The 113,684-nt window shown below is 65.8% G+C and carries 110 protein-coding genes, 1 tRNA gene, 1 other RNA gene and 1 riboswitch (1 of these 113 running past the window's edge); of the genes, 75 read left to right on the forward strand and 37 right to left on the reverse strand.

Annotated features, from left to right (window positions below; all coding sequences use genetic code 11):
• Positions 1–1,350 (reverse strand): GH25 family lysozyme (locus tag IAQ70_RS12560; RefSeq protein WP_317983651.1); only part of this gene is annotated, 1,350 nt, incomplete at its 3' end.
• 722 nt (positions 1,351–2,072) lie between these two features.
• On the opposite strand from IAQ70_RS12560, the gene IAQ70_RS12565 reads away from it, so the two are divergent.
• The 14 genes from IAQ70_RS12565 (at position 2,073) to IAQ70_RS12630 (ending at position 13,901) form a co-directional block, all read left to right on the forward strand.
• Complete coding sequence (locus IAQ70_RS12565; RefSeq protein WP_190989662.1) at positions 2,073–3,296, forward strand: CpaF family protein; 1,224 nt, start codon at positions 2,073–2,075, stop codon at positions 3,294–3,296.
• Complete coding sequence (locus tag IAQ70_RS12570; protein WP_190989663.1) at positions 3,296–4,150, forward strand: type II secretion system F family protein; 855 nt, start codon at positions 3,296–3,298, stop codon at positions 4,148–4,150. Before IAQ70_RS12565 ends, IAQ70_RS12570 begins: the two co-directional genes overlap by 1 nt.
• Positions 4,147–5,088, forward strand: coding sequence for a type II secretion system F family protein (locus IAQ70_RS12575; RefSeq protein ID WP_190989664.1), 942 nt, complete (start codon positions 4,147–4,149; stop codon positions 5,086–5,088). The genes IAQ70_RS12570 and IAQ70_RS12575 overlap by 4 nt, the downstream gene beginning before the upstream one ends.
• A gap of 80 nt (positions 5,089–5,168) precedes the next feature.
• Complete coding sequence (locus IAQ70_RS12580) at positions 5,169–5,489, forward strand: hypothetical protein (RefSeq protein ID WP_190989862.1); 321 nt, start codon at positions 5,169–5,171, stop codon at positions 5,487–5,489.
• A 3-nt stretch (positions 5,490–5,492) separates the two neighbouring features.
• On the forward strand, positions 5,493–5,924 hold the full coding sequence (locus IAQ70_RS12585) for a TadE/TadG family type IV pilus assembly protein (protein WP_190989665.1): 432 nt from the start codon (positions 5,493–5,495) through the stop codon (positions 5,922–5,924).
• Positions 5,905–6,525: a TadE/TadG family type IV pilus assembly protein gene (locus IAQ70_RS22770; RefSeq protein WP_223860009.1), complete on the forward strand. Its 621-nt coding sequence runs from the start codon at positions 5,905–5,907 to the stop codon at positions 6,523–6,525. Before IAQ70_RS12585 ends, IAQ70_RS22770 begins: the two co-directional genes overlap by 20 nt.
• Before the next feature lie 88 nt (positions 6,526–6,613).
• Positions 6,614–7,027 carry a pilus assembly protein TadG-related protein gene (locus IAQ70_RS12595; protein WP_190989841.1) on the forward strand — a complete coding sequence of 138 codons (414 nt, stop codon included), beginning with the start codon at positions 6,614–6,616 and terminating at the stop codon, positions 7,025–7,027.
• 139 nt (positions 7,028–7,166) lie between these two features.
• Positions 7,167–8,282 carry a peptide chain release factor 2 gene (gene prfB, locus IAQ70_RS12600; RefSeq protein WP_164198925.1) on the forward strand — a complete coding sequence of 372 codons (1,116 nt, stop codon included), beginning with the start codon at positions 7,167–7,169 and terminating at the stop codon, positions 8,280–8,282.
• Between the two features lie 188 nt (positions 8,283–8,470).
• The gene (ftsE, locus tag IAQ70_RS12605) at positions 8,471–9,262 is read left to right on the forward strand and encodes a cell division ATP-binding protein FtsE (protein ID WP_190989666.1); all 792 of its coding nucleotides are present in this window, start codon (positions 8,471–8,473) and stop codon (positions 9,260–9,262) included.
• Entirely contained in the window at positions 9,259–10,173 is a 915-nt protein-coding gene (gene ftsX / locus IAQ70_RS12610) for a permease-like cell division protein FtsX (protein WP_190989667.1), read from the forward strand. Before ftsE ends, ftsX begins: the two co-directional genes overlap by 4 nt.
• A 27-nt stretch (positions 10,174–10,200) precedes the next feature.
• Entirely contained in the window at positions 10,201–11,643 is a 1,443-nt protein-coding gene (locus IAQ70_RS12615; RefSeq protein WP_190989668.1) for a M23 family metallopeptidase, read from the forward strand.
• 87 nt (positions 11,644–11,730) lie between these two features.
• The gene (smpB, locus tag IAQ70_RS12620; protein WP_190989669.1) at positions 11,731–12,201 is read left to right on the forward strand and encodes an SsrA-binding protein SmpB; all 471 of its coding nucleotides are present in this window, start codon (positions 11,731–11,733) and stop codon (positions 12,199–12,201) included.
• Positions 12,202–12,304: 103 nt separating this feature from the next.
• Positions 12,305–12,676, forward strand: a transfer-messenger RNA (tmRNA) gene (ssrA, locus tag IAQ70_RS12625).
• A gap of 244 nt (positions 12,677–12,920) precedes the next feature.
• A complete protein-coding gene (locus IAQ70_RS12630; protein ID WP_190989670.1) occupies positions 12,921–13,901 on the forward strand; it encodes a S1C family serine protease in 981 nt (326 codons plus the stop codon).
• Positions 13,902–13,904: 3 nt separating this feature from the next.
• On the opposite strand, the gene IAQ70_RS12635 is transcribed toward IAQ70_RS12630, so the two are convergent.
• The 6 genes from IAQ70_RS12635 to IAQ70_RS12660 form a co-directional block, all read right to left on the reverse strand.
• The gene (locus IAQ70_RS12635) at positions 13,905–14,042 is read right to left on the reverse strand and encodes a hypothetical protein (protein ID WP_190989671.1); all 138 of its coding nucleotides are present in this window, start codon (positions 14,040–14,042) and stop codon (positions 13,905–13,907) included.
• 80 nt (positions 14,043–14,122) lie between these two features.
• Positions 14,123–14,491 (reverse strand): hypothetical protein, encoded by a 369-nt coding sequence (locus IAQ70_RS12640; protein WP_190989672.1) that lies wholly within the window; start codon positions 14,489–14,491, stop codon positions 14,123–14,125.
• A 63-nt stretch (positions 14,492–14,554) separates the two neighbouring features.
• Positions 14,555–14,971, reverse strand: coding sequence for a fluoride efflux transporter FluC (locus IAQ70_RS12645; protein ID WP_190989673.1), 417 nt, complete (start codon positions 14,969–14,971; stop codon positions 14,555–14,557).
• On the reverse strand, positions 14,971–15,375 hold the full coding sequence (locus IAQ70_RS12650) for a fluoride efflux transporter FluC (RefSeq protein ID WP_223860010.1): 405 nt from the start codon (positions 15,373–15,375) through the stop codon (positions 14,971–14,973). The genes IAQ70_RS12645 and IAQ70_RS12650 overlap by 1 nt, the downstream gene beginning before the upstream one ends.
• Positions 15,376–15,390: 15 nt before the next feature.
• Entirely contained in the window at positions 15,391–16,104 is a 714-nt protein-coding gene (locus tag IAQ70_RS12655; RefSeq protein ID WP_190989675.1) for a metal-dependent transcriptional regulator, read from the reverse strand.
• Between the two features lie 31 nt (positions 16,105–16,135).
• The gene (locus IAQ70_RS12660) at positions 16,136–16,894 is read right to left on the reverse strand and encodes a class I SAM-dependent methyltransferase (protein WP_190989676.1); all 759 of its coding nucleotides are present in this window, start codon (positions 16,892–16,894) and stop codon (positions 16,136–16,138) included.
• 101 nt (positions 16,895–16,995) lie between these two features.
• Between IAQ70_RS12660 and IAQ70_RS12665 the strand changes: the two genes are divergently transcribed.
• On the forward strand, positions 16,996–18,393 hold the full coding sequence (locus IAQ70_RS12665) for an MFS transporter (RefSeq protein ID WP_317983653.1): 1,398 nt from the start codon (positions 16,996–16,998) through the stop codon (positions 18,391–18,393).
• A 9-nt stretch (positions 18,394–18,402) separates the two neighbouring features.
• On the opposite strand, the gene IAQ70_RS12670 is transcribed toward IAQ70_RS12665, so the two are convergent.
• The 5 genes from IAQ70_RS12670 to IAQ70_RS12690 all read right to left on the reverse strand — a co-directional run bounded on the left by IAQ70_RS12670 (position 18,403) and on the right by IAQ70_RS12690 (position 24,039).
• Complete coding sequence (locus tag IAQ70_RS12670; RefSeq protein WP_190989677.1) at positions 18,403–19,833, reverse strand: aminotransferase class V-fold PLP-dependent enzyme; 1,431 nt, start codon at positions 19,831–19,833, stop codon at positions 18,403–18,405.
• Positions 19,834–19,868: 35 nt separating this feature from the next.
• Positions 19,869–19,982: riboswitch (SAM riboswitch) on the reverse strand.
• A 159-nt stretch (positions 19,983–20,141) separates the two neighbouring features.
• Positions 20,142–20,954: a histidinol-phosphatase gene (gene hisN, locus IAQ70_RS12675; protein ID WP_190989678.1), complete on the reverse strand. Its 813-nt coding sequence runs from the start codon at positions 20,952–20,954 to the stop codon at positions 20,142–20,144.
• Positions 20,955–21,008: 54 nt separating this feature from the next.
• The gene (rsgA, locus tag IAQ70_RS12680) at positions 21,009–22,124 is read right to left on the reverse strand and encodes a ribosome small subunit-dependent GTPase A (protein WP_190989679.1); all 1,116 of its coding nucleotides are present in this window, start codon (positions 22,122–22,124) and stop codon (positions 21,009–21,011) included.
• Positions 22,108–23,499, reverse strand: coding sequence for a 3-phosphoshikimate 1-carboxyvinyltransferase (gene aroA / locus IAQ70_RS12685; RefSeq protein ID WP_190989680.1), 1,392 nt, complete (start codon positions 23,497–23,499; stop codon positions 22,108–22,110). The genes rsgA and aroA overlap by 17 nt, the downstream gene beginning before the upstream one ends.
• 6 nt (positions 23,500–23,505) lie before the next feature.
• Complete coding sequence (locus IAQ70_RS12690) at positions 23,506–24,039, reverse strand: DoxX family protein (RefSeq protein ID WP_190989681.1); 534 nt, start codon at positions 24,037–24,039, stop codon at positions 23,506–23,508.
• A gap of 322 nt (positions 24,040–24,361) precedes the next feature.
• On the opposite strand from IAQ70_RS12690, the gene IAQ70_RS12695 reads away from it, so the two are divergent.
• Positions 24,362–25,192: a sigma-70 family RNA polymerase sigma factor gene (locus IAQ70_RS12695; RefSeq protein ID WP_223860011.1), complete on the forward strand. Its 831-nt coding sequence runs from the start codon at positions 24,362–24,364 to the stop codon at positions 25,190–25,192.
• Positions 25,189–25,449: a mycothiol system anti-sigma-R factor gene (gene rsrA, locus IAQ70_RS12700; protein ID WP_190989682.1), complete on the forward strand. Its 261-nt coding sequence runs from the start codon at positions 25,189–25,191 to the stop codon at positions 25,447–25,449. The genes IAQ70_RS12695 and rsrA overlap by 4 nt, the downstream gene beginning before the upstream one ends.
• Before the next feature lie 134 nt (positions 25,450–25,583).
• Here the strand turns inward: rsrA and IAQ70_RS23330 are convergent, their stop codons facing one another.
• From IAQ70_RS23330 to IAQ70_RS12720, 5 genes are all read right to left on the reverse strand, one after another.
• A complete protein-coding gene (locus IAQ70_RS23330) occupies positions 25,584–25,658 on the reverse strand; it encodes a 50S ribosomal protein bL37 (RefSeq protein ID WP_369299106.1) in 75 nt (24 codons plus the stop codon).
• Between the two features lie 111 nt (positions 25,659–25,769).
• Positions 25,770–26,396, reverse strand: coding sequence for a PadR family transcriptional regulator (locus IAQ70_RS12705; protein WP_190989683.1), 627 nt, complete (start codon positions 26,394–26,396; stop codon positions 25,770–25,772).
• A complete protein-coding gene (locus tag IAQ70_RS12710) occupies positions 26,396–27,238 on the reverse strand; it encodes a DUF4097 family beta strand repeat-containing protein (RefSeq protein ID WP_190989684.1) in 843 nt (280 codons plus the stop codon). The genes IAQ70_RS12705 and IAQ70_RS12710 overlap by 1 nt, the downstream gene beginning before the upstream one ends.
• A gap of 189 nt (positions 27,239–27,427) precedes the next feature.
• The gene (locus IAQ70_RS12715; RefSeq protein WP_190989685.1) at positions 27,428–28,027 is read right to left on the reverse strand and encodes a GDSL-type esterase/lipase family protein; all 600 of its coding nucleotides are present in this window, start codon (positions 28,025–28,027) and stop codon (positions 27,428–27,430) included.
• A gap of 120 nt (positions 28,028–28,147) precedes the next feature.
• Positions 28,148–31,945 (reverse strand): multifunctional oxoglutarate decarboxylase/oxoglutarate dehydrogenase thiamine pyrophosphate-binding subunit/dihydrolipoyllysine-residue succinyltransferase subunit, encoded by a 3,798-nt coding sequence (locus IAQ70_RS12720; protein ID WP_190989686.1) that lies wholly within the window; start codon positions 31,943–31,945, stop codon positions 28,148–28,150.
• A 464-nt stretch (positions 31,946–32,409) separates the two neighbouring features.
• On the opposite strand from IAQ70_RS12720, the gene IAQ70_RS12725 reads away from it, so the two are divergent.
• The 5 genes from IAQ70_RS12725 to IAQ70_RS12745 all read left to right on the forward strand — a co-directional run bounded on the left by IAQ70_RS12725 (position 32,410) and on the right by IAQ70_RS12745 (position 37,612).
• Complete coding sequence (locus IAQ70_RS12725; protein WP_190989687.1) at positions 32,410–33,741, forward strand: hemolysin family protein; 1,332 nt, start codon at positions 32,410–32,412, stop codon at positions 33,739–33,741.
• Positions 33,738–34,808: a hemolysin family protein gene (locus tag IAQ70_RS12730; protein WP_190989688.1), complete on the forward strand. Its 1,071-nt coding sequence runs from the start codon at positions 33,738–33,740 to the stop codon at positions 34,806–34,808. Before IAQ70_RS12725 ends, IAQ70_RS12730 begins: the two co-directional genes overlap by 4 nt.
• A 130-nt stretch (positions 34,809–34,938) precedes the next feature.
• Positions 34,939–35,925: a metal ABC transporter solute-binding protein, Zn/Mn family gene (locus IAQ70_RS12735; RefSeq protein WP_190989689.1), complete on the forward strand. Its 987-nt coding sequence runs from the start codon at positions 34,939–34,941 to the stop codon at positions 35,923–35,925.
• The gene (locus IAQ70_RS12740) at positions 35,922–36,737 is read left to right on the forward strand and encodes a metal ABC transporter ATP-binding protein (RefSeq protein ID WP_190989690.1); all 816 of its coding nucleotides are present in this window, start codon (positions 35,922–35,924) and stop codon (positions 36,735–36,737) included. Before IAQ70_RS12735 ends, IAQ70_RS12740 begins: the two co-directional genes overlap by 4 nt.
• Positions 36,737–37,612, forward strand: a complete 876-nt coding sequence (locus tag IAQ70_RS12745; RefSeq protein ID WP_190989691.1) for a metal ABC transporter permease — start codon at positions 36,737–36,739, stop codon at positions 37,610–37,612. The genes IAQ70_RS12740 and IAQ70_RS12745 overlap by 1 nt, the downstream gene beginning before the upstream one ends.
• A 30-nt stretch (positions 37,613–37,642) precedes the next feature.
• On the opposite strand, the gene IAQ70_RS12750 is transcribed toward IAQ70_RS12745, so the two are convergent.
• A complete protein-coding gene (locus IAQ70_RS12750) occupies positions 37,643–38,131 on the reverse strand; it encodes a Fur family transcriptional regulator (RefSeq protein ID WP_190989692.1) in 489 nt (162 codons plus the stop codon).
• A 107-nt stretch (positions 38,132–38,238) separates the two neighbouring features.
• Here IAQ70_RS12750 and IAQ70_RS12755 point away from each other — a divergent pair, with 107 nt between their 5' ends.
• Complete coding sequence (locus IAQ70_RS12755) at positions 38,239–38,895, forward strand: MBL fold metallo-hydrolase (RefSeq protein WP_190989693.1); 657 nt, start codon at positions 38,239–38,241, stop codon at positions 38,893–38,895.
• A 4-nt stretch (positions 38,896–38,899) separates the two neighbouring features.
• Here the strand turns inward: IAQ70_RS12755 and IAQ70_RS12760 are convergent, their stop codons facing one another.
• The gene (locus IAQ70_RS12760; RefSeq protein ID WP_190989694.1) at positions 38,900–39,976 is read right to left on the reverse strand and encodes a PLP-dependent cysteine synthase family protein; all 1,077 of its coding nucleotides are present in this window, start codon (positions 39,974–39,976) and stop codon (positions 38,900–38,902) included.
• Positions 39,977–40,083: 107 nt separating this feature from the next.
• Here IAQ70_RS12760 and IAQ70_RS12765 point away from each other — a divergent pair, with 107 nt between their 5' ends.
• The 3 genes from IAQ70_RS12765 to IAQ70_RS12775 all read left to right on the forward strand — a co-directional run bounded on the left by IAQ70_RS12765 (position 40,084) and on the right by IAQ70_RS12775 (position 42,582).
• Complete coding sequence (locus IAQ70_RS12765) at positions 40,084–40,938, forward strand: sulfurtransferase (protein ID WP_190989695.1); 855 nt, start codon at positions 40,084–40,086, stop codon at positions 40,936–40,938.
• Positions 40,939–40,999: 61 nt separating this feature from the next.
• Positions 41,000–42,157, forward strand: coding sequence for an NAD(P)-dependent alcohol dehydrogenase (locus IAQ70_RS12770; protein ID WP_317983654.1), 1,158 nt, complete (start codon positions 41,000–41,002; stop codon positions 42,155–42,157).
• Entirely contained in the window at positions 42,154–42,582 is a 429-nt protein-coding gene (locus IAQ70_RS12775; RefSeq protein WP_190989696.1) for an HIT family protein, read from the forward strand. Before IAQ70_RS12770 ends, IAQ70_RS12775 begins: the two co-directional genes overlap by 4 nt.
• Before the next feature lie 42 nt (positions 42,583–42,624).
• Here IAQ70_RS12775 and hrpA read toward each other — a convergent pair whose 3' ends face one another.
• Positions 42,625–46,584 carry an ATP-dependent RNA helicase HrpA gene (hrpA, locus tag IAQ70_RS12780; protein ID WP_190989697.1) on the reverse strand — a complete coding sequence of 1,320 codons (3,960 nt, stop codon included), beginning with the start codon at positions 46,582–46,584 and terminating at the stop codon, positions 42,625–42,627.
• 145 nt (positions 46,585–46,729) lie between these two features.
• Positions 46,730–46,897 (reverse strand): hypothetical protein, encoded by a 168-nt coding sequence (locus tag IAQ70_RS12785; RefSeq protein WP_190989698.1) that lies wholly within the window; start codon positions 46,895–46,897, stop codon positions 46,730–46,732.
• Positions 46,898–46,978: 81 nt separating this feature from the next.
• Between IAQ70_RS12785 and IAQ70_RS12790 the strand changes: the two genes are divergently transcribed.
• On the forward strand, positions 46,979–47,947 hold the full coding sequence (locus tag IAQ70_RS12790; RefSeq protein ID WP_190989699.1) for a GlxA family transcriptional regulator: 969 nt from the start codon (positions 46,979–46,981) through the stop codon (positions 47,945–47,947).
• Here the strand turns inward: IAQ70_RS12790 and IAQ70_RS12795 are convergent.
• The 6 genes from IAQ70_RS12795 to IAQ70_RS12820 form a co-directional block, all read right to left on the reverse strand.
• Complete coding sequence (locus tag IAQ70_RS12795) at positions 47,944–48,243, reverse strand: protealysin inhibitor emfourin (protein WP_190989700.1); 300 nt, start codon at positions 48,241–48,243, stop codon at positions 47,944–47,946. The genes IAQ70_RS12790 and IAQ70_RS12795 overlap by 4 nt on opposite strands.
• A gap of 62 nt (positions 48,244–48,305) precedes the next feature.
• Positions 48,306–49,337 (reverse strand): M4 family metallopeptidase, encoded by a 1,032-nt coding sequence (locus IAQ70_RS12800; protein WP_407682588.1) that lies wholly within the window; start codon positions 49,335–49,337, stop codon positions 48,306–48,308.
• Positions 49,338–49,654: 317 nt separating this feature from the next.
• A tRNA-Arg gene (locus IAQ70_RS12805) sits at positions 49,655–49,727 on the reverse strand.
• A gap of 121 nt (positions 49,728–49,848) precedes the next feature.
• Positions 49,849–51,405, reverse strand: coding sequence for a ferredoxin--NADP reductase (locus IAQ70_RS12810; RefSeq protein ID WP_190989701.1), 1,557 nt, complete (start codon positions 51,403–51,405; stop codon positions 49,849–49,851).
• Complete coding sequence (locus IAQ70_RS12815) at positions 51,402–52,274, reverse strand: FAD:protein FMN transferase (protein WP_190989702.1); 873 nt, start codon at positions 52,272–52,274, stop codon at positions 51,402–51,404. Before IAQ70_RS12815 ends, IAQ70_RS12810 begins: the two co-directional genes overlap by 4 nt.
• 3 nt (positions 52,275–52,277) lie before the next feature.
• Entirely contained in the window at positions 52,278–52,751 is a 474-nt protein-coding gene (locus IAQ70_RS12820) for an FMN-binding protein (protein ID WP_190989703.1), read from the reverse strand.
• Positions 52,752–52,932: 181 nt separating this feature from the next.
• Between IAQ70_RS12820 and argS the strand changes: the two genes are divergently transcribed.
• From argS to IAQ70_RS12945, 25 genes are all read left to right on the forward strand, one after another.
• Positions 52,933–54,582 (forward strand): arginine--tRNA ligase, encoded by a 1,650-nt coding sequence (gene argS / locus IAQ70_RS12825; protein WP_190989704.1) that lies wholly within the window; start codon positions 52,933–52,935, stop codon positions 54,580–54,582.
• 5 nt (positions 54,583–54,587) lie between these two features.
• Positions 54,588–56,096, forward strand: a complete 1,509-nt coding sequence (lysA, locus tag IAQ70_RS12830) for a diaminopimelate decarboxylase (protein ID WP_190989705.1) — start codon at positions 54,588–54,590, stop codon at positions 56,094–56,096.
• Positions 56,097–57,413, forward strand: a complete 1,317-nt coding sequence (locus tag IAQ70_RS12835; RefSeq protein ID WP_190989706.1) for a homoserine dehydrogenase — start codon at positions 56,097–56,099, stop codon at positions 57,411–57,413.
• On the forward strand, positions 57,414–58,520 hold the full coding sequence (gene thrC / locus IAQ70_RS12840; RefSeq protein WP_190989707.1) for a threonine synthase: 1,107 nt from the start codon (positions 57,414–57,416) through the stop codon (positions 58,518–58,520).
• Positions 58,521–58,522: 2 nt separating this feature from the next.
• Positions 58,523–59,497, forward strand: coding sequence for a homoserine kinase (gene thrB, locus IAQ70_RS12845; protein WP_190989708.1), 975 nt, complete (start codon positions 58,523–58,525; stop codon positions 59,495–59,497).
• A 301-nt stretch (positions 59,498–59,798) separates the two neighbouring features.
• Positions 59,799–61,997 (forward strand): transcription termination factor Rho, encoded by a 2,199-nt coding sequence (gene rho / locus IAQ70_RS12850; protein WP_190989709.1) that lies wholly within the window; start codon positions 59,799–59,801, stop codon positions 61,995–61,997.
• A gap of 282 nt (positions 61,998–62,279) precedes the next feature.
• The gene (gene prfA, locus IAQ70_RS12855) at positions 62,280–63,353 is read left to right on the forward strand and encodes a peptide chain release factor 1 (protein WP_190989710.1); all 1,074 of its coding nucleotides are present in this window, start codon (positions 62,280–62,282) and stop codon (positions 63,351–63,353) included.
• Between the two features lie 24 nt (positions 63,354–63,377).
• On the forward strand, positions 63,378–64,247 hold the full coding sequence (gene prmC / locus IAQ70_RS12860) for a peptide chain release factor N(5)-glutamine methyltransferase (RefSeq protein WP_190989711.1): 870 nt from the start codon (positions 63,378–63,380) through the stop codon (positions 64,245–64,247).
• 15 nt (positions 64,248–64,262) lie between these two features.
• Positions 64,263–65,030, forward strand: a complete 768-nt coding sequence (locus IAQ70_RS12865; protein ID WP_190989712.1) for an L-threonylcarbamoyladenylate synthase — start codon at positions 64,263–64,265, stop codon at positions 65,028–65,030.
• On the forward strand, positions 65,027–65,800 hold the full coding sequence (locus IAQ70_RS12870) for a WecB/TagA/CpsF family glycosyltransferase (RefSeq protein ID WP_190989713.1): 774 nt from the start codon (positions 65,027–65,029) through the stop codon (positions 65,798–65,800). The genes IAQ70_RS12865 and IAQ70_RS12870 overlap by 4 nt, the downstream gene beginning before the upstream one ends.
• On the forward strand, positions 65,797–66,756 hold the full coding sequence (locus IAQ70_RS12875) for a glycosyltransferase family 2 protein (protein ID WP_190989714.1): 960 nt from the start codon (positions 65,797–65,799) through the stop codon (positions 66,754–66,756). The genes IAQ70_RS12870 and IAQ70_RS12875 overlap by 4 nt, the downstream gene beginning before the upstream one ends.
• Positions 66,753–67,865 carry an MraY family glycosyltransferase gene (locus IAQ70_RS12880; protein ID WP_190989715.1) on the forward strand — a complete coding sequence of 371 codons (1,113 nt, stop codon included), beginning with the start codon at positions 66,753–66,755 and terminating at the stop codon, positions 67,863–67,865. The genes IAQ70_RS12875 and IAQ70_RS12880 overlap by 4 nt, the downstream gene beginning before the upstream one ends.
• 93 nt (positions 67,866–67,958) lie before the next feature.
• The gene (locus IAQ70_RS12885; protein ID WP_190989716.1) at positions 67,959–68,441 is read left to right on the forward strand and encodes a hypothetical protein; all 483 of its coding nucleotides are present in this window, start codon (positions 67,959–67,961) and stop codon (positions 68,439–68,441) included.
• Positions 68,434–68,772, forward strand: coding sequence for a hypothetical protein (locus tag IAQ70_RS12890; protein WP_190989717.1), 339 nt, complete (start codon positions 68,434–68,436; stop codon positions 68,770–68,772). Before IAQ70_RS12885 ends, IAQ70_RS12890 begins: the two co-directional genes overlap by 8 nt.
• Positions 68,773–68,853: 81 nt before the next feature.
• Positions 68,854–69,654, forward strand: a complete 801-nt coding sequence (gene atpB / locus IAQ70_RS12895; protein ID WP_190989718.1) for a F0F1 ATP synthase subunit A — start codon at positions 68,854–68,856, stop codon at positions 69,652–69,654.
• An 80-nt stretch (positions 69,655–69,734) separates the two neighbouring features.
• Positions 69,735–69,953: an ATP synthase F0 subunit C gene (atpE, locus tag IAQ70_RS12900; RefSeq protein ID WP_003804776.1), complete on the forward strand. Its 219-nt coding sequence runs from the start codon at positions 69,735–69,737 to the stop codon at positions 69,951–69,953.
• Positions 69,954–70,006: 53 nt separating this feature from the next.
• Complete coding sequence (locus IAQ70_RS12905; protein ID WP_190989719.1) at positions 70,007–70,558, forward strand: F0F1 ATP synthase subunit B; 552 nt, start codon at positions 70,007–70,009, stop codon at positions 70,556–70,558.
• Positions 70,558–71,385, forward strand: coding sequence for a F0F1 ATP synthase subunit delta (locus IAQ70_RS12910; RefSeq protein WP_190989720.1), 828 nt, complete (start codon positions 70,558–70,560; stop codon positions 71,383–71,385). Before IAQ70_RS12905 ends, IAQ70_RS12910 begins: the two co-directional genes overlap by 1 nt.
• Before the next feature lie 83 nt (positions 71,386–71,468).
• The gene (gene atpA, locus IAQ70_RS12915; RefSeq protein ID WP_190989721.1) at positions 71,469–73,106 is read left to right on the forward strand and encodes a F0F1 ATP synthase subunit alpha; all 1,638 of its coding nucleotides are present in this window, start codon (positions 71,469–71,471) and stop codon (positions 73,104–73,106) included.
• Positions 73,107–73,182: 76 nt separating this feature from the next.
• On the forward strand, positions 73,183–74,076 hold the full coding sequence (locus tag IAQ70_RS12920; RefSeq protein ID WP_190989722.1) for a F0F1 ATP synthase subunit gamma: 894 nt from the start codon (positions 73,183–73,185) through the stop codon (positions 74,074–74,076).
• A 79-nt stretch (positions 74,077–74,155) separates the two neighbouring features.
• On the forward strand, positions 74,156–75,610 hold the full coding sequence (atpD, locus tag IAQ70_RS12925) for a F0F1 ATP synthase subunit beta (protein WP_190989723.1): 1,455 nt from the start codon (positions 74,156–74,158) through the stop codon (positions 75,608–75,610).
• 1 nt (position 75,611) lies between these two features.
• Entirely contained in the window at positions 75,612–75,896 is a 285-nt protein-coding gene (locus IAQ70_RS12930; RefSeq protein ID WP_190989724.1) for a F0F1 ATP synthase subunit epsilon, read from the forward strand.
• 10 nt (positions 75,897–75,906) lie between these two features.
• Positions 75,907–76,338, forward strand: coding sequence for a DUF2550 domain-containing protein (locus IAQ70_RS12935; RefSeq protein WP_190989725.1), 432 nt, complete (start codon positions 75,907–75,909; stop codon positions 76,336–76,338).
• A gap of 4 nt (positions 76,339–76,342) precedes the next feature.
• Positions 76,343–77,650: an alpha/beta hydrolase gene (locus tag IAQ70_RS12940; protein WP_190989726.1), complete on the forward strand. Its 1,308-nt coding sequence runs from the start codon at positions 76,343–76,345 to the stop codon at positions 77,648–77,650.
• A complete protein-coding gene (locus IAQ70_RS12945) occupies positions 77,638–80,187 on the forward strand; it encodes a bifunctional lysylphosphatidylglycerol flippase/synthetase MprF (protein ID WP_407682585.1) in 2,550 nt (849 codons plus the stop codon). Before IAQ70_RS12940 ends, IAQ70_RS12945 begins: the two co-directional genes overlap by 13 nt.
• A gap of 103 nt (positions 80,188–80,290) precedes the next feature.
• Here IAQ70_RS12945 and IAQ70_RS12950 read toward each other — a convergent pair whose 3' ends face one another.
• Both IAQ70_RS12950 and nucS read right to left on the reverse strand, forming a co-directional pair.
• Entirely contained in the window at positions 80,291–80,494 is a 204-nt protein-coding gene (locus IAQ70_RS12950) for a cold-shock protein (protein WP_011692441.1), read from the reverse strand.
• Positions 80,495–80,779: 285 nt separating this feature from the next.
• Positions 80,780–81,475 carry an endonuclease NucS gene (nucS, locus tag IAQ70_RS12955; protein ID WP_190989727.1) on the reverse strand — a complete coding sequence of 232 codons (696 nt, stop codon included), beginning with the start codon at positions 81,473–81,475 and terminating at the stop codon, positions 80,780–80,782.
• Between the two features lie 37 nt (positions 81,476–81,512).
• Here nucS and IAQ70_RS12960 point away from each other — a divergent pair, with 37 nt between their 5' ends.
• Both IAQ70_RS12960 and IAQ70_RS12965 read left to right on the forward strand, forming a co-directional pair.
• Complete coding sequence (locus tag IAQ70_RS12960) at positions 81,513–81,881, forward strand: ATP/GTP-binding protein (protein ID WP_190989728.1); 369 nt, start codon at positions 81,513–81,515, stop codon at positions 81,879–81,881.
• Positions 81,882–81,958: 77 nt separating this feature from the next.
• On the forward strand, positions 81,959–82,759 hold the full coding sequence (locus tag IAQ70_RS12965) for an alpha/beta hydrolase (protein ID WP_190989729.1): 801 nt from the start codon (positions 81,959–81,961) through the stop codon (positions 82,757–82,759).
• Positions 82,760–82,772: 13 nt separating this feature from the next.
• Here the strand turns inward: IAQ70_RS12965 and IAQ70_RS12970 are convergent, their stop codons facing one another.
• Complete coding sequence (locus IAQ70_RS12970) at positions 82,773–84,017, reverse strand: AI-2E family transporter (protein ID WP_223860033.1); 1,245 nt, start codon at positions 84,015–84,017, stop codon at positions 82,773–82,775.
• A 287-nt stretch (positions 84,018–84,304) separates the two neighbouring features.
• On the opposite strand from IAQ70_RS12970, the gene IAQ70_RS12975 reads away from it, so the two are divergent.
• The 9 genes from IAQ70_RS12975 to IAQ70_RS13015 all read left to right on the forward strand — a co-directional run bounded on the left by IAQ70_RS12975 (position 84,305) and on the right by IAQ70_RS13015 (position 94,003).
• Positions 84,305–86,002 carry a hypothetical protein gene (locus tag IAQ70_RS12975; RefSeq protein WP_223860014.1) on the forward strand — a complete coding sequence of 566 codons (1,698 nt, stop codon included), beginning with the start codon at positions 84,305–84,307 and terminating at the stop codon, positions 86,000–86,002.
• 57 nt (positions 86,003–86,059) lie between these two features.
• Positions 86,060–87,064 (forward strand): tetratricopeptide repeat protein, encoded by a 1,005-nt coding sequence (locus tag IAQ70_RS12980; protein ID WP_190989731.1) that lies wholly within the window; start codon positions 86,060–86,062, stop codon positions 87,062–87,064.
• Positions 87,064–88,161 (forward strand): NADH:flavin oxidoreductase/NADH oxidase, encoded by a 1,098-nt coding sequence (locus IAQ70_RS12985; protein ID WP_190989732.1) that lies wholly within the window; start codon positions 87,064–87,066, stop codon positions 88,159–88,161. Before IAQ70_RS12980 ends, IAQ70_RS12985 begins: the two co-directional genes overlap by 1 nt.
• An 11-nt stretch (positions 88,162–88,172) precedes the next feature.
• Positions 88,173–88,484, forward strand: a complete 312-nt coding sequence (locus IAQ70_RS12990) for a DUF3253 domain-containing protein (protein ID WP_223860034.1) — start codon at positions 88,173–88,175, stop codon at positions 88,482–88,484.
• A 99-nt stretch (positions 88,485–88,583) separates the two neighbouring features.
• Entirely contained in the window at positions 88,584–89,378 is a 795-nt protein-coding gene (locus IAQ70_RS12995) for an ABC transporter ATP-binding protein (protein ID WP_190989734.1), read from the forward strand.
• Positions 89,360–90,931, forward strand: a complete 1,572-nt coding sequence (locus tag IAQ70_RS13000) for a transporter (RefSeq protein WP_190989735.1) — start codon at positions 89,360–89,362, stop codon at positions 90,929–90,931. The genes IAQ70_RS12995 and IAQ70_RS13000 overlap by 19 nt, the downstream gene beginning before the upstream one ends.
• A 45-nt stretch (positions 90,932–90,976) precedes the next feature.
• Positions 90,977–91,756, forward strand: a complete 780-nt coding sequence (gene nagB, locus IAQ70_RS13005) for a glucosamine-6-phosphate deaminase (RefSeq protein ID WP_190989736.1) — start codon at positions 90,977–90,979, stop codon at positions 91,754–91,756.
• Positions 91,757–91,877: 121 nt separating this feature from the next.
• Entirely contained in the window at positions 91,878–92,219 is a 342-nt protein-coding gene (locus tag IAQ70_RS13010; protein WP_160671973.1) for a DUF3039 domain-containing protein, read from the forward strand.
• Positions 92,219–94,003 carry a DEAD/DEAH box helicase gene (locus IAQ70_RS13015; protein ID WP_190989737.1) on the forward strand — a complete coding sequence of 595 codons (1,785 nt, stop codon included), beginning with the start codon at positions 92,219–92,221 and terminating at the stop codon, positions 94,001–94,003. Before IAQ70_RS13010 ends, IAQ70_RS13015 begins: the two co-directional genes overlap by 1 nt.
• Positions 94,004–94,083: 80 nt before the next feature.
• On the opposite strand, the gene IAQ70_RS13020 is transcribed toward IAQ70_RS13015, so the two are convergent.
• Positions 94,084–94,716 (reverse strand): isochorismatase family protein, encoded by a 633-nt coding sequence (locus IAQ70_RS13020; protein WP_190989738.1) that lies wholly within the window; start codon positions 94,714–94,716, stop codon positions 94,084–94,086.
• Between the two features lie 9 nt (positions 94,717–94,725).
• A complete protein-coding gene (locus IAQ70_RS13025; RefSeq protein WP_190989739.1) occupies positions 94,726–96,054 on the reverse strand; it encodes a nicotinate phosphoribosyltransferase in 1,329 nt (442 codons plus the stop codon).
• 273 nt (positions 96,055–96,327) lie between these two features.
• Between IAQ70_RS13025 and clpS the strand changes: the two genes are divergently transcribed.
• From clpS to rdgB, 6 genes are all read left to right on the forward strand, one after another.
• Positions 96,328–96,711 (forward strand): ATP-dependent Clp protease adapter ClpS, encoded by a 384-nt coding sequence (gene clpS / locus IAQ70_RS13030; protein WP_190989740.1) that lies wholly within the window; start codon positions 96,328–96,330, stop codon positions 96,709–96,711.
• Positions 96,704–97,270, forward strand: coding sequence for a DUF2017 domain-containing protein (locus IAQ70_RS13035; RefSeq protein ID WP_190989741.1), 567 nt, complete (start codon positions 96,704–96,706; stop codon positions 97,268–97,270). Before clpS ends, IAQ70_RS13035 begins: the two co-directional genes overlap by 8 nt.
• Positions 97,271–97,338: 68 nt before the next feature.
• Positions 97,339–98,406, forward strand: coding sequence for a glutamate racemase (gene murI, locus IAQ70_RS13040; RefSeq protein ID WP_190989742.1), 1,068 nt, complete (start codon positions 97,339–97,341; stop codon positions 98,404–98,406).
• Complete coding sequence (locus IAQ70_RS13045; protein ID WP_190989743.1) at positions 98,403–99,200, forward strand: MBL fold metallo-hydrolase; 798 nt, start codon at positions 98,403–98,405, stop codon at positions 99,198–99,200. The genes murI and IAQ70_RS13045 overlap by 4 nt, the downstream gene beginning before the upstream one ends.
• Positions 99,201–99,263: 63 nt before the next feature.
• Positions 99,264–100,022 (forward strand): ribonuclease PH, encoded by a 759-nt coding sequence (gene rph / locus IAQ70_RS13050; protein ID WP_190989744.1) that lies wholly within the window; start codon positions 99,264–99,266, stop codon positions 100,020–100,022.
• A 38-nt stretch (positions 100,023–100,060) separates the two neighbouring features.
• Entirely contained in the window at positions 100,061–100,720 is a 660-nt protein-coding gene (gene rdgB / locus IAQ70_RS13055; RefSeq protein ID WP_190989848.1) for an RdgB/HAM1 family non-canonical purine NTP pyrophosphatase, read from the forward strand.
• 111 nt (positions 100,721–100,831) lie between these two features.
• Here rdgB and IAQ70_RS13060 read toward each other — a convergent pair whose 3' ends face one another.
• Positions 100,832–101,602, reverse strand: coding sequence for a VTT domain-containing protein (locus IAQ70_RS13060; protein WP_317983658.1), 771 nt, complete (start codon positions 101,600–101,602; stop codon positions 100,832–100,834).
• A gap of 127 nt (positions 101,603–101,729) precedes the next feature.
• On the opposite strand from IAQ70_RS13060, the gene IAQ70_RS13065 reads away from it, so the two are divergent.
• Together IAQ70_RS13065 and IAQ70_RS13070 are read left to right on the forward strand one after the other, a co-directional pair.
• Positions 101,730–102,740, forward strand: coding sequence for an exonuclease domain-containing protein (locus tag IAQ70_RS13065; RefSeq protein WP_190989745.1), 1,011 nt, complete (start codon positions 101,730–101,732; stop codon positions 102,738–102,740).
• A gap of 68 nt (positions 102,741–102,808) precedes the next feature.
• Positions 102,809–103,327 (forward strand): DUF4395 domain-containing protein, encoded by a 519-nt coding sequence (locus IAQ70_RS13070; protein ID WP_190989746.1) that lies wholly within the window; start codon positions 102,809–102,811, stop codon positions 103,325–103,327.
• Here IAQ70_RS13070 and IAQ70_RS13075 read toward each other — a convergent pair.
• Positions 103,314–104,393 carry an ADP-ribosylglycohydrolase family protein gene (locus tag IAQ70_RS13075; protein ID WP_190989747.1) on the reverse strand — a complete coding sequence of 360 codons (1,080 nt, stop codon included), beginning with the start codon at positions 104,391–104,393 and terminating at the stop codon, positions 103,314–103,316. The two genes, IAQ70_RS13070 and IAQ70_RS13075, sit on opposite strands and share 14 nt — an antisense overlap.
• A 182-nt stretch (positions 104,394–104,575) precedes the next feature.
• Here IAQ70_RS13075 and IAQ70_RS13080 point away from each other — a divergent pair, with 182 nt between their 5' ends.
• The 4 genes from IAQ70_RS13080 (at position 104,576) to IAQ70_RS13095 (ending at position 111,278) form a co-directional block, all read left to right on the forward strand.
• Positions 104,576–105,532, forward strand: a complete 957-nt coding sequence (locus tag IAQ70_RS13080) for an aquaporin (RefSeq protein WP_190989748.1) — start codon at positions 104,576–104,578, stop codon at positions 105,530–105,532.
• Positions 105,533–105,613: 81 nt separating this feature from the next.
• Complete coding sequence (locus IAQ70_RS13085) at positions 105,614–106,792, forward strand: exonuclease SbcCD subunit D (protein ID WP_190989749.1); 1,179 nt, start codon at positions 105,614–105,616, stop codon at positions 106,790–106,792.
• Positions 106,789–109,881, forward strand: coding sequence for an AAA family ATPase (locus IAQ70_RS13090; protein WP_190989750.1), 3,093 nt, complete (start codon positions 106,789–106,791; stop codon positions 109,879–109,881). The genes IAQ70_RS13085 and IAQ70_RS13090 overlap by 4 nt, the downstream gene beginning before the upstream one ends.
• A 104-nt stretch (positions 109,882–109,985) precedes the next feature.
• Positions 109,986–111,278, forward strand: a complete 1,293-nt coding sequence (locus IAQ70_RS13095; protein WP_407682589.1) for an MFS transporter — start codon at positions 109,986–109,988, stop codon at positions 111,276–111,278.
• On the opposite strand, the gene IAQ70_RS13100 is transcribed toward IAQ70_RS13095, so the two are convergent.
• From IAQ70_RS13100 to IAQ70_RS13110, 3 genes are all read right to left on the reverse strand, one after another.
• Positions 111,275–111,922, reverse strand: coding sequence for a phosphoribosyltransferase (locus IAQ70_RS13100; protein ID WP_190989751.1), 648 nt, complete (start codon positions 111,920–111,922; stop codon positions 111,275–111,277). The genes IAQ70_RS13095 and IAQ70_RS13100 overlap by 4 nt on opposite strands.
• Before the next feature lie 93 nt (positions 111,923–112,015).
• Complete coding sequence (locus IAQ70_RS13105; RefSeq protein ID WP_190989752.1) at positions 112,016–112,897, reverse strand: serine hydrolase; 882 nt, start codon at positions 112,895–112,897, stop codon at positions 112,016–112,018.
• Between the two features lie 73 nt (positions 112,898–112,970).
• Positions 112,971–113,684 carry the 3' portion of an alpha/beta fold hydrolase gene (locus IAQ70_RS13110; RefSeq protein ID WP_190989753.1) on the reverse strand. It continues 114 nt past the right edge of the window, so the window shows 714 of its 828 coding nt (coding positions 115–828); its start codon lies beyond the right edge, outside the window; the stop codon is at positions 112,971–112,973.

The following is a 113,684-nucleotide window of genomic DNA, read 5'->3' on the forward strand; positions in this document are numbered from 1 at the left end:
GGCGGCCCAGGCGTCGCGGATCACGCCGGCTGAGACGTGTGCTCCGGTGGAGGCGGTCCAGTAGATGGCACCGTTTTCGTAGCCTTGGGATTTGGCTCCGTTTGGTGCGGTTCTGACGTCGGTGGTGGGGTAGCCGAGGGGACCGGATTCCCAGCCCTGGGCGGCCCAGGCGCTGCGAATTGGTCCGTTGGGGCTGAGTTGCGCCCCGGTGGCGGCGGTCCAGTAGATGGCACCATTTTCGTAGCCTTGGGATTTGGCTCCGTTCGGTGCGGTTCTGACGTCGGTGGTGGGGTAGCCGAGGGGACCGGATTCCCAGCCCTGGGCGGCCCAGGCGTCACGGATCACGCCAATGGAGATGCGTGCTCCGGTGGAGGCGGTCCAGTAGATGGCACCGTTTTCGTAGCCCTGGGATTTGGCTCCGTTCGGTGCGGTTCTGACGTCGGTGGTGGGGTAGCCGAGGGGGCCGGATTCCCAGCCTTGCGCGGCCCAAGCATCACGGATCACGCCGGCTGAGATGTGTGCGCCGGTGGAGGCGGTCCAGTAGATGGCGCCGTTTTCGTAGCCCTGGGAAACCCCTCCCTTCGGACCACTTCTCACGTTGCTAACGGCCTTGCCCAGTTCTGGGGATGAGGCAGCCAACGCGGTGATCGCCTTGAACGCCGCGCTAGGAATACCGGCCCTCGCGAAGGCACTCAGCTCGTCATAGGTGCCGTTCCAAACGTTCGAGTCGCCGGCCAGCGGGCCGGTGCTGCTGTACTGCCAGATGCTGTAGTTGCTCCAGCTCCCTGTGGGAACCGCGCCTGCGTTGTTCGTCGGTGAGCCAGGGTACGCCGCAACCCACAGCGGGTAGTCACCGAATCCGGAAGGATTGCCGAGGCACTGGTTCCACCAGTTCGTGTTGGTGTAGATAACAGGAAGGCGCCCCGTCAAAGACTGCATGGTGTTGCCGAAGTCGCGGACCCAGGATCCGAGCTGGGCGGCGGACATGCCATAGCAGGTGTTGCCGAAATAGAAACCGTTGATGGTCCGGTTTTCATAGGGATTGAACTCAAAGTCAAGGACCGGCGGCATGGTGGACCCGTCAGCGGACCATCCACCACCGTTTGCAACAAAGTACCGCGCCTGGTCGGCGCCCGAGGACCAGTTGGGAATGGCAAAGTGATAGGCGCCCCGGATCATTCCGACGTTGCGTGATCCTTGGTACTGCGAGTTGAACTTGTCGTTGGTGAAGTAGTTGCCTTCGGAGGCCTTCACGTAGGCGAACCTGGCGCCCATATTCCACTGCTGCTGCCAGTCAACGTTCGGCTGATGGCCGCTTACGTCGAGTCCCTGGACCCCAAACGTTGGCATCCAGGTGCCCTCGGTGCTGAGAGACTCCGTCTGCAAATTCTGTATCGAGGCTGACGGCGACGAAGCGGTCACCCGCTTCGACCGCTGGCCCATCTCTGCTCCACCGACGCCGATGGCTTGCGCCATCGATTCGTTCGTAGCGGAAGGTGCCGACACGGAAGGTACCGACACGGAAGGTACCGACGCGTTGGAGGGGGTAGTCGTCGATCCCGGGGGGACGGAAGGTGCAGGACCTGTTGCAGCCGGCGCCGCTTCGGCTGTTGAGACGGCAGGTGAGGGCGACGGGGACGTGGTCGGCGCCAATGTTGCGGAAGGCGCCGGTGTGGGACTCGAGTCAACGGCAAAGGCGACGCCTGCCAGACCGGGGCCCGCCATGAGACCGGCAGCCAAGACTGCTGTCCCCAGGACGTGCAGGAGGGGACGGTGATTGTTTGACTGATTCCGCTTCATTTTGACTCCGGGGAAAGCGCGGCGCTGCGACAGCGCATCACTAGGGGTTGCAGTTCAGGAGACACTGAACTGGGATATCGAGACCTTAACGCGCTTACCCTAACACCGCAGTGTCTGCTGCAACCAGAGTTCCGGATGTTGCCAATGTGAATAATGGCCCCCCAGTTATCCACAATCTTCCCGCATGTGGCTTGGCGGCATGCTGTGCGCTCCCTAGGCTGTATCCCAATTGAACCGCCTCCACCTGGGGCGACAGTTGTATTGGGGAACTTATGGATGCCGTGCGCATCGTGGAAGACGAAGTCCGCGAGCTGATCCGCCGTCGTGGTCTGGATCCGCTCCGTCAGGCCGGGGAAGTGCGCCGCCTGGTGGAGGCGGCCGTCAGCGACTATGACGAGCGGGCCCTCATGGGACCGCTGCCGCCGATTGGTCCGCTCGAGACCGCACGCAGGTTTGTGTTTGATGCCGTAGCGGGCTTCGGCGTACTCCAGCCGCTGCTGGATGACCCCTCCATCGAGGAGGTCTGGATCAATGCGCCCAACGAAATCTACGTGGCACGGAACGGCGAATCGGAGCTGACATCCCTGAGCCTCACGGACCAGCAGGTGCGCGACCTCGTGGAGCGCATGCTGAAGAGTTCGGGGCGGCGCCTCGATATGTCATCACCCTTCGTGGATGCGGCCCTGCCTGATGGCTCCAGGCTCCACGTGGTTATCCCGGACGTCACGCGACGGCACTGGGCGGTCAACATCCGCAAGTTCGTCGTCAAGGCCAGCAGGCTGGAACACCTGGTTGAGCTCGGCACCCTGACGCCACAGTCCGCCCGGTTCCTCGGCGCCGCGGTCTCCAGCGGACTGAACATCCTTGTCTCGGGCGCCACCCAGGCCGGCAAGACCACCATGCTCAACTGCCTGGCCGCAAGCATCGGCAGCCGCGAGCGCGTCATCACCGTTGAGGAGATCTTCGAACTCCAGTTTCCGCTCCGGGACGTGGTGGGACTCCAATGCCGGCAGCCCAATCTCGAAGGCGAGGGCGAGATTCCGCTGCGCAGGCTCGTCAAGGAAGCGCTCCGGATGCGCCCGGACCGCCTGGTGGTGGGCGAAGTCCGTGAAGCCGAAAGCCTCGACATGCTGATCGCTTTGAACAGCGGCCTTCCCGGGATGTGCACCGTCCATGCAAATTCAGCCCACGACGCCGTGACCAAGATCTGCACACTGCCCTTGCTCGCAGGCGAAAACATCTCGTCAGCTTTCGTTGTCCCTACGGTCGCGTCCTGTATCGACCTGGTGGTCCACTGCAGCCGGCACGCCACCGGACGCCGGCAAGTCACCGAGATCCTTTCCCTGGGCCGTCGGGTGGAGAACGGCATCATCGAATCGTCAATGATTTTCGCGATGGCGGACGGTCAGTTGCGGCCCCGGGCAAACTCCATGCCGGCGGCCGAGAAGTTTGCCCGGGCAGGGTACGACGTCGCGGCGCTGCTGGAGCCGCGCTGATGGCGCCGCTGCTCGGGGTACTTGCCGGGACCGGTTTGTTCCTTATCTGGTGGTCGTTCTGGGAGAAGCCGGCGGCGGTGAAGCGGCGCCCCAGGGCCAGCCGCATCGAGGACCTGCTGGCCGCCGCCGGCATCGAGAAAGTCACGGCCGCCGGCCTCGTCGCCTCCTGCCTGGGTCTGGGCGTATTTGTAGCACTGGTCTTCTTTGTCATCTCCGGTTCTTGGCCCATGTCCGTCTGCTTCGGGCTGTTCGGCGGCTGGCTTCCCGTCAGCATCGTTCGCTGGCGGGCCATCAAAAGGACTGCCGTGTTGCGCCAGCTCTGGCCGGACGTGGCGGACCATTTACGTTCCGCCATCCGCGCCGGCCTTTCCCTGCCGGAGGCTCTCATCCAGCTGGGGGAGAAGGGGCCCGAGGAGCTCCGGCACGTGTTCCGCGACTTCGGCGCTGACTACCGCGCCGGTGGCCAGTTCGACGCGTCGCTTAACAAGCTCAAGGATCGTCTGGCCGATCCCGTGGCGGACCGAATCGTCGAGGCACTCCGGCTGACCCGCGAGGTGGGCGGTTCAGACCTGGGCAAGCTCCTAAGCACGTTGGCCGAATTCCTGCGCGAGAACGCCCGCACACGCAGCGAACTGGAAGCCCGGCAGTCCTGGACCGTCAACGCCGCCCGGCTGGCAGTCGCTGCGCCCTGGATGGTGATGCTCCTCCTGGCCACCCGGGCCGAGGCTGTGAACGCTTACAACACACCGATGGGCGCAGGGGTCCTTCTGGGCGGCCTGGTGGTCTCGCTCATCTGCTATTCCGTCATGCTGCGCATCGGCGCTCTGCCCCAGGACCAACGGGTGCTGCGATGAGTGGCATCTCGGCAGCCGCTCTTGTTTGCGGCATCGTCCTCGGCGTTGGTCTGTGGATCCTGTTCGTCAGGTTGCCCTTCATGCGCCCGGTCACCTTCGTCGAGCGCATTGAACCGCAGCTGAAGTCGCAGAACCTGGAGTCCCGGCTGCTGCGCGCCGGCGGGCAAAACGCCACGCCCTTCGGTCCGTTGGAACGGATTGTGCGTCCCCTGCTTCACGACGGCCTCACTGCCCTCGGCAGGCTCAACCTCGGTTCGAAGGCGCTGACCCGCCGGCTGGCGCAGGCCGGAATCAACAAGTTACCTGTGGATTTCCGCGCTGAGCAGCTGCTCTGGGCCGCCTCCGGATTTGTTGCTGCGCTGGCTCTGGTGGTGCTGAGCGCCCTGGCCGGCCGCTTCACTCCGTTCCTCGCAGTGGTGGCCGTGCTGGGAAGCGCACTCGGCGGATTCCTCTTCCGCGACTTCTGGCTGGGCGTCCAGATCAGCAGGCGTAAGACCAGGATGATGGCTGAGTTTCCCAGTCTGGCAGAACTGATGGCGCTGGCTGTCGGCGCCGGCGAAAGCGCTACCGGAGCACTGGATCGGGTCTGCCGTAGTGCGAATGGCGAACTGGCTAAGGAATTCTCCAAGATCCTTGCTGAAACCAGGGCGGGGAAACCCCTGGTGGAAGCGCTGCAGGAGTTTTCCGCCCGAACAGACCTTGGCCCGCTCGTCCGATTTGTAGACGGCATCATCGTCGCAGTCGAGCGCGGAACACCCCTGGCAGACGTCCTGAGGGCACAGGCGCAGGATGTCCGCGACACGGCAAAACGGGACCTGATGGAGTCGGCGGGCAAGAAGGAAATAGCCATGATGGTGCCCCTCGTCTTCGGTGTCCTTCCTTTAACGGTTGTGTTCGCCGTGTTCCCCGGCCTTGCCGCCATCAGCCTTGGACTGTAGTCATGACCGTCACTCAACTGTCAGATACCCAACGACGTTTACCCTCTCGACCGCCGTACTACTTAGTGAATGGAATCGAAATGAAAAAACTGGGAATCTCGAGCAGCGTTTTGTTCCTTACCTTGCTGGCAGGCTTCTGGACATGGTCCGGCTCCTCCGGATCCGAGAGAGGCCGTCGCCAGTCACAGGCCGGGGTCCCAGCCTCCGAGCGCCGGGAGGTTGCAAACCCTCACCACGACCCGGGCAGCCCAGGCCTTCCTGACCATCCGGAACGTGGCGACGTGCCCGGTTGGGTGATGATCACCCTGATGTCAGCTGTCCTCGTGGCGGCATTACTCGCCCTGGCCGGCCCGGCTCTCGAGGCGATGTTCAATCAGGCCATGGACAAGGTCGGAAGCTAGGGCATGCCTGACGCTGGCCAGCGCAGTTCCAGTCGACGCCGTCCCGGCGCAGGCGAGGACTGGCGCAGGGAGGAACGAGGGTCCGCGGTGGTGGACTTTGTGCTGGTGGGCGGGCTGCTCACCATGTTCTTCCTGGCCATCATCCAGCTCACCCTGGTCCTGCACGTACGCAATACGCTCATTGATGCCGCCGCCTCCGGCGCACGCTACGGAACGCTCGCGGACCGTGGCGCCCCAGATGCGGAAGCGCGGGCGGCAACCCTGATAGTTACCGCGCTGAACGCCGAGTTCGCGCAGGACATCAGCACCGCCGAAGTGACGTTCAAGGGCCTGCGCACGCTCGAAGTGACCATCAAGGCTCCCATGCCCGTCATCGGGCTCATCGGACCACGAGACGTCTTGGAGGTGAAGGGCCATGCTGCCATCCAGCCGTAACCCCGTTCGTGCCGGCCCTGACGGCCGGGAGTGCCTCGAAAGCCGGGCCTGCATCTTGGAGTCGGCCGGCCTCAAAGGTGGGGTCGGCGACTCTTCCAGTGCCCGCTTCAAGAACAGGTTCCGAGTGGCCCTCTGCAGGCAGCAGAACGCGACGCAGCACAGGGAAACACAGAACAAGGAGACGGGACACCGGGAACAGGGGAGTGCCGTCGTCGAATTCACGTTCCTGGCGCTGCTCCTGATGGTTCCCCTCGTGTACTTCATCATCACCGTCGGCCAAATCCAGGGCGGATCCTTTGCCGTGGTGGGCGCCGCAGATCAGGCCGCGAAGGTATTCGTTGCCCAGCCCGATGCAGAATCCGGCCAGGCCGCCGCCGAGCAGGCAGTTCTCATTGCCCTCGCGGATTTCGGCCATGAGGCGGGCGCCGCCCACGTCTCCACACGCTGCGATCCCGCCGACTGCCACGCCGCCGGAACAGCCGTCACTGTCACCGTGACCCTCACCCTGCCGCTGCCTTTCATTCCCTTCAACGACGACTTCAGGCTGCAGGCCAGCGAAGTCCAGGCATCATCTACCCAGCTGGTTGGCAGGTTCAGGTGACCGCAGGATGAACAGTCGCCCCGCCGCCGCAACCGCCCCCATAAGTGCCCCCACGAAGTGCCCGGACCAGCCGGCGGAAGACGGGCAGATGATCGTCATGATCGTCGGCTACGTCCTGCTCGCCCTGCTGGTGGTCACCGTCGTCATCGGCATCTCCAGCGTCTACCTCGAACACAAGCGGCTGCTGTCCCTGGCCGACGGCGCCTCGCTCGCCGCCGCAGACAGCTACACCCTCGGGGAGGTCGCGGGGGAGACAGGAAGCCCCTCCGCCGTCCTCGGTTCCGAGCGCGTCCGGAACGTGGCGGCAGACTTCGTGGCCAGGAGCCCGGCGTCGGCCCGCTTCGACGGTCTGGCGGTGACGCAGGGTACCGGCAGCCCCGACGGCTCCACCGCCGTCGTGGTTCTCAGCTCGGTGGTCCACCCACCCGTGGTGAACTTCCTGGTGCCGGACGGGATCCGGATTGAAGCAGCGTCCACGGCCCGTTCCCGGCTCACGCGCTGACTGGCAGGCCTCTCTACCCGCACCGGCAGGCCTCGCCCGCTCACCGGCAGGCCTCCGCCCGCGCCGGGAGTCCGACCCGTCACCGCCGGCCGGGCAGGGAGCCCGGGCTCCCGGCCGCATAGCGTAGGCTTAAACAACCATGGCCAATATTGATTTTTCCGCAGAAATCCGCGCCCTTCGCGCCACGTACCACTCCATCGAGCGCGTCAGCGATGTCGAGGCCCTGAAGGAAGACATCGCCGAACTGAGCGAACGCGCGGGCGAACCGGACCTGTGGGACGACCCCGCTGCGGCCCAGAAGATCACCTCCCGGCTTTCGCACAGGCAGTCCGAGCTGGAACGGCTGAACAAGCTGGTGTCGCGGATTGACGACCTGGAAGTCCTTGTCGAACTCGGCCAGGACGAGGACGACGCCGACTCCATGGGTGAGGCGGCCGCCGAACTTGAGTCGATCCGGAAGTCCCTGAAGGAACTGGAAGTGGTGACCCTGCTTTCCGGCGAGTACGACGAACGTGAAGCCGTGGTGTCCATCCGGGCCGGAGCAGGCGGCGTGGATGCCGCCGACTTTGCCGAAATGCTGATGCGCATGTACCTTCGCTGGGCTGAACGCCACGGGTACCCCACCACGGTGATGGACACGTCCTACGCCGAGGAGGCGGGCCTCAAGTCTGCAACGTTCGAGGTCAAGGCCCCCTATGCCTTCGGTACGCTGAGCGTCGAGGCCGGAACCCACCGGCTGGTGCGGATCAGCCCCTTTGACAACCAGGGCCGACGCCAGACGTCCTTCGCCGCCGTTGAGGTCATCCCGCTGATCGAGTCCACGGACTCCATCGACATTCCGGACAACGAGATCCGCGTGGACGTCTTCCGCTCCTCGGGCCCCGGCGGCCAGTCAGTTAACACCACGGACTCCGCCGTCCGCCTCACGCACATCCCCACCGGCACGGTGGTGTCCATGCAGAACGAAAAGTCGCAGCTCCAGAACCGGGCCGCCGCCATGCGCGTGCTGCAGTCCCGTCTCCTTCTGCTGAAGAAGGAACAGGAGGACGCCGAGAAGAAGGCCTTCGCCGGTGACGTCAAGGCTTCCTGGGGCGACCAAATGCGCTCCTACGTCCTGAACCCGTACCAAATGGTCAAGGACCTCCGCACCGAACACGAAGTCGGCAACACCTCTGCAGTGTTCGACGGCGAGATTGACGACTTCATTGACGCCGGGATCCGCTGGCGGACCGACAACCGCAACGCGGCGAAGTAGCCCCCCGGCGGTCGCGGCCGGCAGGCCCGTCACCGCCATCCCGCGACACACCCCTGAAACCCCCGAAATCCGGCAAAAGGACTGCGTATAGTCAAGGGGCCGGGGCCTCTTATTCCCCTAAACGAATGCCCGCGCGCCGGCTGCAGATCTGGGCTGCATCAGTAGTGCCCTGCAGGGTAATTAGGGCCATGATCCGATTCGATAATGTCACCAAGGTCTACGACCAGACGGCCCGGCCTGCGCTGGACAACATCAACCTTGAGATTGACCGCGGTGAATTCGCCTTCCTCGTGGGCGCTTCCGGATCCGGAAAGTCCACCTTCCTCCGGCTGGTCCTCAAGGAGGACCGGGCCTCTTCGGGTGCCGTCTATGTGGCCGGCCAGAACGTCGCCAAGATCTCCAGCTGGCGTGTGCCCAGGCTGCGCCGCGGAATCGGCGTGGTGTTCCAGGACTTCCGGCTCCTCCCGCAGAAGAACGTGTTCGCCAACGTTGCCTTCGCCATGCAGGTCATCGGCAAGAGCCGCAGCGTCATCCGCGACACTGTGCCTGAAGTGCTGAAGACCGTGGGCCTCGAAGGCAAGGAAAACCGCCTTCCGCACGAACTTTCCGGCGGCGAGCAGCAGCGTGTGGCCATCGCCCGCGCCGTAGTCAACCGCCCCGGCATCCTCCTCGCCGATGAACCCACCGGCAACCTCGACCCCACCACCTCGATGGGCATCATGGGCGTGCTGGACAAGATCAACCAGAACGGCACCACGGTGGTCATGGCCACCCACGACGACGACATCGTCAACGAAATGCGCAAACGCGTGGTGGAGCTCAAGAACGGCATCGTCATCCGTGACGAGGCCAGAGCCCTGTACACGTCCATGATCCCGGTTGTGGGCCAGTCGCGCCGGCTGAAGGACGCCAGCGGCCGGGACGAGGAACCGCCCACTCCGGGGGACCGCCAGCCCGGTGCAGGGGAGGGGCAGCGATGAGGCTCGCGTTCATCCTCGGTGAGATCGGCAGCGGCCTGCGCCGCAACGTCTCCATGGTGGTCTCCGTCATCCTGGTCACCTTTGTCTCCCTGACGTTCGTAGGCGCCGCCGGCATGCTGCAGCTGCAGATCAACCAGATGAAGGGCTACTGGTACGACAAAGTCCAGGTGGCCATCTTCCTCTGCAGTGACGGTTCGACGGCGGCCGGCTGCGCCACCGGGCCGGTCACCCCGGAGCAGCAGGACAACCTGCAGACCCTGCTGGAATCGCCCGCCGTGGCCCAGTACGTCAACGACTTCCAGTTCGAGTCCAAAGATGAGGCGTACAAGCACTTCAAAGACCAGTTCTCCAACTCACCGATCGTCGATTCAGTGACGCCGGACCAGTTGCCCGCTTCCTTCCGCATCAACATGAAGGATCCGCAAAAGTACCAGATCATCAGCGAGACGTTCTCCTCGCAGCCCGGCGTCGAAACGGTCATTGACCAGCGCCAGCTTCTGGAGCGGCTGTTCTCGGCCATGAACGCGGCATCGCTCGTGGCTGTCAGCATCGCCGGCGTCATGATCGTCTGCGCCATCCTCCTGATCGCCACCACCATCCGGCTCTCGGCCTTCAGCCGGCGCCGCGAAACCGGAATCATGCGCCTGGTGGGCGCATCCAAGATGGTCATCCAACTGCCGTTCATCCTCGAGGGTGTGATTGCTGCCGTCATTGGAGCCGCGCTCGCTTCGGGAACGCTGTGGGCCGTAGCGCACTTCTTCCTCGGCGAGTACCTCTCGAAGCAGTATCCGGACACGGCGTTTATCTCGCCCGGGCAGACCCTCATTCTTGCGCCGGCCTTGCTGATCCTTGGCGGATCTTTGGCAGGAATTTCGTCCCTCTTGACCTTGCGCAGATACTTGAAGGTTTAGGCTGTGCAGACCGACCAAGGAATCCTGATGAACGTATTGCACCGAACTGCGCCCCGCCACCGGGCGGAAGGCCTGGCGCCGGCACGCCTGGCGCCGGCACGCCGCCGCACCGGCCTGATCAGCGGCGTTATGGTCCTTCTCCTCGCCGCGAGCCTGGGCGCCTCGGCCCCGTCGGCCTACGCCGACGAGCTGGATGACAAGCGCGCAGCCCTCGAAGCCGAGGCGGCCCGTGTGCAGCAGTCGCTGGAGTTCGTGGATTCCCGCATCGCGAAGGCGGCCGGCGACCTGGTGATTTACCAGGGACAGCTGCCCGGAGCCCAGCAGGCCCTTCTGGAAGCCCAGGGACGCGTGGCCAGTGCCGTCAAAGAAGTCGAGGCCCTGACCGCAAGGGTCGACCTTGCGCAGCAGAACAAAGCCAAAATAACCCAACAGCTTGATGCCGATAAGCAGAAGATTGCCGACACCAAGAAGCTGATTGGCCAGATCGCCACCCAGGCCTACAAGTCCGGCGGTGTGCCCTCGAACCTGACCCTGTTCTTCGGTGCCAACAACGGCGGCAGCCTCACCGAAACCATGGACCTCGCGGACCAGGCCATGCGCAGCCAGAACGCGGCCATGGACAAGCTGTCGCAGCAGAGCGCCACCAACGTGAACTCCCAGGCCAGGCTCGAAGCGGTGGAAGCTGAGATCAAGGACCTCAAGGCGAAGGCCGACGCCGCCCTGGAACGGGAAAAGGCGGCCCGCGACGAGGCCGAGGTGAAGAAAACACAGGTCGATAAGCTGATCGCCGACACCACGCGCCTCGACGCCGAGCTGCAGGCAGCCAAACCAGGCATCCAAAGCCAAATAGCGGCCGTGGAGGCCAGCCAGAATGCCGTGGCCAACGAGATCGCCGAACGCGACCGCAGGCTCCGGGAAGCGTGGGAAGCAGAGCAGCGCCGGGCCGCCGAGGCTGCTGCAGCGGCCGCCGCCGCCCGGGCCGCCGCGCAGGGACAGGCCCCGCCGCCGCAGGTGCCGTACGCTCCGGTGACCGGATCGCCTTCGGCCTTTGGCTTGCAGCACCCCTTCGCAGGTGGCGTGCCCATCACCTCCGGCTTCGGCTGGCGCTCAACCCCGCCAGGCACCATCGACTTCTACGGCCAGGGCGGCTACGTCCACACCGGCATCGACTTCGGCGCGGCCTGCGGAACCCCTGTCTACGCTGCGGCGGCCGGCGAGGTCTTCTCCTCAGGCTGGAACTCCGCGGACGGCGGCGGCTGGCGGGTGAAGATCTCCCACGGCGTAGTCCAGGGCAACTCCCTGACCACGATCTACTACCACAACAGCAGCATCGTAGTCTCCAACGGCCAGCAGGTATCGCAGGGCCAGCTCATCGCCTACTCAGGCAACACCGGCAACTCCACGGGCTGCCACGCCCACTTTGAAACCTGGCTCAACGGCGCTGCCGTCGACCCGATGCGGCTGCTGTAACGCCGGTACCCGCCTGCCGTACACTGGTATGACTCCGCGCCGGACCGGCCGGAGCCAACCAGGATCCAAGAACTGAGGAGTTCCACCGTGCCCAAAGAAAGTGGCCGTAAAGTGGTGGCCACCAACCGCAAGGCCCGGCATGACTACCTCGTGCTGGACACCTATGAGGCCGGCATTGCCCTGATGGGCACCGAGGTCAAGTCCCTGCGCGAAGGCCACGCGTCCATGGTGGACGGCTTCTGCACCTTCTACAACGACGAGTTGTGGATGGAGGGAATCCACATCCCCGAGTACAACCAGGGCAGCTGGACCAACCACGCAGCCCGGCGCCGGCGCAAACTCCTGCTCCACCGGGAGGAGCTCATCAAGATCTCCCACAAGGTCAGGGAGTCCGGTTTCACCATCGTGCCGCTGCAGCTGTACTTCGTGGACGGACGGGCCAAGGTGGAGATCGGCGTCGCCCGCGGTAAGCGCGAATACGATAAGCGACAGACCCTCCGCGAACAGCAGGACAACCGCGAAGCGCAGCGCGTGATGCGGGAACGCAACCGCCGGTAGAGGCGTCAACCGGGCTGGAATGATTTCCGGCGGGTATGCGTTATGATGAATAGTCCGGCAGGGATGGTGCTCGCACCGCTCAGCCGGTTTGATAACAAAATACGGGGATGATCGGTTTCGACGATGTTAGTCGCGACAGGTGAAGCGGGCCGAGGATGCAGAATTATCTCGTAAACGCTGTCTGCAAAACAATAAGTGCCAAATCTAACGATCGCACTGACTTCGCTCTTGCTGCCTAAGCAGTAAGACAGTCCGTCAGCCCGAGGTTGCTATTGCCCCGGAACCTGGCGTCATTTAGATAGCCACTGCTGCTTACCTCCGTCATCGGGGTGAGCGGGACTCTTAGATGACTGGGCCCGGATCGGCCAGCTGTTTGCAGCGTGGCCGGGGCCGAGAAAATCCGACGCAAACTGCGCCCGGAGAAGCCCTGACAACACGACATCGGACGGGGGTTCAATTCCCCCCATCTCCACATTTTGAAATGTCGCAAGACATGCCAAGAGACCCGGACCCTGCGTCCGGGTCTTTTGGCGTTAAAAGCCGTTCGGGACAGCCCTCCGCTGCACGCCACCCGGACCGCCGCCGTCGGGCATTGCTGTTCACCGACGGCGTAGCCGGTGCGGGACTACCCGCCGCCCCCGCATAGTTGTCGCAAATAGAATCCGGCAGCACCACACCCGGCGGCCGGAGCAAACAAAAAGGCAGCCAGGAGGTGCGCCATGGAACCGGCCCGTAAACCCGATCCGGAAGAGTACGACGGCGGTGTGCTGGATTCGTATTCGGAAACAGTCATGCGCGTGGCTGAGACCGTCACGCCGCACGTCGCGGCCATCGAAATGTCCGGGAACCGCAGGAACGGCAGGTTCCACGTGGGCGCCGGGTCTGCGGTGCTTTTCACCGAGGACGGCTATCTCCTCACGAATTCACACGTGGTGGCGGGGACCAACCAGGGCCATGCCGCCTTTGCCGACGGCAGCAGGACTGATCTTGAGCTCGTGGGCGCGGATCCGTTGTCCGACCTGGCGGTGGTCCGCGGACGGGCCCCGAAAGTGGCCCCGGCACAGTTCGGCGAGGCCGAAACCCTGCGGGTGGGCCAACTGGTCATCGCCGTCGGAAACCCTCTGGGACTCGCGGGTTCAGTCACCGCGGGCGTGGTCAGCGGCCTCGGCCGGGCCATTCCCGTGTGGCAGGGCGGAAACAGGAGGGTGATCGAGGACGTCATCCAGACTGACGCGGCCCTCAACCCGGGAAGCTCCGGCGGCGCCCTTGCCGATTCGCATGGCCGGATCGTGGGCATCAATACCGCAGTGGCCGGCGCCGGGCTGGGCCTGGCCGTACCCATCAACGCCACCACACGGCGGATCATCTCCGCGCTGCTGAAGGACGGCCGTGTCAGGCGGGCCTATCTCGGCGTTGTCAGCACTCCCAGCAGGCTCAGCGCCAGCGCGGTGATCAGGACCGGACAGCGCGACGGACTCAGGATTGTGGAGGTGCTGGCCGGGTCGCCCGCCGACCGGGCCGGACTGCGGGCGGGTGACTTCATCCTGACAGCCGGAAGCCGCCCCGTCAGCAACGCTGAAAGCCTGCAGAAGCTGCTGTTCGCCGACGCAATCGGCCAGCCGCTGCCGGTCAGGGTGCTGAGGGACGGCAAAGAGCTGGACCTTGTGGCCGTACCGGAAGAGATGGCAGCAAACGGGTAGTTGCTACCGGCGTTTCTTCAGGTGCGCCACGGGATCCTGAGCGCCCTCGATCGGGTTCTTGGCCTTCTTCTCGGCCCGTTTTTCCTTGATCGTCTTAACAGGCTTTTTGTTCAGCTGCTGGTGTGGTGATTTGTCCGGCATGGCGTGCTCCTTACGACACGGGACGGGGGCGTCCCACTTCGTAAACTACGCCTGATCGGCGCGGAATGTAATGCCCGGAATCAGGCGGCAGCGGGAACGTCCGCAATGCCCACAAAGCGGGTCCCGACGCCGTCGAATTCGCTCCGGATGAAGCCTTCCTGAAGCCTCGGCACTTCGTTCGGGGCATGGTGCCCGCACACAACATACGTGAATTCCGGCCACCACTTCTTGGGCCGGGCCGCTTCCTCGTAGCCGCAGACGGCGCATTCCAAATGGACCCACACGGGGCGCTTGCCGGTGCGGTTGGCCCGCGACTGGACCAGCCACGCCGGCGGGTTGTCCAGGATTTCGCCCAGCTCCGCCTCGGAGAGGCGTTTGGGAATGCCGTGGCGCTGGGCCATTTCCATCGGTACATCAAGGGCAATTGCCGCGTCGCGTCTGCTAATCATCAGAGTCAACGATACGGGACCGTACCAAACCCGGCCGCCGCCGGAGGTCAGCTGGCGGTGCCCTTACGAAGCGATGGCTATGCCGATTGCCGCCGCGGCAAAGCCAGCGGCCAGGTTGGCGCCCACGTTGAGGGCCGCGGCCCCGGACCGCGACTCACTCAGGAGCCGCACGGTCGCTGTCGTCCAGGAGCTGAAGGTGGTCAGCCCGCCGGCAAGGCCCGTGGCGACGGCGGTCTGCCACTCGGGTGCCAGCCCGAGCCTTCCCGTAATGCCGATGGACAGCCCAATGATGAGGCATCCGGTGGCATTTACAACCAGCGTGGCCCAGGGCCAGTGCCGGGGCGTGCCGGTGGAACTTCCCGTGCGGTGGCCGGCGCTGCTGCTGCCATGCCGCTGGGTGCGGTGGGCGAACCAGCTGTCGACGGCGAAACGCAGCAGGGCGCCCGCCACCCCGAATACTCCCACCAGGGCAGCGCCCATCACCGGACTGCCTCCGTCCGGTCCACCATGAGCCGCCCCGTCCGCCAGCCCGCGGCTGCAGCGCCCAAGCCGAGCAGCAGCGACAGTCCCAGATAGATGAGCCACACCGGATGTTCCCCGGCCCGCGCCAGCTGGTCAATCGAGAAGACCAGTGCGGAGAAGGTGGTGAAGGCTCCAAGCAGCCCCGGGCCCAGACCGGCGCGGACCCAGAAGGCCGTGTGCGGGCGGGCGATCCACAGGGTGGTGAGGGCGGCCAGGACGAAGCTCCCGGCAACGTTGATGCCCAGCGTGGTCCACGGTACTGCCCCGGCGGCGTCCGGAAATACGAGCCCCAGGCCGTACCGGAGCTCCGTCCCGGCGAGCCCTCCCGCGGCGACGGCCAGCCAGGCACGCCAGTCAGGCATCCCGGCGTGTTTCATTCAGCTGTCGCCGAGGATGCAGCCTACGTGCGGCTGGTTGGTGTGCACCCAGAGCGCGGCCGTGATTTCGTCGGCGAGATCGTAGTCCCGCGTCCTGCCGGCGTTATTGATCCGCACCACCAGGGCCCCGCCGAACGGCTTCCGGCCCATGACCTCCACGTCGGCGTCGAGGTCGATATCCTCTGCCGCAAGATAGCGGAGCAGGTCCGGGTTCTCGTCGCTGATCCGGGTGATCCGGCCGGTGTGCCCGGGATCGAGTTCGCCGAGCAGGTGGGCTTCGGGCATCAGGACCGCACCGTCCGCCGTCGGGATCGGATCCCCGTGCGGGTCGCGTCGGGGGTCGCCCAATTTGGCTGCCATGCGCTCAATGAAGGTGTCCGACACGGCATGTTCGAGCAGTTCAGCTTCGTCGTGGACTTCGTCCCAGCTGTAGCCGAGTTCCTCCACAAGGTAGGTCTCAATGAGGCGGTGGCGGCGGACCATGGACAGCGCCAGCCGGATGCCGGCGGGTGTGAGGGTGATGGCGCTGTAGGGCTTGTGGTCCACCAGGCCCTGGTCTTTAAGCTTGCGGACCATCTCCGAGACCGAGGAGTTGGCCACGCCGAGGCGCTGCGCCAGCTGCGAGGACGTGATGGGCTTGTCCTGCCACTCCGTGAAGCCGTAGATGACCTTGACGTAGTCCTCGATCGAGGAAGAGGGGGCGCTGGTCTTCACGATTCCAAGCCTACCCGGTGGTCCGCGGCACTCACGCCTTGACGGCCCGCCAGATAAGGGTCAGATACGGCAGGTTGATGTCCTCGTCGGTGCCGTGCCCAAGGTGCTCGTGGAGGTACCAGTCGAGGTTTGCCAGGACTTTGTTGCGGGTGGCTTCGCCGGCCCGCAGGTAATAGCTGCGGGACTTCGTCAGCTCCATAATGTCCGCGGTGCTGAGGTTGTCCTCCCATCGCGTCACATGGCTTTCAAGGCCCTCGAACTCAGGCCCCACCACCGGCCGGAAGCCCGGCTTGTAGACATCTCCGGCGTGCATGATGCGCGACAGCCGGTGCACCCAGGGAACGGAGGTGTCCAACTGGTTCCAGATCAGTCCCAGCGTTCCGCCGGGACGGAGGATCCGCGCGAGTTCGGTGCTGGCTGGCAGCGGATCGCACCAGTGCCACGCCTGGGCAACGCTGACGACGTCGAACGAGGAGTCGGCCAGCCCGGTCGCCTCTGCAGTGCCGCGGGTTGCCGCTACCGCCGGATAGTGGGCGCGCAACTGCTCCAGCATGTCGGCTGAGGGGTCAACGGCGGAGACGGCAAGGCCGCGCTCGAGCAGGAGCGCGGCGAATTTGCCGGTGCCGGCACCCACATCCACCGCATCGCGGGCACCGACCGGCACCAGCCAGTCGGCAGAGTCGCCGGGGTAGCCGGGGCGTACGCGTTGGTAGTGTTCGCCGCCGTCCTGGAAGCTCTGTCCGAGCTCCAGGCGGCGTCCGTGGTCAAGCCTGGGGCCACCCCGTGCCACGTGCGGCCTCCTTCAACTGATGTACTTGGGTATCCTTCAAATTTAAACTACCTGATGCCAGTGAACAGCCCGCAGTCGCGCTGGCGGTGTTTACTGGAGGAGTGGGCTTTCCTCCGACGACACGTGCCCAGGGACTCGTCCTTTGGATTTCGATTCTCGCCTCTTTGGTGTCCTTTTTGGACAGCAGCGTCATCAACGTGGCATTACCTGCCATATCCCGTGATCTGGGCGGCGGCCTGACAACCCAGCAATGGGTCGTTGACGCCTATCTGATCACTCTCGGGTCACTCATCCTGCTTGCAGGATCTCTTTCTGACGTACTCGGACGGATCCTCATTCTCCGCGCCGGACTGTTTGGTTTCGGGGTGACGTCACTGATGTGCGCGTTCGCCCCCTCCGCTGAAATCCTGGTAATCTCCCGGGCCTTTCAAGGTATTGCCGGGGCTTTACTCGTGCCCAGTTCGCTGGCGCTCATCACCTCGCACTTTGACGGGCCTGCCAGGGCCAAGGCCATTGGCCAGTGGACCGCAGGTACCACGGTGGCCTTCATCGCCGGCCCGCTGGTGGGTGGCGTCCTGGTGGATTCTGTCGGGTGGAGGTGGGTGTTTGGCATCAATGTTGTGCCGATTGCGGTGACCTTGTGTCTGCTGGCTGTGCTTCGCGCCAGGGACGTCCGCGAGGCAGGGGTGGGCATTGATTACCCCGGGGCCGTGCTGTGTGTGCTCGGGCTGGCCGGACCGGTCTATGCCCTGATCGAACAGGGCACACAGGGGTGGGGAAGTCCCGGCATCCTGTTGCCCCTGATCCTGGGAGCCGTCTGCTTCGCGGCGTTCATCTGGCGGCAGGCAACAGCGAAACAGCCGCTCATGCCGCTGAGTCTCTTCGCTGTCAGGAACTTTGCGGCAGGCAATTTGGCCACCATGTTCATCTATGCCGCGCTCTCCATCGGCGGATTCATCATCGTGCTCTTCCTGCAGCAGGTGGCCGGTTACTCGGCGACACTCGCCGCCCTCGCCCTGTTGCCGGTCAGCCTGCTGAGCATTTGCCTGTCATCGTGGTTCGGTTCCCTCGCCGGCCGATACGGCCCGCGCTGGTTCATGGCTCTGGGCCCGGCCGGTGCCGGCCTCGGCTACTTCCTGATGGTGTCGTCGCAAATACCCGTCAATTACTGGAATCAACTGCTGCCGGGAATTGTCCTCTTTGGGGTGGGGCTCTCGGCAACAGTTGCACCGCTAACCGCGGCGATACTGGGCTCGATCTCTGAGCAGCAGTCCGGCATTGGCTCGGCAGCAAACAACGCGGTTGCCCGGGTAGCGGGTCTGGTTGGCATCGCCTTCGTCGGACTCATCGCCGGGAAACAGCTTAACCTGGACGGATTCCATCGGGTGCTGATCGCCACCGGCATCCTCCTGGTCATCGGTGGCGCAGTCTCAGCGTCGGGCATCAGGAACCCGGCACGGATCGTGAAGCCTACAGACAGCGCCACCGCCCAGGCCTAGCCAGCGAGGTCAGTCGTCGAGGCAGGGAGCCGCGCCGGCAGTGCCGGGCGTGTTCGGTGCCCAGTGCGGGTAGGTGCGGGTGTCATTTGCGGGCACCCAGCGGCCTGAATCGACCACGTAGTCCCAGCCCAGGCCCGTGCGGCGCAGCTGTTCGAGGCCGGCGAGCAGCCGTTCGGCGTCCTCCAGCCGGGACCCCACGCCGAAGCTGGCGCGCAGTGAGCCGGAAGGCAGGCCGAGGCGTTTGAGCAGGGGGTGGGCGCAGAATCGGCCGTCCCGCAGGCCAACACCGTGCTCTGCCGAAAGATATGCGGCAACCAGTCCGGCGTCGTAACCGGCCACCGAGAAATTCACTACGCCGATGGTGCCGGTGCCGGGATCGGTGTCCGAGAAGATCTGGTGGACCGTCACGCCGTCGATCTTCTGCAGCCCCGCCACCAGGTAGGACCTGATGGCGGCCTCATGGGCGTGCCAGCGTTCCTGGTCCAATGACGCGATGACCTGGGTGGCGCGGGCCAGCGTGGCTGCACCGAGGACATTGGGGGAGCCGCCCTCGTGGCGGGCCGGGCCGGTGGCCCAGCTGACGCCGTCGAGCTTTGCCTCACGGACGGCGCCGCCGCCCGCCAGGTGCGGAGTGCCGGCGTCGAGCCAGTCCGTGCGCCCCACCAGGACGCCGGCGCCGAACGGTGCGTAGAGCTTGTGGCCGGAGAACGCGAGGTAGTCGATGTCGTCGGCGCTGATGTTGATGCGCCGGTGCGGTGCGAGCTGTGCGGCGTCCACCACGATGCGGGCCCCGTACTCGTGGGCCAGTGCGGCGAGGGCACGGATGGGGAGGATTTCGCCGGTCACGTTGGAGGCTCCGGTGACGGCCAGCAGGCTGACCTGGCCCTGCTGAAGTTCGGCGCGCAGGGCCGCAATGGTCCCTGTGATGGTGGGAGCGGCCACCACACTGCGGTGCGGTACGCCCTGCCACGGCAGAAGGTTGGCGTGGTGCTCGATGTCCAGGTAGAGGACGTCGCCGGTGGGCTGGCCGTCCCGGTGCGGCAGGCAGCCGGCCAGCAGGTTCAGCGAGTCGGTGGTGTTGCGGGTGAAGATGACGGAGTCATCCGGCCGGCCACCCACGAAGTCCCGCACAATGTTCCGGGCGTTCTCGTAGACGGACGTGCTGATCTGTGACGCATAACCGGCACCGCGGTGGACGCTGGCGTAGTACGGCAGGATCTCATTGAGGTAGGCCGAGACCACGGAGAGGGCCGGGGCCGAGGCGCCGTAGTCGAGGTTGGCGTAGCGGATGTGGCCGCCCTGGATCAGCGGAGCCTGGATTTCAGCGCCGGTGACGGCGGACAGCGGGCGTCCGGCAACGGCGGCAAGTTCGCCGGCACGTGCTGCGCTGACTGCGGCGGCGGTGTTCTGGACGGCGGGGGAGACGGTGGCAGTTGTCACGGAGACCTCACTTTAAAAGGACTCCCTGTACCGGGAATCCGCGCTTGCCGTGTCCATTGAGGACCGGCCTGGTCGTCACCCGGGGCACCCCACCGCGAATGGAGGGTTGCCGGCCAGCAAACCGGGGTTTAGCGCTGGCACTCGTGACCTGTTAAAGAGCGTAGGACATCTCCGCGGCTGCGGAAAAGCCCGGCGAAATGTTAAGGCGTTTGTTACGGCTGTTTGAGCAACGGCGGTTTTGTCGAAGAAACGACGGCGGGCGCCCCCTGGGTGGAGGCGCCCGCCGTTGAATATTCGGAAGACAAGGTCTAAAGCAGGTCGTCCAGCTCCGGGTTCAGTCGTTTGAGTACCTCGGAGTGCAGGATGGAGTTGGTGGCCAGCGCGTTGCCCCCGAACGGCCCGTCCTGGCCTTCCAGCGATGTGAAACGCCCGCCGGCCTCGACCACGATGGGGACGAGGGCGGCCATGTCGTAGAGGTTCAGTTCCGGCTCGCAGGCGATGTCGACGGAACCTTCGGCCACCATGCAGTAAGACCAGAAGTCACCGTAGGCCCGGGTGCGCCAGACGTCCTCGGTCAGGCCCAGGAACTCGTCCAGGTTGCCGCGTTCCTTCCAGCCGCCCAGGCTGGAATAGGACAGGGACGCATCGGCGAGGTTGGACACATTCGAGACCCTGAGCCGGGTTGCTGCCGCGAGGGACTTGCCCATGTAGGCGCCGGCCCCCTTTGCGGCCCACCAGCGTTTGCCCAAGGCGGGCGCGCTGACCACGCCCACCACAGGTTCACCCTCGTCCACGAGTGCAATCAGGGTGGCCCAGACCGGGACGCCGCGGACAAAGTTCTTGGTGCCGTCGATCGGATCAATGATCCAGCGCCGGGAGCCGTGGCCGGAGCTGCCGAATTCCTCGCCGAGCACCGCGTCCCGGGGACGCGAGCGGGACAGCTGGCCGCGGATGGCCTCTTCGGCCGACTTGTCCGCGTCCGTGACCGGCGTCAGGTCAGGCTTGGTCTCGATGTGCAGGTCCAGCGCCTTGAAGCGGCTCATGGTCTGGTCATCCACGGAATCGGCCAGCACATGGGCCAGGCGCAGGTCATCGTTGTAGCTTGAAGCGGGTTGGATCATGCTTCCAAACTACCGTCTAACGGCCGCAGGGTTGGGGACCTCGGCGTCCGGGCGCTAGCTGATGCTGCCCAGTTCCTTGGTTTCCTGGCCTTCCAGCCGCGGGTCGGTGCCCAGCAGCCGCCGCAGGGAGGCCAGCCGGGCCGGCCCGGTGGGGCCGGCCTGCCCCTCGGCCACCCACGTGTCCAGCCCGCAGTTGACGGCGGCTGCGTTGTGTTTGCAGCCCCGCTCGCAGGCGTCCGTGCCCGGTTCCAGGTCCGGGAAGGACCGCAGGATCCGGTCCGCGTCCACATGGGCCAGACCGAACGAACGGATGCCCGGGGTGTCGATGATCCAGCTTCCGGCCGGTGCGCCTGCGAGTTTCAAGGCCAGCGCCGACGACGACGTGTGGCGGCCGCGGCCCGTCACCGCGTTCACGCCGCCGGTAGCCCGTTCGGCGCCGGTGAGTGCGTTGACCATGGTGGACTTGCCCACGCCGGAATGCCCCAGCATCACGGTGACTTTGCCGTCCAGGTAGGCGCGGAGCTGCGACACGGCGTCTATGTCCAGCCGGGCCGAAAGACCGTCGTCGGAGCGCGCATCGATGCCCGAGGCGGCGGAATCGGCTGTCCGGCTGATGATGACCGGAAAGTCCAGGTGCTCGTAGTTGGACAACAGTTCCGCCGGATCCTTGACGTCCGCCTTGGTGACGAGCAGCAGCGGTTCAATGCCGGCGTCGTACGCTGCCACCAGGGCGCGGTCGATGAATCCGGTGCGTGGCTCCGGGTTGGCGGCGGCCACCACCACAACCAGCTGATCGGCGTTGGCCACCACCGCACGCTCGATGGGGTCCGTGTCATCGGCGCTGCGTCGCAGCAGGGTGCGGCGGTCCTGAATGCGGACCAGGCGCGCCAGGGTGTCGGGATCCCCGGAGACGTCTCCGACGAGGGACACGAAATCTCCGGCCACCACGGGGGAGCGGCGCAGTTCACGGGCGCGCGCGGCGATGATGATCCGCTCGTCGCCCGAGTCCTCGCCCACGACGGCGGTGTAGCGGCCGCGGTCCACCGTGATGATCCGGCCTGTGACGGCGTCGTCGTGGCTGGGACGGTCCTTGGTGCGGGGCCGCGAGCCTTTTTTGCTGGGCCGGATCCGGACGTCGGACTCGTCCCACGAATCAGTGCTGCGGGCCACCGGTGTGACCTTCCATGCCCTCGGCGGGCGCTGCGCCTTGGGCCACCATGTCCGCCCACATCTGCGGAAATTCCGGCATGGTCTTGGCGGTGGTCCCGATGTCCTGCACTTCAATGCCCGGCACGGCCAAGCCCAGGATGGCCCCGGCGGTGGCCATCCGGTGGTCCGCGTAGCTGTGCACGACGCCGGCATGCAACGTGGCCGGGCGGATCACCAGGCCGTCCGTGGTCTCCTCGGCGTCGCCGCCGAGGCGGTTAATTTCGGTGACCAGGGCTGCCAGCCGGTCAGTTTCGTGGCCGCGCAGGTGGGCGATGCCGGTCAGCCGTGACGGACCACTGGCCAGCGCGCAAAGAGCTGCCACGGTGGGGGCGAGCTCGCTGGTTTCATCAAATTCCGCGCCCTTGATCTCGGCTCCGCCGGTGACGGTGAGGACGCCGTCAACCAGGCTGACGTCTGCGCCCATGTCTGCGAGGATGGTGCGCCACTGGTCGCCCACCTGGGTGGTTTCGGCAGGCCAGTCCGGGATCCTCACTGTCCCGCCGGAGGCCAGGGCCGCGGCCAGGAAAGGGCCTGCGTTGGAGAGGTCCTGTTCGATGCGCTGGTCAAAGGCGCGGATGGGGCCCGGGGCCACCACCCAGTGGTTTGGCGTGGAATCGTCCACGGAAACCCCGGCGCCGCGGAGGACAGCGACGGTCATATTGATGTGGTCCAGGCTTGGCACGGGGTTGCCCACATGCTCCAGGTGGAGTCCCTCGGTGAACCGCGCCCCCACCAGCAGGAGGGCCGAAACGAACTGTGATGACCCGCTGGCGTCGATGACCAGGTGGCCGCCGCGGACTTCGCCGGTGCCTTCAACGGTGAACGGCAGCGCGGAGGGGGTTCCGCCGTCGTCCGTTGTCAGGGCCACGCCGAGCGCCTGCAGCGCCTCGATGATGGCGCCCATCGGGCGCTTCCGTGCGTGGGGGTCGCCGTCGAAAACGCTGGCACCCTTCCGCAGCGCCGCCAGCGGCGGCACAAAACGCATCACCGTTCCGGCCAGGCCACAATCGATATGCGTGCGTGACGACGCCGCATCCTGGCTTAGCGGCGTAACCTCAAGGTCGGGCCCATAAGCGCCGTCCCCGGGCACCTCCGTGACGGTGGCTCCCAACTGGCGGAGGGCATCGATCATCAGGGCTGAGTCGCGGGAATGCAGGGGTGCCCGCAGGCGGGACGGGCCGTCAGCCAGCGCGGCCAGCACCAGGAACCTGTTGGTCAGCGATTTCGAACCCGGCACCGTGACGGTGGCGTTGATGGGACGGCTGGCAAACGGGGCAGGCCAGTTCGGGATGAGGTTGTCGGAACCGAGGGATGCTGGCGGGGTGGAACCGGTCATTCGGCCTTATGCCCCCGTTGCATGCACGGCGCGGCGCACAGCTTTGTCCGCCTCGTGGAGCTTCTTGCCCGTCGTCTTCCGGGCCTCCGCAGCAGTTTTCCGGGCATCAGCAGCAATGTGCTCGGCACGCCAGGCGAGGCCGGGCTTGCCGGCGGTGTCCACCGAGGCCAGCAGGGCGCCGCCGCTGAGGGAAACGTTCTTCAGCAGCTGGTTTCGGCGGGCTTCGCGGCCTGCCTTGGTGCTGATGTCAGCGCTGCGCCACTCCACGAACGTGTTCAGGAGAGAGATGACTGTCAGCACGGTGGCCGAAAGGCGGCTGAACTTGCCCAGCCCAAACAGCACGCCGGCCCCCACCTGGGTCCCGCCGATCACCCGGGCCAGCATCTTCTCGTCAGCCTGGAACGGCAGCGACGCGGCGGCCTTCTGCAGGAGCGGAGAGAGCTGCTGCGCGGTGTCGTCGGCGTTCTTCAGCTTGTCCAGTCCGGCGAGAACGAAACTGGAGGCCAGCATGGGCCGGGCAAGGGTGCGGACAAAGGACATGAATTTCCTCCTGGCTGGACGAACCGCGTCGAATGCGGCGAAGTCCGTTCTAGTCTTGCACTTTTGAGGAATATTTGCCCGCCAACCGCCGTTATGGATTTCAGGTCCGCCGAACACCGGCGGCAGTCGGTTTAGCTGGCCAGATACGTTGCCGGGAGCGCTGGCCTATCTCAAGTTGGCTTGAAAGAGAACGGAGTGGCCCTTGAGGTTGCTGAAAGACGGGCTGGAGACATCCGGTCCCCTCATACTGCAGGCTTTGGAATCAGATCCTCCGGAGTACGGGACGCCGCGCGCCAAGGCTGTCACAGTAGACTTGGGCGCAATGAGTACCGTGGATCCGGCCGTTGAGGCCATGTATGGGGCCCCGCAAAGCGGCGCCAAAACCAGCGGCGACGCCCGGTCCGGTTCGCCCGCGGCTGCGGCGCAAACGCCTGCGGCCGGGTCGGCAGCGCCTGTCCCTGAAACGGCAGCGTCTCCGGCGGCCGGGCCTGAACCAGTTGAATCCGGTTCGGATGAGCAGGCCGTGGACATAGCCACCGAGTCCACCGAGGAACGCCGCATCCGCTTCGAGCGTGACGCCATGCAGTACGTCGATCAGCTCTACTCGGCCGCCATGCGCATGGCCAGGAACCCCGCTGATGCCGAGGACCTCGTGCAGGAGGCCTACACCAAGGCGTTTTCCGCGTTCCACCAGTACAAGCCCGGTACCAACCTCAAGGCTTGGCTGTACCGGATCCTGACCAATACGTACATCAATCTGTACCGCAAACGGCAGCGCGAGCCGTTGCAGTCCAACTCGGACACCATCGAGGACTGGCAGCTGGCGCGGGCCGAGTCACACACCTCCCGCGGGCTGCGGTCGGCTGAGGCTGAGGCTCTGGACCATCTGCCGGACTCCGACGTCAAGCGGGCATTGCAGTCCATCCCCGAGGAGTTCCGCCTGGCGGTGTACTTTGCCGACGTCGAGGGCTTCGCGTACAAGGAAATTTCGGACATCATGAACACGCCAATCGGCACTGTGATGTCCCGGCTCCACCGCGGCCGGAAAATGTTGCGGGACCTGCTGGCGGACTATGCCGCCGATCGAGGATTCAAAGGCGCCGTCGAATCACAGGAAACGGCCGCGAGCACACAACAGGAGAACAGGAAATGAGCGACTGCCAAGGATTGGGCGACTGCGATGACACGCGGATGCAACGCATCTACGAGTACCTCGACGGAGCCTTGACCCGCGAGGACATTACCGAAATCAAGCACCATCTTGATGACTGTCCTGAATGCACCGAGCAGTATGACCTTGAGTGCGTCATCCGCAACATGGTCAAGCGCTCCTGCACTGAGGCTGCGCCGGACAACCTGAAGAACGCCATCCTGGACCGGATCCACGCCATCCGCCCGGTGGACGCCTGACACCGGAGTTAGGGACAGCGGCGGCTGCCTGAAACCGCGGCGGCCTGAACAGCGTTAGCAGGCAAAGACGAAGGACCCCGGAAGCCAGGTGGCTACCGGGGTCCTTCGCTTAAACCGTTACTCCAAGCATTGGCTTAGGTGTTGGGGCGCTTCCCGTGGTTCGCGCCGCCACGCTTACGGTCACGACGTTTACGTGCACGCTTGCTCATAGCTGGCCTCCTTAAATGTTGGTACTCAAAAGAGCTGCCCTCAAGTCTCCCACACCATGGGACACGCCGCGAAACGCGAAACGCCTCCCGTAGACATCGGTGACCTCCTGTTCAGCCCGGCATTCCGTCTGGCAGGGAGTTGCGGATGGAGATGCGCGCCTGATCAAGCACGGTCCTGACCGTTTCCAAGGTGACGGGACTCAGTGGCTGCCGGCTGGCCTGCAGCCGAAGTTCGACACGGAGATCGTCCCGGAACGCCTGGAGCAGCATTTCGGCCTCCTTGAGTTCGCGGATCCCTTCGGATGGCTGCCGGCTGCCGGCTTTCCTGAAGTCGGCGGCGCGGGCGGTGGACCGGGCTGCCTCGGCCGTGGCAGCCAGGTCTGCCCGCAGGCCGCGCATGTTGGCGCGGATGTCCGCGCGCAGGTTGTCCGCCAGCCGCCGGACCGAGGCGGAAATGTCATTTTCGACGCCGGCGAGTTCGTCCCGGCGCTTGTTCAGTTCTGCGAGCCCCGCTGCAGTGATGCGGTAGTTGGTGCGGCGGCCGGCTGTTTCGGTGGCAACCAGCCCTTCCTCCTCGAGCTTGCCCAGGCGCGGGTAGATGGTTCCTGCGCTGGGGGAGTAGGTGCCGCCAAACCGTTCACTGAGCGCCTTGATCAATTCATAGCCATGCTTAGGCCCGGATTCCAGCAGCGCCAGAAGGTACAGCCGAAGCGCACCATGGGCGAACACCGGGGGCATTAGTGCCCAGCTTCCGGCTCTTGCGCACCGTCGTTCCGGGCCGGCTGGCCGTGGAAGATGGACGTTTTGCCGGACACGGAATTGGTGCGGACCAGCATCAGTTTGCGGTCCGGGCCTGCGATGGTTTCCACCTTGCCGCCGGGCTGGGAGTACTGGCGATCGTCGATCACCACCACACCGCTGGCGGATTTCGCCACGATGTCCACGCCGACGTCGTGCGGCAACCGGATGGTGACATCGCCCGAAACGGAGTTGGCACCGAAATCGTTCGTGAAGCTGAGCAGGTCGAAGCTCATGTCACCGCTGACGGTATTGGCCCGGATGTTCGTGAACCGGCCGGAGGCCGTGACCTCGCCGGAGACACTCTTGGCGGTGAGGACGCCGTCGTGGTTCCGGGCGATGACCTCGCCGCTGACGGTATTGACGTGCAACTGACCGGAGGTCCCGTCCGCCATCACCGAACCGGACACGGTGTTGAGCCGGGTGTGCCCGCTGATGCCGGACACCAGGCCATCACCGCTGACCGTGCCGGCCTCCACCTCGACGCCGGCGGGCACGGCGATGCTGATGACCGCGGAATTGTTGCTGTTGTGGTTGACCGTGCCCATCAGGTTCTTGAACCAACCCTGCGGGCCGTGCAGCTGATGGCGGATTTCAAGCCTGCCGTCCGTCAGCGACACCGCGACAGGATCGCCCTGGACGTCGTTGATCTCGAGGCGGACCACGGAGTCCGCGTGGGTGACGATGTCGAATCTCCCGCGGACCATGCCGAGCTTCAGTGACTTGACGTCGTCGACGTCGATGACCTGCGGGCCGGTGACGGTCCAGCTGTTCTCTGACATGTATCCTCCAAAGCCGCGATATATCGTGATTGCTTACCTCACGGTATATCGGCGCACAGCGAAGGTCAAGATATATCGCGAATCCGGGAGCCGTCCCGGCAGAGAGTGAGAGAAGGTTGGCAAAAAACCCGCATGTAGTGACAGAAGGTTGGCAAAAAGCCCGCAGTAAGTGAGAGAGCGTTGGGCGGTTTACTCGGGGGTGTCGATCTTGAGCCACTGGAACCAGCCCCGATGCAGGACGAGCCAGGCCATCAGGCCGTACCCCGCCTGGCCCGGGGTCCCGCTGTTGGCGGCGAGGTCCTGGCGCCACTGCTCGTGGTTCAGCAGCGGCGAGAAGGTGTCCACATAGAGGTGCTTGCGCCGCGTGGTCACGTCCGCGAAGGCGGTGTTCAACTCGGCGAGGCGGCGGTTCTGGAGAGGGTCCAGGGTGGGCGGTGGCCCCACCACGAAGACCTCGATCCGGTTCTGCGACGCGGTATCCAGAATGTTGGCCAGGTTCAGGCGGCTGCGGGCGGTGGACAGGCCGAATTCGATGTCCCGGCCCGAAAGGCCGATCACCAGCCGGTTCTCGTGGGCGCCGCTGAACCGCCGCCCGGCTTCTTCCAGCCAGCGGGCGGCGAGCCCCTCGGTGCCTTCCTGGGGACAGGGGAGGGCGTAGCTTTCCATGGCCATGCCGTCCTGCGGAGTGCGGGCCAGTACACGGCCCAGCCAGCCATGCGCCCTGGGATCGCCCAGCCCGGCCAGCAGTTCATCTCCAACAGCTGCGAGCCGCAGCTTCCTGTCTTCCACAAGTCCCTCTTTACGTCCGTGCCGACTGACACCAGCCGGCGTGGCTATGGTTCATCCCATTAAACAGAACTGCCCGGCCGGAGTCTGGTATTTCGACGTCCGGCCGGGCAGCCATTGGTGTTACTTCCGTGCAAATGCCTGCTTCAGGAGCGTATCCTGCTCGACGGCGTGCCGCTTCATGGAGCCGGCGGCCGTGGCGGCCGAGGCGGGACGCGACACCAGGCGCACGCGCCGGTCGAGTGCGTCCGGCAGGTGCAGGCCCATGAACGGCCACGGGCCCTGGTTGGCGGGCTCGTCCTGTGCCCACACAACCTCGGCGTTCGGGTACTTGGCCAGTTCCGCCGCGATTTCCTCGTGCGGCAGCGGGTAGAGCTGCTCCACGCGGACAATTGCGGTGGTCTTGTCATCGGTCTTCTGCCGCGTGGACAGAAGATCGTAGTACAGACGCCCGGAGACCAGCAGTACGCGTTCGACGGCGTTGGCCGCCAGCTGCTCATGGTCACCGATGACGGGGCGGAAGCCGCCGGTGGTGAAGTCCTCCACCGACGAGGCGGCAGCCTTGAGGCGCAGCAGCTGCTTCGGGGTGAAGACGATCAGCGGCTTGCGCGGGCGGCTGTACGCCTGGCGGCGCAGCAGGTGGAAGTGCGATGCCGCCGTGGTGGGGTTGGCGACGATCATGTTCTCTTCGGCGCACATCTGCAGGAAGCGTTCGATGCGGGCCGACGAGTGGTCCGGGCCCTGGCCTTCGTAGCCGTGCGGCAGCATCAGGACGAGGGAGGAGCGCTGGCCCCACTTCTGTTCGGCCGAGGAGATGAACTCATCGATGATGGTCTGCGCGCCGTTGACGAAGTCACCGAACTGCGCTTCCCAGAGCACCAGGGCATCCGGGCGTTCCACGGAGTAGCCGTATTCGAAGCCCATGGCGGCGTATTCGGAGAGCAGGGAGTCGTAGATCCACAGCTTGGCCTGGTTGTCCGAAAGGTTGCCCAGGGGCAGCCACTCGTTGCCGTTGGCGCGGTCGTGGAACACGGCGTGGCGCTGCACGAACGTGCCGCGGCGCGAGTCCTGGCCGGCGAGCCGGACGGGAACGCCTTCCATGATCAGCGAGCCAAACGCGGCGATCTCGCCGAAGCCCCAGTCGATGCCGCCGTCACGGGACATCTGCTCACGCTTCTCGAGCAGCTGCTTGAGCTTGGCGTGGACCGTGAAGCCCTCGGGGATTTCGATGTGAGCCTGGCCGATTCGGGCCAGGGTCTCCGGAGAGATGGCAGTGGAGGCCGGGGCGTTCGTGCCGAAGTCTGCCTGCTGGGCGATGGGACGCTCAATGTCCGAGACGGCGGCCGAATCAGCGGTGATGATCGGGATCGGCGAGGTCTGGGCCGCGTGCGTTTCGGCGAAGACCCGTTCCAGCCGTTCCTGGTAGTCGCGGAGCAGCTGCTCTGCTTCTTCCTCGGTGATGTCGCCACGGCCGATCAGAGCCTCGGTGTACAGCTTGCGGACGGAGCGCTTGGCTTCGATCAGGTTGTACATCATGGGCTGGGTCATCGAGGGGTCGTCGCCCTCGTTGTGGCCACGGCGGCGGTAGCACACCATGTCGATCACGACGTCCTTGTGGAAGCGCTGACGGAACTCGTAGGCGAGCTGGCCGATGCGGACCACGGCCTCGGGATCGTCACCGTTCACATGGAATATCGGCGCCTGGATCATCTTGGCGACGTCCGTGGAGTAGGTGGACGAGCGCGAGGACGACGGTGCGGTGGTGAAGCCCACCTGGTTGTTGACCACCACGTGGATGGTGCCGCCGGTGCGGTAGCCGCGGAGCTGGGACAGGTTCAGCGTTTCGGCAACCACGCCCTGGCCGGCAAACGCAGCATCGCCGTGGACCATGATGGGCAGGACCGGGAAGGCCTCGCCCTGGTCCAAGCGGTCCTGCTTGGCGCGGACGATGCCTTCAAGCACGGAATCCACGGCCTCAAGGTGGGACGGGTTCGCGGCCAGGTAAACCTTGGTCTCGTTGCCGTTTTCCGAGGTGAACGTGCCTTCGGTGCCGAGGTGGTACTTCACGTCGCCGGAGCCCTGCACGGACCGGGGATCCTGGGTGCCCTCGAATTCACGGAACACCTGGGCGTAGGTCTTGCCGGCGATGTTGGTCAGCACGTTCAGGCGGCCGCGGTGGGCCATGCCGATCGCGACCTCGTCCAGTCCGTCGTCAGCGGCCTCCGAGATGACGGCGTCCAGCAGCGGAATCAGGGATTCGCCGCCTTCGAGGGAGAAGCGCTTCTGGCCAACGAACTTGGTCTGCAGGAAGGTTTCGAATGCTTCCGCAGCGTTAAGCCGGGACACAATGCGCAGCTGCTCTTCGCGGCTGGGCTTCGAGTACGGGTGCTCCAGCTGGTCCTGGAACCACTTGCGCTCTTCCGGCTCCTGGATGTGCATGTATTCGATGCCCGTGGTGCGGCAGTAGGCGTCGCGGAGCACGCCGAGGATGTCCCGGAACTTGAGCATGGGAGCGCCGCCGAAACCGCCGGTGGGCCACTCGCGGTCCAGGTCCCAGAGGGTCAGTCCGTAGGTGAGGACGTCCAGGTCCGGGTGCTTGCGCTGGACGTACTCCAAAGGATCGGTGTCCGCCATCAGGTGGCCGCGCACACGGAAGGAGTGGATCAGCTGCTGGATCCGGGCAACCTTGTTGATTTCGTCGGCGGGGTCAACCTGCAGGTCAGGGCTCCAGCGGACGGGCTCGTACGGGATGCGCAGGGACTCAAAGATTTCGTCGTAGAAGTTCTGCGCGCCGAGGAGCAGCTGGTGCACCAGCTTGAGGAACTCGCCGCTGCCGGCACCCTGGATGACGCGGTGGTCATAGGTTGAGGTCAGCGTGAGGACCTTGCTGATGGCGTTCTGCGCGATGATCTTTTCGCTCGCGCCCTGGAACTCGGCGGGGTAGTCCAGTGCGCCCACGCCGATGATGGCAGCCTGGCCCTTGGACAGGCGCGGCACGGAGTGGACGGTGCCGATGCCGCCGGGGTTGGTCAGGGAGACCGTGGTGCCCGAGTGGTCATCAGCGGTCAGCTTGCCGTTGCGGGCCCGCTTGATCAGGTCCTCGTAGGTGTGCCAGAACTCGGAGAAGTTGAGGGTCTCCGCCTTCTTGATGTTCGGCACCATCAGCAGGCGGGTGCCGTCCGGCTTGGGCATGTCAATGGCAATGCCGAAGTTGACGTGCGCCGGCTGGACAGCCACGGGCTTGCCGTCGATTTCGTCGTAGTAGACGTTCATGGAAGGGAACTGCGCCAGCGCCCGGATCACGGCGTAGCCGATCAGGTGGGTGAAGGAAACCTTGCCGCCGCGTGCCCGCGCCAGATTGGAGTTGATGACCAGGCGGTTGTCGATCAGCAGCTTGGCGGGAATGGCCCGGACGCTGGTGGCCGTGGGAACCTCAAGGCTGGTGATCATGTTCGTGGCGATGGCCTTGGCCGGGCCGCGAAGGACGGAAACGACATTCTCTTCCGGGGCGGTGGGCGCCTTGAGGTTCTTGGGCAGCTGCGCCGGGATGGGCTGGACGGAGCTGCCGGGCTCGGCCTTCTTCGCGCCGTCGCGGGCGACCGTAGCGGGGGCTTTCTGTGCCGCTGCGGGAGCGGCCGCCGGTGCTGCAGGCTGTGCCGCCGGCGCCGGTGCCGGGGCAGATGCAACAGGCGCCGCAGCCGGAGCTACGGCAGGCATTTCACGAGTGGCGGGGTTGGCTGCGACGGCTGCCGAGCTCCCGTTGGAAGACGATTCGCTGCCCGAGTCGAAGGATTCGAACAGGGGCCACCACTTGGTGTCCACCGTGTTCTTGTCCTTTTGGTATTGCTCGTACAGTTCGTCAACGAGCCACTCGTTTCCGCCAAATTCCTCTGGTAGACGGTGGCTAGGCTGCTCTGGCACTTGAAATACGCCTCTTCCATGAGTTTGATGTCCCTCTGGCCGCCACGTGCCTCAGCACAACAATCGAACCAGTTTCTGCGTCCTGAACCCGGACCTTTGCCAGTCTAATGAGCATTCTGTGTTAACTGCCAATAACGGTGACTCAAATCATGGAATGACATGGAGATCGCGAAATGTGGCGAAAGCCGGGGCCACGCGGAAGGCGCAATCCGCTCCTGTAGACTGAACTTCTTATGGACAGTAAATCTAGGTGCCGGCCTGGGGGCTGTCAGCGGAGCATGAACCACAGCTTCGCGCAGTCCACCCGCAGAGCCGGCAAACCCCGAACACGCGCCCATCGCTCCCCCTCGGTACATTCCGGCGGAGCCTTTATGGAAACAGAGTCCGCTTCGGCCGACCATCCTCCGCCGGGCAGTTTCCCCCGGATTCACTCCGCTTTCCCCGACCTTCAGGCGGGATGCTGAATGGAGTGGTTGCTCCTCGCGGCAGGCCTCCTGCTGATCGCCGGCACAGGATTTTTTGTCGCCGTCGAATTTTCCCTGATTGCCCTTGACCAGGCCACAGTCCAGAAGGCCATCGACAACGGTGACACCGGTGCCGTGCCCCTGCTCAAGTGCCTGAAATCCCTCTCAACCCAGCTATCCAGCTGCCAGCTCGGCATCACCCTCACCACGCTCCTTACCGGCTACGTGATGGAACCGTCAGTGGGGCGGCTCCTCGAAGGTCCGCTGGCCGCCGTCGGAATTCCCGCCGTCGCTGCCGCTTCTGTTTCGCTGATCATTGCCATGGCGCTGGCCACGCTGCTGTCCATGCTCCTCGGTGAACTGGTGCCGAAGAATATGGCCATCGCGCTGTCCTTCCCGGTTGGCAGGGCGCTGGCGCGGCCGCAGCTGATTTTTACGGCCATCTTCAAGCCCGCCATCGTGCTGCTGAACGGCTTTTCCAACAAGGTCCTCAATGTCTTCGGCCTTGAAGCCAAGGAGGAGATTTCCGGTGCCCGGACGCCGGCGGAGCTTGCCTCCCTGGTGCGGCGCTCCGCCGCCATGGGAACGCTCGACGCCGGTACGGCCAACTTCGTGGCGCGGACCCTGAACTTCTCGGCCCGGACCGCCGCCGATGTGATGACGCCCCGCATCCGGGTGGAAACCATCGACGCCGACCAGCCGGTTTCGGATATCCTGGACGCCGCACGGCGCACCGGGTACTCCCGCTTTCCCGTCATCGGCGACTCCGCCGACGACATCAAAGGCCTGGTCCACGTCAAGAAGGCAGTGGCCGTGCCGTGGGACCGGCGCGCCAACCTGGAGGCGGGCGCCATCATGACCGATGTCCTCAGGGTGCCGGAGACCATCCATCTGGATGCGCTCCTGGCCGAGCTGCGCGAAGGAAACCTGCAGCTCGCCGTCGTGCTCGATGAATACGGCGGAACCGCCGGCATCACCACCCTCGAGGACCTCGTGGAGGAAATCGTGGGCGAGGTGGCCGACGAGCACGACAAAGTCCGGCCCGGACTGCTTCAGAGCGCCTCCGGGGACTGGTATTTCCCCGGGCTGCTGCGGCCCGACGAACTTTTCGAACAGATTCCGGGACTCACTGTCCCGGATGAGGCCGCCTACGAGACCGTTGGCGGGTATGTCATGAGCGAATTGGGCCGTATCGCTGCAGTCGGCGATACCGTCCCGGTTGGTGGCGGCACGCTGAGCGTGACACGCATGGACGGCCGGCGGATCGAACGGATCTGCTTCCACCCAGTTGCTCCTGAGCCTGGGCACACGGATGACAGGAGCACGCCTTGAGTGACTGGGCAGGCATAGCCTGGCTGGTGGTCCTCCTGCTGGGCAATGCGTTCTTTGTCGGCGCCGAGTTTGCCGTGATGTCAGCGAGGCGCAGCCAGATCGAACCCCTCGCGGACGCCGGTTCCAAACGGGCACAGACCACCTTGCGGGCCATGGAGAATGTCTCGCTGATGCTGGCTTGTGCGCAGTTGGGCATTACCGTCTGCTCGCTGCTGATCCTGCAGGTGGCCGAACCCGCCATCCACCACCTGATGGCTGCTCCGCTGGAAGCTGTGGGGCTGCCGGTCGAGGCAGCCGATGTGCTGGCGTTTGCCATTGCGCTGATGGTGGTTACTTTTCTGCACGTGACGTTTGGGGAGATGGTGCCGAAGAACATCTCGGTATCGGTGGCGGACAAGGCTGCCTTGCTGCTCGCCCCGCCGCTGATGTTCGTGGCCCGGCTGGTGAACCCGGTCATTTTCGTGCTGAACTGGTCCGCCAACCACATCCTCAAACTCCTGCGGATTGAGCCCAAGGATGAGGTGAACTCGTCCTTCACGCTCGAAGAGGTCCAGTCGATCGTGCAGGAATCCACCCGTCACGGGCTCGTGGATGACGATGCCGGCCTCATCACAGGTGCCCTGGAGTTTTCCGAATATACGGCGGCGGACATCATGGTGCCGGTGGAGAAGCTGGTCATGCTGAGAGAGGCCACCACGCCCGTGGAGTTCGAAAAGGCTGTCAGCCGGACGGGCTTCTCCAGGTTCCCGATGGTGGACGGGGACGGCATGCTTTCGGGCTACCTCCACGTGAAGGATGTGTTGTCGATTCCGGATGAGGACTACCAGCACCCCATCGCGGAGAGCCGGATCCGCTCGCTGGCCAACCTGGCTTTGGGCGACGAAGTTGAAACGGCCATGTCGGTCATGCAGCGCACCGGTTCGCACCTTGCCCGCGTCATTGGCGCAGACGGACAGACCCACGGAGTCCTGTTCCTGGAAGACGTCATTGAACAGCTCGTAGGGGAGATCCGGGACGCCACCCAGGCCACCGGCATCAGACGGCTCGGCCAGCCCAACGGCAGCTAGCCGCCGGTCTTGGACAGCCGGGCCGGGGACATGGGTTCCCGGCCCGGCTTATCTAAATAGGAATCATTCCCATTTAGCGTTAGAATTTCGGGAGTCGCAAAAAGTCCATCCCCTTTGATCTGAGGTTTCCGTGCGCCACCCCGCTGCCATCCGAACATCCATCGCGGCCCTCGCGGGCTTCAGCCTTTTGCTGACTGCGTGCGGCACAGCCGGCGGCACGCCGTCGGCGTCTCCGGGTACTGATGACTCACCGGGGATCATCAACGTTGTGGCGTCCACCGACGTTTACGGGGACATCGCCGGCGTGATCGGCGGTGACAAGGTCAACGTCACGGCCATCATCACCAAGACGAGCCAGGACCCGCATTCCTATGAGGCCACAGCACAGGACCGGTTGGCGGTCTCCAAAGCGGAACTGGTGATCGAGAACGGCGGGGGCTACGACGGCTTCCTCCACAAGATGGCCGATGACAGCAATATCGGGCACGGCAACATCCTGACCGCCGTGGAAGTGGCCGGCCTGGCGCCGGAGGAAGGCCACACCGAGTCGGCCGCCGCCGATGATACGCACGATCATCAGCACGGCGCATTCAACGAACATGTCTGGTACAGCCTGGATGCCATGGGCAAGCTGGCCGATTCCCTGGCAGCCAAAATGGGTGAACTGGAACCCGGATCAGCCGCCCAGTTCACCGCCAACGCCGCAGCCTTCAAATCAAGCGTGGATGGACTGAATGACAGGCTCGCCGCGCTGAAGGCCAAGGCGGCCGGCGCACCCGTCGCCGTGACTGAACCGGTTCCGATGTATCTCCTTGAAGCCGCCGGGCTGGAAAACCGGACACCGGAGGACTACACGGCCGCGATCGAGGAAGGCTCCGACGTGCCGCCGGCTGTGTTGAAGGCCGCCACCGAACTGGCAGGATCCGCGGACATCAGGTTCCTTGCCTACAACGAACAGACAGAGGGGCCGCAGACGGAGGCGCTGAAGAAAGCAGCCGAAGCGGCGGGCGTCCCGGTGCTCGACTTCAGCGAAACCCTGCCCGAAGGCAAGACGTACCTGCAGTGGATGACGGACAATGTGGACAACGTCAGCAAAGTTTTGGAGAAAAATAGTTGAAACCGGTGGTGAGCCTCCGCGGGGCGTCCCTGCAGTTCGGCAAACGCACGCTCTGGGAGGGTCTCGACCTGGACATCAGGCCCGGCGAGTTCTTCGCGGTGCTGGGCCCGAACGGCAGCGGGAAGACCAGCTTCCTCAAGGTCCTGCTGGGCCTGCAGGACCTGCAATCCGGCACCGCGACCCTGGGCGACCGGCCGGTGGAACGCGGGAGCAGCCTGATCGGCTACATCCCGCAGCAGAAGTCGTTTGCTCCGGACACCCCCATGCGGGCCCGCGACCTGGTGGGGCTCGGGGTGGACGGGCACCGCTGGGGCATGCGGCTGGGCATGTCCCGGGTCAACCGCAGGATTGATGAACTCCTCGAACTGGTGGGCGCCACGGACTACGCCAAGGTTCCGGTAGGGCAGCTCTCCGGGGGCGAGCAGCAGCGTCTCCGCGTGGCCCAGGCTCTGGCCACCGACCCCAAGGTCCTTCTGTGCGACGAACCCCTGTTGTCCCTGGACCTGCACCACCAGCAGGCCGTCAGCGCCCTGATCAACACGCAGTGCCATGAGCAGAACAGCGCCGTGGTGTTCGTCACCCATGAAATCAACCCGGTCATCGATTACGTTGACCGGGTGCTGTACCTCGCCGGCGGCCGCTTTATGGTGGGAACCCCGGAGGAAGTCATGACCACGGAGGTCCTCTCCGAACTCTATGGCAGCCACGTCGAAGTCATCCACGCGAACGGGCGCATCGTCGTCGTCGGCCTGCCCGACGCCACCACGCACCACCACGCCGATGTCCATGCAACGGCGGGGGAGGTGGCCTGATGGATGCGGACAGTATCATCGCAGCGATCTTCAGCTTCGAAAACTATGGCGAACTCCTGGTCCTGGTCCAGAACTCCATTTGGGCCGGTGCCGTCCTGGGACTCCTGGGCGGCCTGGTGGGCACCTTCGTGATGAAGCGCGACTTGGCTTTCGCCGTCCACGGCATCTCCGAACTGTCCTTCGCCGGCGCAGCCTTCGCGCTGCTGATCGGCGCCGACATTGTGTTCGGCTCCCTGATCGGTTCGGTGGCGGCGGCGTTCCTCCTGGGTGTGATGGGGGTCCGGGCGCGGGACAAGAACTCCATCATCGGGGTGATCATGCCCTTCGGACTGGGCCTGGGCATCCTGTTCCTGTCCCTCTACCAAGGCCGCGCCGCCAACAAATTTGGCCTCCTGACCGGACAGATCGTCTCCGTGGACACGGTCCAGCTGCAGGTCCTCGCCGGCGCTGCCGTGGTGGTCATCGCCGCGCTCGTGCTCATCTGGCGGCCGCTGAACTTCGCCAGCGTGGATCCTGAACTGGCCGAGGCCCGCGGCGTGCCCGTCCGGACCCTGGCGATCGTGTTTATGCTGCTGCTGGGTGTGAGCGTGGCGCTGTCGATCCAGGTGGTGGGTGCGCTGCTGGTGCTGGCATTGCTCATCACGCCGGCGGCGGCCGCCCTGCGCGTGACGTCCTCGCCCGTGGCCCTGGTAGTCCTCAGCGTGATCTTTGCCGTCACCGCCACGGTGGGCGGAATCCTGCTTGCCCTGGGCGGGCGCATCCCGATCAGCCCCTACGTCACCACCCTGTCATTCCTGATCTACGTGGTGTGCCGGGCGATCGGCGGCACCCGTGCGAAAAAGGGCATCAACGGGCGGCTGGTGCACGCCCGCTGATGCTGTAAATTGCCGGGTGCGCCGAAGCCGTCAGAGTTTGCCGGCGGCCCGGAGTGCTGTGCAGTCCGGGCAGAGCCCGAAGATTTCCACGGTGTGCGCCACCTCGGTATAGCCGTGTTCGGCGGCGGTCCTGGCCGCCCAGGTTTCCACCGCCGGGGCCTCGACCTCCACGGCCTTGCCGCAGTTGCGGCAGAGCAGGTGGTGATGGTGCCCGGTCACGGCGCAGCGGCGGTAGACGGCCTCCCCATCGCCGTTGCGCAGCACGTCCACCAGGCCGTCGTCGGCGAGGGACTGCAGGATCCGGTAGGCCGTTGCCAGGGATACCGAGACGCCTTTGTTCTGCAGGATGCGGTAGAGCTCCTGGGTGCTGACGAAGTCGTCCAGATCGTCCAGGGCGGTGCTGACGGCCACGCGCTGCTTGGTGACGCGCTGCTCCTTGCCGGCGCTGGATCCGGCCCCGGTAACGGCGCCGGAGGAAGCGCTCGACGGCGTCGCGTCAGCTTTGGTGCCGAACGGCATGGAGATACTCGCTTCCCTGAGGGACGATGGCAATCATCAAGATTACCAGCCGGCGCCGCGCGGCCGGGCCCCTTGGAAGTCCCGGAGCCGGAACCTAGGCTGGCGCTATGAAGCTGACAAAATACACCCACGCCTGCGTCCGGCTCGAAAAGGATGAAAAGGTCCTGGTGCTCGATCCGGGAACATTTTCCGAGACCGCCGAAGCCCTGGATGGAGCGCATGCCGTGCTCATCACCCATGAGCACCCTGATCACGTGGACGTCCCGGCCATGACCCGGGCACTCGGAACCGATGCCGGCCTGGCCGTGTTCGCCCCGGCCGGCGTCGCTGCCACCCTGCGGGAGGAAGAGCCGCAGGCAGCTGACCGGATCCACGCGGTTGAGCCCGGCTCCACGTTTGACGCCGCCGGTTTCAACGTCCGCAGCTTCGGCGGCCAGCACGCGCTGATCCATCCCCAGATTCCCATGGTGGCAAACATCGGCTACCTCGTGGATGGCAACGTCTACCACCCGGGGGACTCCTTCATCATCCCGGACGGCCTCAGCGTCCAGAGCCTCCTGGTCCCCATCCACGCTCCGTGGAACAAGGTGGGGGAAGTGGTGGACTTCGTGATCGGCGTCCGGGCGCCGCGTGCCTTCCAGATCCACGACGGGCTGCTGAACGAGACGGGCCTGAAAATGGTGGAAGGGCACGTCGCCCGCCTGGGCGGAAAATACGGCACTACGTTCACGCACCTCTCCCCGCGGGAATCGGTGGAGGTCTGATCGGCTACGCGTTCCAGCTGCCGGTCTCGAAAAACCGGCGGATGACGTCTTCGTGCGGCCGAGGGTCCAGGTCCTGGCTCGAGAGCCATTCGGGATTGTAGTAGTTGCCCGCATAGCGGTCGCCGCCGTCGCACATCAACGACACGATGCTGCCGCGCTCTCCTTCGGCGACCATGCCTGCCACCAGTTGCCAGACACCCCACAGGTTGGTGCCGGTGGAGGGCCCGGCGTGCAGGCCGGCGAGGGTGTGCAGGTGCCGCATGGCTGCGATGGAGGCGGCATCGGGAACCTGGATCATGTGGTCGATGACAGCGGGCACAAAGCTCGGCTCCATCCGCGGGCGGCCGATGCCCTCGATGCGTGAGGGCAGGCCGGTGGCTCCAGCCGAACCGTTCAGCCAGCCGGGGTAAAACGCTGAATTCTCGGGGTCCACCACCGCAAGGCGGGTGTAGTGGCCGCGGTAGCGCAGGTAGCGCCCGATGGTCGCACTGGTGCCGCCCGTCCCGGCACCCACGACGATCCAGCGGGGGATGGGGTGGTCCTCCAAGGCCAGCTGCCCAAAGATGGACTCCGCGATGTTGTTGTTGCCACGCCAGTCCGTGGCCCGCTCGGCGTAAGTGAACTGGTCCATGTAGTGGCCGTTGGACGTGGCCGCTGCTGCCGCCGCCGCGGCATAAACTTCGGAGGCATGCTCAACCAACAGGCATGAGCCGCCGAACTGTTCGATCAGTTCGATCTTCTCCGGGCTGGTGGTGCGGGTCATGACTGCGACGAACGGCAAGCCCAGGAGCTGGGCGAAGTAGGCTTCCGAGACCGCGGTGCTGCCGCTTGATGCCTCCACGATGGTGGTACCTTCGCGGATCCAGCCATTGACCAGGCCGAAGAGGAACAGCGAGCGGGCCAGCCGGTGCTTGAGGCTCCCCGAACGGTGCGTGGACTCGTCCTTGAGGTAGAGCTGGACGCCCCAGTGCTCAGGGAGCGGCACTGAGTACAGGTGGGTATCAGCGGACCGGTTGCTTTCGGCTTTGACTTTCCTGATGGCCTCATCAGCCCATGCCCGGTCCGCGCGTGCGTTCTTCACCGGACCACTCTAGCTGCGGGCGGGGCGCCCGGCCCTTCCTGCCGGGCGCCCCGCCGCAGCTAGAGTTGGAGCAGCAGCTGAACCAGGCACAATAACCAAGGAGCACCATGGGCCCGTTGATGGATGTCCCGGCCCTGCAGGCGATACTGGCAGCCGGCCAACGCACGGTGCTGCTCGACGTCCGGTGGGCTCTGGGGGACCCGCATGGCCGGGACCATTACCTTGAGGGGCACCTCCCCGGCGCTGTTTTTGTGGATCTTGCCACGGAACTTGCGGCACCGGCAGCTCCGGCACGCGGACGGCATCCTTTACCGCCGGCGTCGGAATTCCAGGCCGCCGCCAGGCGCTGGGGAATCAACGCCGGCGACGTTGTGGTGGCGTACGACAACAGCGGCAACATGGCAGCGGCCCGCGCCTGGTGGATGCTGCGCAGTGCGGGCTTCCCGGACGTCCACCTGCTCGACGGCGGCCTGGCCGCCTGGCAGGGCGCCGGGCTGCCGCTGGAATCCGGACCCGTTGACGCCGTGCCGGGCGATGTTTCCTTCACCGGGGTGGGCATGCCGGCCATTGACCTGGCTGCAGCCGCGGGCTGGGCGGGCACCGGCATCCTGCTGGATGCCCGGGCCGAAGAGAGGTACCGCGGCGATTTCGAACCCGTCGACCCGCGCGCGGGGCACATTCCAGGCGCCCTGTCCGCCCCGACGACGGAGAACCTGGACGGGTCCGGGCGTTTCCTGCCGGCGGCGGAGCTGAGGCGACGGTTCGAGGATCTGGGCATTCGGGGCGACGTCCCGGTGGCCGTGTACTGCGGTTCCGGCGTGACTGCCGCCCACGAAGTGGCGGCCCTGGAAATCGCAGGGTTCCGTGCCGCACTGTATCCCGGCTCCTTCTCAGAATGGTCCAACAACCCCGACCTTCCTGTGGCCACCGGAAGCGCTCCGGGCACACCCGCAGGAACATGACGGGCCGGCGTGGCGCGCGCCAAGTGGAAAAGCCCGGGCCTGCGGGGGTAGCGTCGCAGGTATGACCCCAGGACGCCCCGTACCGCCGCCCCTTGCCCGCCCGGTGTTGCCCGCCGATACTCCTGTTCCCGATTCCGGCGCCGGCCTGATGGCGGCCGCGTACGGCGCCGTCTCCGCGGAAAGCGGTTTGGTGCCCCTGACGCTGGCCCGCCGCGCGCCTAAAGCGGACGACGTGGAGATAGCCATCGAATTCTGCGGCCTGTGCCATTCGGACGTGCACGCCACCCGCGGTGAATGGGGTGCCCAGAATTATCCGTTGGTGCCGGGCCACGAAATCGTCGGAACCGTCAACCGGGTGGGCTCAGCCGTGGAGGACTTCGCCCCCGGCGACCGGGTGGGCGTGGGGTGCATGGTTGACTCCTGCCGCGAATGCGACAGCTGCCTGGAAGGCCTGGAGCAGTACTGCGAAAACGGCATGACCGGAACCTATGGGGGCAAGGATTCGCGGAACGGCGGCGCGATCACCCAGGGCGGCTATTCGTCCTCCGTGGTGGTGGACAGCCGCTACGTGGTGCGGGTGCCCGCGAACCTTGACCCGGCCGCCGTCGCACCTTTGCTCTGCGCCGGAGTCACCACCTTCTCCCCGCTGCGCCATTTCGACGTCGAAGAAGGCGACGTGGTGGGCGTGGTGGGCCTCGGCGGGCTCGGGCACATGGCCGTGAAGCTCGCCAAGGCCATGGGGGCCGCGGTCAAGGTCTTCACCACTTCCGAAGCCAAGGTGCCGGCAGCCCTGGAACTCGGCGCTGACGAGGTCATCCTGTCCCGGGACGAGGACGCCATGGCCGCTGCCAACCGCAGCATCGACCTCATCATCGACACTGTGGCCGCGCCGCACGACCTGAACCCGTACTTCCGCACCCTGCGAGTGGACGGTGCGCTGTTCCAGCTGGGGCTGCCCGCTGAGGCGATGCCTCCGGTCAACCCCAGGTCGTTGATGCGGCGGCGGCTGGCATACTCCGGCTCGATGATCGGCGGCATTGCCGAAACACAGGAGATGCTGGACTTCTGCGCAGAACACAATCTGATGGCAGACATCGAAATGGTGTCCGCGGACCAGCTGAATGAGGCCTACCGCCGAATGGTGGCGGGCGATGTCAAATACCGCTTTGTGCTGGACACCAGCACCCTGCAGGCCCCGGCCGAGGAGGCAGACGCATGAGCACCCTGTTCACCAAGATCATCAACGGCGAGATCCCCGGACGCTTCGTGTGGCGCGAGGCGGACGTCGCGGCGTTCCTGACCACGGGCCCGCTGGCCGACGGACACACCCTGGTGGTACCCACCGAAGAGGTGGACCGCTGGACCGATGCTTCACCGGAAACCCTCGCGAAGGTGATGGAAGTGGCCCGGCGGATCGGGGCCGTCCAGCTGGACATTTTCCCCGCCGAGCGGGCCGGCCTGATCGTGGCCGGGTACGAGATCAACCACCTCCACGTCCATGTGTGGCCGTCACGGAGCATGGCCGACTTCGACTTCGCCTCGGCGGACCACAACCCCGACCCGGCAGTGCTGGACGCGAACGCAGAGAAGCTGCGCGCAGGGCTCCGGGCCGCGGGTTACACGGAGTTTGTTCCGGCGAGTTAAGCGGACGCCCGCAGCGGCCCGGCTGACCCGTGACTCGAAGGGTCAGGCCGGTGCGAGTGCCTTGTTCAGGACGGCCCTGATCCGCTTCTCGGAGACGGAGTAGGCGGTCCCGAGTTCGACGGCGAAGAGGCTCACCCGGAGCTCTTCGATCATCCATCGCACCTGCGTCAGCTCGGAACCGACCCGCCGGCCGGGCAGCAGTGCCGACACGGCGTCGTCGTAGTCGTCCTCCAGCCGCTGGACGGCGGCCATGTTCAGGGCATCCCGCTGGACGTTGCCGGGCAGGCGTTCGAGGCGTTTTTCGATGGCCGCGAGGTACCGGGGGAGCTGGCTCAGCTGGGCGAAGCCGGTGCGGGCCACGAAGCCCGGGAACACCAGCTGTTCGAGCTGGCTTTTGACGTCGTTGAGCGCACTGATCAGCGCGAGGCTGGTGGTTCCCTTGAGCTGCTTTTCGATCCGCCGGGTGCTGGCCAGGATGCGCTCCACCACCGCCGTCACGCTGAACACCGTGTCGATCAGTTCCGCCCGGACCTGCTCGTAGAGGGCGTCAAATGACTGCCGGTCCCAGGGGACTTCCGCCGGGGTCAGCTTGTCCACGGCGGCCAGCGCACAGTCGGCGATCAGTGCCGAGACTGAACCGTGCGGGTTCTGGCTGAAGGTGAGCTTTTCGGTGTTGTTGAGGTGCTCCAGCACGTAGCGGTCCGGGGCGGGAACCCGCAGGGCCAGGAGCCGGATGACGCCGCCGCGCATGGCCGCAAGCTGTTCCGAGGACGTCTGAAACACGCGCAGCGCAACCGACGTTCCTTCATCCACGAGGGCAGGATAGCCGGTGACGGTGTGGCCGTTGACCGTGTTGCTCACCTGACGCTGCAGGGCCCCGAAGTTCCATTCGGTCAGGCCGCTCTGTTCCCTGAAGCCCGCACGGCTGCCATTTCCCGCTCCGGCTGCTGAGGTTCCGGCCGCGGGCGCCGTCCCGCCCGCATTGCCGGACCCGGACTTTCCAGGTGACCGCGGCGCGGTGGTGCCGGGAGTTGCCCCCAGGGACTCGGCAATGGCGCGGCGCGTTGCGGGCGCCAGGCGCTCCTGGAGGGCGGCGAGGTCCTTGCCCTCGTCCAGCACCTTGCCTTTGCTGTCCACCACTTTGAAGCTCACCCGCAAATGGGAGGGAACGGCATCCCAGTTCCAGGACCCCGGCGGGATGACCTGGCCGCGGATCCGGCGCAGGGCCAGTTCCAGCGACGCTTCCAGCTCATCGCTCGCCGGCTCAAAGTCAGCCTCGAGTGCGGCCACGGCCTGGCGGGCCACGTCCGGGGCCGGAACAAAGTTCTTGCGGATCTGTTTGGGGAGGGATTTGATCAGCGCAGTCACCAGTTCCACCCGCTGGCCGGGGATCAGCCAACGGAAGGCCTTGTCGTCCAGCTGGTTGAGGAAAAGCACCGGCACTTCGGCCGTCACGCCGTCGGAAGGGTTGGGCGGTGAGCCCGGCGCCACCGGGTGGAACTCATAGGTCAGCGGCAGCTCAAAGCCCTTGTGCAGGAGCGTCCTGGGGTAGGCGGCCTCGTCCAAGTTGTCGGCTTCATCATTGAGCAGCAGCGACTTGTCGTAGTCCAGGAGGTCCGGGTTCTTCTGCCGGGCGTCCTTCCACCATTTGTCGAAGTGCCGCTCGGACACCACGTCGGGGCCGATCCGGGCGTCGTAGAACTCGAACAGCGTTTCGTCGTCCACCATGAGGTCGCGGCGGCGCATCCTCGCTTCGAGCTCTTCCACTTCGAGGAGCAGGGCGCGGTTGCGGTGGAAAAACTTGTGGTGGGTTTTCCAGTCGCCTTCCACCAGGGCGTGCCGGATAAACAGCTCCCGTGCCAGTACCGGATCCACGCGGCTGTAGTTGACCCGGCGCTGCGGAATGATGGGCACGCCATAGAGTGTGACCTTCTCATACGCCATCACCGCGCCCATCTTGGTGGACCAGTGCGGCTCGCTGTAGCTGCGCTTCACGAGGTCCGGCGCCACCTGTTCAGCCCAGACGGGATCGAATTTGGCGGCCACCCGGGCCCACAGCCGGCTCGTCTCCACGAGTTCGGCCGCCATCACGAACGTGGGGGACTTCTTGAACAGCGCAGAGCCGGGGAAGATTGCGAACCGGCTGCCGCGGGCGCCGGCGTACTCGCGCTTGCGGTCATCAAGAATGCCGATGTGGCTTAGCAGTCCGGAGAGCAGGCTGATGTGGATGCCTTCGTTGTTGCCCACGGGATCGGCCAGCCGTTTGTTGTCCAGGCTGATGCCCAGGGGACGTGCCAGCTGCCGGAGCTGCGCGAACAGGTCCTGCCATTCCCTGACCCGGAGGTAGTTGATGAACTCGTTGCGGCACAGCCGGCGGAACTGGGTGGAGGAGAGCTCCTGCTGCTTCTCCTGGATGTAGTTCCACAGATTCAGGAAACCGGTGAAGTCGGAGTTTTCGTCGCGGAAACGGGCGTGCTTCTCCGCGGCGAGCTGCTGCTTGTCGGTTGGGCGCTCGCGCGGGTCCTGGATGGTCAGGGCCGCGGCCAGGATCATCACTTCGCGGACACAGCCGCGTCGGCCCGCCTCCACAATCATCCGGCCCAGCCGGGGATCGACCGGCAGTTGGGCAAGCTGCTGCCCGACGGCGGTCAGCCCGCCGCTTTTGGCATCGCCCGGTCGGACGGCACTCAAGGCACCGAGCTCGCGCAGGAGCGTGACGCCGTCGTTGATTGCCCGTGAGTCCGGCGGCTCCACAAACGGGAAGCTTTCGACGTCCTTTGGCCCCCGGGCCACACCCATGGCGGTCATCTGCAGGATGACGGCGGCCAGGTTGGTGCGCAGGATCTCCGGGTCCGTAAAGAGCGGCCGGGACTCGAAGTCCTCTTCCGAGTACAACCGGATGGCGATGCCGTCCGAGACGCGGCCGCACCGCCCTGACCTCTGGTTGGCGGAAGCCTGTGACACCCGCTCAATGGGCAGCCGCTGGACCTTGGTCCGGTGCGAGTAGCGCGAGATGCGCGCGGTGCCGGTATCGATGACGTATTTGATGCCCGGAACGGTCAGGGACGTCTCGGCAACGTTGGTGGCCAGCACAATGCGGCGCTTGCTGCCCGGGTGGAACACCTTGTGCTGTTCCTGCAGGCTGAGCCGGGCGAAGAGCGGCAGGACTTCTGTCCCGGCCAAACGGCGGTTGGACTGGATCCTGGCCTGGAGAGCGTCGGCGGCGTCCCGGATTTCGCGCTCGCCGGAGAAGAAGACCAGGATGTCACCGGGCGCTTCGTCGGCCAGTTCGTCCACGGCGTCGCAGACGGCGTCCAGGGGATCGCGGTCCTCCTCGAGTTCGTCATCGGAGGAGTTGTCTTCATCATCACCGGTTGCAGCCCCGCCCGCCGGCTGGGACAGCGGCCGGTACCGGATCTCCACCGGGAACGTGCGCCCGGAAACCTCAACGATGGGGGAGGGCTCCTCCTCGGAGCCGAAGTGCTTGGCGAAACGTTCCGGATCGATCGTGGCCGAGGTGATGATGATCTTCAGGTCCGGGCGCTGAGGCAGGATGCGCTTGAGGTAGCCGAGGATGAAGTCGATGTTCAGGCTGCGCTCGTGTGCTTCGTCAATGATGATGGCGTTGTATTTGCGCAGCAGCTTGTCGCGCTGGATCTCGGCCAGCAGGATGCCGTCCGTCATCAGCTTGACCTTGGTGGCGCGGCTGACTTCGCCGGTGAACCGCACCTGGAAGCCGACTTCCTGGCCGATCTCCACCCCGAGTTCCTCAGCGATACGTTCCGCGACCGTGCGGGCTGCAAGCCGCCGCGGCTGGGTGTGGCCGATCAGGCCGTCATCGCCCAGGCCCAGTTCGAGGCACATTTTGGGGATCTGGGTGGTCTTGCCGGAGCCGGTCTCGCCGGCGATGATGGTCACCTGGTTCGCTGCAATGGCAGCCATCAGGTCCTCGCGGCGCTCGGAAACGGGCAGCTCGGCAGGGTAGGAGATATGAAATGTCATGGCTGCTGCCAGTCTACTGGGGCAGGGCTTGATTCCGGCTCTCGGCAGCCTGCTCTCCAACTCGGGGCGCACAGTAAAGGACCCGGTTCTTCGGAACCGGGTCCTTGTCAGTTGAGATATTGGTGCGCTCGGTGATTTCTGCCGTTCAGAAGATGCGCAGCGTGTAGTTGGTGCTGGGCAGGTCCAGCGCGGACCACGCCTGGTCGGAGGTGACGGGAGGGGTGTGGCCGCGGCCGTCGCGCAGGAGGGCCGAGACGGTCGCTGCGAGAACGATGAGGATGAGGAGCAACATGACGATTCCGAAGATTTCCATGCCTCTATGGTTCTCCCGTTGCGGTTCCATCAACAGTGGCAGAAATGCCCAAAAAGAGAAGATTTCTGCCATAATGGAGACATGCTGAAATCGGTGGCAGTAATCGTCGTCCCAAACTTTTCGATCTTCGAGTTCGGCACGGCGTGTGAGGTCTTTGGCATTGACAGGTCCGGCCGCGGCAGCGGTGTTCCGGACTTTGACTTCCGGGTGTGCACGCCCGTGCCTGGAGACGTCAGGATGAAATCGGGTCTCTCCATGAACGTGAGCCTCGGCTTGGAGGCGGCGGCCGATGCAGACCTGGTGATCATGACACCTTACGGCCGCGAGGAGGACGTCCCTGAGTCAGTGATGCAGGCGCTGCGCGCCGCGGATGCCCGCGGGGCCTGGGTGATGTCCATCTGTTCCGGGGCGTTCGCTTTGGCCCGGGCCGGGCTTCTGGACGACCGCCGCTGCACCACTCACTGGCGCTACTCCCAGGACCTGACAAGCCGGTACCCGGCGGCGCACGTTGATGAGAATGTGCTCTATGTGCAGGACGGCAACCTGATCACCAGCGCCGGCACCGCTGCGGGGATTGATGCCTGCCTGCACTTGGTGCGGGTCGAGCTGGGCGCGAATGTTGCCGCGGCGATTGCCCGTGACATGGTGGTACCGCCGCACCGCGACGGCGGCCAGGCGCAGTTCATCGACCGGCCAATGCCAGCCTGCGGGTCGGCGCCCATGGAGGAGCTGCTTCGGTGGATGGTGCAGAACCTGGACCAGGAGCACAGCGTCGGTGACCTGGCCAACCGGGTACACATGTCCGCCAGGACCTTCGCCCGCAGGTTCCGCTCCGAAACGGGGGCAACGCCTGCTGCCTGGCTGAACTCACAACGGGTCCTGCGGGCCCAGGAGCTTTTGGAATCCACAGACCTGAACATTGACGAGGTAGCCCGCGAATCCGGCTTCGGTCATCCGGTCCTCCTGCGGCACCACTTTGCCAAAGTGCTTGACACGAGCCCTCAATCCTACCGCCGGGCCTTCCGCGGCCAACTGGAAGCTGCGGTTTAGCCGGAGTCTTCGGAAGCGGCCCGTGTGCTGTCGACGAGCACCCTCCACGGTCCGGTGACACTCTGCTCGGGCAGGGCCGCGCGCCGCTGCCCTGCCCGGATGGCGTAGAAGAACCTGTCCGGCTGGCTGCCCTCCACTGCCGCTGCTGCTGCCCGGACCGTCTTGGGTACCGCGTCCCAGGGGCATGCCTCGACGATCGGCTGCCACTGGTTCCTGGCGCGTGCGGTGTCGGCCGTAACCGTCCACACCCGTGTCAGCGCAGCGATCCCGCCGGTGCGCTCCACACTTATTTTCATCGCGCGGTTCCTGGGCTTTCCTGCAGCTTGGCGGCCGGCCGACCGGCAGCCAAGCGTTGGCTTTAGACCTTGACCTTTACAGTTTCCCACGCCTTCCGGACGGCGTCATGCTCGGTTGAACCGGAGCCGAACAGCTCCACCGCTGCCGCCGCCGTCGCCCGCGCAAAAACGCGGAAGGTGGCGGTGGCTGGCAATGAACCGCCGGTGAGGGTCTCGTACCAGATCCGGCCCGGCGCTTCCCAGGCGTTGCCGCCCAGGGACTCCGCCGTGAGGTAGAAAGCCCGGTTGGGGATGCCGGAGTTGATGTGGACGCCGCCGTTGTCGGCACTGGTTCGCACATAGGAGTCCATCGAGTCAGGCTGGGGATCCTTACCCAGCACGTCGTCGTCGTACGCAGTGCCGGGCGCCTTCATGGACCGCAGGGCTGAACCCTGGACCTGTGGCGTGAACAGTCCCTCGCCGATGAGCCAACTCGCCTTGCTGACCGGCTGCTTCTTTACGTACTGCTCAACGAGGGCGCCAAAGACGTCTGACATGGACTCGTTGAGGGCCCCGGCCTGGTTCCGGTAGGCCAGCCCCGCCGAGAACTGGGTGACTCCGTGGGTGAGCTCGTGGCCGATAACGCTCAGCGAACGGGTAAACCGTTCGAAGACCTGGCCGTCGCCGTCGCCGAAGACCATCTGCCGGCCGTCCCAGAAGGCATTGTCGTAGAGCTTTCCGAAGTGCACGGTCGCATCAAGGGGGAGCCCGGCGCCGTCTATCGAGTTGCGGCCGAAGATGTCGGCGAACAGACGGTGCGTGTGTCCCAGGCCGACGTAGGCCTCATCTGCGGCCACATCGCCCGATTCCGGGTCACCTTCCTTGCGCACCAGCTTTCCGGGCAAGGTCTCGGAGCCGCCGGCATCGTAAATGCTCCGGACGGGCGGGCCGGGCTGGACGTCACGCAGTCCCGGTGGAACAACTGGCCCTGGCGCCGTCCGGGCGGATTGGAACGACCGCACATGGCTCAGTGCTTCCTTGGCCGCCCGCGCGGCAACGGAAAACTCCGGCGCATCCTGGCGCGCCAGCCGCCGCAATATGTAAGGCGGGATGATGAAGCAGCGGCCCTTCGAATGATCCCGGGCCGGCGCATGTTGGGCTGGCGAATGCTGGTCTGTCGACTGAATGACGTACCCCCTCGATCGGTGAATTCAGACTACGAGGGGGCGCTGACAATGCGGGGGAGGCGCACTCAATCGGGGAGGGGGCGATCTCTTCGGGATTCCCGTACTGCCTGCGGTCCGGCTGTTTCCGGGAGGCCATATCCTGAACCACGAAGGCCTCGGCAGGACGGGCGTCATCGACGTTCAGTGAGAAGTTTCCGGCAAGCAAAAACCCCGCCACTTCCTTGACGTGACGGGGTTTTTCTCTGTGCCCTCGATAGGATTCGAACCTACGACCTTCTGCTCCGGAGGCAGACGCTCTATCCCCTGAGCTACGAGGGCAATTCAGGGATCCCGCCGATGCTGGCGGGACGTCCTAGAGCTTAGCAGGAAGGTGGCCCGCAATGAAAAACGTGGCTTCGCGATCCTCCTCGGCGTGCCGAATCCCCGCGAATCGGAAACCTCAGTAGCCGGAAAACGAGTCCGCATGCACCCGGCGCGCACCTGCCTTCCGGGCCGCACGGCGCAGCGAGGCGACGCTCGCGGGGGACCCGGAGACGTAGACGGTGCGGTCTGCAATATCCGGAACAAGAGCCCTCAGCGATGGCCCGTCCAGCCGGGACCCCGGGACAGTTCCCGCCGCCACCGCTGCCGCGGCGTCCGCAATGAACGACGGCGGGGTGGAACCATCGGCGAGCCGGGCAACGATCCGTGCACCGGACGCTTCCAGTTCCCGGGCGTAGGCGATCTCCCCGGCGTTGCGTGCCAGGAGCAGCAGAACGACATCCCGGTCCCTGCCGGCGCCTGACGCCAGGTGCGCGAGGTACGGCGTGATGCCGATGCCGGCGGCGATAAGCAGCACCGGGGTACGGGGGTCGCGGGGCAGCACAAAGTCGCCGCCCACGGATGTCGCCGCCACATGGTCACCGGGCTTCAGCGCCAGGAGTACTTTCTTGGCGGCCGACAGCGGCTCGGACGTCCGCACGCCGAACGTCACTGTCTCCGAGCCCGGGGCACTGGTCAGGCTAAACACCCGGCGCCGGCCTTTGCCGTCCGAAGCGGCATGCGGCAGGTCCAGCTCCATGTACTGCCCCGGAATGAAGCGGACCGGGCGGGACGGTTCAAAAGCGAACTCGGTGGTGCTTGGCGTCAACGCCCGCGAGCCGGTGAACGTCAGCTTCAGGCCGCCCCGCTGGCCCACCACAAACGCCAGCAGGTTGCCGACCAGCAGGGCCAGCTCGGGGGAGTTGGCAATGAACCCGAAGTTGTAAGGCACAGCAAACACCACACCAACAACGGCGGCAAGCGCGAGCTGCTGCCAGCGGCGCGGCGGCAGCGTCAGCGGCTCGGTCAGCATAAAGCCGACGAAAAAGAGCAGCGGCCGCTGCGCCAGGGCCTGCCAGAGGGCCCCGCCCAATGTCACCCCCGCCTGCAGCAGTTCCGAGGTAACAATCGAGGTGGCCACCACCAGGAACACAGCCGCCATCAGGAACTTCCTGGTGCGGTACAGCACCAGCAGGATGCCGGGTACCAGGAGCCACAGCATGGCAGGGGTCGCCGCCCACCAGGTGGCGACGTTCAGGCCCGTCAGCCCGGTCACGAATGCCCCGGTGACGGCCGGGTTGAAGATGTGCCGGCCCCGCCAGGCGAGCGCGTATTTGGAGGCAGAAGCCAGCACACAGGCCAGGGCCACACCCGCCACATCCATGGGCACAAACGATGGCCAGAAAAGGAAGTACAGCAGCAGACCGGTGATCAGCGACGACTCTGAATGCGGCCGCACCTGGAAAAGCGCGGCCAGGGCCCGGTTGGACGCATAAGTCAGGCCGAGGCACAAGGCCAGGTGCACCAGCATCTGGGGGATGCCGAAGGTCAGCCAGCCCAGGGCGTTAAGCAGGAGGCTGTACACGGCAAGGGCCGCGAGCACCAGCAGGATCAGCCGGTACATCGTGTACTTGCCCAGCACGGTATCCAGCCGGCCGGCAGGTGAAACAGCCGTGGGGGTATCAACGGGGCTCATGTGAACAGTGTCCCTTCAAATCCGGCCGAGTAGGCGGCACTTCCATCCGAAAATACTGTCAGCCAGGAAAAATCGAAATGGTTCTCCAGATCGGCGCCGGGGACGAAGAACAACGCCGTTGCCAGTGCGTCAGCCAGCATGGTGCTGTCCGCCACGGTCCAGGTGGCCACGGCTGTGGTGACGGGCAGGCCTGTGGTGCCGTCGAGGACATGGTTCAGGCCGTCGCCCCACACCCGGCGGTTGGAGGCAGAAGCACATAAGGCGCCCCCGGAAACCGCAACCGTGCCGATGGCCTTGGTGGGATCGTACGGGTGCTCCAGGGCGACGGTGATGACGTCCGGACCGCGATACAACAGGTCTCCGCTGGCATCGATGAGGAAGTTCCCATGGCCCTGTGCACGCAGTTCGGCGGCCAGGAGATCCACCAGCTGGCCCTTCCCGGCGGCGCCGATATCCAGGACCACGGGCACATGGTTGGTGAGGACCGTGCCGTCCCAATCCAGGGCGTCCTCCCAACGGGGTGGCGCCGTGGGGGAGCCCGAAGGCCGCAGCGAGTAGGTGGCGTCGTAGCCCAACCGCTCAAGGCTGCCGCCGATCAGCGGAGTCATCGCCCCTGCTGAGAGGTCGTACAGCGACCGGTACAGCCCGCCAAGCGCCGCGGCCTCCGCGGGAAACTCATGCCGCCCCGGCTGGCGGGCCATGGCACTGACGGCTGAATCCGGACGGAACCGTGACCACTCGCCGTCGTACGCTTCCACCACGGCGAGAAGCCGTGCGCGGACTCCGGCCGGAAGCGGCCGGGGCGTGGTGATTTCCCAACGGGTGCCGATCCCGTCGAAGCGGAACTCCTCCCAGTCGGGCTGCGGCACGGCCTACTGGGCCTCCGACTTGATCTTTTCCACGGCCTGGTTGAACCCGCCGCTGGTCAGGGAGGAGCCGGCAACCTTGGACACCTTCAGCTCGTCAATGTTCTTGCCCACCACTTGCGACGCGATCCCGCCGGCGAACTCGCCCTGGAACTTGCGGGTGTTCGGGTTGGAGGGGTGCTGGGTGATGTTGACGGCCGTGACCGTCCCGGCGGCGAGCGTCAGCTCCACTCCCACGGTTTCGGTGCCGTTCGGGGAGACGTACGTGCCATCGGCGCTGTACGTCCCGTCCTGGTAGACGGAACCGCTGCCGGCGAGCGATGACGAGGTGCCGGACGGCGCGGTGGCGCCTGCGGAGCTGTTGTCGGCCGAGGGCGCGGTGGCCCCCTGTGTCGCCGTCGGCGCGCAGCCGGCGACTGTTCCGGCGAGGGACAGGCCGGCGATTCCGGCGAAAACACTCTTGCGGACTGACGGTCTCATAACGGGGCTCGTTTCGTGGGCTGGGTGCTTACGGTGTACTCAACGTCGGATTCAGCGTAATGGTTCACCCTGTGAACCAGCCTCGAGGCCGCTGTGTACCATGATGCTTCCGGCGAAGGCGACGAGGTCACCCTGCGGAGTTCAAATTCCTCCACGTCGCGGGCGCCGGTAGGCTAGAGGGGTGACTCCCGAAGAACTCTCCCTCGCCATATCCGCCTGCCTGAAAGACGCCGTCGCCGCCGGCGAAATCGGCCTTTCCGCATCAGCTCTTCCTGATGACGTGCGCGTGGAGCGACCGAAGAACCGGGACCACGGCGACTGGGCCACCAACATCGCCCTGCAGCTGTCCAAGCAGGCCGGCACCAATCCGCGCGAGTTCGCCACCATCCTGAGCGCCCGGCTGAAGACCATCGACGGCGTCTCGGCCGTGGAAATCGCCGGTCCCGGCTTCCTGAACATCACGGTTGACGCTGCCGCGGCCGGTGCCCTGGCAAAGGCCATCGTGGAAGCCGGCCCGGAATACGGCACCAACACCGCGCTCGCCGGCCACGTGGTCAACATGGAGTTTGTTTCGGCGAACCCCACCGGCCCGCTGCATATCGGCCACACCCGCTGGGCTGCCCTCGGCGACGCCATCGCCCGCGTCCTGCGCGCATCCGGCGCCGAGGTCACCGCCGAGTACTACATCAACGACGCCGGCACGCAGATGAACACCTTCGCCCAGTCGGTGTACAACCGGCTCCACGGACTGCCCGTCCCCGACGGCGGCTACCCCGGCCAGTACATCGCGGACCTTGGCCATGAGGTGCTCAGCGAACACCCGGGCATCCGTGAACTCACTGAGGTCGCTGCGATTCCCGTGATCCGCGCCGCGGCCTACCAGGCCCAGATGAAGGACATCCAGGACACGCTCGCGGATTTCGGCGTCAAATTCGATGTGTTCTTCTCCGAGCAGGAACTGCACGACGCCGGCGCGATCGGAAGTGCCGTTGCCCGCCTTCGCGAGCAGGGCCACGTGTTCGACGACGGCGGTGCGGTCTGGCTGCGCACCACGGACTTCGGCGACGACAAGGACCGCGTCATGATCCGGGCCAACGGCGAGCCCACCTACTTCGCCGCCGACGCCGCTTATTACCTCTCCAAGAAGGACCGCGGCTACACCGAGAAGATCTACCTCCTTGGCGCGGACCACCACGGCTACATCAACCGGCTCAAGGCAATCGCGGCCGCGGCGGGCGACGACCCCGAGGTCAACATCGAGGTACTCATCGGCCAGCTGGTCTCCGTCAACGGTGCCAAATTGTCCAAGCGTGCCGGCAACATCATCGAGCTCAAGGACCTTATCGACTGGCTCGGCAAGGACGCCGTGCGCTACTCGCTGGCCCGGTTCCCGGCGGATTCTCCCCTGACGCTGGATCCGGACCTGCTCAAGAAGCACAGCAACGAGAACCCCGTTTTCTACGTCCAGTACGCCCACGCGCGTACCCGCGGCGCGGCGCGCAACGCCGTGGCCGCCGGTGTGGACCGCAGCGCCTTTGAGGCCTCGCTGCTGGACCATGCCACCGAAAACGAACTGCTCTCCTACCTGGGCAGCTACCCCTCCATCGTGGCCAAGGCCGCCGAACTGCGCGAGCCGCACCGCATTGCACGCCACCTTGAAGTCATTGCCGGCGCCTACCACCGCTGGTATGACGCCTGCCGCATCGCTCCCATGGGGGACGAAGCCGTGACGGATGTCAACCGCACCCGCCTCTGGCTCAACGATGCCACCAGCCAGGTTCTGGCCAACGGCCTGGACCTCCTTGGCGTCTCCGCTCCGGAACGGATGTGAGCCCCATGTCAGCACAGAACGCAGCACCGAGCACCACAGCCCTTGCCCCCGCGGGTTCCCCGTTGGCCCCCGAGTGGCTCGCCGTTCCCGCGGACCTGAACACGCTCCACGAACCGATGTGGGCCCAGGGCGTGCAAAGGAACGACGCCGGCGAGCTGGCAGCTGACGGCATCACAGTCAGCGCGCTCAAGGAACAGTTCGGCACACCGCTGTTCGTCATGGACGAGGCCGATTTCCGCGCCAGGGCACGGTCCTTCAAGGACTCCTTCGATGAAGCCTTCGCTGATATCTGCGGCGGAGTGGACGTCTACTACGCCGGTAAGTCGTTCCTCTGCACCGCGGTGGTGAAGTGGGTGGAGGAAGAAGGCCTGCGCCTTGACACTGCCTCCGGCGGTGAACTCGCCGTAGCCGCACGCGCCGGCATCGAGGGTGCACGCGTAGCCCTGCACGGCAACAACAAGTCGGACGCGGAGATCAACCGTGCCCTCGACATGGGCCTCGGCCGCATTGTGGTGGACAGCCTCGATGAGCTGGACCGGGTGGCCAAAATTGCGTCCGGCCGCGGCGAGCAGGCCAAGGTCATGCTGCGGCTGACCCCGGGCGTGCACGCCCATACCCACGAGTTCATCGCCACCGCCCACGAGGACCAGAAGTTCGGCCTCTCCATGGCGGAGGACACCACCGAGCAGGCCGGGCTGTCAGCGGCCGAAGAGGCCGTGGCCGCGGCCACGAGCCACGCCAGCATCGACCTGCTCGGGCTGCACTGCCACATCGGTTCCCAGATCTTCGAGCCGGACGGCTTCGCGCTGGCCGCCGAGAAGCTCCTCCGCTTCCTTGCCGCCATGCAGGAAAAATACTCCATCGTGATGCCCGAACTGGACCTGGGCGGCGGCTACGGCATCGCCTACACCCCGGTGGACACGCCCCGCCCCGCGGCCGAGATCGCGCAGGCGATGGCCGCCGTCGTGCGTTCCACCTGCGCGGACCTGGGCATCAAGTCCCCCCGGATTTCCATTGAACCGGGCCGCGCAATCGTGGGCAGCACCACGTTCACGCTGTACGAGGTGGGCACCCTGAAGACCGTGCGTGTTGACGCACCCGCCGCCGGAACAGCCGAAACAGCCGGAACGCAGCCGGAAAACGTTACGCACCCGCGGCGCTATGTGTCAGTTGACGGCGGGATGAGCGACAACGCCCGCCCGGTGCTCTACGACGCGGATTATTCCGCCATTCTCGCCTCGCGCACCTCGGGCGCGGCTCCGCAGCTGTCCCGCGTGGTGGGCAAACATTGCGAGAGCGGCGACATAGTTGTTAGAGATGTATATCTGCCCGAGGACGTGGCAGCCGGTGATCTGCTTGCTGTACCGGGAACCGGCGCCTACTGCTGGGCCCTCTCGAGCAACTACAACTATCTGGCCCGGCCGGGCGTTGTCGCGGTGCGCGACGGATCTGCCCGGCTGATTGTCCGCGGGGAAACCGAAGAAGATCTGCTCAACCGCGACATGGGAGTCTGAATGACTGAATTGCGAACCCTGAAAGTAGCCCTCCTGGGCTGTGGCAACGTTGGGGCCCAGGTTGCGCGGATTCTCATCGAGGACGCCGACGCCCTGGCCGCCCGCACCGGTGCACGCCTGCAGCTCAGCGGCATCGCCGTGCGCAACGTGAACGCCAAGCGTGACGTGGAGCTTCCGCAGGAACTGTTCACCACCGACGCCGAAACCCTCGTCAAGGACGCCGACCTGGTGATCGAGCTGATGGGCGGCATCGAGCCGGCGCGCACGCTGATCCTCTCTGCGCTGCGGAACGGCGCCTGTGTGGTGACCGGCAACAAGGCCCTGCTGGCGCAGGACGGACCCACCCTCTACGAAGAGGCTGACAAGGCCGGTGTGCAGCTGTCCTACGAGGCCGCCGTGGCCGGCGCCATCCCCATCCTGCGGCCCATCCGCGACAGTCTGTCCGGCGACCGGATCACCCGCGTCCTGGGCATCGTCAACGGCACCACCAACTTCATCCTGGACCAGATGGATTCCACCGGCGCGCAGTTCGCCGACGCCCTGGCCGAAGCCCAGCGCCTCGGTTACGCGGAAGCGGACCCCACCGCCGACGTCGAAGGCCACGACGCCGCAGCGAAGGCCGCGATCCTGGCCACGCTGTCCTTCCACACCCGGTTCGCGCTGGAAAACGTCCACTGCGAGGGCATCACGTCCGTCACGGCCGCCGACATCGCAGCGGCCAAGGACGCCGGCCTCGTCATCAAGCTGCTGGCCATCGCTGAAAAGCTCACGGATGCCGACGGCGGCGAAGGCGTTTCGGTGCGGGTGCACCCCACGCTGCTGCCGCGTGAGCACCCGCTGGCTGCCGTCCGCGGCGCCTTCAACGCGGTGTTCATCGAGGCCGAAAACGCCGGCGAACTGATGTTCTATGGACAGGGCGCAGGCGGGACGCCAACGGCGTCCGCCGTCCTGGGCGACCTCGTTTCGGCGGCCCGCCGCCTGGTCCTGGGCGGACCGCAGCGGACAGAGACCACCACCGGCCACGTGCCGGCACTGCCCATCGCCGCAGCCACGACCAGCTACTACATCGGCCTCGACGTCGCCGACCAGCCCGGCGTGCTCGCCAGGATCGCCCAGCTTTTTGCGGAGCACGGCGTGTCCATCGAAACCATGCGGCAGACCATCCACCGGGACGCTGAATCCAACGTGGAGTCGGCGGAACTGCGGATCGTCACGCACCGTGCATCAGAGGCTGCCCTCGCAGCCACCGTCGAGGCCGTGAAAGGCCTGGACGTCATCAATTCAGTTACATCCGTTCTGCGGGTAGAAGGAGTCTAAGTGGCTCACCAATGGCGCGGCGTTATCCGCGAATACGCTGACCGTCTGCCCGTGACGGAATCCACCCGGGTGATCACCCTGGGCGAGGGCGGCACCCCGCTGGTCCACGCACAGAAGCTCTCCGAGCTGACGGGTTCCACCGTGTACCTGAAGGTCGAGGGGATGAACCCCACGGGCTCGTTCAAGGACCGCGGCATGACCATGGCCATGACCGCAGCCGTGGAATCCGGTGCCAAGGCCGTTGTCTGCGCCTCCACCGGAAACACCTCGGCCTCGGCAGCCGCCTACGCCACCGCAGCCGGCCTGAAGTGCGCCGTGCTGGTGCCCGAGGGCAAGATCTCCATGGGCAAGCTGAGCCAGGCCATCGCGCACGGTGCCACGCTGCTCCAGGTGGACGGCAACTTCGACAACTGCCTGGACATCGCCCGGAAGCTGGGGGAGTCCTACCCGGTGTTCCTGGTGAACTCCGTGAACCCCGCCCGCATCCAGGGCCAGAAGACCGGTGCGTTCGAGATCGTGGACTCCCTGGGCGACGCCCCGGACATCCATGTCCTCCCGGTGGGCAATGCCGGCAACATCACGGCGTACTGGAAGGGCTACAAGGAGTACGCGGCACCGTTTGAGTCCGCGACGGCCGGAACCCTTCCCGCCGTGTCCACCAAAACGCCGCAGATGTGGGGCTTCCAGGCCGCCGGTGCTGCCCCGTTCGTGGCCGGGCACCCCATCACGGAACCGGACACCATCGCTACTGCCATCCGGATCGGCAACCCTGCATCCTGGGACGGCGCCATTGCCGCACGTGACGAGTCCGGCGGCTTCATCGACGCCGTGACCGACGAGCAGATCCTCGACGCCCACCGCTGGCTGTCGGCCCGCGAAGGCGTTTTTGTCGAACCAGGTTCCGCCGCGGGTGTGGCAGGCCTGCTGAAGAAGCACGCCGCAGGGGAAGTTCCTTCCGGAAAAATCATCGTGATCACCGTGACAGGCCACGGCCTCAAGGACCCCCAGTGGGCCCTGCGCACGGAGGACGGCAGCGAAGTGCAGCCCGTCAAGGTCTCCAACGACGTCGTCACTGTTGCAGCTGAACTGGGACTGGAAGAAAAGTAACCTTGGAAACCACCACGCCCACCACCGTTGTCCTGCCCCTTATTGAGGCAGGACAGCGCGTCACCGTCAGGGTCCCGGCCACCAGCGCCAACCTCGGGCCGGGATATGACAGCCTGGGCCTCGCCCTGGCACTGCACGACACCCTGACGGTGGAAAGCCTTGAAACCGATGAGCTCCTGTTCGAACTCAGCGGCGAGGGGGCGGAGAGCCTGCCGCGCGACGCCAGCCACCTTGTGGTGCGGGCCATGGAGGCGGCTTTCTCACGGCTTGGTTTCCGGCACGGCGGGCTGAAAATTACGGCGACGAACGTCAATCCGCACGGGCGTGGCCTGGGGTCGTCAGCCTCGGCCGTGGTGGCCGCAGTTTCAGCCGCCAACGCCATGGTGCCGACGGCGGGGCAGCGCGGGCGGGACTGGATCCTGCAGCTCACCAGCGAAATGGAAGGCCACCCGGACAACGTCGCACCGGCGATTTTCGGCGGATTGGCGCTGTCATGGCAGGACAGTGAGCAGTACAGGAGCACATGCGCCACCGTTGTTGGTTCGGTCATCCCCATCGTGGCAGTTCCGGACTTTGAACTGTCCACCGAAGCGGCCCGCGCACTGCTACCGGCATCCGTAGGCCACCACGCCGCGGCGATGAACTCCGGCCGGGCTGCGCTGCTCATCCACGCGCTGACACGGAAGCCGGAGTTCCTGCTCGCCGGTACCGAGGACTACCTCCACCAGAGCTACCGGGCCGAGGCCATGCGCCCCAGCGCCGCTCTCATCAGGGCACTGCGCAGTGCAGGCCACGCAGCAGTGGTTTCAGGTGCCGGGCCCACCGTGCTTGTGCTCGCCAACGGCGAAGCCGAAGCCGCGGAAATACTTGCCCTGATCGAATCCTTCACGGCGGCCAACACGCCCGGCATCGGCTGGCGCGTGCTGAAGCTGGCAGTGGACGTCGAAGGTGCTAAGGTGGACTTACACCGGCGGTAATTCCGCCTATCTGATCCGCAACTGCATTTCAGTTGTACTTGATCTCCTACTGCGCAATATATTCCGGTGTCACCTGCTTGGTCTGTCGCAGGAATCTGCAGCCTGTCACATGACTGCCCCTGGACCGTCAGCCCGGCGCCCCGCCATTAATCGGTGCGTGAGGTGAATCAGTATCCGGCCCTGCTGGCCGAAATCCAACCGGCAAGGCCGAAAATCCCGGCTGCAGATCTGAACTGCAGCCCAGATCAAATCATCGCGTCCAGCTCCCAGTCTGGACGCCGTCGAGGGGGAAGGATCCTTCGTGACCGAAACCACTGAGCTGTCTTCAGCTGTGGACACAATATCTTCTGCTGCCGGATCGTCAACGGCTGCACCCGCCAAGAGCAGTGGCCTCGCAGGCCTGAAGCTCGCCCAGCTGCAGGCGCTTGCCAGCCAGCTGGGGATCTCCGGCGGATCCCGCATGCGCAAGGGGGACCTGGTTACGGCCATTTCGGCCCACCGCGCAGGCACTTCGGCCACCAAGGCTCCGGCCAAGGCAACCGATAAAGCCACTGACAACCACGTGACCGCTGCCGCTCCGGTTGCAGCCGCTCCCGTGGCTGCTGCAGGTGAAACCGAGGCGCCGGCCGCCGACGGGACCCGCGCCCGTGGCCGTGGCCGCAGCCGGCGCGCTGTCAGCGACGGCGTCGTTGCAGCTCCCGCTGTCGCCGCCGCTGAAGCCCCGGTTGCTGCCCCCGCTGAGGCTCCGGCGGCCGCGCCCGCCGAGTCCGGTGAAGCAGCCGAGGGTGCGGGCGAACGCCGCCAGCCGCGTACCCGCAACCGTCGTCGCGGTGAAGCAGCCGCACAGGCAACCGCTCCGCAGGCCGGCGAGGTCGCCGAAGCACCGGCCGAGCAGCCCGCCGACGATCACCGCCAGGCGGACCGCGCCGAAACGCAGCGCACCGAAACTCAGCGCACCGAAACGCAGGGTGCTGAATCCGGCGACGGCCAGCGCACTGACCGTCGTGAAAGCGGCCGCACCCGCGGTGCCCGTGACACCACCGCCCGTGAGACCAGCGCCAGGGAGACCGCCGATGGCGGCCGTGACAATGCAGGCAGCCGCGAAGCTGGCCAGCGTGAAGGCACCCGCCGCGATGACAACCGCGACAACGATGATTCCGACGGCGGCAGCCGCCGGAACCGCCGCAACCGGCGCGACCGCAACGACCGCAATGACCGCTCCGGCGGCCAGGACAACCGGGACAACGCCCGCAACGATCGTTTCCGCGACCGCAACGACCGCCGTCGGGGACGCGCCCAGGGACCGGACGTCGACGACGTCGAGGTCACCGAGGACGATGTCCTGCTGCCCGTAGCCGGCATCCTGGACGTCCTGGAGAACTACGCGTTCATCCGCACCTCCGGCTACCTGCCGGGACCGAACGACGTCTACGTGTCCCTCGCCCAGGTCAAGAAGTACAACCTGCGCAAGGGTGACGCCGTGGTGGGCGCCATCCGTGCACCGCGTGACGGCGAGGACCGCAGCCAGCAGTCCGCCCGCCAGAAGTTCAACGCCCTTGTCCGCGTCACCTCCGTCAACGGAAAGACGCCCGAAGAGCTCAAGGACCGCGTCGAATTCGCCAAGCTGGTTCCGCTGTACCCGTCTGAGCGCCTGCGCCTCGAGACCGACCCCAAGAAGATCGGCCCCCGTGTCATTGACCTGGTTGCCCCGATCGGCAAGGGCCAGCGCGGCCTGATCGTTTCCCCGCCGAAGGCCGGCAAGACGCTCATCCTGCAGTCCATCGCCAACGCCATCACCACCAACAATCCTGAGGTCCACCTCATGATGGTGCTCGTTGACGAACGTCCTGAAGAAGTCACGGACATGCAGCGCACCGTCAAGGGCGAGGTTATTGCCTCCACCTTCGACCGTCCCGCAGACGATCACACCACCGTGGCCGAACTCTCCATCGAACGCGCCAAGCGCCTCGTGGAAATGGGCATGGACGTTGTGGTGCTCCTCGACTCGATGACCCGCCTGGGCCGCGCCTACAACCTGGCAGCACCGGCCTCCGGCCGCATCCTGTCCGGTGGTGTGGACTCCGCCGCGCTGTACCCGCCGAAGCGCTTCTTCGGTGCTGCCCGCAACATTGAAAACGGCGGCTCGCTGACCATCCTGGCAACGGCCCTCGTAGAGACCGGCTCCAAGATGGACGAGGTCATCTTCGAAGAGTTCAAGGGCACCGGCAACATGGAACTCCGCCTGTCCCGCCAGCTGGCAGACAAGCGCATCTTCCCGGCCGTGGACGTCAACGCGTCCGGCACCCGCCGCGAAGAGAACCTGCTTTCCCCCGAGGAAGTCAAGATCATGTGGAAGCTGCGCCGCGTCCTCTCCGGACTCGAAACGCAGCAGAGCCTTGAGCTGCTGACCAACAAGATCCGGGAGACCCAGAGCAACGTTGAGTTCCTGATGCAGGTTCAGAAGACGACGCTTGGTGCGAAGTCGGATAACGACAAGTAGCTGTTTTAGGGGCGGGGTGCGGTTGACTCGCGTGGTTCGCCACGCAGGTTTTCCGCCCCCGCCCCTTCGCGTGGTGGCCATGTCCTGACGGACTTGGCCACCACGCTTCGGCAGGCCCGTAAGGGAGATGACAGGGCCCCGACCTGAGCTTGCGAAGGTTGGGAGTCATCGACCGCTCCCGGGGCGGAAAACCCGCGCGGCTTCGGCGTTAAGTCGCCGGCCGTGGCCCGTGGCCCGTGTCTGTTTGTTACTAGACTTGTAAGAGTCGAAAGAGGTTTTGAAATGTTTGAGTCCGTACAGGGCCTGCTTGATGAGCATGACTCCATCCAGGCGCAGCTGGGGGATCCTGCTGTTTATGCTGACCAGCGGCTGGCTCGGAAGCTGGGGCGGCGGTCTGCGCAGCTCAATGGCATTGTGGAGGCCTATCACAAGTGGGAGGGCATCCGCGATGACCTTGCTGCGGCGAAAGAGATGGCTGGGGAGGACCCCGAGTTTGCTGCCGAGGTGCCTGAGCTGGAGGCTGCCTTGGAGACTGCGTCGGCCAAGCTGCGCAGGCTCCTGATTCCACGCGACCCTGACGACGCCCGCAACGTGATCCTTGAGGTCAAGGGCGGTGAAGGCGGCGACGAAGCCGCCCTGTTCGCCGGCGACCTGCTGCGGATGTACACCCGGTACGCGGAGTCACGCGGCTGGAAGACTGAACTTATCTCTGCCACCGAGTCTGACCTGGGCGGTTACAAGGACGTCCAGATGGCCGTCAAGGGAAGCTCGAACGATCCTGCCGAGGGTGTTTACGCGCGGCTGAAGTTCGAGGGCGGCGTGCACCGTGTGCAGCGTGTGCCCGTCACCGAATCGCAGGGCCGTATTCACACGTCCGCCGCAGGCGTCCTGGTGCTGCCCGAGGTTGACGAGCCCGAAGAGCTGGACATCAACCAGAACGACCTCAAGATCGACGTCTACCGCTCCTCCGGTCCTGGCGGCCAGTCCGTGAACACCACGGACTCCGCTGTCCGCATCACCCACCTTCCCACGGGCATCGTGGTGGCCATGCAGAACGAGAAATCGCAGCTGCAGAACCGCGAGGCAGGCATGCGCGTGCTCCGCGCCCGCATCCTGGCACACCAGCAGGAGATCATCGACGCCGAGAACTCGGCCCAGCGGAAGTCCCAGATCCGTACCATGGACCGTTCGGAACGCATCCGCACCTACAACTACCCGGAGAACCGCATCGCGGACCACCGCACCGGCTACAAGGCGTACAACCTGGACCAGGTCATGAACGGCGACCTTGAACCGGTCATCCAGTCAGCCATCGAGATGGACGAACAGGCACGCCTGGACGCCATCGGCGATTAGCCAGTTGCCGGGAACTGCACAGATATGACATCCGGCCCGGAACAGTCACTGGCCGCTGCCGTCAGTGAGGCCACGGCGGTCCTCCGGGACGCCGGCGTCCCGAGTCCCCGCGTCGACGCTGAGCTGCTCGCGGATCATCTGCTCGGCGTTGGCCTCGGCCGGCTCCGGGCAATGATGCTGGGGGACTCCCCGGCGCCTGAGGGTTACACCGAACTCGTCGCCGAGCGGGCACAGCGCATCCCCCTGCAGCACATCACCGGGGTGGCGCACTTCAGGTACCTGGAACTCGCCGTGGGGCCAGGGGTTTTTATTCCGCGCCCGGAAACGGAATCCGTTGTCCAGTTGGTCATTGACCATGTCAGGGGCATGGTTCATCCGCGGATTGTGGATCTGGGCACGGGATCCGGGGCCATCGCCGGTTCCATCGCGCATGAGGTTCCCGGCGCCGAAGTCCATGCCGTGGAGTACAGCACGTTCGCCCACGCATGGGCAGCCAGGAACCTGGCCCCGCTGGGCGTTACGCTCACCCTGGGGGACCTGCGGGACGCGCTGCCGGAACTTAACGGAACGTTCGACGTCGTGGTTTCCAACCCGCCGTACATTCCCGCCGAAGCCATCCCCAATGAACCCGAAGTAGCACTGCACGATCCTCCTGAAGCCCTGTACGGCGGAGGTGCGGACGGTATGGAACTTCCGACGGCGGCGGCTGCCTCGGCTGCCCGGCTGCTGGTTCCCGGCGGCTACTTTGTGATGGAACACGCCGAAGTCCAGGCTGCCTGGATTGGCCGCATGATGGAGCGCACCGGTGCGTGGACAGAGATCACCACGCACCTGGACCTCAACGGCAAGGAACGCGCCACCAGCGCCGTGCTTGCCGGTCCGCGCCACGACTGATGAAAGAATAGGCCAGTGACCACAACCTACAACTGCACGTCAGAGGACCAGCGCGCCCTGGGGCTGGAGCATGCGCAGCGTGCCATCAGCGAAAAGAAGTGCGTGGTCTTCCCCACCGACACGGTCTACGGGATCGCGGCCGACGCCTTCTCGCCGCAGGCCGTCACCATGCTGTTGGTCTCCAAGGGGCGCAGCCGCGCCATGCCCCCGCCCGTGCTCATTCCCCGGATCAACGCCCTGGACGGGCTGGCCACGGACATTTCAGCAGACGCCCGCAAGCTGGCGGAAGCGTTCTGGCCGGGCGGACTGACCCTGATCCTGCACGCACAGCCGTCGCTGGACTGGGACCTTGGTGAGACGCAGGGAACGGTGGCGCTCCGGATGCCCGCCGATGAAGTGGCCCTGGAAATCCTCACCCTAACCGGCCCGCTGGCTGTTTCCTCCGCCAACCGGACCGGCCAGGCGCCGGCGCAGACCGCTGCTGAAGCGCGCGCCCAGCTCGCCGAGTCCGTTGAGGTCTACCTCGAAGGCGGCTTCCGTCCCGTGGAGGGAACGGACGCCGTACCTTCCACCATCGTGGACGCCACGGGCCCCGTCCTGCGGGTGGTGCGCGACGGCGCCGTGTCCCTCGACCGGCTTCGGGAACATGTCCCGGGCGTCCTGGGCCTCGGCGAGGTTCCGACGGCTGAGCCTGCGGACGCAGTGCCTGCCGAAGACGCGGGAGACGGCACACCGGACGTGCGGAAACCCGCAGCGCCCGCCGAAAAGGATCCGGAGGCATGATCCTTGGCCGCGACCGCCTAAATCTCCTGGACGTCGAGGTCACTGCCGTGCAGGAGCACGGCATGGCAGGGGTTCTCAGCGGACTTATCGCAGCGGGGGGCCGGCGCACGGTGGTCGGACATAACCTGCACAGCTGCTACCTCTATCACACGCTTCCGGCATTCAGGGAGCTGTACGATTCGGCCGATGTTGTGCTCATGGACGGTGCTCCTGTGTATGCGCTCTGGAAGCTGCAAGGACACAGCGCTGCGCCCGACACCAGCTTCCGGGTGGGTTCGACGGACTGGATCAAGCACCTGGGTTCCGTACAGGGCCTGGACCGCGTGGCCGTTGTCGGAACCAACGGAACCAGCAACGCCCTGGCATGCCGGAAGCTTGAGACGCTCTTGCCCGGCGCCCGGGTTCTCGGCTGGGCCGGGGAGAACTGGGGCCCTGAGAGGGAAAGCAGCGTCGTCGACGAACTGCAGGCCTTTGCCCCTAACCTGGTTCTCGTCGGGCTGGGAATGCCGCTGCAGGAAACCTTCCTGTGGCACCGCCGCGATGATCTTCCGGAGGCAGTTTATGGTGCCGTAGGCGGAGCACTGGACCAGATTTCCGGACACCAGGTCCTCGCCCCGCGGTGGCTTGGCCGGCTCGGATTCGAATGGCTTTGGCGGCTTATGATCTCCCCCCGGAGGGTTTTCGGCCGCGTGTTCATTGAGCCCTGGAAACTGGCCGCTATCCTGGCCGGCAGGAAATTTCGATCCACGAAAACAGGGGCCAGCAAATGACCAAGAACGTCGTCGCCGTGGTTGTCACGTATAACCGGCGCGAGCTCCTTGAAACCACGCTCCGCGGCATCACGTCCGGAACGGTGCAACCCGCCGCCATTGTGGTCGTGGACAACGCCTCCACCGATGAAACAGCAGATTTCCTGGCCTCCTACGATGGTCCGGTGCCGACGGACACCATCCGGCTCCGGCAGAACCTGGGCGGTGCCGGCGGATTTGTGGTGGGCATGGAGCGGGCCGTCCTGGACCATGCCGCGGACTATGTCTGGATCATGGACGACGACACGGAACCGCAGCCGGACGCCCTCGCGGCGGCCCTGGCGGCCTCGCTCGCCTACGCCGCGGCAGCCGGTGATGAGCCAAGTTTTGTGGCCAGCCGCGTGGTCTGGACCGACGGACGGGACCATCCGATGAACCGTATGCGGCCGCGGCTGGGTGCGAGCGAGCACGAGCGCGCCATCGCGGCCCGTGCCGGGGGAGTGCAAATCAGGACCGCCTCGTTCGTTTCGATCCTCATTGACGCCGGTGAAATCCGCCGCCACGGCCTTCCCATTGCGGACTACTTCATCTGGAACGACGATCTGGAGTACACAGCCCGGATCTCGCGCCGCCGGAATGCCATCTCCGTAGAAAATTCCGTGGCGAGCCATCACACCAAGTCCTTTGGTGATGCCGGCGCTGATCCCGGTGCGCGCTTCTACTACGAGGTGCGGAACAAGGTGTGGGTCTACACGCGTTCAGCGGCGCTTACCCCCTGGGAGAAGGTCCTGTATTCGGGTGCCTCAGTGCGCAACTGGACCCGGACCATCGCCGGCTCGCCGAACAAGCGGCTTCTCCTCACCGGCTTCCTGCGGGGACTCCTGCACGGCATGAAGGCCCCCCGCAGCAACGAACAGGTACTCAGCGGGATCTATCCGCTCCGCGACGTGCGGCTGACCGGGGGACCCGTCGCATGATCATGTACCTGCTGATGGGGCTGGTCGCTGCGGTCGTGTCCTATGGGGCCACCTGGGCCGCACGCGTCGTGGGCAACCGGCTCGAACTCCATATGCCCATCCGCAGCCGTGACATGCACTCGACGCCGGTGTCCCGGCTCGGCGGTGTGGCCATCTTCCTCGGCGTGCTGATTGCCCTCGTCGTGGCCAGCCAGTCCTTCTTCGTCAAGGACATCTACCGCAACAATTTCTCACCCTGGGGCGTCCTGGCCGGCGCGGCACTGATCGTGCTGGTGGGCGTCGCGGATGACCTCCTGGACATCCGGTGGTGGGTGAAACTCATTGGCCAAAGCGCTGCGGCCCTGGTTGTGGCCATCTGGGGAGTCCGGATGACCATTGTGCCGTGGGTGCCGGAGCCGATCGTCCTTGAGAACGAGATGCTCCGGATCGTGCTGACCGCCGGGCTGATTGTCACCACCATGAACGCCTTCAACTTCATCGACGGCCTGGACGGCCTCGCAGCCGGCGCGGCCATCATCGGCGGAACCGCCTTTTTCTTCACGGCGTACTGGGTCCACCGCAATGCCGTCCTGTTGGACTACTCGGACCTCGCCACCCTGCTCACGGCAGTCGTTGTGGGCAGTTGCATCGGCTTCCTGCCGCACAACTGGTTTCCGTCCAAGATCTTCATGGGCGATTCGGGTGCCATGCTCATCGGGCTGCTGTTCGCCGCCGCCGGTATCGTTTCCACGGGCCAAATCACTTCAGGCCTGTACGACCGGGCCAACGGCATCTCCACGGTCATCCCTATCCTGCTGCCCTTCGCCGTGCTCTTCCTGCCACTGCTTGACCTGGGGCTCGCCGTCATCCGGCGGACAGCGAAAGGGCGCTCACCCTGGTCCGCGGACCGCGGCCACCTCCACCACAAGCTTCTGGACATCGGCTACTCGCACCGGACCGCCGTCATCCTGATGTATCTGTGGACCGCGGTGGTGTCCTTCGGCGGCCTGGCTTTCGCTGTGTTCCCGTGGCAGCCCGTGCTCGCCGTGGACCTCTTCGCCACGCTGGTCATGGGCCTGGTGACGGCGTGGCCGTACCTGCGGCGGGGGAGCGACGAGCCGGCCACATAACCGTGTTCGAATTCATTTCTATCTCGTGTAGAATTTAGGGGCAGCCCAAGCTGCCCCTCCACCCAGCCCCAGGGCGCCGACGATTGGGATCCCATGACCTCCAACGCCGACCCCGGACCATCGTCCGGCAACGGATCCGCTGGCGTCTCCGGTCCCACCCAATCCCTGTGGCTTCGCCTCCTGGCGCTGAGTTCAGCTGCCGGCGGGGCGGCAATCATTCTGGCCGGCATTCCTGCCGTCATCCTGAACGGGCCCGACGGCGTCCTGTCCAGTACGTTGGGCGGCCTCCTGGTGATGGCGTTCTTTGCCATCAGCCTTCTGGTAGGGCACTTTATGGGACGCAACAACCCGTCAGGTGCCATCGGAATGTTCGTGGCCACCTACTTTGTCAAAGTGGTGGGGTTTGCAGTTGTCCTGTTCCTGATCGGGGCTCCTGCCTGGCTGCACGGCCGCTGGTTCCTGATAGGCGCCGTCGCCACTGTTGTCCTGTGGCAGGCCGCCGAAATTTTCGGCTTCAGCAAGGCACGCCTGCAGATTTACAACGACCCCGAGCCGAAGGAGCCAAACAATGTCTGATCGGAAACGAGCAGGGGATAGCGGCTCCTCCGCCTCCAAGAGCACTCCTTCCACACCCGGCGTGTCGGCCGATAACAGCGACGGCGGATACAACGCCGGCATGGCCGTATTCAGCTACATAATTGGCGGAATCATCGTCTGGAGTTTGATAGGGTGGGGTCTGGATAATCTGTGGGGAACCCGCTGGATCGTGCTCGCAGGCGCTCTGCTTGGAGCTCTCGGAGGATTTTATCTTTCCCATATGCATGGCCTTACCAGTTCCAGAAATACAGCCGGTAAGAGCGATGCGGACAGCGGTCCGTCTACGGACGGAAACACTAATGCCAAATAATTTCACAGGGGGAACTGCGGACGAAAAATCCGTGGCTCCCTGCCCAACGCCCAATGATGGACACTGCAGAGAGGAAACGCGTTGATCGCGCTTGCGCTCCCGGCCCAAGATTCAGGAGAGTTCACTCCTCCTGGAATTGAAGAAATGCACCTGCCGGCAATCCTGCCGTGGGGGGCGGCAGACGGATTCTCCAAGCAGATGCTGCTGGTTATCCTGTCGGTCGTCATTATCGCCACATTCTTTCTGCTAGCTGCGCGGAAGCAGCAGCTCGTCCCCGGCAAGCTCCAGTTCGCTGGTGAGATGGCTTATGGCTTTGTCCGTAATGGCATTGCCAAGGACATTATCGGCGGCAAAGACTTCATGAAGTACGTCCCGCTGTTGTTCAGCCTCTTCTTCTTCATCCTGGTGAACAACATCTACGGCGCCATCCCGGTGCTCCAGCTCCCGAGCTTCTCCCACGTCGGCGGCGCCTATGTCCTCGCAGGCATTGTGTACATCACCTGGATTGCCATCGGCATCAGGAAGAACGGCCTGCGCTACTTCAAGCTGGCTACCGTACCCTCCGGTGTGCCGATCTATATCCTTCCCCTGATCATCCCCATCGAGATCATCTCGAACTTCCTGGTCCGGCCAGTAACTCACAGCCTGCGTCTCTTTGCCACCATGCTGGCAGGCCACCTCATCGTCATGATCGCCGGATCCGGCATCGAGTTCCTGATCATGCAGGAGAGCGTCCTGCTCAAGGGAGCCTCGGTACTCGTCCTGGCCGGCTCCATCGCCATGTACATGCTGGAGGCGCTCATCATGGCCCTCCAGGCGTACGTCTTCACGCTGCTGACTGCCATCTATATCGAAGGCGCGCTGCACGCGGACAGCCACTAAGGCACCCACAATCTTCCCCTCACGGGGATGAAGCAACCCAAACAACCTGCCACATGGGTGGCATCTTGAAAGGAAGAAAAATGGAAGGCTCCATCAACGGCTCCCTCAACCTCATCGGCTACGGCCTCTCCGCTATCGGCGGTGGTATCGGTGTGGGTCTCGTGTTCGCCGCTTACATCAACGGTGTGGCACGTCAGCCGGAGGCCCAGCGCGTCCTGCAGCCGATCGCATTCCTCGGCCTGGCGCTGACTGAAGCCCTCGCCATCCTCGGCCTGGTCTTCGCCTTCGTTCTTAAGTAAACCTTCAGAACCTAGCGAACATCCAGAACCGAGTAGAAAAGGACGGGTGAATTATGAACCAGGTGATCATCTCAGCCGCCACAGAGGGCGAGACTAACCCACTGGTACCCAACGTCTGGGAAATGGGCGTTGTCCTCGTCGGCTTTGCTGTCCTCATGTTCATCGTGGTCAAGTTCATTGTCCCGATGTTCGAGAAGACGTTTGCAGAGCGCGCTGAGGCAATTGAAGGCGGCATCGCCAAGGCTGAAAAGGCCCAGGCAGAAGCATCGGCTGCCCTCGAAGAGTACAAGCAGCAGCTCACGGATGCCCGCGCGGAAGCTAACCGCATCCGCGAGGAAGCCCGTGGAGAAGGCGCCCAGATCCTTGCTGATCTGAAGGAAAAGGCAGCCGCTGAATCGGCCCGCATCACGGCCCAGGCACACGTGCAGATCGAATCGGAGCGTCAGGCGGCAGTTGTGTCCCTGCGGTCCGAGGTGGGCACGCTGGCCACCACGCTGGCAGGCCGCATTGTTGGCGAAGCGCTCAACGATGACGAGCGTTCCGCCCGCGTTGTTGACCGGTTCCTGGCAGATCTGGAGACCCAGAACGCAGGTGCAGCTAAGTAATGTCAGGTGTATCGAGCCAATCGCTGACCACGGCCCTGACCACGCTGGAAGCCAAGCTTCCGCTGGCCTCGCTGCAGTTGGCTAGGGAACTCTTCGGAATCCTGGGAACGGTGGACAGCTCGGCTGGCTTGCGCCGTGCCCTGACTGACCCGTCCCGCAGCGGTGACGATAAGTCGGCGCTGGTCAAGCAGCTCGTCGGCGGAAAAGTCTCCGCCGACGCTGCGGACATCGCGGGCGGACTGGCCAGTTCACGCTGGGCATCGGCCCGAGATATCGGCGATGCACTCGAGACGCTTGGCGCGACGGTGGTAATCGCCGTTGCTGAAAACAAGTCGGCCGTTTCTGCCTCCGGTGTCTCTGGGCTGGAAGAACTGGAGAACGATTTGTTCTCCTTCAACCAGGCCGTTGCCTCCAACCACGAGGTACAACGTGCTCTGTCGGAGCCGCAGGCGAGTGCTGCAGCGAAGATCAGCCTGGCTGAGAAGTTGGTTCCCGGCGCAAGCGAGGAAGCAAAAGTTCTCATTGCCCAGGCAGTGTCTGCACCGCGCGGCATCAAGCCGACCAACCTGGTAGCCCGGTTCGCCGAGCTGGCAGCCAAACGGCAGCAGCGCTGGATTGCGACGGTCAGCGTTACGCGTCCCCTGACGGCGACGCAGTTTGCCCGCCTCCAGGCAGGGCTTAACTCCCTGTACGGTCGCGAGCTCAAGGTCAATGTCAGTGTTGATCCTGAACTGATCGGCGGAATCCGCGTCCAGGTGGGTGACGAAGTGCTTGACGCTTCGATGGTCACCCGGCTGGGCCAGCTCCACCGCCAACTGGCCGGTTAGCCGGACAAGCACAACTTAACGAAACGAAACCCCGGTCATCGTGAGCAACGATGATCACGAAAACAGGAGAGCAGGGACTGCAGATGGCCGAATTGACCATCAACGCCGACGACGTCCGTAATGCGTTGAACGAGTTCGCGGCGTCCTACGAACCCGGAAACGCTGAGCGCGTAGAGGTCGGCCGTGTAACAACCGCAGGTGACGGCATCGCCCGTGTTGAGGGCCTTCCCTCGGTCATGGCGAACGAACTGCTTCGCTTCGAAGACGGCACGCTGGGCCTCGCCCAGAACCTCGACGTCCGCGAAATCGGCGTCATCGTCCTCGGTGACTTCACCGGAATCGAAGAAGGCCAGGAAGTGCACCGCACCGGACAGGTTCTGTCCGTGCCGGTCGGCGATGCCTTCCTGGGCCGCGTGGTTGACCCGCTGGGCCAGCCCATCGACGACCTCGGCGAGATCAGGGCCGAGACCACCCGTGCGCTGGAACTCCAGGCACCCGGCGTGACCCAGCGTAAGTCGGTCCACGAGCCGATGCAGACCGGTCTCAAGGCTATCGACGCCATGATCCCGATCGGCCGCGGCCAGCGCCAGTTGATCATTGGTGACCGCCAGACGGGCAAGTCGGCGATCGCCATTGACACCATCATCAACCAGAAGGCCAACTGGGCTTCGGGCGATGTGAACAAGCAGGTTCGCTGCATCTACGTCGCAATCGGCCAGAAGGCGTCCACTATCGCGGCCGTCCGTCAGACCCTTGAAGACAACGGCGCACTGGAATACACCACCATCGTGGCTTCCCCCGCGTCTGACCCCGCAGGCTTCAAGTACCTGGCACCGTACGCCGGTTCGGCCATCGGCCAGCACTGGATGTACGGCGGCAAGCACGTCCTCATCGTGTTCGATGACCTCTCCAAGCAGGCTGAGGCCTACCGTGCGGTTTCGCTGCTGCTGCGCCGCCCGCCGGGACGCGAAGCTTACCCGGGCGACGTCTTCTACCTGCACTCCCGCTTGCTTGAGCGTTGTGCCAAGCTCTCCGACGAGCTCGGTGCAGGCTCGATGACCGGCCTGCCGCTCATCGAAACCAAGGCAAACGACGTCTCGGCGTACATCCCGACCAACGTGATCTCCATTACCGATGGCCAGATCTTCCTGCAGTCGGACCTCTTCAACGCCAACCAGCGTCCGGCCGTCGACGTGGGTGTCTCTGTGTCCCGCGTTGGTGGTGCTGCACAGGTCAAGTCCATGAAGAAGGTTTCCGGTACTTTGAAGCTGGAACTGGCTCAGTACCGCGACATGCAGGCTTTCGCAATGTTCGCGTCGGACCTCGACGCCGCATCGCGCCAGCAGCTGACCCGTGGCGCACGCCTGATGGAACTGCTCAAGCAGGGCCAGTACTCGCCGTTCCCGATCGAGAACCAGGTTGTTTCCATCTGGGCAGGTACCAACGGATACCTGGACGAGGTTCCGGTTGAGGACATCAACCGCTTCGAAACCGAGTTCCTGGAGCACCTGAAGCACAAGTCCTCCATCCTGACCACGCTGGCGCAGACCAACGTTATGGACGATGACACCGCTGAAGCACTGAAGACCGCGATCGTGGACTTCAAAAAGGGCTTCTTCGGCGAGGGCGATAGCCAGCTGGTGGGTGCCGGCCACGAGGAGCATGACGCTATCTCCGGAGCCGAAGTCGACCAGGAAAAAATCGTCAAGCAGAAGCGCTAGTTTCGCTGGCAGGGACTGCCGGGACCTTCAACGGTTCCGGCAGTCCCGGCCACCGGGATCTTAGGAAAGGATAAGTATGGGAGCCCAGATTCGGGTCTACCGCCAGAAGATCAGCTCGACCACGTCGATGCGCAAGATCTTCAAGGCGATGGAACTGATCGCTACCTCGCGCATTGGCAAGGCCCGCGCACGCGTAGCGGCTTCACTGCCTTACGCAAACGCGATCACGCGTGCCGTTTCTGCTGTCGCAAGCCAAAGCGAAATCGACCACCCGCTGGTCACCGAGCCGGAGCAGATCCGCCGGGCCGCCGTCCTGGTCATCACCTCGGACCGTGGCCTCGCCGGATCATACTCGGCAACGGTGCTTAAGCAGGCGGAAGGCCTGCTCGAGCTGCTGCACGAAGAAGGCAAGGAAGTTAAGACCTACGTTATGGGCCGCAAGGCGCAGGCGTACTTTGACTTCCGGAACCGCCCCTTCGAACGCGCATGGACCGGCAACACGGATGCTCCGGTGTTCGAAGTTGCGCGTGAAGTCGGCGCGGCCCTGCTCGAAGACTTTGCGACGGCCTACGAAGAGGGCGGCGTGGACGAGATCCATGTCGTTTATACCCGATTCAAGTCCATGGTGACCCAGGAGCCGACGGTTATCCGTCTGCTGCCGCTCGAGGTTGTCGAAGAGCAGGCCGCGTCCGAATCGGACCTCCTGCCGCTCTACGAGTTCGAGCCGGAAACGGAGCAGGTTCTTGATGCTCTGCTGCCGCGCTACATTGAGTCACGCATTTTCGCCGCCATGTTGCAGGCCGCAGCTTCCGAGCTCGCAGCCCGTCAGCGGGCGATGAAGTCCGCCGGCGACAACGCCACGGACCTCATCAAGAAGTACACGCGTCTGCGCAACACTGCCCGCCAGGCTGAAATTACGCAGGAGCTTTCCGAAATCGTTGCCGGTGCCGACGCCTTGAGCGCGTCCTAGCCTGCACGGTCCGGTCCAGCTGTACCTGCACCAAGAACAAACTTAGATTCCACGCCATCTACTGAGTGAAGTGAGAGAGATGACTGCCACTGCTACCGAACACGTAGCCGCAACGTCCGGTGCTACCGGCCGTATTGCACGTGTTATTGGCCCGGTTGTCGACGTCGAATTCCCGGCTGACGCAATCCCCTCGATTTACAACGCCCTCACCACCGAGGTAACCCTCAACGGTGAGACCCGGACCATCACCTTTGAGGTTGCCCTGCACCTGGGCGACAACCTCATCCGTGCCATCTCCCTGCAGGCGACCGACGGACTTGTCCGCGGCACCAACGTAGTGGACACCGGTTCTCCGATCACCGTCCCTGTTGGCGACGGCGTCAAGGGCCACATCTTCAACGTCCTCGGCAAGCCGCTGGACGTGGACGAGTCCGAGATCCAGGCCGCTGACTACTGGCCGATCCACCGCAAGGCTCCTGCCTTCGCAACCCTCGAAGGTTCCACCGAGATGCTGGAAACCGGCATCAAGGTCATCGACCTTCTCACCCCGTACATCAAGGGTGGAAAGATCGGCCTGTTCGGCGGCGCCGGCGTGGGTAAGACGGTTCTGATCCAGGAAATGATCACCCGTGTTGCACGTAACTTCGGTGGTACTTCGGTATTCGCCGGTGTTGGCGAGCGTACCCGCGAAGGTAACGACCTCTGGGTTGAAATGGAAGAGGCAGGCGTCCTGAAGGACACGGCCCTTGTATTCGGCCAGATGGATGAGCCGCCGGGAACGCGTCTGCGCGTTGCACTGTCCGCGCTGACCATGGCGGAGTACTTCCGCGATGTGCAGAACCAGGACGTGCTGCTGTTCATCGACAACATCTTCCGCTTCACCCAGGCAGGTTCCGAGGTGTCCACGCTCCTCGGCCGCATGCCGTCCGCCGTGGGCTACCAGCCCAACCTGGCTGACGAGATGGGTCTCCTCCAGGAGCGCATCACGTCCACCAAGGGCCACTCCATCACCTCGATGCAGGCCATCTACGTTCCCGCGGATGACTACACCGACCCGGCTCCGGCCACGACCTTCGCACACCTCGACGCGACCACGGAACTTTCCCGTGAAATCGCCTCCCGTGGTCTGTACCCGGCCGTTGACCCGCTGACGTCCACGTCCCGCATCCTGGATCCGCAGTACATCGGCAACGACCACTACAACACGGCCGTCCGTGTCAAGCAGATCCTGCAGAAGAACAAGGAACTCCAGGACATCATCGCCATCCTCGGCGTTGACGAGCTCTCGGAAGAGGACAAGATCGTCGTGTCGCGTGCACGCCGCATCCAGCAGTTCCTTTCCCAGAACACCTACACCGCCAAGCAGTTCACCGGTGTCGAAGGCTCCACCGTTTCCATCAAGGACACGGTTGAAGGCTTCACCGCCATCTGCGACGGCGAGCTCGACCACATTGCCGAGCAGGCCTTCTTCAACGTTGGCGGCCTGGACGATGTCGAGCGCCAGTGGGCCAAGATCCAGGAACAGACCAAGTAATATGGCTGAGCTTGAGGTTGAGATTGTCGCAGCGGATCACTTCGTGTGGTCCGGAGCGGCCAAGATGGTCAAGGCCCGCACCAGTGATGGTGAAATCGGTATCCTGCCCGGCCACTCGCCCCTGCTGGCGATCCTGGCCGAAGGTGAGCTGGCCATCGAGCCGGTTTCCGGGGACCGCATTGCCGTTGTAGTTGACGGCGGATTCTTTTCCGTCGACAACAACCGCGTGGTGATTGTTGCTGACAACGCCCAACTGGGCGACGCGGCTACTGCTGGGATCCGCTAGCACCAACCTGATGGACGCCCAGACTCTTTCGTTCATCGCCCTGGCAATCACTTTCGGATTGCTGATATTTGCACTGTGCCTCGTGGGGGTGCGCCGCTTCAACTTGCGGCGCGCCCTCGGCACCGTGGACGCCTCCATTTGCACGGCTGGAAACAGCTGGCAGATGGGGGTTTGTCGTTATCAGGACAACGACCTTGAATGGTTCCGCCTGGCGTCCCTGAGCCTGCGTCCCAAACACAAGTTCAAGCGCAGCTCCCTGGAGCTTCTGGGCCGGCGCAAGCCCACCGAGGCCGAGGCAGTCAAAGTCCAGCCCGACGTCGTGATCGTCGAGCTGCGGTACGAGGGCCAGGATCTGCGGCTGGCCATGAAGTTCGATGCCTACACGGGGTTGTCCTCCTGGCTGGAAGCCGGGCCGGTCATCGGCGTGGGCACCTGGCGCTAGCCGCGTGGACTGGATTGCGGATATCCGACTGACGGACGGGCCACTGTACTGGTCCGCCTGGGTTCTTGGCGCTGCCGCCGCGGTGCACCTGATCTGGCGCCCGCGGCCCCTTGGCCACCGCCGCTGGTTCCTCAGCGTGGCCACCGCGCTGGCCGTCGCCGCCGGCCTGGTGCTCTTGGCCCACTGGATCCTCATTTACCTCACGTCGGTTTTCCCTGACGAACTGCCCTCCCTTGTCCTGGCGTGGGTATTTGCCGGAGTGGCCGCACTGTTGCTTGTTCTGCTCCGGCTCCGTTCGGGGTCATGGCGGCGCCGAACTCTCGATGTGATTGCCCTCCTGGCCGTGGTGCTGCTGGCCACTGTGCAGGTCAATGCCTACTTCGGCCTCAACCGTACGGTGGCTGACCTCACGGGAACGGCCCTGACGCGCATCCAGCCCCTGGAACCCGGACTCCAGCGCCAGCCGGGACAGCCCGCCCAACCGCTTGCAGGATGGTCCCCCACCGGCGACCTGCCCGCAGACGGCGTCCTACGCACCGTGTCGGTTCCCGGCACCGCCTCCGGGCTGCAGGCCCGCACCTCCTACGTCTACCTTCCGCCGGCGTACTTTGCCGCGAACCGCCCCAGCCTTCCGGTCCTGGTGCTCGTTCCGGGCCAGCCCGGTGGTCCGGCGGACTGGCTCACCGGCGGGGCATTGCTGCCAAGGATGGCGGGCTTCGCGGCGCGGCACGGGGGAGTGGCACCCGTAGTGGTAGTGGTTGATCCCAACGGCAGCCAGTCCGCCAATAATCTTTGTATGGACAGCGACCTTGCCAAGGCAGACACGTACCTCTCCGTTGACGTTCCCCGCTGGATCGCTGCGACGCTGGACGTGGATACCGACCCCCGGCAATGGGCTGTGGGCGGCTTCAGCTTTGGGGCCACCTGCGCTGTCCAGCTGGTCACCCGCCACCCCGATGTTTACACAGGATTCCTGGCCTTTGCCAGCGAGCGGGAGCCCGCACTCGCCAAGGAACGCCAGAAGACCATTGATGCAGCGTTCCATGGCGACACCGCCGCCTTCGACGCCCAGGTGCCGTTGACGCTGATGAAGGAGCACCGCTACGACGGCAAGGTTGCCTACTTTGCGGCCGGGGCAACGGACCCGGACTTTGTGGCGAACCTGGAAACGCTTGCGACGGCGGCGCGCGGGGCAGGCTTCACAGTGGGGTCCGACGTGGTTCAGCGGACAGGCCACTCCTGGGACATGCTGACCCCGGGCATGGAGAATGGGCTTGAGCTGCTGGCAACGCACTGGGGGTGGGACCGCTGAACGCCGTCCGTGAAAGGAGTACCCCGGCCCTGTTCTGGGCCACCGTGGGGCTCCCTGCCGTGCAGCGGCTTGCTGCCTACCTCCGCTCAGTGCCGTTGACCCTGGGCATCCTCGGGATCTTCCTGGCGGCGGGCGTGCTGACGGACAGCTTCCTGGATGGCCCACCGGAGGAGCTCCTGCCCATGGCGGGGGTCAGCGCCCCCGGTTTGCGGGCCGGCAACTGGTGGTCGCTCGTGACATCCCTGTTCTTCGCCACCAATCCGCTGGCGTACCTGGTGGCTTCCCTGATGATTCTTTTGCTGCTGGGCCTCGCGGAAAGGAAGCTCGGCAAGCTCCGGACCGCGGCCCTGCTGCTGGGCGGCCAGTTTGCCGCTGTCACAGTTTTCCTGCTGGTCACCCAGCTGGCGCGGTTCGCCGGTGATGGCTGGCTGGGGCTGATGACGGACAGCGCGCTGATTGGTCCGTATGCTGCCGTCCTGGCGGTGTCAATGGCGTCCAGCGGCAAACTGCCGGTGCTCTGGCGACGCCGGCTGCGGACGGCCGTACTCTCGGTCGCATTGCTGCTGGTCCTCTACGTGGGACACGCCGAGACGGTTATTGGGCTGGTAGGTGCCCTGGTGGGTCTTGCCGCAAGCTGGTGGGCTGAGAGTGAGCACGGCCCGCTGCACGCGCCCCGCTCGACCGGCCGTGAGACCAGGAACCTGCTCGCGCTCACCGTGGCCGTGTTTGCCGTGGGACCCATCCTTACCACCATCACCCGGACGCCCACCGGCCCGCTGGCGCTGCTGCGGGACGTGCTCCTGAATCCGGTGCCTACCCTGGGCCAGCTCGAAGCGAACTGTGGCTCCACGGTGGAGGCCGCATGCCTGGAAGTGGGCCGCACGGGTTTCGCCGGTCCGTTCGGGCTTGCCCTCGCGGTGGTCCCGGTGGCGCTGCTCCTCATCTGCGCCGACGGCATGCGCCGCGGACGAAGTATGGCACTTCGGATCACCCTGGTCATCCAGGTGGCCATCACAGCCCTGGCCGCCGTGTACCTCGCCTTGTTCGCTCTCATTCCGCACTATCCCTCCCGGCCGCAGACTGCGGCCATGGGCTCGGGCTTCGCCCACATCCTGCCCCTGGTGACGGTGCCCCTCCTGCTGGCGGTACTGCTGTGGGTCAACCGGCGGCAGTTCCGCGTGGAGACCGTCCCCGCGGCCCGGCACAGATTGGCGCTGGTGGTTGGCGGGGTCTGGCTGGTCCTGGCCGGCGGCTACACCGTGGCCTGGTTGGCGGCCGGTGGAATGATGCGCGACGGCGGGCCCCTGGGTTTACTGGCCGAGCTGGCCAGGCAATACCTTCCCGTGCCGCTACCCAACCTCTACCGCAGGGTCTTCGCCGAACGGGACAGCATCGAGGCGCTGATCTTTGGCTATTCCGGCCCACTCTTCTGGCTGGTGGCGCTGGCCGGTGTCTGGTCAGTGCTGGTGGGACGCCACCATGGCAGCGATTCCGGGCACAATGACAGGACCGCGGCGCGACGGCTGCTGCATCAGGGCGGCGAGTCATTGTCATGGATGGCGCTCTGGGAGCCCAACCGGTACTGGTTCAGTCCGGATGGCCGTGGTGCCGTCGCATACCAGCAGCATGGAACCGTTGCCCTGACCCTCGCCGGCCCTTTCGGGGCAGCGGAAGGCCGCGGACCGACGGCTCAAGGCTTCATCGACTACTGCGGCAGCCGGGCGCTGGCCCCGGCCTTCTACTCATGCGACGGTACTCTGTGGCCGATGCTCCGGGACCGGGGATTCCAGCGCGTCCCGGTGGCGCAGGAGACCAGGCTGTCCGTCCGCGAGCTCGACTTCAAGGGCAAAGAATGGCAGAACGTGCGGACGGCGCGCAACCGGGCGGCCAAGCTGGGTGTCACCGCGGTCTGGGGGACGTACCATGGCCTGCCGTCGACGCTCCGCGCCCGGCTCAGTGAAGTGTCGGAGGAATGGGCGGCCGCCAAATCGATACCGGAGATGGGCTTCACCCTCGGCGGCATCGATGAACTGATGGACGAGGAAGTCCTTTGTTGCCTGGCAGTGGATACGGACGGGAACGTGCATGGGGTGACCAGTTGGTTGCCCGTTTACGACGGCGGGAAGCTGGTGAGCCGCACGCTGGACGTGATGCGGCGCGGTGCTGAAGGATTTCCCGGGGTGATGGAGTTCCTGATAGCTGCGGCGGTGGTGGAGCTGCGGGAAACGGTGGAGGTCATCTCACTCTCCGGGTCACCGCTCGCCAGCCTGCCCGACGGTGACACGACCCTGGACCAGGTGCCGGCCGAAAACCTGCTGCGCATCCTCGATGTGGTGGGCCACGCCCTGGAACCCGTCTACGGGTTCCGCTCGCTGGCCGCCTTCAAATCACGTTTTCAGCCGGAGTACCGGACGCTGTACCTGTACTACCAGGATCCGTTGCAGTTGCCAGCCATCGGCCGGGCGCTCACCCGCGCGTATTTGCCCGGTCTTTCCCTGCGGCAGGGAGCCCGGCTGGTCCGCGAACTGGTGGGTTGAGCAGGATGGGGATAATCAAGCCCCGTCAAGAAAAAATCCCCGGCACGGATGCCGGGGATTTATTCGCTGGAAGCCGCAACGGGGCGGCCTCCGGGCGGTGATACTAGACCAGCGTTACACCGGTCGCCTGGGGGCCCTTGGCGCCCTGACCGATTTCGAACTGAACACGCTGGTTCTCGTCCAAGGTCTTGAAGCCACCGGTCTGGATCTCAGAGTAGTGAACGAAGACATCGCCATCGGAGTCATCCGGGGTGATGAAGCCGAAGCCCTTTTCAGCGTTGAACCACTTGACGGTTCCCTGTGCCATTTATTTCTCCTCATTGTGGAACTTGTCTAAGTCCGGCACACCTCGTGCTGGACTTGGTCACTCCGCGAGAAGAATCCTTCACTGCCATCCGGAAGGGGACGGGCTGTGCAGGAGCTTCGCGCTCGCAACATGTCTTGCGAGCATGAAAAAACACCTACACAAAGACTGCTCTAAGAATTTCATGCCGTCCCCGTCTGGTCAACGGCCCCGCCGGGAAATTTTGGCCAAAAACCGAATGAATCCCCTTGTCAGGGGCGAATTCAGCGCCCGGCGGCCGATACGGCGTTAGAAGAGCCGGGATTCGGTATCGTCCACACCGCGCATGGCGTCGTAATCCAGCGTGATGCAGTCAATGCCGCGGTCGTTGGCGAGCACCTTGGCCTGGGGCTTGATCTGCTGGGCGGCGAAGATTCCGCGGACGGGCGCCAGCAACGGATCCCGGTTCAGCAGTTCCAGATAGCGGGTCAGCTGCTCGACCCCGTCAATGTCGCCGCGCCGTTTCAGCTCGATGGCCACGGTGGCTCCGGTGGCGTCCCGGGCCAGGATATCCACCGGCCCAATGGCAGTGAAGTACTCCCGGCGGATCAGCGAAAAGCCGGTGCCGAGCGTTTCGATCTGGTCCGCGAGCAGGCGCTGCAGGTCCGCCTCCACACCGTCCTTGATCAGGCCGGGATCCACTCCGAGGTCGTGGGAGGACTCATGCAGATGCTCGTGGATATTGATGATCAGGCGGTCATCGGTCTTGGCGGACTGGACCGTCCACTGCTCCGTGACGCCAAGTTCCAGGTCAACGTCCTCCGGCGTGGATACGCGCAGGGATGCCGGCGGGCTCATCCAGTTCAGCGGCTTGTAGGATCCGCCGTCCGAATGGACCAGCACGGAGCCATCGGCCTTAACCAGCAGCAGCCGGGTGGCTAGGGGGAGATGGGCTTTGAGCCGGCCAACATAATCAACTGAACATCGGGCTATCACAAGTCGCACGCCGTACACACTACCGGGGCTAGGGCAGAATGGAGGCATGCCGCGTTCCAACCGTCCCCGCCGTCCTGCCTCCGGCAAGGGTCCGGCCGCAAAGGGTGGCCTTGCCGGCAAGGTGGCAGGCAAGAAGGGTAACGGCGAGGTCCCTGAGCTGGACCTGGAACGGGCGCGTGCAGGCATAGCCCGGCGGGAAAGCGCCCCCGATGGCGAGTGGATGGTCAGGACGATGACCGCAAGGAACGCCGAAAAAACCTACATCTGCCCCGGCTGTTCCACTGCGGTTGTTCCCGGCGTGGCCCACCTGGTGGTGTGGAAGGACGACCACCTGTTCGGCGCCGCGGCCGGACTGGCCGAGCGCCGCCACTGGCACACCAACTGCTGGCTTTCCCGGACGTACCGCTACCGCTGACCCTGCGCCCTGCCGGGAAGAGCCCCGCTGTGCCGCCGCGGGACCGGGCGGCTTCCGGACTCGCTAAGCTGGCAGGCATGACTTTTGATCCGGCGTCGTACGAATTCACCCAGCCCTCGGGCCCCTCACCTATCCGCGCATCGACGGTCCTGCCGGCGAAGCGGGAGAACATCGAGCTCCACACCGAGGACGGCCACAAGCTGGTCGGGGAACTGGCTGTCCCGGAATCCGGTCCCATCACCGCGACGCTGATCACGCTGCATCCCCTCCCGACCCACGGCGGGTTCATGGACTCCCATGTCTACCGCAAGGCGTCCTACCGGCTCCCGGCATTGGCCGGAGTGGCGGTGCTACGGTTCAACACCCGCGGCACGGAATCGCCGCGCGGCACCAGCGCAGGCTCGTTTGAAGAGGGGATCGGTGAACGCCTGGACGTGGAGGCAGCGGTGCGTTTCGCCGTCGAACGCCACCTGCCCAACCGCTGGCTGGTGGGCTGGTCGTTCGGGACCGAGCTGGCGCTGATGTACGGTGCCCAGGAACCGGTGGCAAGCGAGGTTGAGGGCGCCGTGCTGCTGTCACCGCCGCTGCACCGGGCAACGGACGAGCACCTGCGGCTGTGGGCGGCGGCCAGGAAGCCGCTGACGGTCCTGGTGCCCGAGCACGATGACTACCTTCAGCCCCCGGCCGCGGCCGAACGCTTCAGCCTGGTGCCGCAGGCCCGGGTGGTAGGGGTCGACGGCGCCAAGCACCTGTGGGTGGGGGAGAAGTACGCGTCCCGTGTGCTTAACGAGATCGTTGACGACGTGACAGAGGCAGGATCGGGTCCAAACGGTTTGCCGCAGGAGTGGAACGGCCCGGTGGCCACCTCGGCCGCGTAAGATCCGGCCGGTTTTAGTGCTTGTCCTGGCGGGCGATGTAGATCTCCTTGAGCAGGAGCAGGATGGCCGCCGCCGTGGGGATGGCGATCAGGGCTCCGAGAACCCCAAGCAGGCTGCCGCCGGCAATGACAGAGATAACAGCGACGGCACCGGGCACGGCCACGGCTTTCTGCATGATTCGGGGGGAGATGAAATACGCCTCAAACTGCAGGTAGGCGAAATAGCAGACGGCGTAGATTGCCGCCGTCTGCCAGCCCGCCGTGAGCGAGATCAGGACCACCACCACGCCCGCGATCATGCCGCCCACCAGTGGAATGAACGCCAGCAGCGCCACCACGAAGGCCAGCAGGAGGGCGAACGGGACTCCCACGATGGACATGACGATGAACGCGAACGTGGCGTTCAGCAGCGCCACGCATGCTTGGCCGATCACGTAGTTGCCCACCGAACGGGTGATTTCCTCGGAGAGGGCTGCCACCCGCGGCCGGCGCGAGCGGGGTGCCAGCCGGTAACCCCACTTCTTCATGGACGGAAGGGCTGCCAGAAAATAAAGGCTTAGTACCAGGACGATCAAGGTGCCGAAAAGCCCGTTGGCAAGGGTGGAGCCGAAGCCCACCACGCCGCCGAAGATTCCGCCCATGGCAGCGGGATCATTGACGAATTTGTCCAGCTCTTCGGTGATACGGTCCCGGATACCGAACTGGTCATCAACGCTGCGGAAGAAATCGGAGTCCATGAAGTCGCGAACCCAGGTGGGCGCCTGCACCACGATCTCCGTGACCTGTTCCACGATGGTGGGTATAAGGGTGGCGAAGAAACCGGCCACGGCGCCTATCAGGACCGCAACGGACACCAGGATGCCGGCCGGGCGCGGAATCTTGTGGTTTTCCAGCCACCCCACCACCGGTTCCAGGCCCAATGCGATGAACAACGCAGCCACAATCCATAGAAGCAGCTGGGTGGTGTTGGAGCCGATCCAATAGACCAGGAGCGCGAGGCCCACACCCACCGTGCCCATGAACCCCATGTACAGCGGATGCTGGGGGGAAATGCGAGGCCCGGGTTTGCCGAACTGGGGTGTGGTTTCACCTGCCGCCGCGGCTTCTTCTTCCGCAACGTGGTATTCCGGCGGCAGGTCAGGGGGCATTTCGAAACGAAGCCTTGGCTGGGCGCCAGGCAACGGCTGGCGCAGGCGCCGCACAAGGGAGCCCACGGCTGCGGCTGCCCGTGCCCTGGGCTTCAGGGATCTCCCCGGCAGGGACGGAACAGTGCCGGCGGCCGAGTGATTTTCGTGTCCCGTCGAGGACTCTTCGGTCTTGTCAGTCACTGGGTTTTGGGGCCTGTTCCGTGCGTGGCACCGCTTGCGCGGGCCGGTGTGATGATCATCGCAAACACTATCAGCAGCCTTGCTAAGTGGGTGCGGGGACGCCCGGTCCGGGCTTCAAACGTTCGCCGCCGGCAGGCGCCCGGAGGACCATATCCGGGGTTCTGGTAACAAAACGGTTACTATTGAAGGCAAACCCCCGCTGATGATAGGTGTTTCCTTTGCGTTTCAAGACTGCAGTCGCACTCGTGCTGCTCGGCCTCCTGACACTTTTGGCCGGTATCGGCCAGAAAACCATCTGGGCTCCCTCCGAGACCTTCACGGCCTCGGCCCCCTCGGATGCCGCCGAGGCACCCCTGACCGTCATTGACCAGAAACTGCGCACCCAGCAGGGCGGAACAGTGAAGATCAACGTGGAGGGCGACGGCAACTTCCTGCTCGCGGTCGGCCGCCCGGACGACGTGGCTGCCTGGGTCGGCAAGACCGCCCACAACACTGTTACCGGGGTTTCGGAGAAAAAGGATGCCCTCGTAGTGGAGCATGCCGCCGGCGACGCAACGGCCCCGAACCCGGCCGGATCCGATCTTTGGGTTTCCACTGAAAGCGCGAGCGGTGAACTGCAATACTCGTGGACGCCGCCGGCGGATGGCGAGTGGTCGCTGCTGCTGGCAACAGACGGCACCCAGCCCGCGCCGTCGTCGATCTCCATGACCTTCCCGAATGACACCTCCACACCGTGGGCGGTCCCGCTGATGGTCATCGGCGGACTCCTGATTCTCGCCGGCATTGCCCTGGCCATCCTCTCCGCACGCAAGCGCGACGGTGAAGGCAGCGGTCACGGCAGCCCGTTCGCACGGCGTGCCCGGGCCAAGGCTGAGGCGAAGCCCGGCTCACGTCTGGGCATGGTGTCCGGCGGCATGGTCACCGCCGCGGTGACCGCGGCAGTGGTGGCCGGAACCGGCCTCGCCGCCAACGCGGCCACGACGCCCGCACCGGCTCCCACCTCGGAACCGGCCGCCGCTCCCGCCCAGCCGGCGTCGCCCGTCCTCCTGGACGCCCAGTTCCGGCGCATCCTCGAGCAGGTCTCCAGCGCTACGGACGCCGGTGACGGCGCCAAGGATGCGGCCAAACTCGCAGAACGCGTGGGCGGAACCGAACTTGAGGTCCGCACCCAGAACTACAAGATCCGTTCCCAGGTAGGCACGTACGAGGCCCGGATGCCGGTGCGATCCACCAAGCTCCTCACCACGGTGGTGACCAGTGACCGCAGCTGGCCCCGCTCCGTCCTTGCTGTTACGCAGGGTGACGGCAACGTGGTCCCGCAGCTGCTGACGCTGGTGCAGCCCTCGGCCAGGGAGAACTACAAACTGACCGAGACCACTCCGCTGCAGCCGGGAACCACCTTCCCGGCCATCGACCGGAACGGCACGGAGACGCTGGCCGCCAACGACAAAGAGGGCCTGCTGTACAGCGGCGAAGAAGCCCTCGGCGGGCTGGCCGACCGCCTGACCAACCCCGAGTCCAGCTTCAAGGACAAGGTCGTGGAGGGCGAGTCCTCGCCCTACATCGCCGACACTCTCTCCTACCAGGCAGAGGTTGTCGCTTCGGGGGCCAACGGCAACTTCTCCTTCACCCACAAGGTGGTGCCGGAAAGCACTGTTGTGTTCCGCACTGCCGATGGTGGAGCACTGGTGATGGGCCGGATCAACTTCGGTTTCGACGGCACGCCCAAGGCGTCCGGCGACAAACTCACCATCGGTGACGACGCCGCAGCGCTCGCGGGCGGTAAGGAAACCACCACCGGCATGGTGCTGAACTTTGCTGAATCGATGGCTGTCTACGTGCCGGCGGCCGGATCAACCGATCCCATCCGGCTGGTCGCCGCCACGCGCGGCCTGGTGGGCGCAAGCTTCAAGTAGCCCCGCAAGCAGTTTTCGTTGCTCCTGGCAGCGGCCGGAGTGGCTAGAGTGGAAAGCATGAGTTCGCCAGCTTCCCGCCCAGTCCCTCCAGCCGCTGCCAGCCTGCTTAACCTGCGTGGCGCCGTCGACCTTTCCTCCCTGAAGCAGCGCCCGGCACCTCCTGCGGGTGCCGGCAATCCGCCGGTTCCAAGTGGCGGCGCCGCCAACGGAACCGCCGGCAACGGAACTGCCGACGGCGCCGCCGCACCGCTGCGGGTCAACGTCACCGAAGGTAACTTCCAGGAGCTCGTGGAGCTTTCCGCGCAGGTGCCGGTTGTCTTCGCCCTCTGGGCCGCCTACTCGCCGGAGTCCGCCGCGATGGTGGACTCCCTCGAGCAGGTAGTCAACAGCTTCGGAGGCCGGCTGGTGCTCGGTGCCGCGGACATCGACGCCTTCCCGCAGCTGGCGCAGGCCTTCCAGGTCCAGGCCGTCCCCACCGCCGTGGCCGTGATCAAGGGCCAGCCGGTCCCCCTCTTCCAAGGTGGTGCCGACGAAGCCCAGATCCGGCCGCTGCTGGATGAACTGCTCAAAGTGGCGGCGGCGAACGGCGTGACGGGAAGCCTCGGCGGCGGGGCACCGGCAGATGGCGAACCGGCGCCGCTTCCGCCGCTGCACCAGGCGGCCTTCGACGCCATCGAAGCGGGGGACTACGAGGCAGCCGCCGAAGCCTACCGCCAGGCGCTCCTGGAAATGCCCGCCGATGCCGAGGCGAAGGCAGGCCTGGCGCAGGTGGAGCTGATGGCGCGCCTGCAGCCGCTTTCCGCCCAGGATACCGAGGCCCTGCGCACCCGTGCGGCCGAGGAACCCGACAACCTTGATGCCCAGCTCAGCGTGGCGGACCTGGACGTGGCCGGCGGCCACGTGGAGGACGCCCTGAACCGCGTGGTCGGTTTCATCGGGCGGAACTTCGGTCCCGAGCGGGAGACCGCCCGCGTACGGCTCCTGGAACTCTTCGATGTGGTGGGCACGCACGATGACCGGGTGGCAAAAGCCCGGCAGGCCCTGGCCCGGGTGCTGTTTTAATGTCTGCGCTGTTCCGGCCGCTGAAGCTTCGTTCGCTGGAGCTGTCGCACCGCGGCTGGGTGTCGCCGATGTGCCAGTACAGCTGCGATCCCGACGACGCCCCGGGGGTTCCCAACGACTGGCACCTGATGCACCTGGGCTCATTCGCCGCGGGTGGTGCCGCGCTGATCCTCACCGAGGCTGCAGCTGTAAACCCGGCGGGCCGGATCAGCCCACGGGACGCCGGGCTCTACAGCGACGAACAGGCGGAGGCCTGGGCACGCATCAACTCGTTCGTGCACCGGCATGGTGTCGCCGGCACAAAGATCGGCGTCCAGTTGGCGCACGCGGGCCGCAAGGCGTCCACGTACTGGCCGTTCTCCGGGCAGCGGGGGAGCGTGCCGGAATCCGACGGCGGCTGGACCACTGTGGGACCGTCGGTTTCGGCGTTTGACGGCTATGCCGAACCCGCCGCGATGACCGAGGAACAAATCCAGGATGTCATCTCCGATTTCGCCGCGGCCGCCGTGCGTGCTGTTGACGCCGGATTCGACACCATGGAGATCCATGGCGCGCACGGCTATCTGCTGCACCAGTTCCAGAGCCCCCTGATAAATGCCCGGACCGACTCCTGGGGCGGGGACGAAGCCGGGCGGAACCGCCTGACACTCGCCGTAGTGGATGCGGTCCGTAACGTCATCCCGGAAGGGATGCCGCTGCTGCTGCGGATCTCGGCCACCGACTGGGCGGAGAACGGGATCGAGATCGGGGCGTCGGTGCGCCTCGCCAAACAGGCTCAGGAGCACGGTGTGGACCTCATTGACGTCTCCAGTGGGGGAGCCGTGGCCCACCAGGACATTAAGCCCGGTCCCGGCTACCAGACCGGGTTCTCGGCGCGCATCCGCCGCGAGGCCGGTGTTCCCACGGGAACCGTGGGCCTTCTGACCTCGGCCGGGCAGGCCGAGCACGCTGTCGCGACCGCCCAGGCAGACGGAGTATTTATTGCCCGCGCCGCCCTCCGGGACCCGCACTGGTGGCTCCGCGCGGCGTTCGAGCTGGGCCACGACCTCAAATGGGCCCCGCAGTACGAACGTGCCGTCCCGCGGCATTCCTTCTGACTGCCCGCGTGATGGCCCACCGACGGCGGGAGGAGGCGCCGGCCTCCGGCGGCAAACCCGGTGGCAGGGCGGCCGGGAAGATCGACAGGCAGCTGGAAGCGAGCATCCTGGAGCTCCTGGCTGCAAGGGCCCCAACGTCCACCATCTGTCCGTCGGATGCTGCCCGTGCTGTTGGCGATGAGAACTGGCGCAGCCTCATGGAGCCTGCCCGACAGGCCGCGCGGCGGCTGGTTGATGCGGGCGAGGTCCAGATCACCCAGGGCGGTTCGGTGGTTGACCCCTCCACCGCCAAAGGGCCCATCCGCATCCGCAAGGTCCGGTAGGAACATTCGGCCCGGTTCGCTGACAAAGCGGTCCTACGCCTGTTTTACTACTCCTTCAGGAGGACCCCGTCAGGGAAGCGGCGGGACTAGGCTGGCGGTATGACTGCTCCGCTACCCGACCCGGTGCCACCTGCCGGCCCGGCCCCCGCTCTGTCCATCCGCGGACTCGCCAAGCGTTTCGGCGAAAAAATTGCCGTGGACGGCATCAGCCTCGACGTCCCGGCCGGCTCGTTTTTCGGCATTGTGGGACCCAATGGCGCCGGCAAGACCACCACCCTGTCCATGGCCACAGGACTGCTGAGGCCCGACTTTGGCACGGCGGTTGTCCACGGGGTGGATGTCTGGGCCAGGCCGCTGGAGGCCAAGAAGCTGATGGGCATCCTCCCCGACGGGGTCCGCCTTTTTGACCGGCTCACGGGCGAGCAACTGGTCACCTATGCCGGGCTGCTGCGTGGCCTGGACAAGGACGTGGTGGCCTCCCGCGTGGGGGAGCTGCTGTCAGCCCTTGACCTTGCGCAGGACGCCGGGAAGCTGGTGGTGGACTACTCGGCCGGCATGACCAAGAAGATTGCCCTGGCCTCGGCGCTGATCCACGCTCCGCGGCTGCTGGTTCTGGACGAGCCCTTCGAAGCCGTTGACCCCGTCTCCGCGGCCAACATCCGCTCCATCCTGGACAGCTACGTCTCCTCGGGCGGCACAGTCATCGTCTCCAGCCACGTCATGGACCTGGTCCAGCGCATGTGTGACCACGTTGCCGTGGTGGCCGCCGGCAGGCTGCTGGCTGCCGGGACCGTGGACGAAGTCCGCGCCGGCGCTTCCCTGGAGGAAAGGTTCGTCCAGCTCGTGGGCGGACGCAGCCACACGGAAGGCCTGGAATGGTTGCGCACCTTCTGAGGCTGAAGCTGATCCTGCTTCGCAATGGCCTCCGCCGGAGCCCCTGGCAGCTGGTGGGCATGGCCTTCGGCGGGCTCTACGCCCTGGGGCTGGTGGGCCTCTTGGTGGTGGCCCTGGTCCTGCTGCGCGGTGCCGATCCGGAACTGGCACACACGGTTGTGGTGCTGGGTGGCTCGGCAGCCATCCTGGGGTGGGGCCTCATTCCGGTGGTCGCGTCCGCAGCGGACCTGACGCTGGACCCGGCCCGCTTTACCACTGCCGCCATCCCCATGCGCCAGCTGCTCACAGGGCTCGCCCTCGGTGGGCTGATCGGAATCCCGGGGCTGGCCACCGCTCTCGTGGCGCTTGCCACCGTGTGGACCTGGGCCCGCGGCCCTCTCCCCGCGGTTGCCGCGCTGGTGGGTGCCGCCGTCGGCGTTCTGACTTGCATAGTCCTGTCCAAGGTGGTCACCACCGCCACCGCCAGCCTGGCGTCGTCGCGCCGGTTCAAGGATGTCAGCGCCATAGCGTTCATGATCCCGCTGGTCCTGATGGGACCGATCGTGGCTGGCGTGGGGAGAGGCATTTCCGCCTCTACCGGTTTCCTGCCGGAGCTGGCTGCCACCCTGTCCTGGACGCCCCTGGGTGCCGCCTGGTCCCTCGGCGGTGACCTGGCCGCCGGGCGCCCGGGAGCGGCAACAGTGAAACTTTTGATCGCCGTCGCAACGCTCGCAGTCCTGGCCTGGTGCTGGAAACTGCTCCTTGAACGGGCCCTGGTCAACCCCCCTTACGCCGGCAGCGGGAGCCGAAAGGGCGGAAAGCTGGGGCTGTTCGGCCTCCTGCCGGCCACCCCCGCCGGTGCCGTCACGGCGCGGTCGCTGACCTACTGGCTGCGCGATCCCCGGTATTCCGGTTCCCTGGTGGTGGTCCCGCTGCTGCCCATCCTGCTCGTCTTCCAGGGCAGCCAGTCCGGTGACTTCGCAGTGCTGGCGGCCGCGGCACCGCTGGCGGCGTTCCTGCTGGCCTGGTCCATCTCGGCAGACGTCTCCTATGACAACACCGCGTTTGCCCTGCACGTGGCCACGGGCGTCCGGGGCGTTGACGACCGGCTGGGACGGGCGCTGGCATGCCTGGCGTTTGGATTGCCCGTCGTGCTGATCTTCGCGGTAGGCCAGTACTTCTTTACCGGCGATTGGGAAGCGCTGCCCGGCCAGCTGGGCCTGAGCCTGGGCATCCTGTTCACGGGCCTGGGCCTGTCGTCCGTGGTGTCGGCCCGCTACACCGTGGCCGTGCCCCTGCCCGGCGACAGCCCGTTCAAGAAGCCCCCGGGCAACGTGGGCCAGACCCTGGCGGTGCAGTTCGCCGGCATGGGTGTCCTGACCCTTCTGGTCCTGCCCGAAGTTGGCTTGTTCATTGCGCAGTTGGTCACCGGCAACGCCGTCTTCGGTTGGGTGAACCTTGCCGTCGGCCTGATGCTCGGGCCGGCGCTGTTTGCGGCAGGCATCCGGCTGGGTGGAAAGTGGCTCGATGCACGCGGCCCCGAACTCCTGGCCCAGCTGACCGTGAACCGCTGATCCGGCAGGACAAGCGAAACCAGAACTCCAGAAAGGCGGCCGCCCGTGGAAGTTGTCATCCTCCAAGGCAGCAAACAGATCGGGAAGCTGGCGGCAGACGCCGTCGAGGCCTTGCTCCGGCGCAAGCCCAACGCTGTGCTGGGGCTTGCCACCGGGTCCTCGCCGCTGCCTGTCTACGACGAGCTGGCGGCGCGTCACAAGCAAGGGCTGGACTTCAGCGCCGCGCACGCCTTTGCCCTGGATGAATATGTGGGCCTGCCGCCCGGGCACCGTGAGTCGTACCGGGAGGTCATCGGGCGCGAGTTCACCAGCCGGGTGAACATCCTCCCCGGGAACGTCCACACCCCTGACGGGTCCGCGGCTGATATCCCGGCGGAGTGCCGGGCCTACGAGGACAGGATGAGGGCGGTGGGAGGCGTGGACCTCCAGATCCTGGGCGTGGGGACCGACGGCCATATCGGCTTCAACGAGCCGGGCTCCTCCTTGGCGTCCCGGACGCGCATCAAGACGCTGATCGAGCAGACCCGCCGCGACAACGCCAGGTTTTTCGCCGGCCTTGCCGACGTGCCCCACCACGTGGTGACCCAGGGACTGGGCACCATCCTGGAAGCACGCCACGTTGTGCTGGTGGCCACCGGGGCGCAGAAGTCGCCCGCGGTCCGCGACTTCGTGGAAGGGCCGGTCTCCGCGATTTGCCCGGCTTCGGTCCTGCAGTTCCACCCGCACGCCACCATCCTCGTGGATGAGGCCGCGGCGTCGTCGCTGAAGCTCGCCGACTTCTACCGGCACACCTACGACCACAAGCCATCCTGGCAGGGGCTGTAACGCTTGCCACATTCGGGCACCGCCCACCACCGGATTCAGCCGGAACTGCCGACGGCGGCGGGTGCGGTGCAAGCAAAACGGCACCTCCGGCGTCGAACGCCCGCCGCCCCGGGACGCTAAGATGGATGCCATGACTAGCATGACGGACCCTCTCGAAAACGACCCGATGCGTGAGCTTTCCGGGGCTGGAACGTCCACGGCAACCATTGAGCGCGAAGAGCTGCGCCAGGAAGTGGAGCCCGGTGACCGGGAACGTTTCTCGCACTACGTGCGCAAGGAAAAAATCATGGAGTCCGCGCTGACGGGTGACCCCGTCATTGCCCTCTGCGGCAAGGTCTGGACTCCCGGCCGGGATCCGCAGAAGTTCCCGGTCTGCCCCATGTGCAAAGAGGTTTATGAAGGCCTCCGCCCGGGCAACGACGGCGGCAAGGGTCCCGGAGGGGACTCAGGCAACAACAAGTAGTGACGGAGACGCTCTTTGGCGGCCCCACCCTGCCTCCGGCTTATCCGGAACGCGCAGCCTGGGGAACCGCCCAAAAACTCCGTGCCTGGCAGCAGGAAGCCCTTGACCTCTACTTCAGGACCGGTCCCCGGGACTTCCTGGCCGTAGCAACGCCCGGCGCCGGCAAAACCACCTTCGCGCTGCGGGTGGCCTCCATGCTCATCGAATCCGGGGCAGTCAACCGCGTCACCATCGTGGCGCCCACCGACCACCTGAAGCGGCAGTGGGCTGATGCTGCTGCCAAGGTGGGAATCGCCATCGACCCGAACTTCAAGAATTCCGACGGCCAGCACGGCCGCGGTTTCGTTGGCGTGGCTGTTACCTACGCCCAGGTGGCGAGCAAGCCGATGCTGCACCGCGCCAAGACGGAGGCTGCCCGCACGCTGGTGATCCTTGATGAGATCCACCACGGCGGCGAGGCCCTGTCCTGGGGCGACGGCCTGCGTGAGGCGTTTGATCCCGCCGCCCGGCGGCTGTCCCTGACAGGTACCCCGTTCCGGTCCGACACCTCGCCCATCCCCTTTGTGGAGTACGCGGAGGACAGGGACGGCATCCGCCGCTCGAAGGCTGATTACACCTACGGTTACGGCAACGCCCTGCGTGACCATGTGGTGCGCCCGGTCATGTTCATGGCCTACTCGGGCCAGATGCGGTGGCGCACCAGTGCCGGTGAAGAGATGGCCGCTTCGCTTGGTGAAGCCGCGGTCACCAAGGACATCACGTCCCACGCCTGGCGGACTGCCTTGAATGCCACAGGTGAATGGATCCCCGCGGTCCTGGCCGGAGCGGACAAGCGGCTCAGTGAAGTGAGGCGTTCGGTTCCGGACGCCGGCGGGCTGGTCATCGCCACTGACCATGAGGACGCCAGGGCCTACGCCGGGCAGCTGAAGCGGATCACCGGCGAGTCACCCACCGTGATTCTGTCCGACGATGCCAAGGCCTCGGAGAAAATCGAGGAGTTCACCGCGAGCGAGAAGCGGTGGATGGTTGCCGTCCGGATGGTGTCCGAAGGCGTGGACGTACCCCGGCTTTCCGTGGGCGTTTACGCGACCTCCACGTCCACGCCGCTGTTCTTCGCCCAGGCTGTGGGCCGCTTTGTGCGCGCCAGGAAGCGTGGGGAGACGGCGTCGGTCTTCCTGCCGTCCGTGCCGCAGCTGATGGCGCTGGCGAACTCCATGGAAATGGAACGCGACCACGCGCTGGACCGCCCCGAAAAAGAGGACAGCGACGGCCTCTTCAATCCCGAGGATTCCCTGATGGCCGAGGCCAACCGGGAGGACAAAGCGTCGGACAGCCTCACCAAGGGAAAGTTCGAGGCCCTCGATTCGCAGGCGTCCTTCGACCGGGTGCTGTTCGACGGCGGCGAGTTCGGCACCGGGGGAGAGGTGGGCTCCGAGGATGAGCTGGACTTCCTGGGCATCCCGGGTCTCCTGGATGCCGAGCAGGTGGGTACTTTGCTGCGCCAGCGCCAGCACGATCAGCTCAACCGGAAGAACCGGCGCGCACCTGCGGCTGAACCTGCTGCCGCGGCACCGGCCATCCCGGACCACCGGATGCTGATGGACCTGCGCAACGAACTGGCAAAAAATGTGGCGGCCTGGTCCGCCCGGACCGGAACCCCGCACGGTGTGGTGCACACCAAGCTGCGGACCGTTTGCGGCGGGCCCCCCGTGGCCCAGGCCAACGAGGAGCAGCTGCAGTCGAGGCTGCGGAAGCTCCAGGACTGGTTCATCGGCCGAAAGTAGCAGCGGGCTGGAGCAGCAGTGGCGTTAAACGCGGGTGGCCCGGTGCACAGCACCGGGCCACCCCTGCGGTTAAGCGGGCCTCAGCCGACGTCCACGCCGCCGAGCTCCATTTCGGCGACAGCATCGTCAAGGTCCTCGGCGATGCCTGCGGTGAGCGAACGCAGGACCGTCACTGAGTAGCCGGCCTGGACCGCGTCCAAGGCCGTAGCCATGACGCAGTAGTCAGTGGCAATCCCCACCACCACCACGTCTTCCACGTCGTGGCTTTGCAGCCAGTCGTCCAGGCCGATCGCATCATCTGCAGGCGCGAAGGCCTCTGCGTCAGCCGGCAGCGAGCCGGGCTGCCGGTCACCGGTGGGCACCGCATCCTCCGGAGCCAGCAGGCCCTCGAACCCGGAATAGGCCGCTGTGAACTGGCCCTTCTGGAAATAGGCCTGGATGTACTCGGTGTCCAGGTCCGGGTGGAGCTCGGCGCCGCGGGTGCCGGCAACACAGTGCGGCGGCCAGCTGTCCTTGAAATCGGGCGTTTCGGAGAAGTGCGCGCCGGGGTCGATATGCCAGTCCTGGGTTGCCACAATGTGGTCGAACTCGGTGTGGTGGGCGTCCACATACTCGCTGATTGCCCCGGCCACGTCGGCGCCACCGGCCACGGCGAGGGAGCCGCCCTCGCAGAAGTCGTTTTGGACGTCAACAATGATCAGGGCGCGGGACATCGGTTTTCCTCAGTTTTCTTCATAGAGAGTAGGGATGGCGGGCTCCCCGCGCTGCAGGCGGTTGACCACGGGTGGCAGTTCGGCCATGGTGTCGGCGTGCCGTTGCCTGGCCCGGACCACACCCTCTGGCCCCGTCCAGCCGGGCAGCAGTTCGCCGTTCTTCACGAACTGCTGCAGCAGGGGCCGGTCGTTCCCGTCATCTTCGGGCCGGTGTCCGATGCCCACAATTTCCTGCGTGGCGATGCCGCGCTCATTGAGCTTGCGCAGTGCATACTTCCGGCCGCCCATGCTGGTCTTGTTCTTGGCTGCCTTGGCCACGGAGACGAAATCGCCGGCGTCGTCCGTGCGGCTCACCAGCTTGTAGACCATGCTGGCCGTGGGCGCACCGGAACCTGTCACCAGCGATGTGCCCACCCCGTACGAATCCACCGGAGCGGACTGCAGCGCAGCGATGGCGAATTCATCCAGGTCGGAGGTGACCATGATGCGGGTGTGCTCGTTGCCCAGCTGGTCCAGCAGCTGGCGGACCCAGGAGGCCTGGGCGACGAGGTCGCCGGAGTCCAGCCGGACGCCGCCCAGTTTGGGCCCCGCAAGCTCGACGGCGGCACGCACGGCCGTTTCGACGTCGTACGTATCAACGAGCAGCGACGTGCCCACCCCCAGCGACGCGATCTGCGCCTCAAAGGCGTCGCGCTCGGTGTCGTGGAGCAAAGTGAAGGAATGGGCGGCGGTACCCACGGTCTTGATGCCGTAGCGGATGCCTGCCTCGAGGTTGGACGTGCTGTGGAACCCGGCGATCACGGCGGCACGGGCCGCCGCCGCCGCCGACTCCTCATGCGTGCGCCTGGAGCCCATCTCGATGCAGGGACGGCCGCCGGCTGCCGTGATCATCCGCGATGCGGCCGAGGCGATGGCGGAGTCATGGTTCAGCACGGAGAGCACATAGGTCTCCAGCATGCAGGCCTCGGCGAACGTCGACTCCACGATGAGGATGGGGGAGTTGGGGAAGTACGCCTCGCCCTCCGGGTAGCCCCAGATATCGCCGCTGAACCGGTAATTCGCCAGGTAGTCCAGGGTGTCCTGGTTGACCACGCCGGTGCGGCCCAGGAAATCAAGCTCAGCCTCGCCGAAACGGAAGTCCGCGATGCCTTCCAGGAGCCGGCCTGTGCCCCCCACAATCCCGTACCGCCTGCCGTCCGGCAGCCGCCGCGCGAAGGCTTCGAAAACCGACCGGCGGTGCGCGGCGCCCGAATGGAGCGATGCCTGCAGCATGGTCAGCTCGTAGTGGTCGGTGTACAGGGACGTGCGGGGATGGTCCCAGCCGGCAGAGGTACTCACAAAATTCACTCTAGTCCCCACCGGCTCCCACGTCTCGCTTCGCTTCGCCGCGGGGCCCTCGCCGGAGTGGGCCCATCCACCGGCTCCCACGTCTCGCTTCGCTTCGCCGCGGGGCCCTCGCCGGAGTGGGCCCATCCACCGGCTCCCACGTCTCGCTTCGCTTCGCCGCGGGGCCCTCGCCGGCGTGGGCCCATCCACCGGCTCCCACGTCCCGCTTCGCTTCGCCGCGGTGGCCCATCCGGCGTGGGCCCATCCTCCCCATAGAATGGACAGATGAGCTTAAGCGTTGCGCCCGGCCCCGTTACGCGGGAGGGCACCCGGACTGGTACAGAGGCGTCCATAGACTCCCTGACCGCGCCGGACATCCCATGGAACCTGGTGATCTGGAATGATCCCGTCAACCTGATGAGCTATGTCAGCTACGTCTTCCAGAGTTACTTCGGCTACTCCGAGAGCAAAGCCAACAAGCTCATGATGGAGGTCCACAAGAAGGGCCGGTCCATCGTTGCCCACGGCAGCAAGGAACAGGTTGAGCGCCATGCCGTCGCCATGCACGGCTTCGGGCTGTGGGCCACTGTGGAAAAGGCCACCGGCGGGACCGGCGGCAACTCGGGGAAATCCGGCGGGTCCGGGCAGGGCAAGGGGAAACGTGGCTAAGGCATTCAAATACGGTCTTAAGGGCATCACCGGGTTCCTTGAGCCCGCCGAGCGTGAGCTGCTGCGCAGCCTGATCGGCGATGTCATCTCCATGCTCCAGCCGGCCGAAAATTCCAGCAAGGATCCGCTCGCTGCCCTGATCGGTCTGGACATGGATGTCCAGGAACCGACGGACCGTGCAGTCAGGCGGCTCCTGCCCAACGTGATGAAGGACGACGACGGCGCATCCCTGGAGTTCCGCCAGCTCACCGAGCGCTCGCTGCGGGAAACCAAGATCGGCGCGCTGCGGGCTGCCGCACTTGACCTGGACAAGGACGACGTCGTCCTGACCGCCGATGGGGCCAGGCACTGGTCCATGGCGCTGAACGATGTCCGCCTGGTGTTGGCGGAGCGCCTGGACATCCGGGACGAGGAAGACGCCGAGCACGTGCACCTGATGCAGGACTGGTCCCAGGCGGAGGACGTGGAAAGCTACCTCGCCCTGGTGTACAACTTCACCACGTGGCTGCAGGAGTCCCTGGTGCAGGCCATGCTCCAGTCCCTGGATTCACGCGCCTGAACTGCGGTCCTGTTCCGGGATCCGGCTGCAGTGTGACAAATTCGACATGAGGGCAGCGCCACAATGTGATGGCTGCGGCCGCAGGGAAGACCTATCCTCGAATAATCATGACAACAGCCTCGAGCATGGACCCGGCAGCGACTGCAGCAGGGGAGTCCGCAGCCGGCAACAGCGCCGGCCTGGTGGGATCCCGCCCCATTGGCGTCTTTGATTCGGGCGTCGGCGGACTCACCGTGGCGCGGTCCATCATCGACCAGCTGCCCAACGAGTCCATCCTCTATGTCGGTGATACCGCCAACGGGCCGTACGGACCGCTGCCCATCGCCGAAGTCCGGGCGAACGCCCTGGGCGTGATGGACGAACTGGTGGACTCCGGTGTCAAGCTGCTCACCATCGCCTGCAACTCGGCGTCGGCCGCTGTCCTGAGGGACGCCCGCGAGCGGTACACGGCAAAGTACGGCATCCCCGTCATCGAGGTGATCCAGCCTGCGGTCCGGCGGGCGGTTGCCGCCACCCGGAGCGGGCGCGTCGGCGTCATCGGAACCTCAGCCACCGTAGGTTCCCGTGCCTACGAGGACACATTCGCGGCCGCGCCGGACCTGAGGATCACTTCCGTGGCCTGCCCCCGGTTCGTCAGTTACGTGGAGGCCGGCATCACCACCGGCCCGGAACTTCTCGCCGTCGCAGAGGAATACCTGGCCCCGCTGAAGGCCGCCGGCGTGGACACCGTGGTCCTGGGCTGCACACACTACCCGCTGCTGACCGGCGTTATTTCCTTTGTGATGGGCGACGACGTGACCCTGGTGTCCAGCGCCGAGGAAACGGCCAAGGACGTGTACCGGGCGCTGGTCACCCACGACCTGCAGCGCACCACCGCGGCGCCCCCCGAGCATCACTTCATTGCCACCGGAGACGCCGTCCAGTTTGAGACGCTGGCCCGCAGGTTCCTTGGCCCGGAAGTCCTCTCCGTCCAGCACGTGGACCACGTGGCCGCCCAATACCCCACCGGAAGCCTGGCCCGCATCACGCCGGAAATGATCGAGGCCGCCCAGCGTGCCAGCACCAACTCCGGCAGGTCAGGGCAACGGATTTCCAACTTTGTAGGCGCCCACCGGGCCGGAGGTCCTGCCCTGTGAAACTGACCATCGTGGGCTGCACAGGTTCGTTCCCCGGCCCCGGCTCGCCGGCGTCGTGTTACCTCCTGACCGCCAATGACGGCGAGCGGACCTGGAAGATCGTGATGGACCTGGGCAGCGGAGCCCTCGGCGCCATCCAGCGTTACACCGATCTCGAGGACATCGACGCGATCTTCCTGACCCACCTGCACCCGGACCACTGCATGGATCTCTGCGGCCTGCACGTGGCGGTCCGCTGGAAGCCAGGCGGCTGGGGTCGCGGGCGGATCCCGGTGTGGGGTCCCGCCGCCACGGCGGACAGGATGGCCACGGCCTACGGGCTGGACCTTGACCCGGGGATGCACGAGGAATTCGACTTCACCAACTGGATTGAACGGGAGCCCGTCACTGTGGGCCCTTTCACCGTGACGCCCTTCGCGGTCAACCACCCGGTGGAGGAGGCGTACGCCCTCCGCGTGGACGTCACCGAGCCGGACAAGGAAGGCAACCCGGTCAGGCGCGTGCTGACATATTCGGGCGATACGGATTCCTGTACGGGCGTGGAGGAGGCCGCCAAGGACGCGGACCTGTTCCTCTGTGAAGCCGCTTTTGAGGAAGGCCGCGACGACGCCATCAAGGATGTGCACCTGACCGGCAAGCGGGCGGGCGAGGCCGCAGCCGCTGCCGGCGCCCGCAGGCTCCTGCTCACGCACATTCCGGTGTGGACCTCGCCGAGCACCGTCATGGCCGAGGCAAAAGAAGTGTTTGGGCAGCACGTGGCAGTTGCCGTGGCCGGTGTGCATTACACGATCTGAGTCCTGTGGACCCGTGTTCGCTGCGCGGCGGGTGGGTCAGCTGCGAGTCGATAAGCTAAAGGCATGACTTCTGAAGCAACTGCAGTGCCCGTAGTGCGTGCCGATGGCCGCGCCCCCGACCAGCTCCGCCCCATCAGCATCACCCGCGGATGGTCCAAGCAGGCCGAGGGATCTGCCCTCATCGAGTTCGGCAACACCCGGGTGCTGTGCACGGCTTCGCTGACGGCCGGCGTACCGCGCTGGCTCAAGGGCGAAGGCCGCGGCTGGGTGACGGCCGAATACGCCATGCTGCCGCGCGCCACCAACACCCGCTCGGACCGCGAATCGGTCAAGGGCAAAATAGGCGGCCGGACCCACGAAATCTCACGCCTGATCGGCCGTTCGCTGCGCTCCATCATCGACACCAAAGCCCTGGGCGAGAACACCATCGTGCTGGACTGTGACGTGCTCCAGGCCGATGGCGGAACCCGCACTGCCGCCATCACGGGCGCTTATGTGGCTCTTGCCGACGCCATCCGCTTTGCGCGTGAGAACAAGCTGATCGCCAGGAACGCCCAGCCCCTCGTGGACACCATCGCGGCCGTCTCCGTGGGCATTATCGACGGCGTTCCCATGCTGGACCTGCCCTACGTTGAGGACGTCCGGGCCGAGACCGACATGAACGTTGTGGTCACCGGATCAGGGAAGTTCGTCGAGGTGCAGGGCACCGCCGAGGGCGCTCCGTTCGACCGTGACGAGCTCAACCAGCTGCTGGACCTTGCCCTGCTGGGCACTACCCAGCTGGCGGCGATCCAGCGCGAGACCCTCGCGGACGTCCTTTGAGCCTGGCTGCCCCCGGCGGCGCGGATCAGTACGGGACGGTGCCGGACGGCGGGCTTGCCGGCGGCGTGGTGCCGCGGCTCGTCCTCGCGACCCACAACAAGGGCAAGCTCCGGGAGCTCCGCGAACTCCTGCGCGGCCAGGTTCCAGGGCTCGACGTCGACACCCAGGTGGTGGACGCCGCGGCGGCAGGTGCGCCGGACGTCGTCGAAACGGGCGTGACCTTCGCCGAGAATTCGCTCCTGAAGGCCCGGGCGGTGGCGGAGGCCACCGGTCTGGTGGCCATTGCCGACGATTCGGGTTTGGCAGTGGACGTCCTGGGCGGGGCACCGGGAATCTTTTCCGCACGGTGGTCCGGCCGCCACGGTGACGATGCCGCCAACCTCCGGCTCCTGCTGGACCAGCTCTCCGACGTGCCGGACGCGCACCGCGGCGCGGCGTTCGTCTGCGCCGCGGCGCTCGCTGTTCCTTCCGCGGGCGGCACCGGCCAGGAGGTCGTGGAGTACGGCCAGCTTGAAGGCACCCTGCTGCGCGAGCCCAGGGGCGCGGGTGGCTTCGGCTACGATCCCGTCCTTCAGCCCGTGGGCGAGGACCGGAGCTGCGCGGAGCTCCTGCCGGAGGAGAAGAACGCCATCAGCCACCGGGGCAAAGCCTTCCGGGCGCTCCTGCCGGCGATCGTCGACGCTTTGGCGCGGCAGTAGCGTTAAGGCTGTACGCCGCGCTGGTGCCGGAAGCGCCAGCCGGGAAATGACTGAGGGAGCCACACGGTGTGTGGCTCCCTCAGTCATTGCAGGAGATGGTGCTGTGAGGCGTTAGTCCAGGTTGGTTTTGCGTTCCTCGCGGGGCTCGTGCTCTTCGATGAATTCGTCCACGGGGTCCGTGCCGAAGCGGGCTGCCTGCCGCTTCGCCGACATGCCCCGGAGTACTTCGATGCCGATCGGGAGCACGGAGATGAGCACGATGGAGATAAAGATGATGTCAATGTTGTCGCCAACCCAGCTGAACTGGCCCAGCCACGCTCCCAGGAGCGTGACGCCGCCGCCCCACAGCACTGCACCGATGACGTTGTAGAGGAAGAATTTACGCTTGTCCATCTGGGCCACGCCCACGATGACAGGCACGAAGGTCCTGATGATGGGAACGAAACGGGCCAGGATCAGCGCCTTGCCGCCGTGCTTCTCAAAGAACGCGTGGGCGCTCTCCACGTTCTCGCGCTTGAAGAGCCTGGACTCGGGCTTGTTGAAGATTGCCGGGCCGGCCTTGGACCCAATGAGGTAGCCGGTCTGGTTGCCCAGAATCGCTGCCACGATGATCAGCCCGCACATGCCCCACAGGTTGAAGTTGATGGCGCCGGTGGACACCAGCAGGCCGGCAGTGAACAGCATTGAATCGCCGGGCAGGAAGAAGCCCACCAGCAGGCCGGTTTCGGCGAACACAATGGCGCAGACCAGCAGGACCACCCACGGTCCGAGCGGGGAGTCCCGAAGGAAGACATCGGGGTTCAGCCAGTCGGGCAGGAACGAAGCCAGCTGTGGCTGGATGGGTCCTGCACCGCCCAGCATGGGCACGGCAAAGTCGCTGATCGCATGAAAGTTCACCTACTCAGGGTACTTGACACACCCGCGCCGCCCGGCGCCGGACTGGTGATATCCGCGACAGGGCCGCCGTCGTGACACGGGAACGGCTTCGTCCGGCGGTAAAGTATGGGCCGTGGGACTGGACTTTACGGCGATCGACTTCGAAACGGCCAACGGCTTCCGGGGTTCGCCGTGCGCGGTGGGCCTGACGAAGGTACGGGGCGGGCGTGTGGTGGAGGAAGCGTCCTGGCTGATGCGGCCACCGGCCAACCATGATCACTTTGAGTACCACAACGTCCGGATCCACGGCATCCGCTCCGAGGACGTTGCCGGCTTTCCCCGCTTCGGTGAGCTGTTCCCGGAGATTGGCGCCTTTATTGGCGGTGACATCCTGGCGGCCCACAACGCCGCTTTTGACCTCGGCGTGATCCGCTCCGGCCTGGAGGTCTCAGGCCTGCCAGGCCCGGCCTACGAGTATGTCTGCACCGTGATGCTGTCCCGGCGCTGTTATTCCCTGGTTTCCAATTCACTGCCGTTCGCCGCTGAGGAAGCCGGTGTCCCGCTGGTCAATCACCACGACGCCGCGGAGGATGCCCGTGCGTGCGCCGGCATCCTGATCGACATCGCTGCCCGGAACAACGCCAACAGCATTGCCGAGCTTTACCTCTCACTGGGCCTGGAACTGCCCCGTCAGGACGCGTTCGACCCGGCGTGTGACGACCTGTCCAAAGCCAGCCTCGCCGCACTGTCCGCTGCCGCGGGAAACAGTGCCGCCCTGGTGCGGCCGTTCCTCTCCGGCTGGCCGGAAGAGGGGGCCAACCCGCTCCCCAATGCCGACGCCGAGCCGTCCCACCCGCTGTACGGCCAGACGGTCGTCTTTACCGGGCAGCTCGCCATGGCCCGGCCGGAGGCCAAGGTGCGGTCGGCCGAGCTGGGCGCCCGGCCCGAAAGCCGCGTGACTGCGCGTACCACGGTGCTGGTGGTGGGCGACGGGTTTGTGGCCTCGGACCTGCGGTCCGGACGGCTGACGGGCAAGGCGAGGCGCGTGCTGGAGCTCCACGACCGTGGCCAACCCATTGAGGTTCTCTCCGAAGGTGAGTTCCTGCAGATGGTGGGCGGCTACGCCGGCGCGGCGGCCGTCTAGTTCAGCCGTCCGGTTCATGCGGCGCAACAAATCTTCCCCGCCGCGACGGCGGCTCCTAGCCTTGCAGGATGAGCAAACCGACGCACGGCCCACGTAGCGGCATCAACTGGTCCGCCGTGTTTGCCTTTCCCAATCCCGTCAATGAGTACGCGGCCCGGATCACCGCCGGCCTGGTGGTGCTCCTTGCGGCTGCCACCCTGCTGGCCGGTTCCGGTTGGGGGCTGGCGCTGATCGCAGCCGGCTTCTGGCTCCGGGTGCTCTTCGGACCACGGATTTCGCCCCTGGCCCTGTTGTCCGTGAAGGTCCTCGCGCCCCGGCTGGGCCGCGCCCGCCTGGTGCCCGGACCGCCGAAGCGTTTTGCGCAGGGCATGGGCACAGTGGTCTCCACCACGGCGCTGATCCTGTTTGCCTCCGGTGCCGCCCCTGCCGCCTGGATTGTGCTCGCCGTCCTCATCGCCGCGGCCTCGCTGGAAGCCTTCGCCGGGTTCTGCCTGGGCTGCGTGATCTTCGGCGTCCTGCAGCGCCGGGGCCTGATCCCGGAGGACATTTGCGAGGCCTGCAACAACGTGGCGCTCAGGCGGTCGTAACACCCACCAGCAGATCGGCCATGCCGCGGATGACCTCCGGCGCTTCGAGTGCTTCGAGCCATTCCTTGGGCAGGCACTCCTCGCCGTAGAAGGCGCCCAGGATGTTGCCCGCGATGGAACCGGTGGAGTCGCTGTCGCCGCTGTGATTGACTGCCAGCGCGATGGCCGCCCGGAAATGGTCCCCGGGCGACGCCGCGGCGTCCACGCGGGGCGCAGTGGCCAGGACGGCGTAAAGTCCGACGGCGAACGCTTCCTCCGCGACCCAGCCCTCGCCGAGTTCCCGCACCAGTTCCTCCGGCGTGAGGATGCCCGATTCCGCCCGCCGGATTGCCGCTGCCAGGCGCTCCGGAAGCTCGGCCGCCACATCCTTCAGGCCGCGCGCCTGGTCCAGGACCGCCGCCGCTGCATCCAGCAGGCTGTCCCCGGCGACGAGGCGGTGAATGAGGAGGCTGAAGCTGCCGGCACTTTGCCGGGCGGAGGGATGCCCGTGGGTCAGGGCGGCGGCGTCGGCACTCAACTTATAGACGGCGTCGGACGCTATGTGCGGAATCAGGCCGAAGGGCGCCGAGCGCATCACGGTACCGCAGCCTTTCGAGTCCGGGTTGACCGGCCTGAAAACCGTTCCCATTTCACCGCCGGCCAGCCCGCTGATGCAGGCGTTGCCGGGGGCGCGGCGGTGCCGGAGGACGTCGTTGCCGTCAATCCAGCGCTTCGGCTGCACCGGGGCCGACGACGGCACCGGCTCGCCCTGGGTGGCCAGCCAGCGCAGGTACGCCAGCCACAGGCAGGCGTTGACATCGGCACCCACCCCGTCATTGGCCCATTCCAGCGCCTCGACCAGCCCGTCCACCGTGTACAGCGTCATCTGCGTGTCGTCCGAAAAGTGGCTGCCGCCGTCGAGCATTGCGAAGTCCGTCACGCCGGCGGCGCCGAAACGGCCGCGGATCGCCTCGATGGAATCAAACTCCACCGCATAGCCCAGCGAGTCTCCCAGTGCACCGCCCAGCAGGCAGCCGTGGATGCGGGACTTCAGCGAGGGCGCACCGGCGCCGGGGTCAATGCTCATACCAGCCAATTTACCGTGACGCGGAAGCGGAGCCCGCCCGCTGCCCCTGGTCCTTCAACTAAGCTCAGACTCAGCCAACGCCCAGAATTCCTTGGCACAATGCAGAGGCCGCCGCGGACCCTTCCCGCCGGCAGCGAGATTTTGCCGCGTAGCGACGCCCTCAACGATAAGGACTGCCCACCATGACCACGCCTGTTCCCGTCCACCATGATTCCGCCTCCGGGCTGCCGGCCGGCAACGGTGCCGGTGTCCGGCACGGGCTGGTGTCCAGGCTGTCCGCGGAAGCGTTCGGCAGCCTCTTTGTTGTGGTGGCAGGCCTGGGCGTGCCCCTGTTCTCCATTCCCCAGTCCAGCCCGCTGCCCGCCGCGCTCGCAGCCGGCCTGGCGGTGACTGCGGCCATGCTCGCCTTCGGCTACGTCTCCGGCGGTCACTTCAACCCGGCCGTGACGGTGGGCCACGCCGTCGCCGGGCGGATCCGCCTCGGTGACGCGGCAGCCTACATCGCCGCCCAGCTGGTGGGGGCGCTGCTGGGCGCGTTGGCGCTGTTCGGTATCCTCCGGACCCTGCCGGGCATCCAGGACAGCCGGACCGCGTTCGACACGGTGACCGCCGGCTTCGGCGAGCACTCGATCATCCAGGCCCCGATGGCAGCCGTGCTCCTGCTCGAAGTGCTCGGTGCCGCCATCCTGGTCGCCGTTTTCCTGGGCACCACTGCCCGCAACAACCTGAACAAGCCGGCCGCCGCCATTGCCGTGGGCCTGGCCTTCGCGGTGTTGCTGCAGCTCGGCCTGTCCGTGGGTAACGCCCCCTTCAACCCGGCCCGCGCCACCGCTTCGGCCGTATTCAGCTCCAGCTGGTCCCTTGAGCAGCTGTGGCTGTTCTGGGTTGCACCGGTTGTGGGAGCTGCTATTTCCGGGCTGGTCTTCCGTGGTTTCGCCGCTGGCGAGGCTCCTGCCGCCACGAAGGCTGACGATGCTGACGTTGACGGAACCGACGCCGCCGAGGGCCGGGACGATATTGACGCTTCCGACGCTGTGACCCCCGACGCCGTGACTCCCGGGACCCCTCGAACGGCTGCAGCAGAAGTGCCGGCCCGCCGCGATGAGGCCCAGGAATTCTTCGACGGAAAGCGCGGCTAGAAGCACAGGCGCGGACCCGGCCGGGGACGGCCTGCTGCGGCGGTTGCCTAAACTGTCGGTGGCAGCCGTTAGCGTAGGAATATGCGGTTATTGCACACATCGGACTGGCATTTGGGCCGGTCCTTCCACGGCGTCGGAATGCTGGACGCCCAGCGGTCATTCGTTGATCAGCTCGTCGGCGCCGTCTCCTCGCACGGGATTGACGTTGTCCTGATCGCCGGTGATGTCTACGACCGCGCCCTGCCGGGGGTTGACGTCGTGGGCCTCCTGGACGACGCCCTGGTCCGGCTGACCGGGGCCGGCGCCACGGTGGTGCTGACCAGCGGCAACCACGACTCCGCCATCCGGCTGGGCTTCGCCTCCCGCCTGCTCGAACGCGGCGGCGTGCACCTGCGGACCAGGCTGGCGGACCTGGACCAGCCCCTGGTCCTGCCCCTGGAGCCGGCCGGGGCGGCGCCGGGCGCCGTGCTGGCCATCTACGGAATTCCATGGCTGGAGCCGCGCCTCGTTGCGGAGCAACTGGGTGCGGAGCCGGCCAGCCACTTCGCGGTGACCCGCGCGGCCACTGACCGGATCCGGGCTGACCTGGCCCGGCGCAGCGCAGAAGGAACGGTCCACTCAGTGGTCCTCGCCCACACGTTCGCCAGCGGCGGCATCAGCTCGGACAGTGAGCGGGACCTCAGCATCGGCGGAGTGGGCGCGGTCCCGCTGGACCTGTTCGACGACTTCAGCTACACGGCCCTGGGCCACCTGCACGGCCGGCAGACGCTGTCCCCCACGGTCAGGTATTCAGGCTCGCCCCTGGCCTACTCGTTCTCGGAGGCTAAACACGTCAAGGGAAGCTGGCTTGTTGACGTCGGTCCGGAGGGTGTCACCGGCGTCTCGGAACTTTCCTGGGAGGCGCCGCGGAAGCTGGCGGTGCTCCGCGGCGGCATTTCCGAACTGCTTGAGTCCGGCGACCATGCGTGGGCCGAGGACGCTTACTGCCAGATCACGCTGACCGATGCGCAGCGCCCCCAGCAGGCGATGGAGCGGCTGCGGGCGCGCTTTCCGGACACGCTGGTCCTGGGTTTTGATCCGCAGGGCGGCTCCGCCAAGGCGTCCCCAAGCTACAGCACCCGGCTTGCCGAGGCCCGGGACGACCTTGCGGTCTGCTGTGGCTTCCTGGATCACGTGCGGGGCCGGGACGCGGACGACGCCGAGCGGCTGGCCCTCACAGCGGCCCTGGACAACGTGCGTCTCCGGGAGGCATCGCTGTGAGGATCCACCGCCTGACCATCTCCGCGTTCGGACCTTTTGCCGGCACCGAAGAGATCGACTTAGACAGGCTCAGCGCCCACGGCCTCTTCCTGCTGAACGGGCCCACCGGCGCGGGCAAAACCAGCGTGCTGGATGCGGTCTGCTTCGCACTGTACGGATCCGTGCCGGGCGCCCGGCAGGACGGCAAACGGCTCCGCAGCGATCACGCCGAACCTGCGCTGGAGCCTTCGGTCACCTGCGAGTTTTCCGCCCAGGGGCGGCATTTTGAGGTCACCAGGTCTCCGGCGTGGGACAAGCCGAGCGCCCGCGGCAAGAACGGTTTCACCACACAACAGGCCAAAACGCTGCTCCGGGAGCGCATCGCCGGGGCATGGACGGACAGGTCCGGGCGCAACGACGAAGCCGGCGCCGAAATTACGGCGCTGCTGGGCATGGACCGGGAGCAGTTCACCAGGGTGGTCATGTTGCCCCAGGGCGACTTCGCCGCCTTCCTGAGGTCCAAGGCGAGTGATCGCCTCGAACTGCTGCAAAAGCTTTTCGGCACCCAGCGGTTCGAAGCGCTGGAGCAGGAATTGTCGGCGCAGGCGCAGGCCGCGCGGAATGATGTCGCGAAGCTGAACGGGGACCTTGAGTTGCTCGCGGCGCGCGCGGATGCCGAAGCGTCAGCTCTGGCTGATGACACGGCTGTTGAAGATCAAGCTCCAGCGGACGCGGACGGGCCGGCCCCCGAGGAACCAGGCGCCCGGATCGGCTGGCTGCAGGAAGCGGTTGCCAGGCGTGCCACGGGATTATCCGCGGCAGCGGAGGCCGCGGCGTCAAGGAGTAAACTCGCGTCAGCCCGGCTCGAAAAGGAAGCGGCGCGGCGCGAACGTCAGCGCCGGCTCGCCGCGGCCGAGGCCCGGAAGGCTGCCGTTGAGGCGAACCTGCCCGGCCTCGAAAAAAAGGCCGCGACGCTCGAACGGCACCGCGGCGCCGAGGTGCTCGCCGGGCAACTGCAGGCTGTCCAGTCGGGGGAAACCCAGGTCCGGCACGCGGCAGGCGCCCTCGAAGCAGCCATCACACTGTTGCGGCTGGCGGCGGCCGAAGACCCCGAACTCGAACAGCTGGACCTTTCCGCTTTGGATGACGGTGCTGTGGACGCCGCCGTCGGCCTTGACCTTGCGGGCGAGCTCAACCGGATCCGTTCCCTGTTGGCCGTGGTTGAGGCGCGGCTGCCGGACGAAGAGCGACTCCACTCACTGGCCGCCCGACGCGCGTTGCTCGGGACGCAGCAGCAGGAACTCAGCACAACCGATACTGAGCTGGGCGAGCTCCTCGGAAACCTGCGGGCGGAGCAGTCGGACCTGACGGCTGGACTGCAGCCAGTGGAAATGCTGGCCTCCGCCGCGGTAATGCGCGGGAAGGAAGCAGCAGCCGCGGAAGAACTCCTGGACGTTGTCCGGCGGTACAAAGCGGCAGTCAAGGCGCAGGCCCAGGCGGCGCAGCGCCACTCCGCGTCCCGGGAGTTCCAGCTGGAGACGAAGGCCCGCTGGCTGGACCTGCGCGAAGAAAGGCTTGCCAACGCTGCCGCCGAACTCGCAGCCCAACTGGCCGAGGGGGAGGCCTGCCCGGTCTGCGGCAGCGAAGACCATCCGGCCCCCGCAGAAGCGGCAGCGTCAGCCCTGGGGCTCAGCCAGGCTGAGGAGGCCGCGCAGCACGCCAACGAGAATGCGGAGACCAAGCTGGCAGCGGACAGCACCGCGCTGGGCGACGCAAGCCAGTTGGTGGCCGTCCTTGCCGGCCAGGGCGGCGATACCCCGGAGGATGAGGCGGTTCAGGCAGTGGCGGCAGCCCGCCACGCCGCTGACCAGTCCCGGGACGCCGTGAAGGAGCTGGCAAAGCTCCGGCAACGGATCGACGCCGTGGATGCCCGGATTGCGGCCGCGGAGGCTGCCAGGCACGCCGGCGCCGCCGAGCTCGCCCAGGTCACCGCCGCGCGGGCAGAGGTGGCGGAGAATCTGGCCTCCCTGGACCAGGCCCTGTCCGGCCTGCGCGGTGGCCACCGCAGCCTGGCACGCAGGCTGCGGTCCCTGCAGGAAGCCGCAGCCACGCTTGAGAAAGCTGTGGAAGCCCGGGCCCAGCTGGAGAAGGCAAACGCCCGCGCCGAGGAGGCCCGCCTGGAGCTTGCGCGGGCGTTGCCGCAGGCCGGCTTCGGCACTGCCGAGGAAGCCAGGGGACAGTTGCTGGCAGGCGCAGAGGCAGCGGCCCTGCAGGCTGAGGTCCGTGCCGGCCACGACGAACAAGCGCGCATTGCCGAGCTTTTCGCGTCCGAGGAGCTGGTGCTGGCATTGAAGGAGGCGGCTACAGACCCGGCAGTGGACGAGGACTTGGTGGCTGAGCTCCAGGCCGCCGCCGCGGGGGCCAGCCGGGAGGCCCGCGACGCCGACCTGGCCGCCGGCATGGCTGCACGCTGCGTTGAGTCGCTGGCCGCAATCGGCAACGAGTACGGGCAGCTCGCCGGATCCGCCCAGGGGCCGAGGGAAAACGCCCGGCTGCTCACGGCGCTGGCCGACGTCGCCGCCGGGCGCGGCGACAACACGTACCGCATGAGCCTCAACAGCTACGTCCTCGCGGCACGGCTGGAACAGGTGGCGCTGGCGGCTTCAGAACGCCTCGTGGCCATGAGCGACGGCCGCTACCTGCTGCAGCATTCCGATGCCAAGGCCGCACGCGGGGCCAAATCCGGGTTGGGCCTGGAAGTGGTGGACCAATGGACCGGGCACCGCCGCGACACCTCCACGCTGTCCGGCGGTGAATCCTTCATGGCGTCCCTCTCCCTTGCGCTCGGTTTGGCGGACGTTGTTCAGCAGGAATCCGGCGGCATCCAGATCGACACCCTCTTTGTGGATGAAGGCTTCGGCAGCCTGGATGAGCAGTCGCTGGAACAGGTCATGGATGCCCTGGAAGGCCTTCGCGACGGCGGACGCGTTGTGGGCCTGGTCAGCCACGTGGCGGAGATGAAGCAGCGAATCGGAACGCAGCTGCAGGTCCTGAAGGGACGAAACGGCTCCACCCTCCGGATCTCCGACGCCGCCGGGGTGCTGGTCTAATCCGGATATAATGGGAGGGTTTACCGGGTCGCGCGCATCGGGAGGAGGGACGATGCGCATGACTGAACGAGCCCGGAATCTTGAACCCCACACCCCTGTCTTCTGTGTCAACGCCCGCGGAATTAGCTGTCTCAACGGCTGCCCCGGCTTCCCCCACCGCCTCGGCCCCACCGCCGGCCGGCCGCTTCGCCAGGCTTCCGCACCTCGCGGGCCGCAGCTTCATTCCCCTAAGCCTGTTCGCCCGGCTGCCGCTTGCCATGCTCACGGTAGGCGCCTTGACGCTTGTCACCTCGGCCACCGGCTCCTACGCCTTGGGCGGCATGGCAGCCGGAGCCGTAGGGATCGGATCTGCCCTCGGAGCGCCGGTCTTCGGTGCCCTGGCAGACCGCCACGGGCAGCGTCCCGTGCTTCTGGTGGCCGCAGCACTCAACGCAGTGGCCGTCACGGCCCTGATCGGTACGGCCTGGGTTCCCGCCAACGGGTCTTTCCCTGCCGCGTTTATGGTGGCGGCCTTCCTCGCCGGCGCCACCTGCCCGCAGGTCGGACCGCTTGCCCGCGTCCGCTGGATGGCCCTGACGTCCCGGAACGGAGGCAAGGACGCCGGCCGGGATCTGGATACAGCTTTGTCCTACGAGGGAACGGCCGACGAACTGACCTTTGTCCTGGGCCCGGCCCTGGTGGGGATCCTCGCCAGCCTCGTGGCCCCCTGGCTGCCGCTGGCACTGGCCGTTTTCATGACCATGACGCTGGTGCCTGCTTTTGCCGTGCACCCCACCCAGAAAGCGGTGCCCTTGAAGCGGGCCGCCGGAGCCAGGGCCGCGAGGATTCCTGCCGCCGTTGCCCTGCCCGTCCTGGCCATGGTGGCCATGGGCACCTTCTTCGGCTCCACGCAGACGGCCCTGAGCTCTTTCTCCGCCAGCTTCGCCACCTCCGAACTCGCCGGGCTGCTGTATGCGGTGATGGGCCTGAGCTCCGCCGCTGCTGCCCTCTCTGTGGCCTACTGGCCCAGGCGCTTCAAGCCTGTGGCCCGCTGGATGGTCAGCGCGGCAGTGATGGCGGCACTCTCGCTGCTGTTGGTGGTGCCGGACTCGCTGGGCGGGATGATCGGTGTGCTGCTGGTCCTGGGGCTGCCGGTGGGGCCCGTCATGGTCACCGTCTTTACCATCGGCGGAATCGTTGGCCCCGCAGAGAGACTGGGAACGGTGATGACTGCCCTGGCCAGCGGGATTGTGGCCGGCACTGCGCTCGGAGCCTTCCTTGCGGGCCAGCTCGCCCAGGCGCACGGCTACGAGGCTGCTTTTGCGGTCCCTGTCGTTGCCGCGGGTGCGCTGTTTGTGCTCGGGGTGGCCGCTGCCGCTTTGCTCCGGCACCGCCGGCGCCAAGGGGTGAAAGCCTAGGCCCGCAGGAAGCTGATGGCATCCCCGTCGGTCAGTTGTTCGAAGTGCCGGTAGAAGCTTCCCACGGCACGGAATTTCCCTGGCAGGTGCAGGCATAGCACGGCATCGCAAACCTGGGACACAGCGGTGTAGGCCTCCACTGACCCTACCGGGGCGGCGGCCACCACAGTTCCTGCCCCGGCCGACCGGACGGCCTCCACTGCGGCTCGCATCGTTGCTCCGGTGGCGAGTCCGTCGTCGAGCAGGAGGACCGTTTTGCCCGTGAGATTGTGGCCTATCGACGGATACGTTTCCGCCCGGCGGAGGAGTTCGGCCCGCTCGCGGGACTCCACCTGGTCCAGCCACTGCTGGCGGACGCCGTGCTCAAGGACGCGGGCCATCAGCGGGCGGTTGAGCAGCCGCACTACGCGGCCACCGGACCACGCCAAGGCACCGTACGCTGTTTCATCGTGGCCGGGAATGCCGAGCTTCCTGACCACGACGGCCCCAAGAGGCAGATAGAGGGCCTTGGCAGCTGCGGCCGCAACCGGGATGCCCCCACGGGCCAGCCCCAGCACGATGGCATCAGGGCGTTCCCGAAACTGCGTCAGCACCGCCGCCAGCTGCTCACCGGCATCGGTGCGGTCTTCAAAACGCGTGTTCATGGGCCCCTCTCCGGCTGTTTCCGCCCCTTTTCCAGACTACCTTCTGCGGCCGCGGCGGGAGGCGGGTAGCCCGGCTTCGGGGGCGGTTCGAAGTCAGAAGAGGGCGGCCGTCACGGCCTCGGTGATGTCGTGGATCACTGCGGTCCGTTGGGGAACGTCAGCCAAGCCGGTGCCCTTGGTATAAACCACCAGCACATAGCTCCCCGCTGACGTTGAAAGGATGGCCGCGTCGTGGAGTTCGTCGTCGAGGAGCCCGTATTTGTGGGACACGGTCACGCCCGCCGGAACCGCTGCCGGAATGAGGTCTTCGAAGTTGGTGTCCTGCATGTAGGACAGGAGCTGTGCCGTGTGTTCCTGGTCAAGAAGCCTGCCTGCTGACAGTGCCGCGAGGATGCGGGCCATGTCGGCAGTGGTGAGCGTGTTCACCTCAGGGTCATACGGGATGCCGATGGAGGCCGCGTATTCCGAAAGCCTGGCCAGGCCCACGGCATCCATGAGCAGGCTCCATGAGTCGTTGTTGCTGTCCTGGATCATGGCCTGGATCTGGAATCCCGAGGTGAAGGCGCCCAGCTGATCATCGAGCGAGGCCGAGCCATCCTCTACCAGGCTGTAGTAGGCCGCGGCCGCCAGGACCTTCGCCGTGCTCGCAGCCTCGAACGGTTCTCCCACACCGTACTGATGGAGTTGGCCGCCAACTGTGTCCATCAGCGCGACGCCCACCTGGTACTGGCTGTTGGCGGCGATGACGGCTTCGATGGCGCTGTCGAGGTCCGCGTCAATGGCGGCACGGCCTGCCCCGGCGTCGGAGGCGCTTGAAGCCCGCGATGCCCCGCCTGGCGCGGGCAGGGCATGGGCAAGGGTGTAGACGCCAGCAATCAGTGCCACGGCGAGGAACGCGGCGGCGGCCAGCAGAACGGAACGGCGCCGCACCGCGGCCGACGCGCCGCGAGAGCGCAGTTGGTGTGGATCGTGCATCTGCCGATCCAAACAGGGGAACCTATGCGGGAGCTAAGAAACACCTGTCAGGCGCTGACATGCGGCCGGAACGCTAGACACTCAGGAAGGAAATGGCGCCCTGTTTGAAGGCCCGGCTGGTGATGGCGTTGGTGTGGTTCCGGCCCGGCAGCACCAGCTGTTCGGCCATCGACCCCGCCCGGAGGCCGAGCTCGGCAAGCTGTGACATGGTGGTGGCGCGTTCGTCCTTGTCACCGGCCACCAGGAGCATAGGCATGTGCGGCACGGCTTCGGCCGGGTCGAAGGGCTCGGCCTTGATGGCCTCCACCAATGACAGCAGCGCGAAAATGTTGTTGCTGGGCAGGAGCATGGCCATCTTCAGCAGCCCGGCAGTGGACTCGTCCGCGATTGGAGTGCCGTCGGCGAGGTAGCGCTGGGCTCCGATGAGGTCGAAGGCAGCCAGCGGATCGGCGATGTTCGGTCCACCCAGCACCATCCGGTGAACAAGCTCGGGCTGGGTGGCGCCGAATTCCCAGGCCAGCCGTGAGCCCAGCGAATAGCCCACTACGTCAACCCCGCTGGCGGGGTCACCCTCGTGCACGGGCCGCACACCGGCGTCGAACACTATTTGCAGCAAATCCGCGCGGATCCGGCTGGGAGTATAGGAGTCAAGGTCCTCCGGAGCGCCGCTGCGGCCGTGCCCGGGCAGGTCCACGGTAATCACGCGGCGCCCTGCTTCCAGGAAGGCAGCCAGCCAGCCCGTGTCCTCCCAGTTGAGCTTGCTGGAGGAGGAAAAGCCATGGATCAG

It is taken from the genome of Pseudarthrobacter sulfonivorans, from assembly GCF_014712225.1.
In the GTDB taxonomy this organism is placed as follows: Bacteria; Actinomycetota; Actinomycetes; order Actinomycetales; family Micrococcaceae; genus Arthrobacter; species Arthrobacter sulfonivorans.

Coding starts and splice junctions, on each gene's coding strand:
- IAQ70_RS12565 (WP_190989662.1), top strand. CDS start 2,073: ATGGATGCCGTGCGCATCGTGGAAGACGAAGTCCGCGAGCTGATCCGC.
- IAQ70_RS12570 (WP_190989663.1), top strand. CDS start 3,296: ATGGCGCCGCTGCTCGGGGTACTTGCCGGGACCGGTTTGTTCCTTATC.
- IAQ70_RS12575 (WP_190989664.1), top strand. CDS start 4,147: ATGAGTGGCATCTCGGCAGCCGCTCTTGTTTGCGGCATCGTCCTCGGC.
- IAQ70_RS12580 (WP_190989862.1), top strand. CDS start 5,169: ATGAAAAAACTGGGAATCTCGAGCAGCGTTTTGTTCCTTACCTTGCTG.
- IAQ70_RS12585 (WP_190989665.1), top strand. CDS start 5,493: ATGCCTGACGCTGGCCAGCGCAGTTCCAGTCGACGCCGTCCCGGCGCA.
- IAQ70_RS22770 (WP_223860009.1), top strand. CDS start 5,905: ATGCTGCCATCCAGCCGTAACCCCGTTCGTGCCGGCCCTGACGGCCGG.
- IAQ70_RS12595 (WP_190989841.1), top strand. CDS start 6,614: ATGATCGTCATGATCGTCGGCTACGTCCTGCTCGCCCTGCTGGTGGTC.
- prfB (WP_164198925.1), top strand. CDS start 7,167: ATGGCCAATATTGATTTTTCCGCAGAAATCCGCGCCCTTCGCGCCACG.
- ftsE (WP_190989666.1), top strand. CDS start 8,471: ATGATCCGATTCGATAATGTCACCAAGGTCTACGACCAGACGGCCCGG.
- ftsX (WP_190989667.1), top strand. CDS start 9,259: ATGAGGCTCGCGTTCATCCTCGGTGAGATCGGCAGCGGCCTGCGCCGC.
- IAQ70_RS12615 (WP_190989668.1), top strand. CDS start 10,201: ATGAACGTATTGCACCGAACTGCGCCCCGCCACCGGGCGGAAGGCCTG.
- IAQ70_RS12630 (WP_190989670.1), top strand. CDS start 12,921: ATGGAACCGGCCCGTAAACCCGATCCGGAAGAGTACGACGGCGGTGTG.
- IAQ70_RS12635 (WP_190989671.1), bottom strand. CDS start 14,042: ATGCCGGACAAATCACCACACCAGCAGCTGAACAAAAAGCCTGTTAAG.
- IAQ70_RS12640 (WP_190989672.1), bottom strand. CDS start 14,491: ATGATTAGCAGACGCGACGCGGCAATTGCCCTTGATGTACCGATGGAA.
- IAQ70_RS12645 (WP_190989673.1), bottom strand. CDS start 14,971: ATGGGCGCTGCCCTGGTGGGAGTATTCGGGGTGGCGGGCGCCCTGCTG.
- IAQ70_RS12650 (WP_223860010.1), bottom strand. CDS start 15,375: ATGCCTGACTGGCGTGCCTGGCTGGCCGTCGCCGCGGGAGGGCTCGCC.
- hisN (WP_190989678.1), bottom strand. CDS start 20,954: ATGATCCAACCCGCTTCAAGCTACAACGATGACCTGCGCCTGGCCCAT.
- aroA (WP_190989680.1), bottom strand. CDS start 23,499: ATGACCGGTTCCACCCCGCCAGCATCCCTCGGTTCCGACAACCTCATC.
- IAQ70_RS12690 (WP_190989681.1), bottom strand. CDS start 24,039: ATGTCCTTTGTCCGCACCCTTGCCCGGCCCATGCTGGCCTCCAGTTTC.
- IAQ70_RS12695 (WP_223860011.1), top strand. CDS start 24,362: ATGAGTACCGTGGATCCGGCCGTTGAGGCCATGTATGGGGCCCCGCAA.
- rsrA (WP_190989682.1), top strand. CDS start 25,189: ATGAGCGACTGCCAAGGATTGGGCGACTGCGATGACACGCGGATGCAA.
- IAQ70_RS12705 (WP_190989683.1), bottom strand. CDS start 26,396: ATGCCCCCGGTGTTCGCCCATGGTGCGCTTCGGCTGTACCTTCTGGCG.
- IAQ70_RS12710 (WP_190989684.1), bottom strand. CDS start 27,238: ATGTCAGAGAACAGCTGGACCGTCACCGGCCCGCAGGTCATCGACGTC.
- IAQ70_RS12725 (WP_190989687.1), top strand. CDS start 32,410: ATGGAGTGGTTGCTCCTCGCGGCAGGCCTCCTGCTGATCGCCGGCACA.
- IAQ70_RS12745 (WP_190989691.1), top strand. CDS start 36,737: ATGGATGCGGACAGTATCATCGCAGCGATCTTCAGCTTCGAAAACTAT.
- IAQ70_RS12750 (WP_190989692.1), bottom strand. CDS start 38,131: ATGCCGTTCGGCACCAAAGCTGACGCGACGCCGTCGAGCGCTTCCTCC.
- IAQ70_RS12755 (WP_190989693.1), top strand. CDS start 38,239: ATGAAGCTGACAAAATACACCCACGCCTGCGTCCGGCTCGAAAAGGAT.
- IAQ70_RS12765 (WP_190989695.1), top strand. CDS start 40,084: ATGGGCCCGTTGATGGATGTCCCGGCCCTGCAGGCGATACTGGCAGCC.
- IAQ70_RS12770 (WP_317983654.1), top strand. CDS start 41,000: ATGACCCCAGGACGCCCCGTACCGCCGCCCCTTGCCCGCCCGGTGTTG.
- IAQ70_RS12775 (WP_190989696.1), top strand. CDS start 42,154: ATGAGCACCCTGTTCACCAAGATCATCAACGGCGAGATCCCCGGACGC.
- hrpA (WP_190989697.1), bottom strand. CDS start 46,584: ATGACATTTCATATCTCCTACCCTGCCGAGCTGCCCGTTTCCGAGCGC.
- IAQ70_RS12785 (WP_190989698.1), bottom strand. CDS start 46,897: ATGGAAATCTTCGGAATCGTCATGTTGCTCCTCATCCTCATCGTTCTC.
- IAQ70_RS12790 (WP_190989699.1), top strand. CDS start 46,979: ATGCTGAAATCGGTGGCAGTAATCGTCGTCCCAAACTTTTCGATCTTC.
- IAQ70_RS12795 (WP_190989700.1), bottom strand. CDS start 48,243: ATGAAAATAAGTGTGGAGCGCACCGGCGGGATCGCTGCGCTGACACGG.
- IAQ70_RS12810 (WP_190989701.1), bottom strand. CDS start 51,405: ATGAGCCCCGTTGATACCCCCACGGCTGTTTCACCTGCCGGCCGGCTG.
- IAQ70_RS12820 (WP_190989703.1), bottom strand. CDS start 52,751: ATGAGACCGTCAGTCCGCAAGAGTGTTTTCGCCGGAATCGCCGGCCTG.
- lysA (WP_190989705.1), top strand. CDS start 54,588: ATGTCAGCACAGAACGCAGCACCGAGCACCACAGCCCTTGCCCCCGCG.
- IAQ70_RS12835 (WP_190989706.1), top strand. CDS start 56,097: ATGACTGAATTGCGAACCCTGAAAGTAGCCCTCCTGGGCTGTGGCAAC.
- prfA (WP_190989710.1), top strand. CDS start 62,280: ATGTTTGAGTCCGTACAGGGCCTGCTTGATGAGCATGACTCCATCCAG.
- prmC (WP_190989711.1), top strand. CDS start 63,378: ATGACATCCGGCCCGGAACAGTCACTGGCCGCTGCCGTCAGTGAGGCC.
- IAQ70_RS12870 (WP_190989713.1), top strand. CDS start 65,027: ATGATCCTTGGCCGCGACCGCCTAAATCTCCTGGACGTCGAGGTCACT.
- IAQ70_RS12875 (WP_190989714.1), top strand. CDS start 65,797: ATGACCAAGAACGTCGTCGCCGTGGTTGTCACGTATAACCGGCGCGAG.
- IAQ70_RS12880 (WP_190989715.1), top strand. CDS start 66,753: ATGATCATGTACCTGCTGATGGGGCTGGTCGCTGCGGTCGTGTCCTAT.
- IAQ70_RS12885 (WP_190989716.1), top strand. CDS start 67,959: ATGACCTCCAACGCCGACCCCGGACCATCGTCCGGCAACGGATCCGCT.
- IAQ70_RS12890 (WP_190989717.1), top strand. CDS start 68,434: ATGTCTGATCGGAAACGAGCAGGGGATAGCGGCTCCTCCGCCTCCAAG.
- atpE (WP_003804776.1), top strand. CDS start 69,735: ATGGAAGGCTCCATCAACGGCTCCCTCAACCTCATCGGCTACGGCCTC.
- IAQ70_RS12905 (WP_190989719.1), top strand. CDS start 70,007: ATGAACCAGGTGATCATCTCAGCCGCCACAGAGGGCGAGACTAACCCA.
- IAQ70_RS12910 (WP_190989720.1), top strand. CDS start 70,558: ATGTCAGGTGTATCGAGCCAATCGCTGACCACGGCCCTGACCACGCTG.
- atpA (WP_190989721.1), top strand. CDS start 71,469: ATGGCCGAATTGACCATCAACGCCGACGACGTCCGTAATGCGTTGAAC.
- IAQ70_RS12920 (WP_190989722.1), top strand. CDS start 73,183: ATGGGAGCCCAGATTCGGGTCTACCGCCAGAAGATCAGCTCGACCACG.
- atpD (WP_190989723.1), top strand. CDS start 74,156: ATGACTGCCACTGCTACCGAACACGTAGCCGCAACGTCCGGTGCTACC.
- IAQ70_RS12930 (WP_190989724.1), top strand. CDS start 75,612: ATGGCTGAGCTTGAGGTTGAGATTGTCGCAGCGGATCACTTCGTGTGG.
- IAQ70_RS12935 (WP_190989725.1), top strand. CDS start 75,907: ATGGACGCCCAGACTCTTTCGTTCATCGCCCTGGCAATCACTTTCGGA.
- IAQ70_RS12950 (WP_011692441.1), bottom strand. CDS start 80,494: ATGGCACAGGGAACCGTCAAGTGGTTCAACGCTGAAAAGGGCTTCGGC.
- IAQ70_RS12960 (WP_190989728.1), top strand. CDS start 81,513: ATGCCGCGTTCCAACCGTCCCCGCCGTCCTGCCTCCGGCAAGGGTCCG.
- IAQ70_RS12965 (WP_190989729.1), top strand. CDS start 81,959: ATGACTTTTGATCCGGCGTCGTACGAATTCACCCAGCCCTCGGGCCCC.
- IAQ70_RS12980 (WP_190989731.1), top strand. CDS start 86,060: ATGAGTTCGCCAGCTTCCCGCCCAGTCCCTCCAGCCGCTGCCAGCCTG.
- IAQ70_RS12985 (WP_190989732.1), top strand. CDS start 87,064: ATGTCTGCGCTGTTCCGGCCGCTGAAGCTTCGTTCGCTGGAGCTGTCG.
- IAQ70_RS12990 (WP_223860034.1), top strand. CDS start 88,173: ATGGCCCACCGACGGCGGGAGGAGGCGCCGGCCTCCGGCGGCAAACCC.
- IAQ70_RS12995 (WP_190989734.1), top strand. CDS start 88,584: ATGACTGCTCCGCTACCCGACCCGGTGCCACCTGCCGGCCCGGCCCCC.
- IAQ70_RS13000 (WP_190989735.1), top strand. CDS start 89,360: ATGGTTGCGCACCTTCTGAGGCTGAAGCTGATCCTGCTTCGCAATGGC.
- IAQ70_RS13010 (WP_160671973.1), top strand. CDS start 91,878: ATGGATGCCATGACTAGCATGACGGACCCTCTCGAAAACGACCCGATG.
- IAQ70_RS13020 (WP_190989738.1), bottom strand. CDS start 94,716: ATGTCCCGCGCCCTGATCATTGTTGACGTCCAAAACGACTTCTGCGAG.
- clpS (WP_190989740.1), top strand. CDS start 96,328: ATGAGCTTAAGCGTTGCGCCCGGCCCCGTTACGCGGGAGGGCACCCGG.
- murI (WP_190989742.1), top strand. CDS start 97,339: ATGGCTGCGGCCGCAGGGAAGACCTATCCTCGAATAATCATGACAACA.
- rph (WP_190989744.1), top strand. CDS start 99,264: ATGACTTCTGAAGCAACTGCAGTGCCCGTAGTGCGTGCCGATGGCCGC.
- IAQ70_RS13070 (WP_190989746.1), top strand. CDS start 102,809: ATGAGCAAACCGACGCACGGCCCACGTAGCGGCATCAACTGGTCCGCC.
- IAQ70_RS13075 (WP_190989747.1), bottom strand. CDS start 104,393: ATGAGCATTGACCCCGGCGCCGGTGCGCCCTCGCTGAAGTCCCGCATC.
- IAQ70_RS13080 (WP_190989748.1), top strand. CDS start 104,576: ATGACCACGCCTGTTCCCGTCCACCATGATTCCGCCTCCGGGCTGCCG.
- IAQ70_RS13085 (WP_190989749.1), top strand. CDS start 105,614: ATGCGGTTATTGCACACATCGGACTGGCATTTGGGCCGGTCCTTCCAC.
- IAQ70_RS13100 (WP_190989751.1), bottom strand. CDS start 111,922: ATGAACACGCGTTTTGAAGACCGCACCGATGCCGGTGAGCAGCTGGCG.
- IAQ70_RS13105 (WP_190989752.1), bottom strand. CDS start 112,897: ATGCACGATCCACACCAACTGCGCTCTCGCGGCGCGTCGGCCGCGGTG.